Source organism: Leifsonia sp. Y862, assembly GCF_057669585.1.
This window is the reverse complement of record NZ_JBYHFR010000001.1, coordinates 1,880,693-1,994,631: the sequence shown is the minus strand read 5'-3', so window position 1 is coordinate 1,994,631 and position 113,939 is coordinate 1,880,693. Positions and strand designations below refer to the sequence as shown.

At 63.8% G+C, this 113,939-nt stretch carries 113 protein-coding genes (2 of these 113 running past the window's edge); 78 read left to right on the top strand and 35 right to left on the bottom strand.

Features of this window, described 5'->3' with window-relative positions; translation table 11 throughout:
* The 4 genes from AC25Z0_RS09460 to AC25Z0_RS09445 form a co-directional block, all read right to left on the bottom strand.
* Positions 1–357: the 5' end (the start) of an alpha-L-rhamnosidase gene (locus AC25Z0_RS09460; RefSeq protein ID WP_488133131.1), read on the bottom strand. The gene continues 2,298 nt to the left of window position 1, outside the view; 357 of the gene's 2,655 nt are visible here — the first part of the coding sequence; its start codon is at positions 355–357; its stop codon lies beyond the left edge, outside the window.
* A complete protein-coding gene (locus AC25Z0_RS09455) occupies positions 357–1,217 on the bottom strand; it encodes a carbohydrate ABC transporter permease (protein WP_488133002.1) in 861 nt (286 codons plus the stop codon). The genes AC25Z0_RS09460 and AC25Z0_RS09455 overlap by 1 nt, the downstream gene beginning before the upstream one ends.
* A complete protein-coding gene (locus tag AC25Z0_RS09450; RefSeq protein WP_488133001.1) occupies positions 1,210–2,118 on the bottom strand; it encodes a carbohydrate ABC transporter permease in 909 nt (302 codons plus the stop codon). The genes AC25Z0_RS09455 and AC25Z0_RS09450 overlap by 8 nt, the downstream gene beginning before the upstream one ends.
* 85 nt (positions 2,119–2,203) lie before the next feature.
* Complete coding sequence (locus AC25Z0_RS09445) at positions 2,204–3,502, bottom strand: ABC transporter substrate-binding protein (RefSeq protein ID WP_488133000.1); 1,299 nt, start codon at positions 3,500–3,502, stop codon at positions 2,204–2,206.
* A 165-nt stretch (positions 3,503–3,667) separates the two neighbouring features.
* Here AC25Z0_RS09445 and AC25Z0_RS09440 point away from each other — a divergent pair, with 165 nt between their 5' ends.
* Positions 3,668–4,693, top strand: a complete 1,026-nt coding sequence (locus AC25Z0_RS09440; RefSeq protein ID WP_488132999.1) for a LacI family DNA-binding transcriptional regulator — start codon at positions 3,668–3,670, stop codon at positions 4,691–4,693.
* A gap of 26 nt (positions 4,694–4,719) precedes the next feature.
* The gene (locus AC25Z0_RS09435) at positions 4,720–5,700 is read left to right on the top strand and encodes a hypothetical protein (protein WP_488132998.1); all 981 of its coding nucleotides are present in this window, start codon (positions 4,720–4,722) and stop codon (positions 5,698–5,700) included.
* 253 nt (positions 5,701–5,953) lie between these two features.
* Here the strand turns inward: AC25Z0_RS09435 and AC25Z0_RS09430 are convergent, their stop codons facing one another.
* Complete coding sequence (locus tag AC25Z0_RS09430; protein ID WP_488132997.1) at positions 5,954–6,652, bottom strand: BMP family ABC transporter substrate-binding protein; 699 nt, start codon at positions 6,650–6,652, stop codon at positions 5,954–5,956.
* A 362-nt stretch (positions 6,653–7,014) separates the two neighbouring features.
* Between AC25Z0_RS09430 and AC25Z0_RS09425 the strand changes: the two genes are divergently transcribed.
* From AC25Z0_RS09425 to AC25Z0_RS09410, 4 genes are all read left to right on the top strand, one after another.
* Positions 7,015–8,292, top strand: a complete 1,278-nt coding sequence (locus AC25Z0_RS09425) for a HupE/UreJ family protein (RefSeq protein ID WP_488132996.1) — start codon at positions 7,015–7,017, stop codon at positions 8,290–8,292.
* A 171-nt stretch (positions 8,293–8,463) separates the two neighbouring features.
* Positions 8,464–10,299, top strand: coding sequence for a purple acid phosphatase family protein (locus AC25Z0_RS09420; protein ID WP_488120501.1), 1,836 nt, complete (start codon positions 8,464–8,466; stop codon positions 10,297–10,299).
* 106 nt (positions 10,300–10,405) lie between these two features.
* On the top strand, positions 10,406–11,527 hold the full coding sequence (locus AC25Z0_RS09415; protein ID WP_488132995.1) for a DUF916 domain-containing protein: 1,122 nt from the start codon (positions 10,406–10,408) through the stop codon (positions 11,525–11,527).
* Between the two features lie 3 nt (positions 11,528–11,530).
* The gene (locus AC25Z0_RS09410; RefSeq protein WP_488132994.1) at positions 11,531–12,574 is read left to right on the top strand and encodes a TIGR03557 family F420-dependent LLM class oxidoreductase; all 1,044 of its coding nucleotides are present in this window, start codon (positions 11,531–11,533) and stop codon (positions 12,572–12,574) included.
* A 25-nt stretch (positions 12,575–12,599) separates the two neighbouring features.
* Here AC25Z0_RS09410 and AC25Z0_RS09405 read toward each other — a convergent pair whose 3' ends face one another.
* From AC25Z0_RS09405 to AC25Z0_RS09375, 7 genes are all read right to left on the bottom strand, one after another.
* A complete protein-coding gene (locus tag AC25Z0_RS09405; protein ID WP_488132993.1) occupies positions 12,600–13,424 on the bottom strand; it encodes an HpcH/HpaI aldolase family protein in 825 nt (274 codons plus the stop codon).
* The gene (gene hpaH / locus AC25Z0_RS09400; RefSeq protein WP_488132992.1) at positions 13,409–14,194 is read right to left on the bottom strand and encodes a 2-oxo-hept-4-ene-1,7-dioate hydratase; all 786 of its coding nucleotides are present in this window, start codon (positions 14,192–14,194) and stop codon (positions 13,409–13,411) included. Before hpaH ends, AC25Z0_RS09405 begins: the two co-directional genes overlap by 16 nt.
* Before the next feature lie 144 nt (positions 14,195–14,338).
* Positions 14,339–15,424 (bottom strand): 3,4-dihydroxyphenylacetate 2,3-dioxygenase, encoded by a 1,086-nt coding sequence (gene hpaD / locus AC25Z0_RS09395; RefSeq protein WP_488132991.1) that lies wholly within the window; start codon positions 15,422–15,424, stop codon positions 14,339–14,341.
* 55 nt (positions 15,425–15,479) lie between these two features.
* Positions 15,480–16,985: a 5-carboxymethyl-2-hydroxymuconate semialdehyde dehydrogenase gene (hpaE, locus tag AC25Z0_RS09390; protein WP_488132990.1), complete on the bottom strand. Its 1,506-nt coding sequence runs from the start codon at positions 16,983–16,985 to the stop codon at positions 15,480–15,482.
* A gap of 76 nt (positions 16,986–17,061) precedes the next feature.
* Positions 17,062–17,760 (bottom strand): GntR family transcriptional regulator, encoded by a 699-nt coding sequence (locus AC25Z0_RS09385; RefSeq protein WP_488133130.1) that lies wholly within the window; start codon positions 17,758–17,760, stop codon positions 17,062–17,064.
* Entirely contained in the window at positions 17,760–19,241 is a 1,482-nt protein-coding gene (locus tag AC25Z0_RS09380) for a fumarylacetoacetate hydrolase family protein (RefSeq protein ID WP_488132989.1), read from the bottom strand. Before AC25Z0_RS09380 ends, AC25Z0_RS09385 begins: the two co-directional genes overlap by 1 nt.
* Before the next feature lie 293 nt (positions 19,242–19,534).
* On the bottom strand, positions 19,535–21,190 hold the full coding sequence (locus AC25Z0_RS09375) for a thiamine pyrophosphate-binding protein (RefSeq protein ID WP_488132988.1): 1,656 nt from the start codon (positions 21,188–21,190) through the stop codon (positions 19,535–19,537).
* Positions 21,191–21,680: 490 nt separating this feature from the next.
* Between AC25Z0_RS09375 and AC25Z0_RS09370 the strand changes: the two genes are divergently transcribed.
* The 4 genes from AC25Z0_RS09370 (at position 21,681) to cls (ending at position 25,920) form a co-directional block, all read left to right on the top strand.
* Positions 21,681–22,670 (top strand): ABC transporter substrate-binding protein, encoded by a 990-nt coding sequence (locus AC25Z0_RS09370; protein WP_488132987.1) that lies wholly within the window; start codon positions 21,681–21,683, stop codon positions 22,668–22,670.
* An 8-nt stretch (positions 22,671–22,678) separates the two neighbouring features.
* Positions 22,679–23,479 (top strand): ABC transporter permease, encoded by an 801-nt coding sequence (locus AC25Z0_RS09365; RefSeq protein ID WP_488132986.1) that lies wholly within the window; start codon positions 22,679–22,681, stop codon positions 23,477–23,479.
* Positions 23,480–23,490: 11 nt separating this feature from the next.
* Positions 23,491–24,300: an ABC transporter ATP-binding protein gene (locus AC25Z0_RS09360; protein WP_488132985.1), complete on the top strand. Its 810-nt coding sequence runs from the start codon at positions 23,491–23,493 to the stop codon at positions 24,298–24,300.
* Positions 24,301–24,444: 144 nt separating this feature from the next.
* Positions 24,445–25,920 (top strand): cardiolipin synthase, encoded by a 1,476-nt coding sequence (gene cls / locus AC25Z0_RS09355; RefSeq protein ID WP_488132984.1) that lies wholly within the window; start codon positions 24,445–24,447, stop codon positions 25,918–25,920.
* Between the two features lie 41 nt (positions 25,921–25,961).
* On the opposite strand, the gene AC25Z0_RS09350 is transcribed toward cls, so the two are convergent.
* Positions 25,962–26,963, bottom strand: a complete 1,002-nt coding sequence (locus tag AC25Z0_RS09350) for an alpha/beta fold hydrolase (protein WP_488132983.1) — start codon at positions 26,961–26,963, stop codon at positions 25,962–25,964.
* 262 nt (positions 26,964–27,225) lie between these two features.
* Here AC25Z0_RS09350 and AC25Z0_RS09345 point away from each other — a divergent pair, with 262 nt between their 5' ends.
* On the top strand, positions 27,226–27,921 hold the full coding sequence (locus AC25Z0_RS09345; RefSeq protein ID WP_488132982.1) for a GAP family protein: 696 nt from the start codon (positions 27,226–27,228) through the stop codon (positions 27,919–27,921).
* 77 nt (positions 27,922–27,998) lie between these two features.
* The gene (locus AC25Z0_RS09340) at positions 27,999–28,403 is read left to right on the top strand and encodes a hypothetical protein (protein WP_488120516.1); all 405 of its coding nucleotides are present in this window, start codon (positions 27,999–28,001) and stop codon (positions 28,401–28,403) included.
* A gap of 26 nt (positions 28,404–28,429) precedes the next feature.
* On the opposite strand, the gene AC25Z0_RS09335 is transcribed toward AC25Z0_RS09340, so the two are convergent.
* From AC25Z0_RS09335 to AC25Z0_RS09325, 3 genes are read right to left on the bottom strand one after another with little or no spacing between them, the layout of a single operon-like run.
* A complete protein-coding gene (locus AC25Z0_RS09335; RefSeq protein WP_488132981.1) occupies positions 28,430–29,248 on the bottom strand; it encodes a shikimate 5-dehydrogenase in 819 nt (272 codons plus the stop codon).
* Between the two features lie 3 nt (positions 29,249–29,251).
* Positions 29,252–29,470: an SCO4848 family membrane protein gene (locus AC25Z0_RS09330; protein WP_488132980.1), complete on the bottom strand. Its 219-nt coding sequence runs from the start codon at positions 29,468–29,470 to the stop codon at positions 29,252–29,254.
* A gap of 47 nt (positions 29,471–29,517) precedes the next feature.
* Positions 29,518–29,859, bottom strand: coding sequence for a DUF7882 family protein (locus AC25Z0_RS09325; protein ID WP_488120519.1), 342 nt, complete (start codon positions 29,857–29,859; stop codon positions 29,518–29,520).
* Positions 29,860–29,975: 116 nt separating this feature from the next.
* On the opposite strand from AC25Z0_RS09325, the gene AC25Z0_RS09320 reads away from it, so the two are divergent.
* Entirely contained in the window at positions 29,976–30,275 is a 300-nt protein-coding gene (locus tag AC25Z0_RS09320; protein WP_488132979.1) for a hypothetical protein, read from the top strand.
* Between the two features lie 26 nt (positions 30,276–30,301).
* Positions 30,302–30,697, top strand: a complete 396-nt coding sequence (locus AC25Z0_RS09315) for a DUF3054 domain-containing protein (protein WP_488132978.1) — start codon at positions 30,302–30,304, stop codon at positions 30,695–30,697.
* Positions 30,698–30,768: 71 nt separating this feature from the next.
* Here AC25Z0_RS09315 and AC25Z0_RS09310 read toward each other — a convergent pair whose 3' ends face one another.
* Positions 30,769–31,410, bottom strand: coding sequence for a TetR/AcrR family transcriptional regulator (locus AC25Z0_RS09310; RefSeq protein ID WP_488132977.1), 642 nt, complete (start codon positions 31,408–31,410; stop codon positions 30,769–30,771).
* Positions 31,411–31,593: 183 nt separating this feature from the next.
* On the opposite strand from AC25Z0_RS09310, the gene AC25Z0_RS09305 reads away from it, so the two are divergent.
* The 4 genes from AC25Z0_RS09305 to AC25Z0_RS09290 all read left to right on the top strand — a co-directional run bounded on the left by AC25Z0_RS09305 (position 31,594) and on the right by AC25Z0_RS09290 (position 34,550).
* A complete protein-coding gene (locus AC25Z0_RS09305; protein WP_488132976.1) occupies positions 31,594–32,589 on the top strand; it encodes an ATP-binding cassette domain-containing protein in 996 nt (331 codons plus the stop codon).
* Positions 32,586–33,425 carry an ABC transporter permease gene (locus AC25Z0_RS09300; protein WP_488132975.1) on the top strand — a complete coding sequence of 280 codons (840 nt, stop codon included), beginning with the start codon at positions 32,586–32,588 and terminating at the stop codon, positions 33,423–33,425. Before AC25Z0_RS09305 ends, AC25Z0_RS09300 begins: the two co-directional genes overlap by 4 nt.
* A gap of 38 nt (positions 33,426–33,463) precedes the next feature.
* Positions 33,464–33,862: a VOC family protein gene (locus tag AC25Z0_RS09295; RefSeq protein WP_488132974.1), complete on the top strand. Its 399-nt coding sequence runs from the start codon at positions 33,464–33,466 to the stop codon at positions 33,860–33,862.
* A 61-nt stretch (positions 33,863–33,923) separates the two neighbouring features.
* On the top strand, positions 33,924–34,550 hold the full coding sequence (locus tag AC25Z0_RS09290; protein ID WP_488132973.1) for a GyrI-like domain-containing protein: 627 nt from the start codon (positions 33,924–33,926) through the stop codon (positions 34,548–34,550).
* Between the two features lie 2 nt (positions 34,551–34,552).
* Here AC25Z0_RS09290 and AC25Z0_RS09285 read toward each other — a convergent pair whose 3' ends face one another.
* Positions 34,553–35,347 (bottom strand): LysR substrate-binding domain-containing protein, encoded by a 795-nt coding sequence (locus AC25Z0_RS09285; RefSeq protein WP_488132972.1) that lies wholly within the window; start codon positions 35,345–35,347, stop codon positions 34,553–34,555.
* 64 nt (positions 35,348–35,411) lie between these two features.
* On the opposite strand from AC25Z0_RS09285, the gene AC25Z0_RS09280 reads away from it, so the two are divergent.
* Positions 35,412–35,849, top strand: a complete 438-nt coding sequence (locus AC25Z0_RS09280) for a DUF5997 family protein (protein ID WP_488120528.1) — start codon at positions 35,412–35,414, stop codon at positions 35,847–35,849.
* A 97-nt stretch (positions 35,850–35,946) separates the two neighbouring features.
* Here AC25Z0_RS09280 and AC25Z0_RS09275 read toward each other — a convergent pair whose 3' ends face one another.
* Entirely contained in the window at positions 35,947–36,600 is a 654-nt protein-coding gene (locus tag AC25Z0_RS09275) for an alpha/beta hydrolase (RefSeq protein ID WP_488132971.1), read from the bottom strand.
* A 197-nt stretch (positions 36,601–36,797) separates the two neighbouring features.
* On the opposite strand from AC25Z0_RS09275, the gene AC25Z0_RS09270 reads away from it, so the two are divergent.
* Together AC25Z0_RS09270 and AC25Z0_RS09265 are read left to right on the top strand one after the other, a co-directional pair.
* Entirely contained in the window at positions 36,798–37,385 is a 588-nt protein-coding gene (locus AC25Z0_RS09270) for an NUDIX hydrolase family protein (RefSeq protein ID WP_488120530.1), read from the top strand.
* Between the two features lie 144 nt (positions 37,386–37,529).
* A complete protein-coding gene (locus tag AC25Z0_RS09265) occupies positions 37,530–37,661 on the top strand; it encodes a hypothetical protein (RefSeq protein WP_488132970.1) in 132 nt (43 codons plus the stop codon).
* A gap of 231 nt (positions 37,662–37,892) precedes the next feature.
* Here the strand turns inward: AC25Z0_RS09265 and AC25Z0_RS09260 are convergent, their stop codons facing one another.
* The 7 genes from AC25Z0_RS09260 to AC25Z0_RS09230 form a co-directional block, all read right to left on the bottom strand.
* Positions 37,893–38,849 carry a nucleoside hydrolase gene (locus AC25Z0_RS09260; protein WP_488120531.1) on the bottom strand — a complete coding sequence of 319 codons (957 nt, stop codon included), beginning with the start codon at positions 38,847–38,849 and terminating at the stop codon, positions 37,893–37,895.
* A gap of 132 nt (positions 38,850–38,981) precedes the next feature.
* Positions 38,982–39,473: an N-acetyltransferase family protein gene (locus tag AC25Z0_RS09255; RefSeq protein WP_488132969.1), complete on the bottom strand. Its 492-nt coding sequence runs from the start codon at positions 39,471–39,473 to the stop codon at positions 38,982–38,984.
* A gap of 67 nt (positions 39,474–39,540) precedes the next feature.
* The gene (locus tag AC25Z0_RS09250) at positions 39,541–40,614 is read right to left on the bottom strand and encodes a DNA polymerase IV (RefSeq protein ID WP_488120533.1); all 1,074 of its coding nucleotides are present in this window, start codon (positions 40,612–40,614) and stop codon (positions 39,541–39,543) included.
* 71 nt (positions 40,615–40,685) lie between these two features.
* Positions 40,686–41,345 carry a response regulator gene (locus tag AC25Z0_RS09245; protein ID WP_488120534.1) on the bottom strand — a complete coding sequence of 220 codons (660 nt, stop codon included), beginning with the start codon at positions 41,343–41,345 and terminating at the stop codon, positions 40,686–40,688.
* Positions 41,342–42,568: a sensor histidine kinase gene (locus tag AC25Z0_RS09240; RefSeq protein WP_488132968.1), complete on the bottom strand. Its 1,227-nt coding sequence runs from the start codon at positions 42,566–42,568 to the stop codon at positions 41,342–41,344. Before AC25Z0_RS09240 ends, AC25Z0_RS09245 begins: the two co-directional genes overlap by 4 nt.
* The gene (locus tag AC25Z0_RS09235) at positions 42,565–43,443 is read right to left on the bottom strand and encodes a CPBP family intramembrane glutamic endopeptidase (protein ID WP_488132967.1); all 879 of its coding nucleotides are present in this window, start codon (positions 43,441–43,443) and stop codon (positions 42,565–42,567) included. Before AC25Z0_RS09235 ends, AC25Z0_RS09240 begins: the two co-directional genes overlap by 4 nt.
* A 210-nt stretch (positions 43,444–43,653) precedes the next feature.
* Positions 43,654–45,246: a DEAD/DEAH box helicase gene (locus tag AC25Z0_RS09230; protein ID WP_488132966.1), complete on the bottom strand. Its 1,593-nt coding sequence runs from the start codon at positions 45,244–45,246 to the stop codon at positions 43,654–43,656.
* A gap of 389 nt (positions 45,247–45,635) precedes the next feature.
* Between AC25Z0_RS09230 and AC25Z0_RS09225 the strand changes: the two genes are divergently transcribed.
* On the top strand, positions 45,636–47,915 hold the full coding sequence (locus AC25Z0_RS09225; RefSeq protein ID WP_488120538.1) for a HelD family protein: 2,280 nt from the start codon (positions 45,636–45,638) through the stop codon (positions 47,913–47,915).
* Positions 47,916–47,986: 71 nt separating this feature from the next.
* Here AC25Z0_RS09225 and AC25Z0_RS09220 read toward each other — a convergent pair whose 3' ends face one another.
* Together AC25Z0_RS09220 and AC25Z0_RS09215 are read right to left on the bottom strand one after the other, a co-directional pair.
* Entirely contained in the window at positions 47,987–48,622 is a 636-nt protein-coding gene (locus AC25Z0_RS09220; protein ID WP_488120539.1) for a DUF1684 domain-containing protein, read from the bottom strand.
* The gene (locus tag AC25Z0_RS09215; RefSeq protein ID WP_488120540.1) at positions 48,619–49,194 is read right to left on the bottom strand and encodes a hypothetical protein; all 576 of its coding nucleotides are present in this window, start codon (positions 49,192–49,194) and stop codon (positions 48,619–48,621) included. Before AC25Z0_RS09215 ends, AC25Z0_RS09220 begins: the two co-directional genes overlap by 4 nt.
* A 90-nt stretch (positions 49,195–49,284) precedes the next feature.
* On the opposite strand from AC25Z0_RS09215, the gene AC25Z0_RS09210 reads away from it, so the two are divergent.
* From AC25Z0_RS09210 to AC25Z0_RS09200, 3 genes are all read left to right on the top strand, one after another.
* A complete protein-coding gene (locus tag AC25Z0_RS09210; RefSeq protein ID WP_488120541.1) occupies positions 49,285–49,731 on the top strand; it encodes an EVE domain-containing protein in 447 nt (148 codons plus the stop codon).
* Positions 49,732–49,803: 72 nt separating this feature from the next.
* Complete coding sequence (locus AC25Z0_RS09205) at positions 49,804–51,069, top strand: hypothetical protein (protein WP_488120542.1); 1,266 nt, start codon at positions 49,804–49,806, stop codon at positions 51,067–51,069.
* A 187-nt stretch (positions 51,070–51,256) separates the two neighbouring features.
* Complete coding sequence (locus tag AC25Z0_RS09200) at positions 51,257–51,844, top strand: 2-phosphosulfolactate phosphatase (protein ID WP_488120543.1); 588 nt, start codon at positions 51,257–51,259, stop codon at positions 51,842–51,844.
* Positions 51,845–51,893: 49 nt separating this feature from the next.
* Here the strand turns inward: AC25Z0_RS09200 and AC25Z0_RS09195 are convergent, their stop codons facing one another.
* The 5 genes from AC25Z0_RS09195 to AC25Z0_RS09175 form a co-directional block, all read right to left on the bottom strand.
* Complete coding sequence (locus AC25Z0_RS09195; protein WP_488132965.1) at positions 51,894–52,661, bottom strand: CGNR zinc finger domain-containing protein; 768 nt, start codon at positions 52,659–52,661, stop codon at positions 51,894–51,896.
* 38 nt (positions 52,662–52,699) lie between these two features.
* Positions 52,700–53,194 (bottom strand): SprT-like domain-containing protein, encoded by a 495-nt coding sequence (locus AC25Z0_RS09190; RefSeq protein ID WP_488132964.1) that lies wholly within the window; start codon positions 53,192–53,194, stop codon positions 52,700–52,702.
* Positions 53,194–54,489, bottom strand: a complete 1,296-nt coding sequence (locus AC25Z0_RS09185; RefSeq protein ID WP_488132963.1) for a PQQ-dependent sugar dehydrogenase — start codon at positions 54,487–54,489, stop codon at positions 53,194–53,196. The genes AC25Z0_RS09190 and AC25Z0_RS09185 overlap by 1 nt, the downstream gene beginning before the upstream one ends.
* Before the next feature lie 171 nt (positions 54,490–54,660).
* Positions 54,661–55,098 carry a tetratricopeptide repeat protein gene (locus AC25Z0_RS09180; RefSeq protein ID WP_488132962.1) on the bottom strand — a complete coding sequence of 146 codons (438 nt, stop codon included), beginning with the start codon at positions 55,096–55,098 and terminating at the stop codon, positions 54,661–54,663.
* Between the two features lie 186 nt (positions 55,099–55,284).
* The gene (locus AC25Z0_RS09175) at positions 55,285–56,151 is read right to left on the bottom strand and encodes a spermidine synthase (RefSeq protein WP_488132961.1); all 867 of its coding nucleotides are present in this window, start codon (positions 56,149–56,151) and stop codon (positions 55,285–55,287) included.
* 412 nt (positions 56,152–56,563) lie between these two features.
* Here AC25Z0_RS09175 and rpoB point away from each other — a divergent pair, with 412 nt between their 5' ends.
* From rpoB to AC25Z0_RS09115, 12 genes are all read left to right on the top strand, one after another.
* The gene (gene rpoB, locus AC25Z0_RS09170) at positions 56,564–60,055 is read left to right on the top strand and encodes a DNA-directed RNA polymerase subunit beta (protein WP_488120549.1); all 3,492 of its coding nucleotides are present in this window, start codon (positions 56,564–56,566) and stop codon (positions 60,053–60,055) included.
* A 45-nt stretch (positions 60,056–60,100) separates the two neighbouring features.
* Positions 60,101–63,997: a DNA-directed RNA polymerase subunit beta' gene (locus AC25Z0_RS09165; RefSeq protein WP_488132960.1), complete on the top strand. Its 3,897-nt coding sequence runs from the start codon at positions 60,101–60,103 to the stop codon at positions 63,995–63,997.
* A gap of 178 nt (positions 63,998–64,175) precedes the next feature.
* Positions 64,176–64,490 carry a hypothetical protein gene (locus AC25Z0_RS09160; RefSeq protein ID WP_488132959.1) on the top strand — a complete coding sequence of 105 codons (315 nt, stop codon included), beginning with the start codon at positions 64,176–64,178 and terminating at the stop codon, positions 64,488–64,490.
* Between the two features lie 196 nt (positions 64,491–64,686).
* Positions 64,687–65,829, top strand: a complete 1,143-nt coding sequence (locus tag AC25Z0_RS09155) for a serine/threonine-protein kinase (RefSeq protein WP_488132958.1) — start codon at positions 64,687–64,689, stop codon at positions 65,827–65,829.
* Positions 65,830–71,874, top strand: a complete 6,045-nt coding sequence (locus AC25Z0_RS09150) for an Ig-like domain-containing protein (protein WP_488132957.1) — start codon at positions 65,830–65,832, stop codon at positions 71,872–71,874. It begins immediately after the preceding gene.
* 25 nt (positions 71,875–71,899) lie between these two features.
* Positions 71,900–72,865: an AAA family ATPase gene (locus tag AC25Z0_RS09145; RefSeq protein WP_488120554.1), complete on the top strand. Its 966-nt coding sequence runs from the start codon at positions 71,900–71,902 to the stop codon at positions 72,863–72,865.
* Complete coding sequence (locus AC25Z0_RS09140; protein ID WP_488120555.1) at positions 72,862–74,214, top strand: DUF58 domain-containing protein; 1,353 nt, start codon at positions 72,862–72,864, stop codon at positions 74,212–74,214. The genes AC25Z0_RS09145 and AC25Z0_RS09140 overlap by 4 nt, the downstream gene beginning before the upstream one ends.
* Positions 74,214–76,742, top strand: coding sequence for a transglutaminase TgpA family protein (locus AC25Z0_RS09135; RefSeq protein ID WP_488132956.1), 2,529 nt, complete (start codon positions 74,214–74,216; stop codon positions 76,740–76,742). The genes AC25Z0_RS09140 and AC25Z0_RS09135 overlap by 1 nt, the downstream gene beginning before the upstream one ends.
* Before the next feature lie 185 nt (positions 76,743–76,927).
* A complete protein-coding gene (locus AC25Z0_RS09130; protein WP_488120557.1) occupies positions 76,928–77,944 on the top strand; it encodes an FHA domain-containing protein in 1,017 nt (338 codons plus the stop codon).
* Positions 77,945–77,946: 2 nt separating this feature from the next.
* Complete coding sequence (locus AC25Z0_RS09125; protein ID WP_488120558.1) at positions 77,947–78,819, top strand: PP2C family protein-serine/threonine phosphatase; 873 nt, start codon at positions 77,947–77,949, stop codon at positions 78,817–78,819.
* On the top strand, positions 78,806–79,396 hold the full coding sequence (locus AC25Z0_RS09120; protein WP_488132955.1) for a hypothetical protein: 591 nt from the start codon (positions 78,806–78,808) through the stop codon (positions 79,394–79,396). The genes AC25Z0_RS09125 and AC25Z0_RS09120 overlap by 14 nt, the downstream gene beginning before the upstream one ends.
* A 129-nt stretch (positions 79,397–79,525) precedes the next feature.
* Positions 79,526–80,230, top strand: coding sequence for a hypothetical protein (locus AC25Z0_RS09115; RefSeq protein ID WP_488132954.1), 705 nt, complete (start codon positions 79,526–79,528; stop codon positions 80,228–80,230).
* Positions 80,231–80,255: 25 nt separating this feature from the next.
* Here the strand turns inward: AC25Z0_RS09115 and AC25Z0_RS09110 are convergent, their stop codons facing one another.
* Positions 80,256–80,705: an iron chaperone gene (locus AC25Z0_RS09110; RefSeq protein WP_488132953.1), complete on the bottom strand. Its 450-nt coding sequence runs from the start codon at positions 80,703–80,705 to the stop codon at positions 80,256–80,258.
* Positions 80,706–81,108: 403 nt separating this feature from the next.
* On the opposite strand from AC25Z0_RS09110, the gene AC25Z0_RS09105 reads away from it, so the two are divergent.
* The 18 genes from AC25Z0_RS09105 to tuf all read left to right on the top strand — a co-directional run bounded on the left by AC25Z0_RS09105 (position 81,109) and on the right by tuf (position 101,374).
* On the top strand, positions 81,109–82,779 hold the full coding sequence (locus tag AC25Z0_RS09105) for a GspE/PulE family protein (RefSeq protein ID WP_488132952.1): 1,671 nt from the start codon (positions 81,109–81,111) through the stop codon (positions 82,777–82,779).
* 29 nt (positions 82,780–82,808) lie between these two features.
* A complete protein-coding gene (locus AC25Z0_RS09100) occupies positions 82,809–85,058 on the top strand; it encodes a type IV pilus twitching motility protein PilT (RefSeq protein WP_488132951.1) in 2,250 nt (749 codons plus the stop codon).
* Complete coding sequence (locus tag AC25Z0_RS09095) at positions 85,058–86,287, top strand: type II secretion system F family protein (RefSeq protein ID WP_488132950.1); 1,230 nt, start codon at positions 85,058–85,060, stop codon at positions 86,285–86,287. The genes AC25Z0_RS09100 and AC25Z0_RS09095 overlap by 1 nt, the downstream gene beginning before the upstream one ends.
* A 185-nt stretch (positions 86,288–86,472) precedes the next feature.
* Positions 86,473–86,913 carry a type II secretion system protein gene (locus AC25Z0_RS09090; RefSeq protein WP_488132949.1) on the top strand — a complete coding sequence of 147 codons (441 nt, stop codon included), beginning with the start codon at positions 86,473–86,475 and terminating at the stop codon, positions 86,911–86,913.
* Positions 86,914–87,016: 103 nt separating this feature from the next.
* Positions 87,017–88,393: a type IV pilus modification PilV family protein gene (locus AC25Z0_RS09085; RefSeq protein WP_488132948.1), complete on the top strand. Its 1,377-nt coding sequence runs from the start codon at positions 87,017–87,019 to the stop codon at positions 88,391–88,393.
* A complete protein-coding gene (locus tag AC25Z0_RS09080; protein ID WP_488132947.1) occupies positions 88,390–89,070 on the top strand; it encodes a PulJ/GspJ family protein in 681 nt (226 codons plus the stop codon). The genes AC25Z0_RS09085 and AC25Z0_RS09080 overlap by 4 nt, the downstream gene beginning before the upstream one ends.
* Positions 89,067–90,905: a hypothetical protein gene (locus AC25Z0_RS09075; protein WP_488132946.1), complete on the top strand. Its 1,839-nt coding sequence runs from the start codon at positions 89,067–89,069 to the stop codon at positions 90,903–90,905. The genes AC25Z0_RS09080 and AC25Z0_RS09075 overlap by 4 nt, the downstream gene beginning before the upstream one ends.
* A gap of 5 nt (positions 90,906–90,910) precedes the next feature.
* On the top strand, positions 90,911–91,759 hold the full coding sequence (locus AC25Z0_RS09070; RefSeq protein WP_488132945.1) for a prepilin peptidase: 849 nt from the start codon (positions 90,911–90,913) through the stop codon (positions 91,757–91,759).
* 72 nt (positions 91,760–91,831) lie between these two features.
* Complete coding sequence (gene pilM / locus AC25Z0_RS09065) at positions 91,832–92,881, top strand: type IV pilus assembly protein PilM (RefSeq protein ID WP_488132944.1); 1,050 nt, start codon at positions 91,832–91,834, stop codon at positions 92,879–92,881.
* A complete protein-coding gene (locus AC25Z0_RS09060) occupies positions 92,878–93,543 on the top strand; it encodes a hypothetical protein (protein ID WP_488132943.1) in 666 nt (221 codons plus the stop codon). The genes pilM and AC25Z0_RS09060 overlap by 4 nt, the downstream gene beginning before the upstream one ends.
* A gap of 2 nt (positions 93,544–93,545) precedes the next feature.
* Positions 93,546–94,268 (top strand): hypothetical protein, encoded by a 723-nt coding sequence (locus AC25Z0_RS09055; protein ID WP_488132942.1) that lies wholly within the window; start codon positions 93,546–93,548, stop codon positions 94,266–94,268.
* 110 nt (positions 94,269–94,378) lie between these two features.
* A complete protein-coding gene (locus AC25Z0_RS09050; protein WP_488132941.1) occupies positions 94,379–95,431 on the top strand; it encodes a hypothetical protein in 1,053 nt (350 codons plus the stop codon).
* Between the two features lie 7 nt (positions 95,432–95,438).
* The gene (locus AC25Z0_RS09045; protein ID WP_488132940.1) at positions 95,439–95,927 is read left to right on the top strand and encodes a DUF6121 family protein; all 489 of its coding nucleotides are present in this window, start codon (positions 95,439–95,441) and stop codon (positions 95,925–95,927) included.
* Between the two features lie 87 nt (positions 95,928–96,014).
* Positions 96,015–96,671, top strand: a complete 657-nt coding sequence (locus tag AC25Z0_RS09040) for a spermidine/putrescine ABC transporter substrate-binding protein (RefSeq protein WP_488132939.1) — start codon at positions 96,015–96,017, stop codon at positions 96,669–96,671.
* Between the two features lie 323 nt (positions 96,672–96,994).
* Positions 96,995–97,369, top strand: coding sequence for a 30S ribosomal protein S12 (rpsL, locus tag AC25Z0_RS09035; protein ID WP_055811472.1), 375 nt, complete (start codon positions 96,995–96,997; stop codon positions 97,367–97,369).
* The gene (gene rpsG / locus AC25Z0_RS09030; protein ID WP_488120576.1) at positions 97,369–97,839 is read left to right on the top strand and encodes a 30S ribosomal protein S7; all 471 of its coding nucleotides are present in this window, start codon (positions 97,369–97,371) and stop codon (positions 97,837–97,839) included. The genes rpsL and rpsG overlap by 1 nt, the downstream gene beginning before the upstream one ends.
* 96 nt (positions 97,840–97,935) lie before the next feature.
* The gene (gene fusA, locus AC25Z0_RS09025; protein WP_488120577.1) at positions 97,936–100,050 is read left to right on the top strand and encodes an elongation factor G; all 2,115 of its coding nucleotides are present in this window, start codon (positions 97,936–97,938) and stop codon (positions 100,048–100,050) included.
* A gap of 130 nt (positions 100,051–100,180) precedes the next feature.
* Positions 100,181–101,374 (top strand): elongation factor Tu, encoded by a 1,194-nt coding sequence (gene tuf, locus AC25Z0_RS09020; RefSeq protein WP_488120578.1) that lies wholly within the window; start codon positions 100,181–100,183, stop codon positions 101,372–101,374.
* 125 nt (positions 101,375–101,499) lie between these two features.
* Here the strand turns inward: tuf and AC25Z0_RS09015 are convergent, their stop codons facing one another.
* A complete protein-coding gene (locus tag AC25Z0_RS09015; protein WP_488132938.1) occupies positions 101,500–101,958 on the bottom strand; it encodes an OsmC family protein in 459 nt (152 codons plus the stop codon).
* A gap of 86 nt (positions 101,959–102,044) precedes the next feature.
* On the opposite strand from AC25Z0_RS09015, the gene AC25Z0_RS09010 reads away from it, so the two are divergent.
* The 23 genes from AC25Z0_RS09010 to rplO form a co-directional block, all read left to right on the top strand.
* Entirely contained in the window at positions 102,045–102,266 is a 222-nt protein-coding gene (locus AC25Z0_RS09010) for an Rv0909 family putative TA system antitoxin (protein WP_488132937.1), read from the top strand.
* Positions 102,267–102,351: 85 nt separating this feature from the next.
* Positions 102,352–103,077: a YoaK family protein gene (locus AC25Z0_RS09005; protein WP_488132936.1), complete on the top strand. Its 726-nt coding sequence runs from the start codon at positions 102,352–102,354 to the stop codon at positions 103,075–103,077.
* Between the two features lie 223 nt (positions 103,078–103,300).
* On the top strand, positions 103,301–104,275 hold the full coding sequence (locus tag AC25Z0_RS09000; RefSeq protein ID WP_488132935.1) for a hypothetical protein: 975 nt from the start codon (positions 103,301–103,303) through the stop codon (positions 104,273–104,275).
* A 655-nt stretch (positions 104,276–104,930) separates the two neighbouring features.
* Positions 104,931–105,239: a 30S ribosomal protein S10 gene (gene rpsJ / locus AC25Z0_RS08995; RefSeq protein ID WP_005050520.1), complete on the top strand. Its 309-nt coding sequence runs from the start codon at positions 104,931–104,933 to the stop codon at positions 105,237–105,239.
* An 8-nt stretch (positions 105,240–105,247) separates the two neighbouring features.
* On the top strand, positions 105,248–105,907 hold the full coding sequence (gene rplC / locus AC25Z0_RS08990) for a 50S ribosomal protein L3 (protein ID WP_488120583.1): 660 nt from the start codon (positions 105,248–105,250) through the stop codon (positions 105,905–105,907).
* Positions 105,908–105,910: 3 nt separating this feature from the next.
* A complete protein-coding gene (rplD, locus tag AC25Z0_RS08985) occupies positions 105,911–106,561 on the top strand; it encodes a 50S ribosomal protein L4 (protein WP_488120584.1) in 651 nt (216 codons plus the stop codon).
* Entirely contained in the window at positions 106,561–106,863 is a 303-nt protein-coding gene (gene rplW / locus AC25Z0_RS08980; protein ID WP_488120585.1) for a 50S ribosomal protein L23, read from the top strand. The genes rplD and rplW overlap by 1 nt, the downstream gene beginning before the upstream one ends.
* Before the next feature lie 24 nt (positions 106,864–106,887).
* Positions 106,888–107,727 carry a 50S ribosomal protein L2 gene (rplB, locus tag AC25Z0_RS08975; RefSeq protein ID WP_488120586.1) on the top strand — a complete coding sequence of 280 codons (840 nt, stop codon included), beginning with the start codon at positions 106,888–106,890 and terminating at the stop codon, positions 107,725–107,727.
* 9 nt (positions 107,728–107,736) lie between these two features.
* The gene (rpsS, locus tag AC25Z0_RS08970) at positions 107,737–108,018 is read left to right on the top strand and encodes a 30S ribosomal protein S19 (RefSeq protein WP_414802424.1); all 282 of its coding nucleotides are present in this window, start codon (positions 107,737–107,739) and stop codon (positions 108,016–108,018) included.
* Between the two features lie 26 nt (positions 108,019–108,044).
* Positions 108,045–108,410: a 50S ribosomal protein L22 gene (rplV, locus tag AC25Z0_RS08965; protein WP_488120587.1), complete on the top strand. Its 366-nt coding sequence runs from the start codon at positions 108,045–108,047 to the stop codon at positions 108,408–108,410.
* Positions 108,410–109,174 (top strand): 30S ribosomal protein S3, encoded by a 765-nt coding sequence (rpsC, locus tag AC25Z0_RS08960; protein WP_488132934.1) that lies wholly within the window; start codon positions 108,410–108,412, stop codon positions 109,172–109,174. Before rplV ends, rpsC begins: the two co-directional genes overlap by 1 nt.
* Before the next feature lie 2 nt (positions 109,175–109,176).
* Complete coding sequence (gene rplP / locus AC25Z0_RS08955) at positions 109,177–109,596, top strand: 50S ribosomal protein L16 (RefSeq protein WP_488120589.1); 420 nt, start codon at positions 109,177–109,179, stop codon at positions 109,594–109,596.
* A complete protein-coding gene (gene rpmC, locus AC25Z0_RS08950; protein ID WP_488120590.1) occupies positions 109,596–109,922 on the top strand; it encodes a 50S ribosomal protein L29 in 327 nt (108 codons plus the stop codon). Before rplP ends, rpmC begins: the two co-directional genes overlap by 1 nt.
* A gap of 2 nt (positions 109,923–109,924) precedes the next feature.
* Positions 109,925–110,218: a 30S ribosomal protein S17 gene (gene rpsQ / locus AC25Z0_RS08945; RefSeq protein ID WP_488120591.1), complete on the top strand. Its 294-nt coding sequence runs from the start codon at positions 109,925–109,927 to the stop codon at positions 110,216–110,218.
* A gap of 33 nt (positions 110,219–110,251) precedes the next feature.
* Entirely contained in the window at positions 110,252–110,620 is a 369-nt protein-coding gene (rplN, locus tag AC25Z0_RS08940; RefSeq protein ID WP_414802430.1) for a 50S ribosomal protein L14, read from the top strand.
* 3 nt (positions 110,621–110,623) lie between these two features.
* Complete coding sequence (rplX, locus tag AC25Z0_RS08935) at positions 110,624–110,983, top strand: 50S ribosomal protein L24 (protein WP_488120592.1); 360 nt, start codon at positions 110,624–110,626, stop codon at positions 110,981–110,983.
* On the top strand, positions 110,983–111,570 hold the full coding sequence (gene rplE, locus AC25Z0_RS08930) for a 50S ribosomal protein L5 (protein ID WP_488120593.1): 588 nt from the start codon (positions 110,983–110,985) through the stop codon (positions 111,568–111,570). The genes rplX and rplE overlap by 1 nt, the downstream gene beginning before the upstream one ends.
* Positions 111,571–111,673: 103 nt before the next feature.
* Positions 111,674–112,072 carry a 30S ribosomal protein S8 gene (gene rpsH, locus AC25Z0_RS08925; protein ID WP_488120594.1) on the top strand — a complete coding sequence of 133 codons (399 nt, stop codon included), beginning with the start codon at positions 111,674–111,676 and terminating at the stop codon, positions 112,070–112,072.
* Between the two features lie 6 nt (positions 112,073–112,078).
* Positions 112,079–112,615: a 50S ribosomal protein L6 gene (gene rplF, locus AC25Z0_RS08920; RefSeq protein ID WP_488120595.1), complete on the top strand. Its 537-nt coding sequence runs from the start codon at positions 112,079–112,081 to the stop codon at positions 112,613–112,615.
* A gap of 2 nt (positions 112,616–112,617) precedes the next feature.
* Positions 112,618–112,989 carry a 50S ribosomal protein L18 gene (gene rplR, locus AC25Z0_RS08915; RefSeq protein ID WP_488120596.1) on the top strand — a complete coding sequence of 124 codons (372 nt, stop codon included), beginning with the start codon at positions 112,618–112,620 and terminating at the stop codon, positions 112,987–112,989.
* Positions 112,990–113,021: 32 nt separating this feature from the next.
* Positions 113,022–113,690 (top strand): 30S ribosomal protein S5, encoded by a 669-nt coding sequence (rpsE, locus tag AC25Z0_RS08910; RefSeq protein ID WP_488132933.1) that lies wholly within the window; start codon positions 113,022–113,024, stop codon positions 113,688–113,690.
* On the top strand, positions 113,690–113,872 hold the full coding sequence (rpmD, locus tag AC25Z0_RS08905; RefSeq protein ID WP_066597599.1) for a 50S ribosomal protein L30: 183 nt from the start codon (positions 113,690–113,692) through the stop codon (positions 113,870–113,872). The genes rpsE and rpmD overlap by 1 nt, the downstream gene beginning before the upstream one ends.
* Positions 113,872–113,939 carry the 5' end (the start) of a 50S ribosomal protein L15 gene (gene rplO / locus AC25Z0_RS08900; RefSeq protein ID WP_488132932.1) on the top strand. 589 nt of this gene lie beyond the right edge of the window, so only the first 68 of its 657 coding nucleotides appear in the window; its start codon is at positions 113,872–113,874; its stop codon lies beyond the right edge, outside the window. The genes rpmD and rplO overlap by 1 nt, the downstream gene beginning before the upstream one ends.

Sequence of the window (113,939 nt, the reverse complement as noted above, 5' to 3'; positions counted from 1 at the left end):
CCGCGGATCGCGTGAGATCCACGCGGCCGCCCAATTCGCCGGGTCCCGCAGACCGGTCTCAAAGTGTGCGGTTGCATGGCCGACCGAGTGCACGCCTCGAACGTAGATTGTCCATCTGTATGAGGCGCGGGCCTCAAGTGGAGTGCCTTCGAAGGTTGCGGACACTTCAGTGGCCGCGATTGAGGCATCCCAGACGACTTCGACGGAGTTATCGGCAAAAATGCGCTCGACTACGATTCGGTTACTGATGGGATCGTCGTTGGCAAGTGCGGATTGAAGGCGCCATGAAAACGTCGGACGAGCTGAGTCGATCTCAAGCGGATGCGGGCGGCTATCGGTCGCAAGGTCGTGAATCATCATCCTTTGACACCGCCGCCGACGGTGAGTGATTGGATGAAGGACCGCTGGGCGAAGACGAATGCGATGTACACCGGCAGCGCAGTGAGCACCATCGCGCCGAAGACGGGAGCGTACCCGTAGATGAACTTCTTTGCGCCGAGGTCGGCGATGCCGATGGGGAGGGTGTACAGCTCAGCGCTGTGAATCGAGACGAGCGCATAGATGTACTCGTTCCAGGCTGCCATGAACGCGAGCACCGCCACAGTCGCTGCTGCGGGTCCGATGAGAGGAAGCATGACCATCCGAAATATCTGCCAGGGGGAGGCGCGGTCAATTGACGCGGCCTCCACGAACGAGTCGGGCAGGGCATCGAAGTGGGTCTTCATCAGGTACACGCCGATCGGCAGGGTTCCAGCAACGTACGGACCGATCAGGCCTACGTAGCTGTTGAGGATTCCCAGGTCGCGCGAGATCAGAAAGACAGGAAGAAGAAGCACCGGCGCGGGCACGACAAGCACGCCAAGGAAGACAGCAAACACGGCGTTGCTTCCCGGAAAGCGAAGGCGCGAGAAGGCATACCCAGCACCGGCGCAGCATGCCACCGAAAGCGCGACCACACTCAGGGTCACAAGGAGACTGTTGAGAAAGTACTGCGCGAGCGGGGTTGTCTGGAATGCAGTCACGTATCCGTTGAACGTCGGCGAAGTCGGCAGGCCCCACGGGGTAGCGAGGATTTCGCCGTCGCTGCGGAAGGACTGAATGACCAGCCAGATCAGAGGGTATGCCGACAGCAGCCCATACGCCCAAAGAGCGATTCCGGCCCCTCGGGGCACCCGCCGCCGCGCCCGTGGGCGGCGTTGGGAAATTGTGTTAGTCATGCAGGGTCCTCTCACGAAGAGCAGCGCGTCTTGAGATGAGCTGGGGGACGAGCGCGAAGGCGACTAACACGACACCGATGATGATGCCGACCGCGTTGGCGTAGCCGTACTTGTTGTTGACGAATCCCTGCACAAATACGTAGAGGGTGGCAATTGTTGTTGAGTTGATTGGCCCACCACGCGTGAGTAGGTAGACAAGGTCGAATGATCGGAATAGCTGAACAGTGAGCACCACGGCGACGAGCACGATCGTAGGGCGCACCATGGGTAGCACGATTCTCGTCATGGTCGTGATCGTGCCCGCACCGTCAATTTCGGCTGCCTCGAGAACTTCGGTATCGAGTGCGATCAGCGATCCGAAGATGAGAAGCATTGCAAAGGGGACGGTGACCCAGATCTGCACCAGCGATACGGTTCCCAGGGCGGTGCTTTCACCGGTGAGCCATGTCCCTGCCAACGCGTCGAGGTGCAATGCTCGGAGTCCGGCGTTGACGAGGCCGTTCTCAGGTTCGAGCATGAACTGCCAGAGGAGCCCGGTGACCACGACCGGCATGATGTACGGAACCATGAGTAGCACCTGTAACGCACGCCATCCACGAATCTTTTGAAACAGGAAGTACGCGAGTACGAACCCGATGACGATGGACGCGGTGACGACAACCACCGCGAAGATGATGTTTCGACCGAATGCCGCGTAAAGGGCAGGGTCCTGAATGGCCCGTATGTAGTTGGCCGCCCCGACGGGATTCTTATCCCCGTAGCCCGAGGCGCTGGTGGTGCTATAGCCGATACCGGTGATGATCGGCCAGACCAGGAAGAGGATAAGCAGGATGATCGCCGGAACGGCGAACAGCAGCCCGAGGAGACGGGATCGTCTCCGCTCTGAGGCTATTCGTGACATGTCGCTCCTTCGCGAACGGGGTCGGACGTGGGCCGGTGGGCGATCCCTGGCAGATCGCCCACCGACCGTACTATTTCTGGAGCTGCTACTGGAAGAGGCCTTCAGTCTGCTTTGCAGCATCTTCAGGGGTGATCTGTCCCAGAATCAGCTTGGGGAGGATCTCCGTCGACCACGTTGTGGAGCCCTCTGTGGTGAAGTTGGGCAGGTATCCCGACGAGTCGGTGAATCCGTTGCCTGCTGCCTCAAGGTATGCGGCCATCAGCGGGTTGCCGGAGCTCAGGTCGATGTCCAGACTGGGGATCGTGTACTGCGTCGTCGCTAGCTCGGTCTCGACCTCGGTCGAGGTCAGGTACTTGGCGAAGGCAACAGCAGCCGACAGGTTTTTCGATGCTTTGTTTACCACCAGCACGTTGGCGTTTCCACCACCCAGGATGCGGTTGGGTTTCACTCCATCCAGAGCCGGCAGCACGTAGGTGCCGAGGTTGAAGTCAGCCCCATCGACAACGCTCGCGAGGAAGTTCTCGGGAACGCTCACGAACTGTGCAGTCTTTTTCTGCAGGAACAGAGAAGTTTCTGCGGCAATGTCGGTTGTCACTTGACTTTCGGTCCAGCAGCCGGCCTTGGCCATCTTCTCAACGATCTCGAGACCCTTGATGTAGTTGGGGTTGGACACGGAGAAGTCGGCGACCTTGTCATCGCGCATGGTCTGGTCCCAAGCGAGGGAAGCCCACCAAGTACCCCAGACAGCGCCGGTGAGGGACATCGGGATATAGCCCGCCTCTTTCAGCGCGGTGCAGTTCGAGAGGAGCTCGTCGAACGTGGTGGGAACCTTGATACCCACCTCGTCGAAGATGTCCGTGTTGTAGATGGAAGCAACACTGATCGCGTTGAACGGCACGCCCCAGGTCTCACCGTTCGTGGTGTCCAGAGTCGCGTTGGCACCTGTGAGCAGAGAAGCGTTGAAGCTCTCGCCCCATGTCGCTGCGTCACCGTCATATGGAGCGGTAGCGAGTGCATCGGTCAGATCGAGCAGCTGTCCAGCACCCTGGAGCTCGACGAGCGACGCGTTCTGTGCCGCGAAGACGTCAGGCAGGTCGCCACTCGACGCTAGGGCCTGCAACTTGGTGGGGTAAGTATCGATCGCAGTGAAGTCGAGCTTCACGTTGACGTTTGGGTACTGGGCCGCAAAACCGTCGACGAGGTCCTGATTGGCGTAAGCCCACCATGTGCTGAACGTAATGTCGCCCTTGATCTGCGCCGGGTCGGTGGTGAAGCCGGCATCGCCGGTGGTCGCGCCTGTCGAGCATCCTGCGAGGGTAAGACCGGCGACGGCAGCGATCGCCACCGCCGTGGCCACGCGCGAGCGCTTTAGCTGAAACTTCATCGTTTCTCCTTGTGAGGTGGAACACTGGCTGGTGTTGAACACACATTAGAACGATTCAATGAAAATGCCAAGCCAATTTGTTAGGATCCATATCCACAGGCTCATTGTGCTTGAACCGTTACAAACAGGTTCCACATCGATCCGCAACGAAACTGGAGTTGAAAAGTGGCGAAGACTGGATTGCGGCAAGTTGCAACCCACGCTGGGGTCTCTCCTGCCACGGTGTCTAACTATCTCAACCATCCCGGCAAGCTCGCGAACGCGACAGCCGAGCGTATTCGCAGCGCAATCGAAGAGCTTGGATACGTAGGCAACTCCGCTGCGAGGGCGCTGCGTCTAGGCGAGTCCGACACCATCGGACACCTCACCTTCGAGGTGGGCAACCCCTTCTTCTTCGACTTCTCCAAAGGCGTCCAGGATCGTGCTGCCGAGTCGGGGTATTCCGTGCTTATCGCGAATACTGCCGGTTCCGCCGAACGCGAAGAGCGCTACTTCGATCTCTTCGAGGCGCAACGCATCAAAGGCCTACTACTATCGCCCCTGAAGGATTCAACTCGCCGGCTCAACGCGTTGAGACAACGCGGCATCCCCATCGTATTAATTGACACTCATCGCGACGGCGTCGAATGCTCCTCGGTGTCGGTTGATGACGTCGAAGGCGGCCGACTTGCAGTTGACCACCTCATCCAACTCGGACGAAAACGAATCATGTTCGTTGGCGGCCCGCTTGATCTGGATAGCGTTGCGGATCGGCTCACCGGTGCCAGACGAGCCGCGCGAACCGCACCCGAGGTTGAACTTGAGGTCGTGGAGATCGCCGAACGCACCATCAACGCAGGGCGAGATTCAGCTGCACAGTTGCTAAGCCGCAATCGCCCTATGCCCGACGCCATATTCGCAGCCAACGACCTCGTCGCTGTAGGAATCCTGCATATTCTTTTACGGTCCGGCAAGATTCGGGTTCCTGAAGATGTCGCGATCGTGGGCTACGACGATATCGACTTTGCCGCCGAAGCGATCGTGCCCCTGACATCGGTAAGGCGACCCGGAGAACTGTTCGGACGCACGGCGCTTGACCTGCTCCATCGCCAGATCACAACCGCCGCTCCGCCGGAACGAGTGGTTTTCCAACCAACCCTCATGGCTCGTCGCAGTACCCTCGGCGACGACAGCCCGAATGGCGACGTCTGACAATGTCGTCAGCCAATTCTCGCCGGATGACCACCAGCGGATCCATACCCGTGCTCCGCCACGGAGACCACGACCTCGGTGATCACCTGGGCGCACGGGATGCCTGGGTGTTTCAACACCAGGGCCGCTACTTCATGCACTACGACGGCGCCGGAGGCGTCGGGTGGCGTGCGTGCCTTGCGATAAGCGATGATGGCCTCGACTGGACCAAACACGGCCCTGCGCTGCAACTCGGTAACGCTGGTGACCCCGACTCGGCTTCGGCCAGCTACGGCACTACCTATTTCGACGGAGAGCGCTGGCACATGTTCTACCTCGGAACGCCACGCGTCACCGCGGACGAGCTCAAAACGCCCTCGTTTCCATACCTCACTATGAAAGCCGAAGCGACCTCAGCATCCGGGCCTTGGCGAAAGCGACCTGATGTGGTTCCCTTTCTGCCCACCGCCGGCACATGGTATTCGGAAACCGCTAGTCCTGGGCAGATCATCTGTGCCGAGGGCTCCTATGTCATGATCTTTTCCGCCGCGACTACCGATGTCACGGGACAAATACAGCGAACCCTCGGTGTCGCCCGGACGCATGACCTTGACACTGAATGGATTGTAGACGACGAGCCGCTGTTGCCCATTACCGAACAGATCGAGAATTCGTCGTTGTATTGGGACCAAGAAGATGGGCTCTGGTATCTGTTCACCAACCACATCGGCGTGGCCCCCGATCTGCCCGCAGTTCCACCACAGGGCAGCGCCGAATACACCGACGCTGTATGGGTCTATTGGTCGACTGATCCCACCCGGTTCAGCGCCCACAATCGAGCGACCGTGCTGGACGCCGAGAGCTCGATGTGGTCCCCGCGAATTGTGGGCCTCCCGAGCGTGCTTGAGATCGATGGTCGACTAGCCGTGTATTACGACGGGTCTGTAGACAACACGATTGGCCACGGCGGTCGTGACATTGGGGTCGCGTGGCTTAACCTTCCCGTTTCATCGAACCTCACGGGCTAGATCTGGCAGACACCACGGTCTGGAGAACTATTTGGTCGCACAGCGCTCGACCTCCTCCATCGCAGGATCACGACCGCCGGTCTGCCAGACCAGGTTGTCCCCGCCGTCACCCGATGACGAACGCAACCGCCAAATGCAATCTGGTCTTCGACGTCGCGGCGGATCTCATGCTCGTCGCTGCGCAAGTGATAGTCGCCGCAAGGCAAGTCAATAGTGGGGCACAGGGATCGGAGGGTTTCCAGTTGTGCTCAAGTCAGAGCGACAGATGCAGCACCATCCCGGTCAGACCGCTCAGTACGCTCGCCACTCCCGCCGCAACGGCATCACCAGCGCGTTGCGGAGTGACGGATGCCGCATCCTGATCGCCAGCTGCGCTGAGACCGGTCCCGCGGAACGTCGCCCCATCCCACACCACCGAGGTCACGTTCTCAGTGGGCTCCGGCAGCTCCGCGCCAACGATGAGGAACTGCTGCGCCAGGTGCTGCGGCGTGACGAGCGCGAGCACATCGATGACGCCGGTCCCTGCGCCGACCACGAGGTCGGGGCCGGTCGCCGTGGCCTCGAGGGCGCGTGCCTCCACCTCGTCATCGTTAGCCGCGCTGAGCACTTCAAGCTCTACGTCCTGGCGCTTCGCCCAGTCGCTTACCGCAGTGGAAAGCGTCGTGGTCGCTCGGTCATTGCCTGCGGTGATGAGAACGACACGATATCCGGCTGGTGGCTCCACGCCGTCCCACGAGCCGGGCTCCGGACTCACCGTCGCCTCAGGGGTGGGCGACGTGACATCGCCGAGAAAGCCGTCGCCGAGCTGCGCACGCGCCGAGGACTCAGAGCCTGGCGTCGAACTCGGCGGCAGGACGTCGTCAGTACCGGCGGCGCATCCGGTCGCCACAGCGAGAAGCGCGACAGCGGATGCCGCAACTGCAAGCAACCGGGAGAGTGAACGGTGTGGCAATGAACTCATCCTCAGTTGTCATCGAACGGCGGGCAGGCTGGTGGGTGCCCCAGAGCGGCCGCCCTTGTTGCGTCTTCAACGAGCTTCCCGGCCGGAACGGGCGCGCTGATGTCAGCCGGGTGCCGCCCGGGTGAACGGCGGGCGAACAATCGTCGGGGCCCGTCATCCGCTCAGATGGTCGAGGCAAGGGGGCGGTCTCGAGACGGCCGTGGGCGGCCTCCTCGACCAACGGGGGTGTTCGGCGAGCGAGGGTCTCGAGACGGCCGCGAGCGGCCTCCTCGACCAACGGGAGGGATGCCGTGTTCTCCTGGGGTTTGCCTGCGGTCCGTGTCGCGTTCATCCGGCTCGGGCACGTTGGCCGGGTGAACCACGCACCTGCGCCGCGCTCGCCGCGACTCCAAACTCTCTTCCGCCGCCTGCCCACAATCACCGCAACTCTGGGGTTGATCGCCCTGGCGTCGGGTGTCGTCCTCGGCGCCAGTCCAGCCTCGGCCCATGGCTTCACATCGAGCGTCTACGTCGACGTGACCTCGCCGACCGACGGCCACGTGCAAGCGGATGTCGACCTGGAGTACGACCTGCTCGTCGTCTCGGCCGCAGAGAACAACGATGACCAGGCGCTGTTCGACGACGGTATGGACCTCTTCGAAACGGGCGAGGAGGCGACGGCGCTGAACGCGCACGCCGACAGCGTCGTGGCCTACGTCACCGAGCGCCTCATCGTCACGGCAGACGGCGAGACGTGCGTGCCAACGCAGGTCGGCGATTTCACCGTGGCAGAGCGAGACACGGTGCCCTACGCGCGGCTGGTGCTCGACTACGACTGCACAGCGACGGCATCCGCAGCTGAGGGAGAGCACGCCACCCACGAGCTTCGCAGCACCCTGTTCCCCGATGCCGAAGACTATGTGACCGACACCAAGACGATCGTCACCTACGAGCTCGATGGACAGGCCGGCAGCGCTGCCCTCGACGCAGCGCATCCGTCGTTCTCGACCGGCCAGAGCGAAGCTGACAGCGCCGGAGAGTTCTTCCTGCTTGGCGCTGAGCACCTGCTTGGGGGGCTCGACCACATCTTGTTCCTGCTCGCCCTGATCGTCGGCTCGCGCCGCCTGCGCGACGTGGTCCTCGCGGCGACGACCTTCACGGTGGCGCACTCCGTGACGTTCATGCTGGCCGCGCTCGGAGTGGTCGCGATACCCGCCGCCATCGTCGAGCCGATCATCGCGCTCTCGATCGCCGTCGTCGCCGCCTGGTATATCTGGGGCGAGTGGAATAGTCGGCGCAAGCCGTACCTGACGCACGTCGATTCGATACGCACGGGCCCGCTCGGCCAAAGCAGAGCGGATGCCGTACGACTCGCCGTCGTGTTCGGCTTCGGCCTCGTACACGGCCTGGGATTCGCCGGGGCGCTGGGCATCGACGAAGCATGGTCGTGGTCACTGCTCTGGTCGCTGCTGGTCTTCAACGTGGGCATCGAGGCAGTGCAGCTGGGCATCATCGCCATCGTGTTCCCGCTGCTCGCAGTCCTCCGCCGCCGCGCGCCACGGGTGGGGCTCTGGACCGGTCTCGTCGTGGCCGGGCTGGTGGCCGCCACGGGCCTGATCTGGTTCGTGGAACGCGTGCTTGGGCTGGGCTGACAGCCGCCGCGCGCCACGGCACCCCCCACTCGGGTGACAACTTGCAATTGGCCCGCGCGCTACCGGGCCACCCCTTTCCATTCACACAGGATTCACACGAGCCGAGCACAGTGAGGGCGCGCACTCGCGTATCCACCCTTGTCCAACATCCGAAAGGCATTGGAATCACACATGTCGAATAACGACACAATGCAGGCCTTCAGGCCCGCACACCGCCGCGGAGCCACGCGCCTCGCAGCCGCAATCGTCTGCCTCTCCGTAGCAGTAGGGGGCGGCGCACTGCTGGCATCGCCCGCGTACGCGGCCCCCTCCACCCAGTCCGACATCGTGCTGGGTGTCGGCTCGAACGAGACCCAGCGCAACCTCGCCTGGTACTCCTCGACCGACACGAGCCAGGTCGCTCAGGTCGCGCTCGCCGCACAGGTCGTCGATGGCGTTTTCCCGGCATCCGCTACCAGCTTCGCAGGAACAGGCGCCGCCACCACGAGCGGTGAATTCAACCGCTTCGCCACGGTCACCGGGCTGAAGGAGAACACGGCGTACGTGTACCGCGTCGGCACAGAGGGCAACTGGTCGGCCACCTACTCCTTCCGCACGCAGGACTTCGACGGAGACTTCAACTTCCTGTTCTTCGGCGACCCGCAGATCGGATCCTCCGGCAACCTCGCCAACGACACAGCAGGCTGGGTAGACACTCTGAACGTCGCCTCCGCTGCATACCCGGATGCCGAGATGTTGTTCTCGGCCGGCGACCAGGTGGAATCCGCCGCCAATGAGGCCCAGTACGAGGCATTCCTGCAGTCAGACAAGCTGCGCCAGATTCCGTTCGTGGCAACCAACGGTAACCATGACGTCGGATCGAAGGCATACGAGCAGCACTTCAACACGCCGAACACCGACCGCGCGTCGGGCGCTGCGTCGTCCGGCACCGGATCGGGAGGCGACTACTGGTTCATTTACAACGACGTCCTCTTCATGGACATCAACTCGAACAGCCGCGATGCGTCGCACATCACCTGGATGAACCAGATCGTCGCCGAACACGGCGCCGACGCCAAGTGGAAGGTGCTCGCCTTCCACCACTCGATCTACTCATCGGGCCCGCACGCCACCGACTCCGACGTCGCCGATCGCCGCAGCGTGCTGCCGACGGCAATCTCCAATCTCGGTATTGACCTGGTTCTCCAGGGCCACGACCACAGCTACGCACGCAGCTACCTCATGCACAACGGGGCAAAGGCGAACGTCGATGAGGCTGCCGGTGCAGATTCCGTCGTTGCCGGCCCCGGTGGCGTGCTGTACGTGACGGCCAACTCAGCCTCAGGCTCGAAGTACTACGACCTGCAGAACAAGGGCTTCGAGTGGCTCTCCGTGCAGAACCAGGAGAAGGTGCGCAACTACTCGGCCATCGACATCAGCGATTCAGGGATCACCATCAAGACCCTGCGCAGCCAGGCCAACGGCGCAGACAAGCCGGTGAACAGCATCGTCGACCAGGTCACCCTGACCCGCGCCGCCGTTGCCGACACGAACAGCCAGGAGCTGCAGGTCACGGTTCCCAAGGCGGCACCGGGCGAATTCGTCTGGAACGTCGACGGCACCAACAACCTCGTCAACCTTGGCACGGCCATCGAGTCCGGCGACCACTACGCCGCGATCGGCACGATCAACCCGGTACGAGTGACGGACACGCGCGCGTCACGACCCGAATGGTCTGTCTCCGCGCAGGTCAGTGACTTCGCATCGGGCGCGACGTCGTTCTCCGGCAAGTACCTGGGCTGGACTCCTGCCGTCATCCAGGCCGGTGGCGACGCAGTTGCCGGTGCAGCCGTGCAGTCCGGCTTCGTCAGCGGAGACGGCCTGTCGGTCTCCTCGACCCTCGGTCACGCCGCTAGCGGGCACGCCCTTGGCGCGGCGAAGCTCGGCGCCGCCCTCGACCTGAAGATCCCCGTCGATGTCACCAACGGCACGTACAAGGCAACGCTCACGCTCACCGCGCTGAGCTAACCAGCTCGACCAACCATCGGGGTGGGTGCCAAGCGTGCCCACCCCGACCCGCACTCTCATGCAACAGCTCTCATGCAATAGCTCTCATGCAACAAAGGACAGCCAGATGAACGCCAGACCAGCACGCACCGCACGCAGCGCCCGCGCTATCGCCAGCCTGACTCATGCCGTGCTCCTGGCGTTGGTTCTCGCGATTGGATTCGCCACGGTGAGCCCGGCCGTCGCGGCCGAGGGTGACGGCGCCGTCACCTGGGGTGTGCGAACCTCCTCGAACGAGAACGGCACGGGCAGAGACAACTTCACCTACACGATTGACCCCGGCGCGCAGCTCAGCGATGCCCTGGTCATCAGCAACCACAACGCTGCGCCCCTCGACCTTGACGTGTATGCAGCAGACGGCTTCACCACCACCAGCGGGCAACTGGACCTCCAGACCACAGACACCCCGGCGGTTGCGGTCGGCGCCTGGACAACGTTGGCCAACGGCCACCTGCAGGTGCCGGCGGGGGAGACCGTCGAGGTGCCGTTCACTGTCACCATCCCAGCGGATGCCACACCAGGCGACTACGCCGGAGGCATCCTCACCTCGCTCCCGCAAGCCGCGCAGGAACAGGGCATCTCCGTCGACCGACGATTGGGCATCCGGATGCACGTTCGTGTCACCGGCGATCTCGCTCCCGGCCTTGCCATCGAAGACATGCGCGTCGACTACCAGGGAACGCTGAACCCGCTCGGCACGGGCGACGCCACCGTCACGTACACCGTGCACAACACCGGCAATGTTCGCGTCGCTGCCGGCCAGGCTGTGTCGCTCGCCGGCCCGTTCGGACTGCTGGCCACCGACGCAACAGGCGTTGACGCGGTTCCTGAGCTGCTGCCCGGCGAGTCCTGGGACGTCTCCGTGTCGGTGTCAGGGGTGTTCCCCGCGTTCTGGCTCACGGCGACGAGCGTCCTGTCGCCAGAGCTAGCTGTCGTGGCAGGGACGACCCCCGGGATTGACGCTGTCGCGACCTCAGCGGGAACCTGGGCTGTTCCGTGGTCGCTGCTGGTCCTGATCCTCCTGCTCGCTGCCGCGATCGTCGGAACCGTGCTCGTCGCCAGACGCCGTCGTCGCCAGCGCGCTCTGCGGGAGGACATCCGCGTGCAGGAAGCCGTCGACCAGGCGCTACGCAAGCACGAGACAGACGACCTGAAGCCAGAGGTGAAAGAGGATGCGCCGGCGCAGTAGTGCGTGGTGAGAGCAGGGCGCTTGGCATTTCGGAACTCCGGCGTTAACTGGTCCATAACGACGCCACCGAGACACCGAGGAGCTGACATGAAATACGGTTTCAAACTCATTGCTGAGGCGTTCGGGCCCCGTGAACTGGTGCGGCAGGCGATCCGCGCCGAGGCGGCCGGATTCGATTTCGTCGAGATCAGCGATCACTACCACCCGTGGCTCGAAGAGCAGGGACACTCGCCATTCGTCTGGTCTGTTCTCGGGTCCATCGCCGAACGAACAGAGGCGATCGGCTTGGCGACGGGGGTCACCTGCCCCACAGTGCGTTACCACCCGGCGATCATCGCCCAGGCCGCCGCCACGATTGCGCTCCTCTCTGAAGGACGCTTCACCCTCGGCGTCGGTGCGGGAGAGCGCCTCAACGAACACATCGTCGGCAACGGATTCCCCGCCGTCGGTAAACGGCATCTCATGTTGCGCGAAGCCCTCGAGATCATTCGCCTGCTGTGGCAGGGCGGATACCGGTCGTACGACGGGCGATTCCTGCAGTTGGAGGATGCCCGTGTTTTCGACCTGCCAGACAGTGCGCCGCCCATCGTGGTGGCCGGAAGCGGATCAAAATCAGCGGCCATCGCAGCAGAGCTGGGCGACGGCATCTTTGCGGTGGAGCCATCGGCCGATCTCACCGCTGAGTACGCCAGGCTCGGCGGGACGGGTGATCGCTACGGCGAGGTCGGGCTGGCATGGGCGGAAACGGATGAGGCGGCGATTGAGGCCGCCTGGCGCACCAGCCGGTGGGGATTGTCGGGCTGGAAGGTGATGAGCGAGCTCCCCAACCCCGTGAATTTCGACGCGGCCGCCGCCCTGGTTCGGCGCGAGGATGTCGCAGAGAAGTTCTCGCACGGTCCAGACATCGACGCCCACGTCGAGGCAATCTCGGCATTTGTCGATGCGGGGTTCGACCATGTGGCGATCATGAACGTCGGCCCTGACATGGATGGCTTCTTTGACTTCTTCGAGTCGGAGCTCGGCCCGCGCCTCCGCAGCCGCACGTAGCGCTCAGGCTGGCCGCAAACGCCGGTCAGTAGCTAGGCCTGTCACCCACCGGTGCCGGGTCGTGTGCGCCGTCGCCGATGTAGGCCGCGGCCAGGTTCTCCGAGGCGCGGGCGAGGATGGCAACGTCGGCCGCGACCAGCACGAAGTCGGCGCCGGCAGCAATGTAGCGCTCGGCCGTCGCCGGTGCAAAGGCATTCACGCCGACCGGTTTGCCGAGGGCAGAGACGGAGCGGATGCAGTGCTCAACGGATGCCACAACGTCTGGGTGATCCTGTTGGCCGAGCAGACCCATGGAGGCGGCGAGGTCGGACGGTCCGATGAACAGGGCGTCGACGCCGTCGACGCTGGCGATCTCTACGAGGTTGGCGACGGCATCCGTCGTCTCGATCTGCACGATGAGCGAGATCGTCGTGTCAGCCTGGTCGACGTAGTTGTCGATGCGGTTCCAGCGTGAGGCCCTGGCCAGGGCGCTGCCGACTCCGCGCACACCGTGGGGTGGGTACCGCACGGCGGCGACCATGTCGCGGGCCTGCTCGGCGCTGTCGACCATGGGAATGAGCAGGTTCTGCGCGCCGAGGTCGAGCAGCTGTTTCACGATGACGCGGTCGCCGATCGGCGCGCGCACGAGCGGGACGATCGGATATCCGTGCACGGCCTGCAGCTGGCTGAGTGTCGATTCGAGGCCATTGGGGCTGTGCTCGGTATCGATGAGCAGCCAGTCGAGGCCGCTTCCGGCGCAGATCTCGGCGACGAGGGCGCTGCCGGAGCACACCCACATGCCAATCTGCGGTCGGGTCGCGTCCGCGAGCACCTCGCTGAAAGAGGCGTCGGGTGTCACTCGAATCGGCATGTGATTGCTCCTAGCTGTCCGTAGTCTGCGTGCACGACATCGCCCTTCTCCACCCACATCGGGCGGGTGAATGACCCCGCCAGAATGATTTCCCCCGCGGCGAGGCTCGTGTCGTGCTGGGCGAGCTTGTTGGCCAGCCAGTAGACCCCGGCAGCCGGGTGATTGAGCACGGCGGCGGCCACCCCCGACTCCTCGATGGTCTGGTTGCGGTAGAGCAGCGCTGACACCCAGCGCAGATCGACGTCGCCCACCTTCACCGGCGTGCCGCCGAGGATCATCCCGCCCATGGCGGCGTTGTCTGAGATGGTGTCGACGATCGTGCGGCCGGGCATCTCAATCCGGGAACTGAGGATCTCCAGGGCCGGAACGACGTAGTCCGTGGCATCCAGCACGTCGAACAGGGTGCAGTTCGGGCCGGAGAGCGGCTTGCCGAGCACGAAGGCGAGCTCGACCTCGATGCGCACATTCGAAAAATCATCATGGCGGATGCTCGCGCCATTCTCGTAGACCACGTCGCCGAAGATCACGCCGTAGTCGGGCTCTGTGATCCCGGTGGCGACCTGCATGACCTTGGACGTCAGCCCGATCTTGCGGCCGACGAGCGTGCGCCCGGCCGCGATGCCGCGTTCCTTCCACACACTCTGCACGGCGTACGCGTCGTCGACGGTCATGTCGGGGTAGCGGGCCGTGAGGAGCGGAATGGTCGTTCGGGTCTGGTCGGCCTCGAAAAGCTCGTCGGCAATCGAATGGATGACTGACTGTTCAAGCATGCGCGAATCACTTTCGCTCTCGGCCGGAGCTGCGCGTGGTCGCGACAGAGCCGGCCTGACTTCTGGATGGTTTCGGGCTTTCGTGCACCCTAGGGCATGGCTGCGTCCTGACGCAGTCGCTCGCCCCTGGAGGGTGTGGAGGGCCTAGAGAGTGTTGCCGAGCTTGAAGCCCTTCTCCACGTCACCTTCACGGGTATACGAGAAGCCATCGGCGCCGACCGTCACCGCCAACTCGCTGGCGTCGGTTCGCGCCACGACCGGCTGCGGATTGCCATCGAGGTCGAGTACGAGCGACGCCTCCGTGTACCAGCTCGGCACGACGGCATTGCCCCACCAGTCGCGGCGCTGGTTGTCGTGCACATCCCAGGTGACGACGGGGTTGTCAGGGTCACCGGTGTAGTAGTCCTGCGTGTAGATCTCGACGCGGTGGCCATCTGGGTCGAGCAGGTACAGGTAGAACGCGTTCGAGACGCCGTGCCGGCCTGGGCCGCGCTCGATCAGGTCGGACTTGCGCAGCGCACCGAGCTTGTCGCAGATATAGAGGATGTTGTGCTTCTCGTGCGTGGAGAACGCAACGTGGTGCATCCGTGGCCCGTCGCCGCCGGTCATGGCGGTGTCGTGCACGGTGGACTTGCGACGCATCCAGGCGGCGTACGTCACGCCGTCGGCATCCTGGATGTCTTCGGTCACCCGGAAGCCGAGGTCTTCCATGTACTTGCGCGCACGCGGAACGTCGGGGGTCACCTGGTTGAAGTGGTCGAGCCGCACGAGCGCGCCAGGGCCGTAGAGGTCGTAGCGCCAGGCCAGCCGCTCGACGTGCTCGACGTCATAGAAGAACTCGTACGGGAAACCGAGCGGATCCTCGACGCGCACCGAGTCGCCGATGCCCCTGACGAAACCATCGGGGCGACGTTCGACCCGGCAGCCGAGCTCGGTGTAGAAGGCGACAGCCAGGTCGAGGTCTTCCGGGCTCCGCACCCGGTAGGAGAACGCGGCGACGGCGGCCACCGGCCCCTGGCGCAGCACGAGGTTGTGGTGGATGAACTCCTCGAATGACCGCAGGTAGATCTCGGCATCCGTCTCGTGGGTGACGACCAGGCCGAGAATGTCGACGTAGAACTCCCGCGACTTCGCCAGGTCGGTGACGACGATCTCCATGTACGCGCAGCGCAGGATGTCGGGCGGCGCCGAGCTGGGGGTGGCGATCGGGTTGGGGTTGGGGTTTACCACTGAGGTCTCCTCGTTGAGAGTGCTGCGTGATGAGTGAGGTGCTGCGGGCAGAGATTTAGCGGATGCCGAATCGTGCGGTGTGCACACTGCCGAGCGTGATGTGCACGGCCTGCTGGTCGGTGTAGAAGTCGATCGAGCGGTAGCCGCCCTCGTGGCCGAGGCCGGAGGCCTTAACTCCGCCGAATGGGGTGCGGAGGTCGCGCACATTGTGTGAGTTCAACCAGACCATGCCAGCTTCGACCGACTGGGCGAAGGTGTGGGCGCGCTGCAGGTTGTTCGTCCAGATGTAGGCGGCGAGGCCGTACTTCACGCCGTTGGCGAGCTCAAGCGCCTCGTCGTCGCTGTCGAACGGGGTGATCGACACGACGGGTCCGAAGATCTCTTCCTGGAAGATGCGGGCGCTGGGAGCGACATCGGCGAACACCGTCGGCGCCACGTAGTTGCCATGCTCAGAACCGGCGGGCAGGTTCGCGGGGCGTCCGCCACCAGCGAGCAGCCGGCCTTCTCCCTTGCCGATCTCGACATAGCTCATGACCTTGGCGTAGTGCTCAGGGTGCACGAGCGCGCCGACCTCGGTCGCAGGGTCGTGCGGGTCACCGACGACGATTTTCTGGGCGCGAGCGGCGTAGCGGGCGCAGAAGTCGTCGTAGATGGAGCGTTCGACGAGGATCCGGCTGCCGGCGGTGCAGCGCTCGCCGTTCAGCGAGAAGACACCGAACAGGGTGGAGTCAATGGCGGCCTCGATGTCGGCGTCGGCGAAGACGACGGCCGGAGACTTGCCGCCGAGCTCCATCGACATGCCCTTGAGGTTCGCGGCACAGTTGCGGTAGATGGTCTGGCCGGTGGTGGTCTCACCGGTGAACGAGATCAGCGGCACATCCGGGTGCTTGACGAGCGCGTCGCCGGCCTCTTCGCCGAGGCCGTTGACCAGGTTGAAGACGCCGTCTGGCAGGCCGGCCGAACGGAAGATCTCGGCCCAGAGGCTGGCGGAGAGCGGTGTGAACTCGGCCGGCTTCAGCACGACGGTGCAGCCGGAGGCGAGGGCGGGTGCGAGCTTCCAGCTCTCGAGCATGAACGGGGTGTTCCACGGTGTGATCAGCCCGGCCACCCCGACCGGCTTGCGGTTGACGTAGTTCACCTGGCTCCCAGGCACTTTGTAGGTGTCGTCGGCCTGGGCAACGATGAGGTCGGCGAAGAAGCGGAAGTTCTCCGCAGCGCGCTGCGCCTGGCCGAGCGCCTGGGTGATCGGCAGGCCGGTGTCGAAGCATTCGAGTTCGGCGAGGCGGGCATCCTGCGCTTCGATCGCATCCGCAATCCTGTTCAGGACGCGCGAGCGCTCCCGCGGCTTCATGCGCGGCCACGGGCCGTTGTCGAACGCCTCCTTCGCCGCGGCCACGGCCAGATCAATGTCAGCCTGCTGGCCGGCCGCGGCCGTCACGTAGGTCTGGTTCGACACAGGGTCAAGCACCTCGAAGGTTTCACCGTTCACGCTGTCGACGAACTGGCCGCCGATGAAATGCTGAATCGAGCGGGGGAGTCCGGCCGGAATGTGGTGGGTCATCTGTGTCTTTCCTCCATTGGTAAGGCAGAGCCTGCGACCTGCGACCCTGTTGTGGGCGAGGACAATCGGGGTGCGGCTAGTACGCCGCCTGGCTGTTCTGTTCCGTGTGGGCGGGCGACGGATGCCGGTGCGTGGCCTGGTACTCCAGCATCGCGTCGAGCGTGGCCGTGCGATGCGCGCGGGCTGCCAGCTCGATCTCGAGCGAATCTGCCCCGCCCTCGATCAGCTGCAGCAGGGCTTCGTGTTCCTGCACAGACGCCCGTGAGCGGCCGGGGACGAAACTGAAGCTGGAGTCGCGCAGCACCGTCATCCGGTTCCAGCCGCGGTGCACGAGGTCGAGAATGTGCGGGTTCGGGCATTCTTCGAAGAGCACGGAATGGAACTCGAGGTTGAGCTCGGTGAACCGGCGCGGATTGAAGTCGTCGAGGCAGGCGATCATCTGCTCATTGATCGCCCGCGCCCGTGCGAAATGATCGATGCTGAGTGTCGGCGCAGACAGCGCGGTCGCCGCCCCCTCGACAATGCTCAGCGTCTGCATGGTGTGCAGGTATTCGGTCTCTTTGATCATCGCGACCTGGGCGCCGACGTTGCGCTCGAAGGTGACGAGGCCCTCGGCCTCCAGCAGGCGAATGGCTTCGCGCACCGGAACGACGCTGACGCCGAGTTCCTTGGCGATCTGGCCGAGCACCAGGCGGAAGCCGGGGACGAAGCGCCCGTCGTTGATACGCTCGCTGATCCACTGGTGGGCGAGCTGGGCTTTGCTGAGGGTGGCCATCATTCGCCCGTCCATTCGAGGTAGCGCTTCTTCCAGGCGGCGTTCAGTGGGAACAGGCCGTCGACGGCTTCACCGGCTGCGACCATCTTCGCGACGAAGGTCTCCTCGCGCTCCTGAATGATCGCGGCGTCGACGACCTCCTCAACGAGGGCCGGGGGAATGACGATGACACCGTCGCCATCGCCCACGATCACGTCGCCGGGTTGGATTGCCGCTCCGCCGCAGCCGATCGTGACGTCGGTCTCCCACGGCACATGACGACGGCCGAGCACTGAGGGGTGCGGGCCTTGGGAGAAGGTCGGGATGTCGAGGGATGCCACGATGTCGAAGTCGCGCACGCCGCCATCCGTCACGATTCCGGCCGCCCCGCGCACCTGGCCGCGCAGCGCGAGCACGTCACCGACGGTGCCGGTTCCGCGCTCGCCACGGGCCTCGATGACGAGCACCTCCCCGGCGTTGACGGTGTCGAACGCACGCTTCTGGGCGTTGAACCCGCCACCGTGCGACTCGAACAGGTCTGGGCGGAAGGGGATGAAGCGGAGGGTGCGGGCGCGGCCGACCATCTTCACGCCCGTCTTGTTGGCTGTGACGCCGTCAATCGAGACATCGTTGTAGCCGCGCCGGCGCAGTTGCACGCTGAGGGTGGCGACACCGACGCTGAGGATGCGCTCGCGGAGCTCTGGGGTGAGTTCGAATGCGGCGGATGGCTGCGGCTCTGCGAGTCCGGCGGCTTCCGCGCTGCCCCAGGCTTCGGTGCGCTGCAGGTCGTCGACGCTCGGCTTGGCGCCGAAGTCTCCGAATGGCTCGGTGCCGGCTGTAATGGTGGTGACGAGCCGGCCGGTGGTCGGGGCGCCCACTGCTGTGGGGGCATCCACTTCGACCTCGACGACGTCGCCTGGACGGGCAACGGATGACCCGGCGGGCGTGCCGGTGAGGATCATGTCGCCGGGTTCCAGCGTCATCAGCTGGGAGAGGTCGGCGATGAGCTGGCCGAAGGGAAAGAGGAGGGTGTCTGTGGTGTCTTCCTGCACCAGGGCGCCGTTGACCCAGGTGCGCACGCGGAGGGCGTCGGGGTCAATGTCACCTGCCGGAATGACGTCGGGGCCGATCGGGGTGAAACCGTCGCCGCCCTTCGATCGCACATTCGAGCCCTTGTCGGCGGCACGCAGGTCGTACAGGCCGAAGTCGTTGGCGGCGGTCACCCCGGAGACCTTCGACCAGCCGTCGGAGGGGGAGACGCGGCGGGTGCGCTCGCCGATGATGAGTGCGATCTCGCCTTCGTAGGCGAGAAGCTCTGTGCCGGCCGGCTGTTCGAGACTGTCGCCGCTGGCCGCCATCGAGGAGCTCGGCTTGAGGAAGTACGACGGCTGGGCGGGGATGCGTCCACGCTGTTCGGCGCGGGAGCGATAGTTCAGGTGGACGGCAATGATCTTGCGCGGTGTGGTGAAGATCCGCGGTGTGGTGAAGGTCTCTGCGCTCATGACATCCTCGTCGGTCGTTGTATCGCAAATAATATACGATCTGGCGTTCAGTGCAAGAGGACGGACGTTGTCCTCGTTGATCGAGGAGGCCGGCGTGATGCGTCGCGCGCATCGAACGCAGTTGCGCGGTAGTTGCAACATGCGCATAGCTGCGTTCAACCCGCGCAGCTCGAAGTTCGTTGATCGAGGAGGCCGCCAGGCCGTCTCGAGATCGCTGCTCGCTGGCGTACGTTCCTCAATCAACGGAGGTCGTAGTCCTCGCTGGCGCTCGTTCCTCGACCAACACGAGGGAGCTAGTTCGTTCCCGTCGCGTGCGCATAGATCTCGAGCTGGTGCGGCGCCATCACCGTGCCGGAGATGCGGCAGTCGAGCAGATAGACGCCGTCTGCGCCCGAGCCCAGCCACTGCTCGAACGCGTCGAGGTCGTCCAGCGAGTTGATGATGTCACCGTGGCCGCCGAGAGCACGGGAGAGTGCCGCGAAGTCCGCCCGCTCGATCATCATCGGACGGGTGTCGAGGCCCATGCGTCCGTACAGGTGGATCTCCGCGCCGTAGGCGGCGTCGTTCCAGACCACGATGACGCCACGTCGGGTGGAGCGGATGACGGAGTCGAGATCAGCCAGTGCCATCAGGCCGCCGCCGTCGCCTGTCGTGACGACGAGCAGGGAGTCTGGCAGTGCCGTCGTCGCGCCAACGGCGCTCGGAAAGCCGAGGCCGATGGTCTGGTAGGCGGCGCCGACCATCATCATCCGGTTCGGGGCTGCGACCGGCCAATAGGTGTTTGCCCAGCCAATGAAGTGCCCGCCATCGGAGACGACAACGCGGTCGTCGGGGAGCAGCTCGGCCAGGCGTGTGGCGACGCGGCGTGGGTCGAGCAATCCGTCTGGCAGGCTCTCCTCGCCAGCGTGGCGCTGCTGAAAAGACCCGGAGGTGAATCCGGCAACCGATTCGCGCCAGCCGGATGCCGGGGCATCGATGGAGGCGAGCGCGGCCACGATCGCCTCGACGGTGAGGCGCGCGTCGCCGACGATCAACGAGCCGACCAGCGGATGCCGCACCTCGGCCACATCGTCGATGCGAATGACGATTGCGTCGGATGCCAGCAACGCGCCGAAGCTCATCGTGAACTGGTTCATGCCGGCACCGACGACGAGCACGACGTCAGCGGTGCGGACGAGGTCCATCGCCTCGTCCTGGCCGAATCCGCCGGCGACGCCGAGGTCGAAGTCCTGGTTGGGGAAGATGCCGCGGCCGAGTGCGCTGGACGCGGTCACCGCGCCGAGCGCCGCCGCGAGGTCGCCGAGGGCGTCGGCTGCGCCGGAGACCCATGCGCCGCGCCCGGCCAGGATGAACGGGCGCCTGGCCTGTGCGAGCACCGCGGCTGCGGCATCCGTTTCGACGCTGCTCGGGGCATGGGGAGCCGTGAGCGCGAGGCTGCTCGGCAGTGATTCGTCACCGGCCGTGACGGTGGCCAGGTCGTAGGGAATGGCCAGTACAACGGCGGTGCGATTGTTCAGCGCGTACTCCAGCGCCGCGATGGTCGTGCGCCCGGCGTTGTCGGCGCCGACGGTGAACGTCGTGGCGCCAACCGAGGTGGCGAGGCCGACCTGGTCGATGTCCCAGTGGCGGGGACCTCCAGTGGGCGCTTCGCCCACCACAATGACGACCGGGATGCCGGCGCGAACCGACTCGGCAAGCGCGGTCACCATGTTGGTGAAGCCGGCGCCATAGGTCGCAGTGGCCACTGCGATGCGCCCCGCCGCCCGATAGTAGGCGTCGGCAGCAGCGACGGCGGCCGTCTCGTGGCGCACGGCGGTGTACCGAACGAGCTCGGAGTGTGTGGTGAACAGCGCGTTGATGAAGTGGGCGTTTCCGTTGCCCATGACACCGAAGACGTCGGTCGCGTGGGCGGAAATGGCGTCGGCAACGCGGGTTGACACAGTGGTCATGGTGAATCCTCAACGAGTCATATGCGGGAGTGATGTCCGTATATGTCTCGCGATGCGTGTAGCCGCCGCTCAGCGCCCCTTTTCCGGGCGCGACGACCGATGGCCGTCAGACGTGATGAGTCTAAGGGGTATCGGCGGGGTATCGGTGGGTTCCTGCGGTGCTGCACCGGTCGGCAGCCCCCGAAGCGGTCATGGCACGTGCGAGGCCGCCGGTATCCTTGACGAGCGGGATTTGTCAGTCTGCACCCCGACCGGGTGATGCCTGTCCCGCACCAGTTTTCCCGCCGCATCGGCGCAGATGCCACCGTCACCTCGGAGGCCTCGCACATGCAGGGGATATTCACCGCGCACTGTGTCGTGACCCAGTGCCGCGACAGTGTGCCGCACAGCACGCCGCACGCCGCACGCCGCACGGCGCGCTGAGCCTGCGCCAGCGTGGCCTGAACCCACTGATTTTGACCTGACCCCATTTGATAGAAGGAACCGATCGATGAGAAGACGAATTGCTCTGGCCGCTGTCGCGCTTGGCGCAGCCCTGGCCACGACGCTCACCGGGTGCGCCGCAGCCGACACTGACGCCGCCGGAACGCCCACCTTCGCGATCGCGACGAACGCCTGGATCGGCTACGGCCCCTGGTACATCGCCATGGACAAGGGCTTCGACACCGAGGAAGGCGTTTCCCTCGACCTGGTCGAGATCGAAGACCCCAGCGCTTTCCGTGCCGCAGCGCTCAGCGGAGACGTTGACGGCGCCAACTTCGCCACGAGCGACTGGCTGAAGAACTTCGACAAGCTCGACATGCCTGTGGTGCTGCTGCAGGACGTCTCCACCGGCGCCGACGCCATTGTCGCCGCGGCTGGCATCTCGTCCCCGGCCGATCTCAAGGGCAAGCGCGTCGCCTACCAGACCGGCGAATTCAACGAGATCATGTTCGACACCGCGCTGAAGCAGAACGGCCTCACCCTCGACGACGTCACGCAGGTCGAGATCCCCGTTGAGCAGTCCGCCGCCGCGCTGGTGTCCGGCCAGGCCGACGCCGCCGTTATGTATGAACCGCACATCTCGGCCGCACTCGCCGCCGACCCGAGCCTCACCAGCATCTACACCGCCGGCGAGAACCCCGGAATCATCGGCGACGTCCTCGCCGTGAACTCCTCCTACCTGAAGGCGAACCCCGACGTCGTCACCGCCGTGATCAAAGCATGGGACCGCGGCGTCGCCTACCTCGCCGCCAACCCCGACAAGGGTCGTCAGATCGTAGCGGATGCCCTCGGCACGCCGATCGAAGACCTCACGTCCGCCTTCGACGGTGTCACCTACTACACGGCCGCCGACAACGTCGAACAGTTCTCGAATGACTTCCCGAACGTGACAGCCCCGATGATCCTCGACGCTCTCAAGGCGACCGGCCAGATCACGTCGGAGCCCGATCTCGCGAAGGCAATCAACACGAGCTTCGCCCAGTCAGCGCTCAAGTAGGTCACGCCATGGCAGCGCAACGCACCCCTGGGAACCTGTTCCGGCTCGACGGCACGATCTCCGCGCGCACCTACACGGCAGTCGCTGTCGCGATGTTCGTGGGTGTGGGGCTGGTCTGGTGGGCGATCTCGGCCTCTGGCATGGTCAAGTCGATTTTCCTGCCGAGCCCAGGTGCCGTCGCCGTGCGGCTTGGCGAGCAAGTGGCCAACGGCCAGCTCATGGCCGACATCGGCATCTCTGTGCTGCGCATCATGGGTGCGTTCCTCGTGTCGGCGGCCCTCGCGTTGCCGCTTGGACTTCTGATGGGCCGCATCCGCTTCTTTGAGGCGCTGCTCGTGCCGATCACCGAGTTCATTCGATATATGCCGGTGGTGGCATTTACGCCGCTGACGATCGTCTGGGTGGGCGTCAGCGAGTTGCAGAAGCTCGTGCTGATCTTCATCGGCACCTTCTTCGCCCTGCTGCTGATGATCATGGACAACGTGCATCGCGCCCCGAAGGAGTTCGTAGAGAGCGGGCGCACCTTCGGCATGTCGGAGTCACGCATTCTCTGGCGCATCGTGTTTCCCGCCGCAGCTCCGACGATCTGGGATTCGTTCCGGCTTGCGCTCGGCTGGTGCTGGACCTGGTTGGTCCTCGGCGAACTGCTGGCAGCGACCTCCGGCCTTGGCTACCGCATCACCCTCGGTCAGCGCTTCCTCGACACCGACCTCATCATCGGCTACATCCTGGTGCTCGGTCTGCTCGGGCTCATCACCGACCAGCTCATGCGCCTGGCCGGCCGCCTTATGTTCACCCACGCAAAGTAAGCGAGAAGCGGATGTCCATCCAACTCGACAACATCGGCATGCGGTTCGGCAGCGGCGACACGGCCGTCTGGGCCGTCAAGGACGCCTCGCTGACGATTGAGAAAAACCAGTTCGTCTCCATCGTCGGCACCTCTGGCTGCGGCAAGAGCACCCTGCTGTCTGTGGTCGGCGGGCTGCTGAGTCCAACGGATGGCACGGCATCCGTCGATGGCCAGCCGATCATGAAGCCCGGCCTCGACCGTGGCATGGTCTTTCAGAACTACAGCCTGTTCCCGTGGCTGACGGCGCAGCAGAACATCGAGTTCGTGCTGAAAGAGACGGGCACCAGCCGCTCCGCCGACCGCGCAGATCGCGCCCGCGAAATGCTCGCGGCCGTCGGGCTGGCCGACTTCGCCGACAAGTATCCGTCGGAGCTTTCCGGCGGCATGCGGCAGCGGGTCGCCATTGCCAGGTCGTTGTCGTACCGGCCTTCGATCCTGCTGATGGATGAGCCGTTCGGCGCCCTCGACGCCCTCACCCGCGGGCTCATGCAGGAACTGCTCGTGAAGATCTGGGAGCAGTCCGACCTCACGGTGCTGTTCATCACACACGACATCGCAGAGGCGGTGTTCCTCTCCGACCGCGTGCTCGTGATGACGAACCGGCCGGGCAGCATCAAGGCCGACATCTCCATCGACCTGCCACGGCCACGCACGGAAGACCTCATCCGCTCCCCGGAATTCGGAGAGTTGGAGTACGCCGTGCTCGAACAGATCAAGGCAGAATCCCGGGCGGCTGAGCACCTGGCACCGGCGGCGGCACACACGTCGCTGCCGGCCTGACCCGCCCTGCCCGCCTGACCCGCCTGGCCCTTCGACCGGTCTGGCTGCCGCGCTCATCCACTCTGGGTGATGTGTCGGCGCCAGCCAGCCGATAGCGTTCCGTACTGCCGTGCCGGTATGGCCGACGCTGGACGGAGGTCGCCGATGAATGGGGAACTCACCGCGATCATCGGCGGCATTGTCATCCTCATTGACTTCGCCATTCGCATCGCCGCGCTCATCATCGTGCCGCGGGATCGTAAGCCAACCGCGGCGATGGCGTGGCTCCTCGCCATCTTCCTCATCCCGTTTATCGGCATCATCCTGTTCCTGATCATCGGGAGTCCGAAACTGCCGAAGAGGCGGAAGGAGAAACAGGACGAGCTGAACCAGATCATCCAGCAACGCGCCGCCGGTCTCGACCTGGTCGGCGACCGCTCGAGCTGGCCGGTCTGGTTCGCCTCCTTGGTGCGCCAGAACCAGGACCTGGGGTCATTGCCCGCGGTCGGCGGCAATACCGCGACGCTCATCGGTGACTACCAGGCGTCGATCGATGCGATGACCGCCGAGATCGACACAGCAGAGCGATTCGTGCACGTTGAGTACTTCATCGTCTCGTTCGACGCCACGACGAAGGGGTTCTTCGCGGCGCTCGAACGGGCGGTGCAGCGTGGCGTACCCGTGCGGCTGCTAGCCGACTATGTGGCATCTCGTCGTGCGGTCGGCAGCAAGGAGACGTTCGCAGAGCTCGACCGCATCGGGGTGGCCTGGCACTACCTGCTGCCGGTGCGTCCGTTCAAGGGGGAGTACTCGAGGCCAGATCTCCGCAACCATCGCAAGATCGTCGTCGTGGACGGTCGGGTGGGCTACATGGGCTCGCAGAACCTCACCGACCGCAGCTACAACACGAAGAAGAATCTGGCGCGCGGCCTGCAGTGGCAGGAACTGGTGGCCAGGGTCACCGGGCCGACCGTGACGGCGATGAACGGCGTGTTCCTCTCCGACTGGTATTCGGAGACCGACGAGCTGCTGCTCGGCCCTGACGCGAACGTGCCAGCTGTTGAGGTGCCGGCCGATCCGTCGCCGGATGCGCTCGACTGCCAGGTGGTGCCGAGCGGGCCCGGCTACGACGGGGAGAACAACCTGCGCCAGTTCCTCACCCTGGTCACCTCCGCCCAGCGCAAGGTGATTATCACGAGTCCCTACTTCGTGCCAGATGAGGCGATGATGTACGCGATCACCTCCGCCTGTCACCGAGGCCTGGATGTGCAGTTGTTCGTCTCTGAGATCGGCGATCAGGGCTCCGTCTGGCATGCGCAGCGGTCGTACTACGGGCCATTGCTCAGGGCGGGAGTGCAGATCTGGCTGTACCCGGCGCCGTTCATCCTGCACTCGAAGCACCTCTCGATCGACGACGACGTTGCCGTGATCGGATCGAGCAATATGGACATCCGCTCATTCGCCCTCAACTCAGAGGTGACCTTGCTGGTGCGCAGCGCGTCGTTCGTGCAGCAGATGCGAGCCGTCGAACAGAGCTATCGCGATGCCGGGCGGCAGCTCACGCTCGACGAGTGGGAGAAAGAACCCGCCTCTGCGACGTTCCTTGACGGCGTCGCCCGCCTCACGTCGGCGCTGCAGTAGTCGAGCTGGCTGCCCGCCCAACCCGCTACTGGGCTGAGTCGTCACTGGGCTGAATCGTCGCGCGCCGGCGGATGCAGCGTTCCCCGATGAATCTCGAAGGCGCGTGAATGTCCAGGCGAATGTGGGTCGTCGATGATGGGCTGGTCGGCCATGAATAAGCGGATGACGTGGGCAAGCTCGCCCGGATGGCTGAAGTTGATCGCATGCGCGGCTCCCTCGATCAGGACCACGAGCACATGGTTGTCGGTCTGGCCGGCAATCTCGCGAATGCGCGTCGGACCCGGCATCAACGGATCCCGGTTGCCGATGACCACGAGCGTCGGAATGTTGAGGGCCAGCAGCCGCTCGAGCGACGGGTATTGGGTGAGTGCGCGGAACATCCTGACGGTGCTGGGCACGCCGAACCGCAGGTAGTCGGGGGTGGCCACGGTGATCATTTGGGGTGGTTCACGCCTGCCGTCGCGGGCCAGCTGTCCGACGGCGCGACGCAGCGGCTGGTTGTGCAGCCCTCCGGCCGGCGAGACGAGCACGGCGCGATCGATGCGGTCTGGATGGCGGTAGGCGAACTCGCAGATGACCGGGCACCCCATCGAGTTGCCGACCAGCGTCGCCGACTCCACCTGGCGATCGTCGAGAAAGCGGGCGGCCGCATGTGCGAGGTCGGGGACATCGAGCGGGTCGCGCGGCTTGCCGCTTCGGCCGAACCCCGGGAGGTCTGGCACGAAGGTGTGAAACTCGTCGGCGAGGCGTTCGGCCGTGGGCAGGAGGTAGCGCCCGGAGAGTCCGAACCCGTGCAGGTGCAGCATGGCAGGGGCATCTGGGGCCAGAGCCTCAGGCCTGTCAGTCGCAGCCGGAGCAGCCGCAGTAGCAGCCGGACCCGCAGGAATAGCAGCCGGAGCAGCCGACCGATCGGGCGACTCCCGGTAGAACACGTCGATGCCGTCGATGGTGGTCCAGCGCTCAGCCAGCGACGACGCAGGATGCTTCGGCGTCATCCGGGCCCGATACTGCGCTCCCGTCGCCCCGCTCCAACGTGCTGGCATCCGCTCTCTCCTATCGTCGGAGGCATCCGCTCCTGACGGTGTCACCGGCAGAGTGCGAAGTCAATCCCTTGGAATCGGGGGATTCGCCGCGTCCGCTATGGCGAACCGCGCCCGCTGTAGCGGGCGCAACCAGCCACACCGGGCGCGGTCGTCGGTTGGGACGCCCGCCAACCCGTCTCGATACCCTGGCTCCGATAGCATGGGGCGAATTCACAGGTCGCCAGCATCATGTGCCGTCGGGAGACGTGACCACCACCGAGCTGTGACCACCACCAAAGGGAGCGACGTGTACGAAGTGCTGGGCAGCCTGCTGCCGCTTGCCCTGGCGGTATCGCTCAGCCCGTTCCCCATCATTGTGACCGTGCTGATGCTGCTGGCGCCGCGAGCCAGGATCAACAGCGTGATCTTCCTGCTCGGCTGGATCATCGCAGTGACCGTCGTCATCACCGTGCTGACGGTCGTCTCGACGTACATAGAGCAGTCGAACCCTGATGCGCCCAACCCGGCGGCCGGCGTGGTCCGCATCGTGCTCGGCGCTGGGTTGCTGTTTCTCGCGCTCCGGAAGTGGCAGAAACGGCCGGCACCTGGGGCGGAGGTGGCGCTCCCCTCATGGATGTCCTCCATCGACAAGACGACGCCGGGCCGGAGTCTGGTGACCGGTCTCCTGCTGGCCGGTGCCAACCCGAAGAACCTGCTGCTGACCGCCGCTGCCGCCGTCTCGATCGGCACCGGCGACCTGACGCAGGGGCAAGCGATCGGCGCAATCGCTTTCTACACAGCTGTCGCATCGATCACGGTGGTGCTGCCCGTGCTTGGTTACGCGATTTTCCACGAGCGGATGACGACGCCGCTCGAGACGATCCGCGACTGGCTGGTGCGGAACGAATCCGTGCTGATGGGAGTGCTGTTGCTGGTGTTTGGATTCGTGGTGATCGGCAACGGAATCAGCAGTTTCTAGACGGCCACAGCGTAAGACCGGTGCGTACAAACTGCTCTCTGCGGTCCGGCGCCGTCTCTGCCCGATAACATTGGTTCGTGAACACCCTGGATATCCTCGAAAACCTCGCGGAAATCCTGTCGTGGATCGGGTTGGTAGTTGGCGGCCTGTGCTTGATCAGCCTGGTCATCATGCAGGCGGCCGCAGGGCGGTGGATCGAAACGGATGCCGTTGTCATCGACTCCGCTGGCGAACCACGGCTGCGCTGGATGTCGTCAGAGGGCCTGCACGAGCACGCAATTCACGAGGGTGACCGCCGCGAGTTCCAGTCGGTCGATGGCATCCCTGTGTATTACAGCGCCCGCAACCCACACCGTTATCGCTTCGAGCGGATCGGCCACGGCGAGAAGCTGATGCGCCTGCTCACCTGGCTGTTCCTGGGCATCGGTACTGTTGCCCTGATCGTGTCGATCGCGCTGATCTTCGTTCCCACTGGCGACTAGAGCGGGGCGCAGGACGGCAGCGGTGCCTAGCGCCGGGAGAACTCCGACGCTGCGTGGATCTGCTCCGCACTCGGGCGCACGCCGGTATAGCGCTCGAACTGCTCCGCAGCCTGCAGGGCGATGACTTCGGCGCCCGTGATCACCGGCTTGCCCGCCGCGCGAGCCGCCATGATCAGGGGAGTCTCAACGGGGAGTGCGACGACGTCGAAGACGGTTGTTGCGGCCTGGATTGTCTCAAGCGGATACGACAGCTCATCGGCCTCTGCACCGCCGGCCATTCCGATCGGTGTCACATTGATGATGAGAGGCGCAGACTCATGGTCGGGGTTGGCAATCCAGCGGTAGCCGAGTTCCTGTGCCAGCGCCCTTCCTCGCCCCTCGTTCCGGGCGATGAGTGTGCCGTGTTCGAATCCAGAGTCGCGAAGTGCTGCCCCCACGGCCTTGGCCATGCCGCCGCTGCCGCGAAGCAGGAACGGGGTTGACGGATCGATGTCGTGGTCGCGGATGAGCGATGCGGCCGCGATGTAGTCGGTGTTCGAGGCCCGCAAGACGCCATTGTCATTCACGATGGTGTTCACCGACTGGATGGCTGTCGCCGAGGCGTCGATGTCGTCAACGAGGGCGATCACGTCTTCCTTGAACGGCATCGACACCGAGCAGCCGCGAATGCCCAATGCGCGAACTCCGCCGATCGCCGCGGCGATGTCTGTGGTCGTGAACGCCTTGTAGATGAAGTCGAGGCCCAGCTCGTCGTACAGGTAGTTGTGGAAGCGCGTGCCGAGATTGCTGGGACGGGCCGCCAGCGAAATGCAGAGTGCTGTGTCTTTACTGAGTTGAGGCTTCATAACTCAACTCCACACCAGGATGCTGACACCGGCGACGGCGGATGCCGCCGCAAGTACCAGCGCGATGGCCACGAGCACGCGGTGCACGGTCAGGAACGTCGTGGGGCGGCCTGCGTCGTCGCGGGCGCGGGGGTCATTGGCGACGCGAGTATAGAAGCGGGGCCACGCCACCACATTGAACACGGCATTCAAGAACAGGATGAGGGCGATGGCGATAGTCATTGTGCATCAAGCCTACGGTCAGCACTGACCGCGGCTGGATGCACGGCTTATTCGAATTGCGGCCCGCGCGACGACGGATGCGGCGCTTCGGCGAGCGTGGCTTCCTCAATGTGCAGCCCGGTTGCGGAGTTCGCAGACGTGACCATGGTTTCCAACCACTCCCGGTCAATCGCGGGTGGTCGGCTGCCAGAGAATCGAAAGTGCAGATCTGTGCTCGGGCTGATCCATACCGTGCTCCGGCCATAACCGACATTGGCGCCGTCGCTCCAGGTCAGCGCGAATGACTCTCGTCGCCTGAGTTTCGAGATCACGACGATCTGGATATGAGCCAGCACCCGATCATCAAGATCGATTGCGGTGCGAGCTGCTCCATAAAACAAAGTACCCATGGTTCCACCGTTCCCCAAAACTGCCGCAAGGAGTCCATTGGCGCCAGCATAGTACCCCGCAAACGGGGGCGGAGAAAGGGATTTGCATGCGGTGGCTGCCGAACTACTTTGGGGGGATGAAAGCGGTCCAGTTCGCGCGGGAGGACCTGTCGGTGACGGGCTTCGAACCGGCGTACCAGGTGAACCTGTATGACAGGGAACCACGGGAGCCGGCGGGCACGAACGACGCACCAGAGGAGTGGCGGATCACGGGCGCGAAGGACGCCGATGAAGTCCTGCGTTGGGTGCATGAACGCAATCCGGCAGTCTTCACGGTATTCGCCGAGATCTGCGATGTGGATGGTCTTCGGTACCTGGCGTTCGTAGCGGGATTCCGTCCATCCCGCGAAATGCGGGGCCTCCCTGCACGTATCTGACTCAAGCGAGCACGTACGCTTGAGTCATGAGCGAAACGCATGTCTCCGGCAGAAAATCGGTCCTTCCTGCAGTGTGTGACATTGTGCTGATCCTGGTGTTCGTCGTGATCGGGCGGGGCAGCCACGACGAGACGTTCAGTATCGCCGGAGCGTTCACGACAGCGTGGCCGTTCATCGTCGGTGCGGCGATCGGCTGGCTGGTCATGCGGGCGTGGCGCGCGCCACGCCGTGTGGTGTGGACCGGCATCGGTATCTGGCTGGCCACTGTCGTGGTGGGGATCGTGCTGCGAGCGGTCAGCGGTCAGGGTGTTCAGCCCAGCTTTGTGATCGTCACCGCGATCGTTCTCGGAATCTTCCTGATTGGCTGGCGTGGAATCGCCGCCATCGCGACCAAGGCCGCCACAGCCCGCACCGCGGTGTAGGCGCCGTCAGCTCACCCTTCAGGTCCGCACGCCCTGCAGTCCGCGCACATCCAGCCCGGGTAGTGACCGGGCTAGAGACCCTGTTCCACCATGTCGATCAGGCGGGTGACCAGGTGGTCGACCACCGGTTCAGGCAGCACACGCAGCGGACCATCGATCAGCAGCGTGGCCAGGCCGTGCACTGACGACCAGGCCAGGAACTCTGCGCCCTGCCGTCGTTCGGCGGGCAGGCCGCCTTCGGCAGCGAGGCCGTCGATGGCGTCGGTGAGCAGTTGGAAGGGTGTGCGCCCCGAGTGGCCGGCCCTGTCCGCGCTCGTTGCGCTCTCCAGGTCGGACGAGGCGGAGAACGCTGTCTGGAAGAGCCCAGGCTCCGCGCGGGCGAAGTTGAGGTAGCCGACGCCGACCCCTCGCAAGCGCAAGCGAGCCTGTGAGAGGGGATCGGCAGCATCCGGTTGCCGCGCCTGCTCATCTTCGATGGCGATGGCCACGTGGGCCTGGCAGGCCGAACAGACAGCGTCGAGCAGTGCCCTGTGGTCGGCGAAGTGTCGGTAGGCGGCGTTGGGGGAGACGCCGGCGCGGCGCGTGGTTTCGCGCAGGACGACGGCCGATGGCCCGCCTTCGCGTGCCAGTTCGAGACCGGCGGCGATCAAGGCCTGGCGAAGGTCACCATGCCGATACGTCTCGCGACCTGAAATCTGCCGAACCGTTGTCAAATGCCTGCCCGCCTCGTACGATAAAACCTCATAATGTGTACAACGTCCACATGAGTGTAACTCTCAACGGACTCTCGCGCAGTGGCTCCCCGACTCCCGCACAGTTGTCGCTGCGGCGCGGCCACAGCGGCATCAATTTCAGACAATAGATATCAGGCAGCAGACATAGCGAAGGACATTCGCATGAGCATTGTTGAAGCGACAGGACTGACCAAGACCTACAAGTCAAAGAGTGGCCCTGTGCATGCGTTGGCCGGCCTTGACCTCAGCGTGCCACAGGGCACGGTGAAGGCGATGCTGGGCCCGAACGGAGCGGGCAAGACCACCGTGGTCAAGATGCTGACCACACTGATCAAGCCCGACGCAGGGCGAGCGTCGATCGACGGCCTCGACGTGGTCGAGCATCCGAAAGAGGTGCGGCGCATCATCGGGGTCTCCGGGCAGTACGCGGCCGTCGACGAGAATCTCACCGGCTTTGAAAACCTGGAGATGGTGGGCCGGCTTTATCACCTGAGGGCGGCGACCGCGAGACGTCGGGCGCAGGAACTCATCGACATGTTCGAACTGACCGCCGCTGGGAACCGGCCGGTCAAGGGGTTTTCGGGAGGTATGAGGCGCCGCATCGACCTCGCCGGCGCGCTCGTCATCAATCCCAAAGTGCTCTTTCTCGACGAGCCGACGACAGGGCTCGACCCGCGCAGTCGGCTCGCGCTGTGGGACGTCATCACCGACCTGGTCAACAACGGCACGACGGTGCTGCTCACCACGCAGTACCTCGAAGAGGCCGACCAGCTGGCCGACGATATCGCCGTGATCGACGACGGCCGCATCATCGCCGAGGGGACCTCTGACCACCTCAAGGCGCAGATCGGTGGGCACCGCCTCGTCGTTGCCCTCGTCGACGCCGCTGACAGTGGGGCAGCGCTTGGCGTACTCGCCAGGTATGGGGACGGTGAACCAACGCTCTCCAGTGACGGGCGTGGCATCGAGGTTGCGGTGACCAACGGGCCGCGTGCCCTGCAGTCGGCGTTGGCCGACCTGGGGGACGCGGGAATTCCACTGCATGACGCAGGCATGCGCCGGCCAACGCTCGATGATGTCTTCCTCAAGCTCACCGGGCACAAGGCAGACAAGGCAACAGAGCAGGACGAGGAAAAGGAACTGGAGAAGACCCGATGAGCACTCTCACCGCTCCCATCGACCGTGCGCCATCCTTCAACCCCTTCGCGCTCTGGTATTCGGATGGCTGGACCGTCACCAAGCGCAACCTCTACAAGCTCAAGCGCTCACCCGACATGCTCGTGTTCGCCGTGATCCAGCCGATCATGTTCGTGCTGCTCTTCAGCCAGGTGTACGGGGGCGCGATCCAGGTTCAGGGCTCCGACTACACCCAGTTTCTCCTGGCCGGCATTTTCGCGCAGACCGTCGTGTTCGGCTCGACCTTCTCGGGGGCGGCCATGGCACAAGACTTGCAATCGGGCATCATCGACCGCTTCCGCAGTCTGCCGATGAGCTCGTCTGCGGTGCTGATCGGACGCACGAATAGCGACCTGGTGCTCAACACCATTTCGATGGCCATCATGATGCTGACCGGCCTGCTCGTCGGCTGGCGTGTCAACTCGTCGTTCCCGGAGTTCCTGGCCGGGACCGCCCTGCTCCTGATGTTCGGCTACGCGTTCAGCTGGGTGATGGCATTGCTCGGCATGAGCGTGGCCAGCCCAGAGGTGATCAACAACGCTTCATTCATCATCCTGTTCCCGATCACTTTCGTGTCGAACGCCTTTGTGCCGCTCGACACCATGCCGGCCGTGCTGCAGACTATCGCGGAATGGAACCCGGTGTCCGCGCTCGTGCAGGCGGCCAGGCAGTTGTTCGGCAACCTGGGCACGGCTCCTGTTCCGGATGTCTGGCCCCTCCAGAACCCGATCATCACGGTCGTGGTTGGCATCGTCATCATGCTTGTCGTGTTCGTGCCGCTGTGCATCAGGAAGTTTGCAGCGATCAGCTCACGATGAGGCATCCGCTTAAAACACGTGAACAGAAGGAGCACATCATGGCCACCAGCGATCTCGGGTTTGTGCACGGTTACAGTGCATTCGCCGTTAGAGACATCGACGCGGCGAAGGCGTTCTACGGCGATGTCCTTGGGCTGAAGGTCAGCGATCGGATGATGGGACTCATCTCTGTGCAGCTGCCGGGCGGCACAGAGGTTCTCGTCTACCCCAAGCCAGACCACATCCCGGCGACGTACACGATCCTCAACCTGGAGTCCAACGACATTGACCTGTCTGCAGACGAGCTCACCGCTCGGGGTGTCGAACTCCTGCGCTACGAGGGGTTCGAGCAAGACGACACGGGCATCGCCAGGGGCAATGGCCCGTCAATCGCCTGGTTCACCGATCCGTCTGGGAACATCCTGGCGGTGTTGCAGGAGTCGTCCTCCAGCTCATAGGTCCGCGCCCGAACACCCTGAAGCCTTGAGGAGACCAGTATCGCTTCCCTAAGGTGAGCGCATGCCTCCCTACGACGTGAAGCGCGACCTCAAGCAGCTGTACGCCCCATCCAACCGAGACTGGGAGCTGCTCACGGTGCCGCCGCAGCGGTTCATCGCCGTCGACGGTGAGGGCAACCCAAACACGGCGCCCGCCTATGTCGAGGCTGTCGAGGCGCTCTACGGCGTCGCGTACACCGTCAAATTCGCCTGCAAGCGTGAGTCACCCGACCGCGATTTCGTCGTTGGCCCGCTCGAGGGCCTCTGGTATGCCGCTGACATGTCGGTCTTCACCGTCCGCGCCAAGGAGCTCTGGAGCTGGACCATGCTGATCACCCAACCCGGCTGGGTAACGGATGCCATGATCGCCGACGCGCAGGCGACCGTCCGTTCCAAGAAAAAAGGGTCGGCCGCCCTCGATCGACTCCGGATCGTGAATCTCGACGAAGGTCTTTCAGCCCAGGTGCTGCACATCGGCTCCTACGACGAGGAGGCACCGACGCTCGCGCGCCTGCACGACGAGTTCATGCCCGGACACAATCTGGAGCCGACCGGTCACCACCACGAGGTCTACCTCGGCGACCTCCGCAAGACGGAGCCGGCCAAGCTGAAAACGGTGGTGCGGCAGCCGGTCGCTGTGCGCGCGTAGCCTCAGCGGCTCCCGCGGCGCTTGTTGCGCGAACTCGACGCCGTGCGAACGCGACCGGGCGCGAGGCCTGCCTTCTTCTTGGGCTGGGCAGGCTTCTTCTTGGCTGCGGCCTCGCGTGCTTCCTTGGCGGCGGCCTTCGCTTTTGCGGTCGCTTTCACTTTTTTTACGGGTTCTCCGCGTACCACGACGGTCTCGCTGCGTGAGCTGGCCGCAGAGCGACCCCGCACGATCCCGATGAACTCCTCGACGTCATCCGTTGTCTTGGCCGTGGGCCATGCCAGCGCGATCTGGGTGTCGGCGACGCCGTCGACCGGACGCGAAATGACATCTTTTCGGCTGTGCAGGCGGGCGAGCGAGTGCGGAAGGATGAGGATGCCGACCCCGGCAGCCACCTGCTCCATGGCCTCATCGAGGTCACGCATCTTCGGTAGCTCGCGACGGGTTCCGTCGGCGATCTCGGTGGCGATGTCACGCCATTCCGGCAGCTCATCAGGGTTTTGCAGCAGGTGCTCACCGGCGAGATCTCCGATGGCGACGGTCTCCGCCGCGGCAATGGCATGGTCTTTGGCGGCGACGACCACGGGGATCTCGTCGTAGAGCATGATGACGCTCAGGCCATCGCGCTCGATGGGCAGGCGAACGAAGCTGACGTCAGCACGTTCGTCCAGAAGGACCCCTGTCTGTTCACCGGGTTCGGTGCGAAAGACCTCAAGGGGTGTGTCTGGGAATCGATCGGCCCAGATCCGTGTCCACTTCGTGGGGGTTACACCCGCGACGAAACCGATTGAAAAGCTCATCGGCATCCTTTCTCAGGCGTCATCTCGCCAATGCGGCGGTACTCTCAGGCTATACGCTGGAGGGATGACCTCGGAAAAGAAGACCCAGACCATGAAGCCCGCCACGGCGGCACAGAAGCTCGGGATTCTGCTTCAGGCAGCCCCAGAGGAATTCCAGAACAACCTCATCACCCGCGACGCCGTTGCTGAACTGAACGAGAACCCGCCGGAGTGGCTCGTCGATCTGCGCGCCAACGGCCCGCACCCCCGCCAGGTTGTCGCCGCCAAGCTCGGCGTTTCAATCTCAGGGCTTGCCCGCGCTGGCGTTGACGAACCGCTCACCACCGCCGAGATCAAGGAACTGCTGCAGCAGCCGCCGGCATGGCTGGTGACCGAGCGTGCGACGCAGGCTGAGGTGCGTGCAGAGCAGATTCGCGACAAGGACGCCAAGGCCGAGAAAGCCGCCAAGAAGGAACGCGCCGCACGCGGAGCCGCCCAGCGCGCAGCGCACCGCGGCGAGTAGTACCCCAGTAGTACCGAGAGTCGCCGTTAGTACCGAGAGTCGCCGTTGCAACGGCGACTCTCGGGCGAAACGGCGATTCTTGACGGATGCCGGCGCGCTACGCCGGGTACTGCTCGCGCAGGAAGGCCACGATGTCGACCAGCTCAGGCTGGGAGATGGAGTGCGGCATCCCCTCATAAATGCGTTCGGTCAGTGTGGAGTGCGTGGGCAGCCACGCCTGGGTGCGGTTGACGGCGCTGCGCGGAATCACGGGGTCGGCCGTGCCACGCCCCCAGAACACCGGCGTGCCGAGCTCCGCCAGGCGCGCGTCACCGGGCTGTTCGCCGCCGCTGCCGACGAAACCTGACAGCTGCACGGCGAACGAGAACCGCTCCGGCGCCAGTCGCAACAGCTGCAGAGCCATGGCGCCACCCTGCGAGAACCCGAGCAGTCCAACGGATGTCGGCTGCACCTCCTGCGCGTCAAGCCAGTCGAGCACGCCACGGGCTGCGGCGTCGATGGCGGTTGTGTCGGGATTCCCCGGCTCACTGATCGGGAACCACGCCCACCCCTGGCCGGCGGGAAGGGGCGCACGAAGCGCCGCGAGCACCGGTTCGAGCGGCAGGTGCGGCGCGAGCGAGAACAGGTCGCCTTCGTGCGAACCGAAGCCGTGCAGAATCAGCAGGAGGGGCCGCCCGACGCGGTCAGCGCCACCGGCGGACCAGAGCACGGCCTCAGAGTCGATCGCTTCGATGCGTTCGCTGTTGTTCATGGGGGTTCTCGCCTTTCGCAGTCGAGGCAGGCGCTCGATGTCGTCAATACTTTCATGCGGCCAGAGACTTTCCCGCAGCCAGCAGTTTTACGCAGCGGCCGCTTTCCCCCCTGCTGGACAAGGACAACGCAGGGTGTGACGCGCGCATTCCGACGCGACGGCGTGCATCCGTCGCCGAGGTGGGTGAGAATGAGTGCATGAGCGTGCGCACCCCCGACCCCGATCCGGACTGGACGCCTGGCCCCGATGACGCCCCGCCGCCCAGCACAAACCCGGGCTGGCTCAGCGATTTCGAACTGGCAGAGGTGCGCCGTCGGCTGCCGCTGCTCTACGTCGAGGCCGTACCGGTGCGCGTGGATGGGCTCGGCCAGGTCGTCGAGGTTGGCGTGCTCCTGCGCGCCACTCCCGAAGGGGAAATGACCCGCACCCTCGTCTCCGGCCGCGTGATGTACGGCGAGACGCTGCGCGACGCGCTCTTCCGTCACCTCGAGAAGGACCTCGGGCCGATGGCCTTCCCGCAGCTGCCCACCAGCCCTGTGCCGTTCTCCGTCGCAGAGTACTTTCCGCTGCCCGGCTTGACGCCATTCACGGATGATCGCCAGCACGCTGTCTCGCTGGCCTACGTCGTTCCCGTCACGGGAACGTGCGACCCGCGGCAGGACGCGCTTGAAGTCACCTGGATGACCCCGGCGGAAGCCGCCTCAGAGGCCGTGTCGCTGGAGATGGTAGGCGGTCGCGGTTCGCTGCTGCGCGCCGCTCTGGCCTCTGTCGGCCTGCTGCGCTAACCAGCCCTCCCCGCTAGTCGCGGAGGCAGTTCACGGCCGTCTCGAGGCCATTCCGCGCGCTGGGCGCCCTCCGTTGGTCGAGGAGGCCGTTCACGGCCTTCTCGAGGCCATCGCGCCTGGGTGCCCTTCTGTAGCGAATACAGGATGAATCGAGCAACTGTCACCGAATACAGGACGGATCGCGCTCTCTGCGGCAACGTTTCCGGTTTTCGCGACATCGGCGGACGTGGGACGTTGCTGCGCGCCGCCCTGGCCTCTGTCGGACTGCTGCGCTAGCCAGCCCTCCCCGCTAGTCAGCCCTCCCAGCTAGCCAGCCCTCCCGGCTAGTCAGGGAGGCCGTTCACGGCCGTCTCCAGACCCGCTGCAGGGTTCGGGTTGCCGGGTCTCGAGACGTTCGCTGGCGCTCGCTCCTCGACCAACGGGTGGCCCGCTCCTCAACCACACGAAGAACGGCCCCTGATTCGGCACTGTGCGTGCAGGATCAGGGGCCGTTCTGGTTAGCGCGAGCTACGCGAGGTCAAGCGCCCCGAGGAACGTGGCGATGATGCTGTCGACGTCGATGTCGAGGGCAACCTCGACGCTCGCCCACTCTTCAGCGAGACCGTGCATGATGTCTTCGCCGGGGAACTGGCGGAGGTCGACGAGAGTCTGGCCGCGGCCGTATCCAGACAGCTGCACGCGCACGGGCCGAATCTGGGTGTGGATCGCGTCGGGGTTGACGAGGGCGCAGACCGCGCCGGCGTCACCGATCAGGCCGGTGTAGATCGAGCCGGTGTCTCCGCGACCGGCGACGCGGTTGGCGATCAGCGCGCCGACAGCGCGGCCGCGCGCCGTCTCGTGCGACATCAGAGCGGTGGCGACGGCTTCGTCAACACCCACCCGGTTGAAGACGTCGAGCCCATACATGTACGTCGGCACGCCGGAGTCGAGCACGATGGCCGCGGCCTCAGGGTCATGCCACACGTTGAACTCGGCGACGGCCGTCGCGTTTCCGACGCTGGCTGATCCGCCCATGAAGACAATGCGCTCGATGTTGTCGGCGTCATCGGGGTACTGGCGCAGCAGGAGCGCGAGGTTGGTCTGCGGGGCGAGCGCGACGAGGGTGACCGGCTGCGGGCTCTCGGCGATCAGCCGGTGCATCAGCTCGATCGAGCTGCCGGGCACCGGCATCCGCTCTGTGGCCGGCAGGTGCAGCGTGCCGAGGCCGCCTTCGCCATGAACGTGAGATGCGTCGCGGGCCGGCTCGATCAGGGGGCGGCGGGCGCCGGCGGCGACGGGAATGTTCCCGGCGCCGGCTACGTCCAGGATGCGCAGGGTGTTGTCGACAACGCGCTCCAGGGAGGCGTTGCCGGCGACGCAGCTGATTCCGAGCACGTTGATGTCGGGGTGGGCTACGGCGAACAGGATGGCGAGGGCGTCGTCTACGCCGGTGTCGACGTCGAGGATGACGGGCAGTGAGGTCATCCGCTAAGCCTAGTTTGCCGCAGGCTGCCGCCCTCGCGGCGGCTACCGGCCACGGGGCTGGCGATCAGGCTGGCGACCGCCGCGGGCCACCCATCAGGCTGGCGACCGCCACGGGGCTACCCATCGCGCCGGCTAGCGGACGAGCCGCACCTCACGGATCTCCTCGCCCAGGAACGGCTGCAGCTGCTCACTGCCATCAGGGATGAAGCCGTTGCGCGTGTAGAAGCCGTGGGCCCGTGGGTTGTCTGCTGCGACCCACAGGTAGACCTGCTCCTCTCCGCACACGGCGTCGAAGAGCTGCTGGCCGATCCCCGTGCCGTGGTACTTGTCGAGCAGGTAGATGAGGTGCAGTTCGCGCTCGCGAGGCGCGTCAGCGTCTCTGGCAGGGCCGGCGCCGGAGAATCCGATGATCTCCCCGTCGACGAGGGCCGCGACCTGGCGATAGCCGTCGCCCTGGTTCATCCAGTGCGTCCAGAGGTCGGCCAACCGGCGCGGTGACACGGAGGAGAGCACGGCCTCACTGATCAGGTGGTCGTACGTTTCGTGCCAACAGGCCGCATGCACGCGACCGAGGGCTTCAGCATCGGCGTCGCGAACGGGCCGAACAACAACTGTGGTGTCCATGATCCGACACTAGCCGAGAATAATTCGCCTCTCGACCACCCTCGTTTTCGCGGCCGGCTCTGGGCCCTCACCAACCCCCGCGCGTTGGCGTGTGGCCCTTCCGCGCATCGTCGGGCATGGCCATTTCGGCACGCAGCCCCAGGAGCCGGATCGGACGGCCGGCCTCGATCTCGCCAGCGAGGTCCAGGGCGCGGGCGAGGATTTCGTCTTCGTTGAAGGTCGCGGGAATCTTCCGTGCGTGTGTCGTGGTCGTAAACGGCGCATACCGAACTTTCAGGGTCAGCCCGATCACCGGCCGTCCTTCAGCCGCCACGTCTTTTAGGACGTTTGCGACCAGCTCCCGCACAGCCTCGTCCACCTGGGCCGGCTCTGTGAGGTCGACTTGGAAGGTGGTCTCGCGGCTGTGCCCGCGGGCCACCCATGGAGTGTCGTCCACGACGCTGGCGCCGTCTCCTCTGCCGAGCTGCGCGTACCAGGGACCCATCTTGGGGCCGAACTCCGGAACCAGATCCTGCGGATCCGACGCGGCGAGCTCGGCAACCGTCGTGATACCGAGCGTGGCCAATCGACCAGACACCTTCGCCCCGATGCCCCACAGCTCCTTGGTGGGCCGGCCGCCCATTACCTCGAGCCAGTTCTCGGCGGTGAGGCGGAAGACGCCAGCCGGCTTGCCGAGATCGGTGGCGTTCTTGGCCCTGACCAGCGTGTCTCCGATGCCCACGCTGCAGTGCAGCTGCGTCTGCTCCAGGACAGCAGCCTGGATATCCCTGGCGTAGGCTTCTGGATCCTCCGTCTGGATGCCCACAAAGGCCTCATCCCACCCCAGCACCTGCACGACGGCACCGGGCTGGCCCCGCAGGGTCGTCATCACCGTGTCCGACGCGGCGAGGTAGGCCTCGGAGTCCACAGGCAGGATCACGGCGTCTGGCACCTTCCTGGCTGCAATCCGCAGAGGCATGCCGGAACCTACGCCGAACACCCGTGCTTCGTAGGACGCCGTGGACACCACGGCCCGTTCGGTGGGGTCGCCCCGGCCGCCGACGATGATCGGCTTGCCCGCAAGTTCGGGGTGCCGGAGCACCTCGACCGCAGCAATGAACTGGTCGAGGTCGACGTGCAGCACCCACTGGTCTCCGCTCACGACACCAGTGTGCCCTCAACATCCATCACCGGCACCGGTTTTCACCGAGCTGGGAGATGCGGTGTCCCGCCTCAGGAGACCAGGCCGTGCCGGTAGGCGTACACCACGGCCTGGACACGATCGCGGAGGGCGAGCTTGCTGAGGATCCGCGAGACAAAGGTCTTGACGGTCTCCTGGCTGATCACGAGCGCCGCCGCGATCTCGGTGTTCGACAACCCGGCGGCAATGAGGCGGAGCACGTCGAGTTCGCGTGGAGTCAGGGGAGTGTCATCGGGCGCGATGCCGGCGGGGCGGATGCGCTCGGCATAACGCCCGACGAGCTGCCGCGTCACCTCAGGCGCCAGCAGCGCGGCCCCAGACGCGACCGTGCGGATGCCGTTCAGCAACTGTGCAGGGGGTGCGTCTTTGAGCAGGAACCCGCTGGCACCCGCGCGCAGGGCCTCGTAGACATATTCGTCCAGGTTGAAGGTCGTGACCACGAGCACTTTGACGGGGTTGGTGACAGCGGCGCCAGCTAGCTCACGGGTCGCCGCAATGCCGTCCAGCAGCGGCATCCGTATGTCCATCACTACGACGTCAGGAAGCAGGCGCCGGGCGAGCTCGACGGCGGCACGGCCGTCACCGCACTCGGCAACCACCTCCAGATCCGGCTGCGCGCCGATAATCGTTGCAAAGCCGGTGCGAATAAGCGGCTGGTCATCGCACACCAGCACCCTGATCGGTGAGCTCATACCCGGCTTCCCGTCGGTACGCGGGCGAGGACAGCGAAGCCGCCGCCCTCCCGCGGTCCGGCGCTGAAATCGCCCCCAAGAGCCGTCACCCGCTCACGAAGCCCGGCGAGCCCACGGCCGCTGCCGTCCGGTAGTCGAGTGGATGTGGGCGCTGGATGCACTGTGGTCTGCGCTGTGGCCGGCATTGTGGCGTGCACTGTGGCGTGCACTGTGGCGGGCACTGTGGCGTGCGAGAGAATCTCGACTGTGGTCTCCTCTGCCTGGTGGTGGATGTCGACGGCGGTGCGGCCGCCAGGTGCGTGTTTTCGCGCGTTCGTGAGTGCTTCCTGCACCACCCGGTAGACAACGAGCTCCGCACCGCCGGCCGGACTCCGAGGACTGCCCTCTTCAGAAAATTCAACCCGCAGGCCGGCGCGGCGTGAGTGCTCCACGAGATCGCGCACATCCGTGGTTCCTGGGGTGCGGCTGGCCTCCTCATGATCGGGATTGAGCACGTCGAGCACCTGCCGCAGATCCGCGATAGCCCGCCGCCCGGTGCCCGCGATGGTGTCCAAGGCGTCGTCGACCCGGTCGGGAGCGTCGGTGAGGTATCGCGCGGCTTCCGCCTGTACCACCATCGCTGTCACGTGATGGGTGACGACGTCATGCAGGTCGCGCGCGATCCGGGTGCGCTCCATCGACCGTGTGTCGCCGGCGATGCGGTCCAGCCGGTCCTGCTCGGCCAGTCGTCCGGCCCGCTGCCAAACTCCGATCCCGACGGCGAAGGCCAGAGCAACGTAGAACGTCGCAAATTCGCTGAACGGCTCGGTCGAGCCCATACGGTACAGACCGACAGCAAGGGCGATGTAGGCAGCGGAGAAGACGAGCACGACAATCTTGCGATGCCGCTCAATATACGAGCCGGCGCTCAGCAGGGCGACGAAAAGCCCCGTGCCTGCGAAGGTGTGGTAGCCGGCCAGCTGGTCAATCGCGAAGCCCGCCGACACGAGGCTCAGGCACAACAGAGGCCACCGGCGCCGGAAGGCGAGTGGAAGAGACTGCAGGGCGACCGCCGCCGCGGCGAGGGCATCGAACGGCCGGTCGGGGAGGCCGCCGAGCACGGTTCCGTACGCGTGGCTTACCGGCAGCACTGACATCAGGAACAGCCCGGCCGAAAGGGGCAGATCGCGCAGGACGACGCCCTGCCGGCGCCACGCCTCTGCGATCCTCCGGCCGTCAGTCACTGCGCTACTCTATCCCGGGCTGAAGCATCCCGCGCAGCATCCCTGGCGGCAGCACGGGCCGCGCCGAATGACACGATGTTGCCGCGCCGTGCGGCTATAAGCAGGAAGACCACCGTGGCCAGTCCGCAGAGGAGGACGGCGATTACACTCCCCTCAGGTCCGAAGTCCCCGCCCGTGAGGAGCATGGGGCCCGACATCACTGCGTCCAGGATCCCCTGCGGGGTGTTGTTCCCAGAGACCTCGGTGCTGAAGAGGGCGGAGGCTGCAATATTCCAACCAAAGTGCAATCCGATCGGCAACCAGAGGCTGCGTGTGGCGATGTAGGCGGCGGTGAGCATTCCGCCGGCTTCAACGGCGATCGCGATGGCACCCCAGAGGGAGGCGTTGGGATTGAGCAGGTGGATAAGACCGAACAGTGACCCGGTCAGAACGAGGGCGAGCCAGGTTCCGCCATGGTTCTCGACCCATCGATACAGGACGCCCCGAAACATCAGTTCCTCCGTCACCGCTACGGTGCACATGACTCCGATCAGTCCCACCGCTCCAGCCACCGAACCGATCCCGACGATCTCGTAGCCGCCGAAGGCCGCGATGGCGCCAATGACAGCGGCGAACAGCACGATGCCAACGGTCGTGCCGCGGACGGCGGCGCGGACGGCGCCAGGGGCCGCCAGCTCGGTGGGAGCGCGCCGCTCAGTGCGCTGCACTACCTGGCGGTATACGAACACCGCGATCGCCGCGACAGCCACACCGACCGTCAGCGTGAGCCATGGCATCCCGTTCACGGCCTGGAGGGCGAGGTTCCCCAGGAAGGCGACCGCCATGACGGCAATCAATTGCACAATGTATTTCATCAGGTCCTCCGTGATTGACATCGCGACCAACCTGTCGCGACATCAATTCACGCTACGGATCCGCGGTTTCGGAGTCGTCACCCTGTGGTGGACACTTCCGTGTAGCTCGCACGGGGGACGGATGTCGCTGAGGGATCGGAAGCGATCGTCGTCAGAGATGGGCCACATCGGCAGTTAAACCACAACGGGCCGGCCTCCGAAGAGACCGACCCGTTGAAAGACTGCGAGCGATTAGCCCTGTGCGCGGCGCGGAGCCGAGCGACGAGCGCCGCCGGCTGAAGCCGAGTTGCCACGAACGAGGCCGCCGACCTGCAGGCCGCCTGAGCGACCTGAGCCTGCGCCGCCGCCCTGGCCGCCACTGCGACCCTGGCCGCCGGCGCCGCCCTGGCGCGGTGCGCCGCTGCGAGCTGAACCAGCACCAGCACCTGAGCCAGCCGTTGCCGGACGACCTGAACGGTCGCGGCGCGGCGCGCCAGCGGATGCTGCGTCACCGCTGCGTGCTGGACGGCCACCCTCGCGGCTGCCGGCGCTGCGGCCGTCACGGTCGTCACGGTTTGAACGCTTGCGCTGGGCGTTTGCACCCTGCGAGCGACCACCCTGTGACTGGCCGCGCTGCGGCTGCTCCTGGCGGGGAAGCGGCTTGACGTATGCAGCAACATCACCGGTGAGGGTGATGACTGCGGGGGAGTTGGCGTTCACTCGCTGCGGGGTGACAGCGATGGCTGCCTTGCGCAGCAGCGCCTCTGTGTCCTTGCGCTGGGCGGGAAGCATGATGGTGACAACGTCACCGGCGCTGCCTGCACGAGCCGTGCGGCCAGAGCGGTGCAGGTATGCCTTGTGCTCTGCCGGCGGGTCAACGTGGATGACGAGTTCGATGTCGTCAACGTGCACGCCGCGAGCCGCGACATCCGTTGCGACGAGGACGCGAACGTCACCGGCGGAGAATGCGGCCAAGTTGCGGTCGCGAGCAACCTGCGACAGGTTGCCGTGCAGGTCAACGGAAGGGATGCCGGAGTCGGTCAGTGCCTTGGCCAGCTTCTTGGCGTGGTGCTTGGTGCGCATGAAGAGGATGCGGCGGCCGCTGCCAGAAGCGAGCTTCTCGATGAGCTCCTTCTTCGACTCGGCGTTGTCGACCTCGAACACGTGGTGGGTCATGGCCGAGACGTGGCTGGTGGCCTCGTCGACGGAGTGCAGAACCTCGTTGTGCAGGAAGCGACGCACGATCTTGTCAACGCCGTTGTCGAGCGTTGCCGAGAAGAGGAGGCGCTGTCCGTTGGACGGCGTCTTGTCGAGGATGCGCGTGACGACGGGCAGGAAGCCGAGGTCTGCCATGTGGTCGGCCTCGTCGAGCACGGTGATCTCAACGGAGTCGAGGTTCACGAAGCCCTGCTTCATGAGGTCCTCGAGGCGGCCGGGGCAGGCCACGACGATGTCGACGCCGGCCTTGAGGGCTGCGACCTGACGGTTCTGCGAGACGCCACCGAAGATGGTCGTCGTGGTGAGGTTGTACGCCTCAGCCATCGGGGTGAGGGCTGCGGAAATCTGGGTGGCCAGCTCACGGGTCGGCGCCAGGATCAGGCCGAGCGGGCGCCCAGGACGACGCTTGCCACCGGCGAGCTTGCCGCCGAGGCGCGAGATCATCGGGATGGAGAAGGCCAGGGTCTTGCCGGAGCCGGTCTTACCGCGGCCGAGTACGTCGCGGCCGTTCAGGGTGTCCGGCAGGGTGTCTACCTGGATGGGAAAAGCAGTGGTGAGTCCCTGTGCAGCGAGAACTGCAACGACGGGAGCTGGCACGCCAAGCGCGCCAAAGGAGATATCAGACAAAGTGGTGCCTTTCGGGCATCAGTGCCTCGCGTACTCGAACGCGGCGCAGTGCGATAGAGCGCACAATGCAACATTCGAATCATGAGGATTCACATGGCGAAGGTGCCGATGGGCACATCCGTTCGCCGTAAGAATGTTTCATTCGCAAATCGTCGGCGGCCAGAGACTGGCTGTCGCGACAAGAAGAGGGCGTTCTACGACGCAGGGAATGCAGTTATGCACTCACAAGTAATTCCAGTCTACCGGATGCTGTCAAGCTGAGCTGGGAATGGCCCCAGATCGCCTCGACGGTTCGTTTCGCGGGTGGGAGAACGAACGGGGGGTCCCAGACGATGCCCGTATCCCTGTAAAGTCGTTGGACGAATGTTTATCAGGCACGCGGGAGTCGAGTGGTAGAGAACGAACTCGAACGCGAGCGAGCGCACGTCGCCCGGTTGTACAACCGGCTCGATGAACTCCTCAACGAGGAGACCAGGCGCCTTGACTCGATTCGGTCACAGACAGTCGGTGGCAACCACCAGATGCGCAGCGAACGCGACTCATTCGCGCGCATGCACGAAGACCGGTTGCACCAGCTGCGCGACGTCGATTCCCGGCTCGTCTTCGGGCGCCTCCGACTGAAGTCGGACGCGAATGCGGCAGCCAACGGTGAACGCGCCGTCGCAGACACGGCAGACGATTCCGCCGTCGACAGCGACACCATCCGCTACATCGGCCGAATCGGCCTGCGCGACCGCGACCAGCGTTCGATGCTGATCGACTGGCGTGCCCCACAGGCCAGTTCGTTCTACCAGGCGACCGCGGCAACGCCGCTCGGTGTCGCCGCTCGCCGCCACCTGATCATGCGCGAACGTGACGTGGTGCGCCTCGACGACGAGGTGTTCGACGTCGACATGCTCACCGAACCCGGCACAGCAGAGGTGCAGGGTGAGGGCGCGCTGATGGCCGCACTCACCGTGCAGCGCACCGGTCGGATGCACGATATCGTCGCAACGATCCAGGCTGAGCAGGATCGCATCATCCGCTCAGAAATGCGTGGAGCTCTCGTTGTACAGGGCGGACCTGGCACCGGCAAGACCGCCGTTGCGCTGCACCGTGCCGCCTACCTGCTCTACACGCACAGGGACCGACTGGGGTCGGCCGGCGTGCTGGTCGTTGGCCCGTCGAGCGCATTCCTCACTTACATCGAGTCCGTGCTGCCGTCGCTCGGCGAGACCGGCGTCGTTATGCAGTCGCTCGGCGAGCTGTTCCCCGGCGTGACGGCCACGACGGAGGACCGCACGGAGGTCGCCAAGCTCAAGGGCTCCGCGAGCATGGTCACCCTCATCGCCCGTGCCGTGAAATCACGCCAGATCGCGCCGACGACCCCGCAGACCGTCGACGTGAACGGCGATCGCATCGTCGTGCAGCCGCAGCTGATCGCCCGCGCCATGGCACGGGCCCAGGCCAGCGGCAAGGTGCACAACGAGGCCAGGGCGCTCTTCGTCAACTACGCGATCGAGCAGATGGTCAGCCAGCTGGCCAAGCAGCTGCGCTCCGACGGTGGCGCGCTCGACGACTCAGACCTCGCGGCGCTCCGTGAAGACATCCGCGGGGCATACGACGTGCGGGTGGTGCTGAACACCGCCTGGATGCCGCTTACCGCCGAGAAGCTGATCCAGGACCTCTATGCGAGGCCGAACTGGCTCGCCGGCCTCACGCTGCGCTGGTCGCCTGAGCGCCGTGCGCTGCTGCGCCGCGACCGCGACCAGCCGTTCACCATCTCCGATGTGCCGCTGCTCGACGAGGCAGCAGAGCTCCTCGGTGAGTCGACGGCCGCACCGGATGCCGGTCAACGCGAGCGGGACCTGCAGCGCGCCAACGACCTCGAGAACGCTGAGCAGGCCATCCGCAATGCCGGAGTGCAGGGCATGGTGACCGCAGAGCAGCTGGCCGACAACTTTGCTGAGTCTGAGTACCGGGGCACGACGGCGGAGCGCGCGGCGTCTGACCGCACGTGGACCTTCGGCCACGTCGTCGTCGATGAAGCGCAGGAGCTGTCGCCGATGCAGTGGCGCCTGTTGGTGCGGCGCTCGCCGATGCGGTCGTTCACCATCGTCGGTGACATCGCGCAGGCCAGCTCCGCGGCTGCGGCATCCAGCTGGAACGAAGCGCTTGACCCGCACTTCGCCGACCGCTGGGACCTCGAAGAGCTCACCGTCAACTACCGCACGCCGGCGCAGATCGCCCGCGAAGCCGAGAAGGTCGCCGCAGAGCATGGCTTGCCGATCACGCCGACCCGCTCTGTGCGGGAGGGCGACTGGCCGATCATCGACGTTGTCGTTCCCGACGTTGCCGGCTTGCCCGCAGCCGTCGAGGGCGCCGTCTCCGCCGACATCGAGATTGATGCGATCGGCACCCTTGCCGTCATCGTGCCTGTCGACCGTCGCGACGCGGTACTCGAGCACCTCATCCGCTCCTTCGGGTCAGAGGTCGGCGCGGGAGCCCGCGGGCTGGAACGCCGCATCGCCGTGCTCACCGCTCACGAATCGAAAGGCCTGGAGTTCGACTCTGTTGTGCTGGCCGATCCGGATGGCCTTGTCGCAGAGTCTCCCCGTGGAGCAGCTGCGCTGTACGTGGCGATGACGCGGCCGACCCAGCGCCTGACCAGGGTGATCCTGGGGGAGTAGACGCCGCTCAGTGCGTGGGTGTCTCAGTGCCTGGGTCTCTCAGTGCGTGGGTCTCTCAGTGCGTGGGTGTCTCAGTGCCTGGGGTGGTACAGCTCGCCGACCGGGATCTCGGCCGTCACGATGTTGCCGCTCTGCGGGAGCGGGCACGCCCACATCGGGTCGTATGCGCATGACGGGTTGTAAGCGAAGTTGAAGTCGAGCACCAGGGTGTCGTCGCCGAGGCCGGCACCCAGGTCTGCGCCCTTGACGGTGTCGATCAGGTAGCGCCCGCCGCCGTAGGTTCCGCCAGGCTTGCCCGCGAGGCCGTCTTTCAGCGGCAAAAAGAGCCCGCCGGCGTAGCTGGCCAGGCGCCACACGTCGAGGGAGCCGACGTATGGCAGGCGCACAGAGCCGACGAGATCGAACGGCACAGTGCCATCCGTTCCCGTCTCAACGGCGATGCGGTGCGGCTCCTCTGTGCGGTGCACCTCGACTTCGAACCGCCAGTCTGGGTCGTAGCCTGCGATGGGTAGCCCCGTGAAGCTGGCGCGGTCGTCCGGCAGCAGCGGCGATGACGGATGCCCGGCAAACAGCTCATCGCGCCCTGAGCGCCACAGCTCATGGCCCGCTGCCGGGTTGGCTGCGCTGAGCTGCCGCACGCCGGCGTAGAGGCCGAAGATGCGGCGGCGCCAGTCGGCTACCTGTAGCGCGCCGATGGTCGAACTCACGGCGCCACGCTCGGGGAGGTGCCGTCGGGGCTGTCGCCCACAGGGGCGCCCGTATCCGCCGGCGCATCAACGCCGATGTCGAACCGCCACCCGGGGGCGAGGCGTTTGAGCTGGCGCATCCGCCATTGCCAGAACGACCAGAAGGCCGGCCACATCGGCAGGGTCAGTGCGCCGGCGTCGAACCTCAACTGGTCGCGGTAGAGCGTCTTGTCTGGACGACCGGGGGCGGCGGAGATCGCCATCCGGTGGTCCCACAGCGTGAGGGAGGCCAACGGCCCCGTCAGCGGGCGGCCCGTGTCTCGCAGGATGCGCACGTCGTTGCCGCGGGCATCCGTTTCTCGTCGTTCCTCCACATTGAGGCGGATGACCTGGGTGCCGAGGGGCACGAGCCCGAGCCCGCGCAGCGAGATCGGGTGGTCGCCTGGCCCCCAGATTGTCGGGAATCCGTCGGCGGACAGCGACGTCATGCTGAAGACGGGCGAGGAGACTTCACGCAGCACGGCGGGGCTGCGGATGGCTCGCCATGCGGTTTCCGGGTCGCAATCGAGGATGTCTTTCAGGAGGACTCGCATGCTGCCAGTGTGCGGTGCCGTTGGGTGAACAGCAAGTGTGCCGCCCGTGCTGCGGAAAATGGCGGCCTCGGAATGCAGTAGAACTAGAGCGTGGCAATCCGATACTGGCTGGGCGTTGTGCAGCGCGAGCATGTGCTGCGCGGTGTCGCGATGGGGACCGCCCAGACCAACCATGGAGCCCGCACCGCACTTGAGCAGATGGGCGAGTCTGACGGCATTGTCTATTACTCGCCGAAGACGGATATCGAGGGAGATTCGCTCAAGTCGTTCACCGCGATCGGCTGGATTGCCGATGACGACGTGTACCAGGCTGGAGAGTCGGCCAGCGACTACCGTCCATGGCGTCGCCGCGTTGACTACGACCATGCCGCCGTCGAGACCTCGATCCGGCCGTTGATCCCGGTGCTGGACTTCACCCGCGGCAATCCGAACTGGGGCTACCAGCTGCGCCGCGGCCTCATCGAGATCTCGAAGCACGATTTCGATGAGATTCGGCAGCAGATGCGCCGTCCGTCAGCCGACGATCGCCGCCGCTGACGCGCATCCGCTCGTCAACGCATCCGCTCGCTCGTCCTGAGCGGGTAGTCAGCCTCAACTAGACTTCTAGTCATGGCAGGCGATCTCTGGTGGGTACCGTCTGTCGTCGTTTTTGCCCTCGCCGGAATTGCAGCAGCCCTGATCATCCGGGCATTCCGACGCCGTGGGAAGCAGCGGCTCGCCGGCATTACCGCAGCGGATGCCGCCCTCGCCCGTGACGCCGCCATCAGCCTGGTTCGAGCGGATGACATCGTGCAGGCCAGCGCAGACGAGCTCGCGTTCGCCTACGCCCAGTTCGGCGAGCAGGCCACGCGGGAGTTCGGGGAGGCGCTCGTGGCGTCCCGTCGCCAGCTGAGCGAGGCGTTCGCCCTGCAGCAGAAGCTCGACGATGCCGTGCCGGACACCGACGCTGAACGTCGCCGCTGGAACGAACAGATCATCGCGCTCGCCGACGAGGCAACGACCCGGCTCACCAACCTGACCCGCGACTTCTCGGCGCGACGCAGCGCCGAACGCGACGCCCCGTTCACCGTCCAGCAGCTGACCCGCCGCCTCGACCGCGCCGCAGACCGCATTGCGAGCGGAGCTGCCACCATCGACCGGCTGTCACTGAGCTACTCGCCGAACGCGCTCGCGGGCATCAGCGGCAACGTCGAGCTCGCCCTCGCCGCGCTGGTTGAAGCCCGGGCCGCTCAGAACATCGTCTCCAGCAGGCTCGAAGCCGGCAGCGCAGAGCCCGTCGGCGAGTACCTCACCGCCATCGAGCAGGGACTATTCCGGGCAACGCAGCTGCTCGACGCCATCGAAACCGGCGAAGACCAGCTGCACGTGCAGTACGCGACGCTGCGCGGCGCCCTTGAGCATGCAGACGCTGAGCTCGCCGAGGCCAGGGCGCTCCGTGATCGCCACGAGGAAGCCGAGGCCAGCTCAGAACTCAACCAGGTGATTGCCAGAGCGGATGCCGTCATCCAGACACTCCGCGACCCCAACCGCCTCAGCGACCCGGTCGGCGACCTCGCCACCCTGCGGAGCGCGATGGAGGGCCTCGACATCACCCGCTCAGAGGCGCGCAACCGCCAGCTGCGCCTCGAGAACGCCCGGACTGCCCTGAGCGGCGCACTGCTGACCGCCCGCAGCCAGATTCAGGTCACGCGCGAGTTCATCACGCCCAACCGCGCGCGCGTCGGCGCAGCGGCCCGCACCCGTCTCGCCGAGGCGGAGCGCCAGCTGGCCCTGGCCGAAGCCGAAGCTGACCCCGTGACCGCGCTCGACACCGCTCGCCGCGCGATGACGCACGCGACGGATGCCGACGCCCTCGCCCGCTTTGACGTGCGCTGAGCCCAGCGCTCGCTCCGCCGCCGCCCGTAGTCGCCCGCTGCGCGCAGTCGCTTGCCGCGCGCAGTCGCTCGCCGCTAGCCGCCGACGCGGGTTTCTGCGTTCACCGCGCCCGTTGTGGCCGATCGCGCCCGCTGTAGCGGGCGCCACACGCCGTAACGGGCGCATCTGCTGCCGTTACGCTGGTTGAGTGACTGACGCGACTCCCCAGCAGAAATACCAGGTTCGGTTCGATTGGGGACTCGGCGGATTCCGCGCGTTGGCCGATTCAGCGGATGTCGTGATCCTCGCCGACGCCCTCGCCCCCGCCGGTGCGCCCGCCACACCCGCCGCGCCCGCCACACCCGCCGCCTCGGCGCAGGCGGTAGCCCCGTCCGCACCGCGCGTCATCGCGGCGAACCTCACCAACCGAACGGCCGTCGCCGAATGGGTGCTCGCCCGCCAGACAGAGAAGGGCGGCCGGTTCTCGGTTGCCATCATCGCTGCGGGCGAGGCGCGAGCTGACGGATCCTTCGCTCCGAGCGTCGAAGACCTGCTGGCGGCTGGCGCCGTGATCGACGCGCTGACCACGCTGGGAATCGACCACTGCTCGCCTGAGGCGGCCGCGGCATCCGCTGCCTTCGTCGGTCTGCGGCAGGCGCTGAGGCACCTCGTCAGTGCGTCGGAAACTGGCCAGGCGCTGATCGCTCTCGGCCGCGGCGATGAGGTCAGGGCTGCCAGTGCGCTCGACTCGTCGACGACGATCGAGGAGCCCCACGCCGCATCCTTGCCGGCCTAGCCGTCTGGCAGGCGGACGTTCGCCCTCAGGGGCGCGCGGAAGGCCGCGGCTAGAAGCTGGGGCGGCTTTCCTGCTTCGCGAGGCGCTCCCGATAGGCGCGAATCTTCGCCCTGTTTCCGCAGCGCTGCATCGAGCACCAGCGTCGATTCGCCGAGCGCGACGTGTCGAAATAGATCATGGAGCAGTCGTCGGCTGAGCACTCACGAATCCGCACGACCTCGATCGGATCGAACAACTCGATCGCCGTGCGCGCCAGAGTCGACAACGCCTGGCCGGCCCGCGGCGCGGTGCGCCCAGCCTGGCGGGACCCGCCGCCCAGCGATGGCGGGATGTCAGGGGTCGCGGCGAACAGGTTGAGGATGTCGATATCCCGCGTACTGAACTCCGCCCGGGCAGCAGCGGCATTCGCGAGGTTAGCGATCGCGTCGCGCAGTGCCTTGGCATCGACAAGGTCTCGTTCAGTTGCCGAGATAGCACCGGGGAACACGATTGAGCTGGTGGCCAGACCCACGCTGGCACCGGCGCCGGCAGCATTCTGGGCCTCGCCAGACGCGACGCCAGCAGGGCCACCAGACGTGCCACCAGCAGCCCCAGCGGATGCCGCAGCACCTGTTTCCGCCGCCGCGGGCGTGAAGCGCTCGTTCAGCCAGCCGGCGAGGTCGTGTTCGGTGTGCAGTCGCTCTGTGACCGTTCCGTCGCCCATCGAGCCGGAGTATGCGAAATCAAGTGCGGTGGAGCCGGAATCGAACCACCAGCGTTGACCATCGCTGGAATCGAACCATTGCCCGGTCTGACTGGTGTCTGTTCTGCTACTCATGGGGTAACCAGCGTATCAAGTTACCGGGTATCGCTGCCTCACCCGCCGCTGGATGCCGCGGCGCGACGCCTGGTCGCTGCCGTGATCGTGCGGCGGTTCCATGAGATGAGGTGCGCCCGGTTGAAGCCACGGCCACACACGCCACAGGCGAGTGGCCTGGTCGGTTCACGATACCGGTAGTGAGTGTGGCCGGCCGCGCAGGTTCCTACCCATGGGGCGAGTTCATTGGCAATCTCACCGTCGTGCGTGCGCCCACCGTCGTAGCCGAGACCGATCGCGACGGCTTTCCACTTGGGCCCGTGGCCCGCACGAGGACCAGCGAGGGCGTGGGCCACCTCGTGCAGCAAAATCTGGTGGATTTCATCGTCGTCGTAACGGGCGGCCAGGTAACGGGAGACGGTGATGTGCTTTGCCGTGAAGTTGCAGAGCCCCGCCCGCTTCTTCGCGTTGTCGAAGCCGAACGACCATGACGAATCGAGATGCAGGGCGAGCAGTGCCTCTGCCCAGTGCCGCACGCGTATGAGATCGGCCATCAGGGCGCCACCTGTACCTGATAGAGCCGGTCGTCACCGCTGCTCGGGTCGCCTCGCCCATCCGTGTTATTGCTCACAAACCACAGTGTGCCATCTGGTCCTGACACCACGTCGCGAAGGCGTCCGTAGCTGTGGGCAAACCACTCATCAACCGCCCCTGTCGAGGAGACAATCCGCCACAGTCGTTCGCCGCGAAGGCTCGCCATGAAGATCGTGTCTGCCACGATCGCGATGCCGCTCGGGCTGGCCTCCGACGTCGGCCAGACGTGCACAGGATTGATGAATGACCCGTCGGTGCCCATGCCCTCCACGATCGGCCAGCCATAGTTTCCGCCTGGCGTGATGAGGTTCAGCTCGTCCCAGGTGTTCTGCCCGAACTCGCTCGCCCAGAGCTGGCCGCGCGAATCCCAGGCGATGCCCTGCGGGTTGCGGTGGCCATACGAGTACACGAGGGTGCCGAACGGGTTCCCGGCCGGCACGCCGCCCGTGGGCGTCATCCGCAGGATTTTGCCGCCAAGGGCGTCGAGGTTCTGCGCGTTGTCGGTGTTTCCGGCGTCGCCGGCCGTGGCGTAGAGCAGGCCGTCCGGGCCGAAGGCGATGCGCCCGCCATCATGATTGCCCGCTTTCGGGATGCCCGTCAGCACGCTTTCTGGAGCGCCGAGCGTGTAGCTGCCCTCGGTGCCGAGCAGGGCCATCCGCACTATCCGGTTGTCGGTATCCGCCGTGAAGTAGGCGTATACCCAGCCGAGCCCCCCTGCGGCAGCGGCGTCGGGCAGGAAGGCGAGGCCGAGGAGTCCGCCTTCGCCGGCCGGCGTGGCTTCAGAGACGTTCGAGACGACCCGCTGGGTGCCGTCGGGAAGAAGCTCGACGATATTCGCCTCGTCCCGAAGGCTGACGAGGGTGCCGCCTGTCGCCAGGCGCAGGATCGACCATGGCGCATCGAGGTCAGACGCAATGGCAACCGGCTCGCCGACTGGTTGAACGGGCTGTATCGGCGCGGCGACCGGGGTGGGCGTGGCCGCTGCCGCCGTCGTCGGCGATGGCTGCACAGCACCTGATGACGCTCCGCTGGATGAGGCGCCCGACCCGCTCATGCAGCCCGTCAGCGCGACGAGCAGGCCCACTGTCAGCGCCGGCCCCAGCAGGAGCCGCTGCCGTGTGCGCGACGCCGACCCCACGTCGTCCCAGCCGCGCAGGCAGCCTCCAGCGCCAGACTCATCACCCCTGACGGTCCTGGCTGCCCTGCGTACCGTGCGCGCCCGTCGGTGAGCGCCGCGGCTGCCGTTCTTACCCATGCGATCACCTCGTGACCCTGTACAACTCCTGCAATTCTGCCCACTTCGCAGGCAAAAGCCCAGCTTTTGCCTCGGTGGCATGGGCAGCGCAGGAGTTATGCCGGAGCCGGGCTGAAACTGCGACTCGAGCAGCCCTGAGAGCAGCCCTGAGCACAGCCCTGAGACCGGCACTTAGAGAGGCGAGACCTGCCGGGCGATATTCGACTCCATGATTGTCACCGCGATCAGGGAATCCTCCACTTCACGAGCGGATGCCCCTGCCGCCTGTCGCAGAAACACCGCGGCCTTGAAATCGGCCAGTGCCGCCTCAAGGTCGCCTTGTTCGAGGTGCACGGTGCCCCGCTGCTGGCGTGCGTGCCCGGCGACGGCCGACCACTCATGCGTCTCGGCCTCGTCGATGCAGTGGCCGAGCTCGATGACCGCGTCGTCAAGCTTGCCCTGGTAGTGCTGCACCTGCGCGCGACGAATGCGCGTGGCAACGACCTGCTCGCGATCACCCGTGAAGCGGGCCTGGCGGACGGCCTCGCTGCCGATCGCTTCGGCTTCGTCGAGGCGCCCGAGTAGCCGCAGCAGCGTGACCTTCTCGTTCAGGGCGGACAGGCTGCGCAACGGACCAAGCTCGTCAAGGCGCGCCTCCGCGGCGGGGATGTCAACAATTTCGCGCAGGGTGACTGCGTCGTGGCCAATGATGATGCTCAGGAGAAGTCCAGTGCTGAGAGTGGAGCCGGGTCAGCCCCGCGGATGGGTCAGGTTCCCTTTCAGGATAACCCGCCTTTGGGGGGGTGCGATCGTGCCCTAGCGCCCGATCTGGAAGACGGTGCGGCCGGGCAGCGGAGACTGCGTCGCCGTGCTGTCTGTCACAACGCTCGCCGACGCCATGAACTGCGCGAACTCCGCGCCCTCGATGGCCTTGGCCGGGTGCGGCCCGCTCGCGAGCAGCCTGGTCACCCAGTGCAGGTCGATCGGGGTGTGGGCGGCCACGAACACGATGTTGCCGAATCGCCTGCCCTTCAGCACCTGCGTCTCCGCGAGTCCGATGACGTGCGGGAAGACGGCGGCCAGTGTGGCGGCCTGGGCGCGCGCGAACGCGAGGCCTGGGCCATCGGCCACGTTCACGGCGAGCACGCCGCGCTGCGAGAGCAGGGGAGAGGCGAGCGCGTAGAACTCCTTGCTCGTGACGTGCGCCGGTGTGCGGGCGCCAGAGAAGATGTCGACGACGACGAGGTCGACAGCCCCGTGCAGTCCGCTGGGCAGTTTGCCGAGCACCTCACGGGCATCGCCGTGGCGCACGCGCAGCTGGGCGCGCTTGTCCCACGGCAGTTCGGCGCGCACCAGGTCGATCAGGTCGCTCTCGATCTCGACGACCTGCTGGCGGGAGCCGGGCCTCGTCGCCTCGACGTAGCGCGGCAGGGTGAGGGCGCCGGCGCCGAGGTGCACGGCGGTGATGGGTTCGCCGGGGTCGCCGAGCAGGTCGATGACGTGCCCGATCCGCTGCACGTATTCGAAGAACAATTCGCTCGGGTCGTCGAGGTTCACGTGCGACTGCGGTGTGCCGTCGACGACCAGCTGATACCCGGGCGCAAAGCGGTCCGGCTCAATGGTTGCGGTGTATCCGCTCATCTTGAGGGTGGTTGACGGATGTTCGTGCTCGGCCCTGCTCATCCCTCAAGTCTGCGGCATGCATCCTGCACCGAGAACGCGAAAGCACATTTTTGGTCGCGACCCGCGGGAGAAAACGACACAAAGTGGGCTTTCGCGGCCATTTAGCGAGGCCTCAGCAGGCGGCTCTGACGCACGGATCCCTGTCATGGAGCGGATGCTGGTGGGCGCGAAGCTGGGTTATACCCGAGAATTCGGATGAGGTCAAGAATCGGCTAGACACGGCGCGTCTGTGCGCCTATGCTTGATCTTTGCGCTCCCAGACAAACCTCTGCCTTCATATTGCGGTCGGCTTTGCGTGCTCAAGCCACCTTGCAGCACATCTCTCATTGAGGGTTAATCCTCTCAGAGGGTCTGTGGAGTTCTCCATTACTACCAGTAACTAGACCTGACGGGGTCCACGGAGGTTATTTCCTTGGCTGCTGCGCGCAACGCATCCACCAACTCACCCAAGAACGGCCGCTCAGCTGGGCGTCTTTCGTTCGCAAAGATCACCGATACTCTCACTGTTCCGGATCTGCTCGCATTGCAGACCGAGAGCTTTGACTGGCTCGTTGGGAACGACGGCTGGAAACAGCGCGTCGCCGAGGGGCAGAAGGCCGGTCGTCAAGACCTGCCGAGCCGCACCGGACTCGACGAGATCTTCGAAGAGATCTCTCCGATCGAAGACCTCGGCGAAACGATGCAGCTGTCGTTCACGAACCCGGAGCTCGAGCCGGAAAAGTACACCATCGACGAGTGCAAGGAAAAGGGTAAGACCTACTCCGCTCCGCTCTATGTCAACGCTGAGTTCATGAACCACCTCACCGGTGAGATCAAGACCCAGACGGTTTTCATGGGCGACTTCCCGTTGATGACCCCCAAGGGCACCTTCGTGATCAACGGCACCGAGCGTGTCGTCGTCTCGCAGCTCGTCCGTTCACCGGGTGTGTACTTCGAGCGCCAGCAGGAGAAGACGTCTGACAAGGACATCTACTCCGCTCGCGTCATCCCGAGCCGTGGTGCATGGCTCGAATTCGAGATCGACAAGCGCGACCAGGTCGGCGTTCGCATCGACCGCAAGCGCAAGCAGTCGGTCACGGTGTTCCTCAAGGCCCTCGGCCTGACGAGCGAAGAGATCCTCGAAGAGTTCAAGGGCTACGCGTCCATCGAACTGACTCTTGAGAAGGATGCCATCCTCACGAAGGAAGAGGCGCTCAAGGACATCTACCGCAAGCTCCGCCCGGGCGAGCAGGTTGCCGCTGAGGCTGCCCGCGCCCTGCTGGACAACTTCTACTTCAACTCGAAGCGTTACGACCTGGCAAAGGTTGGTCGTTACAAGATCAACCGCAAGCTCGGCCTTGAGGCTCCGCTGTCCGACTCCGTACTGACTCTTCAGGACATCCTGTCGACCATCAAGTACCTCGTCGCACTGCACGACAACCAGACGACGTTCCCCGGCACCCGTGAGGGCAAGCCGGTCGACATCCGTCTCGACGTCGATGACATCGACCACTTCGGCAACCGTCGCATCCGCGCCGTTGGCGAACTGATCCAGAACCAGGTCCGCACCGGCCTGTCCCGCATGGAGCGCGTCGTTCGCGAGCGCATGACCACGCAGGACATCGAAGCGATCACCCCGCAGACCCTGATCAACGTGCGCCCCGTCGTCGCTGCGATCAAGGAGTTCTTCGGTACGTCGCAGCTGTCGCAGTTCATGGACCAGAACAACCCGCTCGCCGGCCTGACGCACAAGCGTCGTCTGTCCGCGCTGGGCCCGGGTGGTCTGTCCCGTGACCGCGCAGGTGTCGAGGTGCGAGACGTTCACCCGTCGCACTACGGCCGCATGTGCCCCATTGAAACCCCTGAAGGCCCGAACATCGGTCTGATCGGTTCACTGGCATCGTTCGCTCGCATCAACGCCTTCGGTTTCATTGAGACTCCGTACCGCCGCGTTGTTGATGGCGTCGTCACCGCAACGATCGACTACCTCACGGCCAGCGAAGAAGACGAGTACATCGTCGCGCAGGCCAACGCCCCGCTTACCAAGGACGCACGCTTCGCTGAAGACCGTGTTCTTGCCCGTAAGAAGGGTGGAGAGGTCGACCTCTTCCCGCACGAGGGAATCGGCTACATGGATGTCTCGCCGCGCCAGATGGTGTCGGTAGGTACGTCCCTCATTCCGTTCCTCGAGCACGACGATGCTAACCGCGCACTCATGGGTGCCAACATGCAGCGTCAGGCCGTCCCCCTGCTTCGCAGCGACAGCCCACTCGTCGGAACCGGTATGGAGGGCTACGCAGCCATCGACGCCGGCGACGTTGTCACCGCGCTCAAGGCCGGCGTTGTCTCCGAAGTATCGGCAGACCAGGTCACCGTGCAGCTCGATGAGGGCGGAACGCAGGACTACTTCCTGCGCAAGTTCAACCGCGCCAACCAGGGCACCAGCTACAACAACCGTGTCATCGTCAACGCGGGCGACCGCGTTGAGGTCGGCGAGGTTATCGCTGATGGTCCGGCTACCGACAACGGTGAGCTCGCACTCGGAAAGAACCTCCTCGTGGCATTCATGCCGTGGGAAGGCCACAACTTCGAGGACGCGATCATCCTGAGCCAGAACCTGGTGAAGGACGACGTTCTCTCCTCGATTCACATCGAAGAGTACGAAGTTGACGCCCGCGACACCAAGCTGGGCAAGGAAGAGATCACTCGCGACCTGCCCAACGTTTCGCCGGATCTGCTTGCAGACCTCGACGAGCGTGGCATCATCCGCATCGGTGCAGAGGTTCGCCCCGGCGACATCCTCGTCGGCAAGGTCACGCCTAAGGGTGAGACCGAGCTCTCCGCTGAGGAGCGCCTGCTTCGCGCGATCTTCAACGAGAAGAGCCGCGAAGTTCGCGACACGAGCCTCAAGGTTCCCCACGGTGAGCGTGGAACGATCATCGGCGTCAAGGTCTTCGACTCGCAGGACGGCGACGACGAGCTCGGCTCCGGCGTCAACCAGCGCGTTGTCGTGTTCATCGCCCAGAAGCGCAAGATCACCGAAGGTGACAAGCTCGCTGGTCGTCACGGCAACAAGGGTGTTATCTCCAAGATTCTCCCCGTTGAAGACATGCCGTTCCTCGCGGACGGTACCCCGGTTGACATCATCCTCAACCCGCTCGGTATCCCTGGTCGAATGAACTTCGGTCAGGTACTTGAAACCCACCTCGGGTGGATCGCCAAGCAGGGCTGGAAGGTCGAGGGCAAGCCGAAGTGGGCTGCAAAGCTCCCAGAGGCCGCGCACAGCGCAGCTCCAGGCACCAAGGTTGCAACCCCGGTATTCGACGGCGCTCTCGAGCAGGAAATCGAGGGACTCCTCGATTCAACGACCGTGACGCGTGACGGCGACCGCCTGATCGACCGCACCGGTAAGACTCAGCTGTTCGACGGCCGCTCCGGCGAGCCGTTCCCGAACCCTGTTTCGGTCGGTTACATGTACATCCTGAAGCTCCACCACCTCGTCGACGACAAGATCCACGCTCGTTCGACCGGCCCGTACTCCATGATCACGCAGCAGCCGCTGGGTGGTAAGGCACAGTTCGGTGGACAGCGTTTCGGTGAGATGGAGGTGTGGGCGCTCGAAGCATACGGCGCCGCTTACGCACTGCAGGAACTCCTGACCATCAAGTCCGACGATATCCTCGGCCGCGTCAAGGTGTACGAAGCAATCGTCAAGGGCGAGAACATTCAGGAACCTGGTATCCCAGAGAGCTTCAAGGTTCTGATCAAGGAAATGCAGTCACTGTGCTTGAACGTCGAGGTTCTCTCGGCCGACGGCACGGCAGTCAGCCTGCGCGACACGGATGACGAAGTCTTCCGCGCTGCGGAGGAGCTGGGCATCAACATTTCCACCCGGTTTGAGTCGTCGTCAATCGACGACATCTAAGCCTGGCCACTGAATCGACTCCGAAAAACTTTCCAAGGAGAGAAATTGCTCGACGTAACAACTTTTGACGAGCTTCGCATTGGCCTGGCTACCGCTGACGACATTCGTCGTTGGTCACATGGTGAGGTCAAGAAGCCCGAAACAATCAACTACCGCACCCTCAAGCCCGAGAAGGACGGTCTGTTCGGTGAACAGATCTTCGGTCCTTCCCGTGACTGGGAGTGCTCATGCGGCAAGTACAAGCGTGTTCGCTTCAAGGGCATCGTTTGTGAGCGCTGTGGCGTAGAGGTCACGAAGTCGTCTGTGCGCCGTGAGCGCATGGGCCACATCGAGCTCGCCGCTCCTGTCACCCACATCTGGTACTTCAAGGGTGTTCCGTCACGCCTCGGCTACCTGCTGGACATGGCACCGAAGGACCTCGAAAAGGTCATCTACTTCGCTGCGTACATGGTCATCAGCGTTGACGAAGACGGCCGCCACCAGGACATGCCTGGCCTGGAGAACGAACTTCGCCTCGAGATCAAGACCCTGGAAGGCCAGCGCGACTCACGTATCGCTGACCGTCTGCAGCGCCTTGAGACCGACCTCGCAGCCCTTGAGGCTGAGGGTGCGAAGAGCGACCAGAAGAAGCGCACCAAGGACGCTGCTGAGAAGGAGATGAGCCAGGTCCGCAAGTCTCTCGACGAGCAGATCGCTCACCTCGAGCGCGTTTGGGAAGACTTCCGCACGCTGAAGGTCGGCGACCTGAAGCCTGAGGACTCGGTCTTCCACGAGCTGCAGGACCGCTTCGGCATGTACTTCGAGGCCTTCATGGGCGCCGAAGCCATCAAGAAGCGTCTTGAGGCCTTCGACCTGGTCACCGAAAGCGAAAACCTGCACCTGCAGATCGCTGAGGGCAAGGGCCAGAAGAAGATCCGTGCGATCAAGCGTCTGCGCGTCGTCAACGCATTCATCATGACCGGCCACTCGCCGGCCGCGATGGTGCTCGACGTCGTACCGGTCATCCCGCCGGAACTGCGCCCGATGGTGCAGCTCGACGGTGGCCGCTTCGCGACCTCTGACCTCAACGACCTCTACCGTCGTGTGATCAACCGCAACAACCGTCTGCGTCGTCTCCTTGACCTCGGTGCCCCCGAGATCATCGTGAACAACGAGAAGCGGATGCTGCAGGAGGCCGTCGACGCACTGTTCGACAACGGTCGCCGTGGTCGCCCGGTCACCGGTACCGGTAACCGCGCCCTCAAGTCCCTGAGCGACATGCTCAAGGGTAAGCAGGGTCGTTTCCGTCAGAACCTGCTCGGTAAGCGCGTTGACTACTCTGGCCGTTCGGTCATCATCGTCGGCCCGCAGCTGAAGCTGCACCAGTGTGGTCTGCCCAAGCAGATGGCTCTGGAGCTCTTCAAGCCGTTCGTCATCAAGCGCCTGATCGACCTGAGCCACGCTCAGAACATCAAGGCTGCGAAGCGCATGGTTGAGCGTTCACGTCCGCAGGTCTGGGACGTGCTCGAAGAGATCATCCGCGAGCGTCCGGTACTGCTGAACCGCGCACCAACCCTGCACCGCCTGGGCATCCAGGCCTTCGAGCCTCAGCTCGTTGAGGGTAAGGCCATTCAGCTGCACCCGCTCGTGTGTGCTGCATTCAACGCTGACTTCGACGGTGACCAGATGGCAGTTCACCTGCCGCTGTCCGTTGAGGCACAGGCTGAAGCTCGCATCCTGATGCTCGCATCGAACAACATCCTGAAGCCGTCAGACGGCCGCCCGGTGACCCTGCCAACACAGGACATGATCATCGGTCTGCACCACCTGACCACGCTCAAGGAAGGCGTCGTCGGCGAAGGCCGTGCGTTCTCCTCTGTTTCAGAGGCGATCCTCGCTTTCGACCAGAAGTCTCTCGACCTGAACGCCAAGGTTCGCATCCGCCTCACCGACAAGTACTTCACCGAGGGCACGCAGCCCGACGGTGTCGAGCTGGTCGACGGCAAGGCAGAGGGCACCGTTCTGGTGAACACCACCCTCGGTCGCGCACTGTTCAACGAGACGCTTCCGACCGACTACCCGTACTTCGAAGCGGTCGCCGACAAGGGCAGCCTCTCCGCGATCGTCAACGACCTCGCAGAGCGGTACCCGAAGGTGGAGGTTGCTGCCGCCCTTGACAACATCAAGGACGCCGGTTTCCACTGGGCAACTCGTTCAGGTGTCACGGTGGCGCTCAGCGACATCCTGACCCCGCCGAACAAGCCGCAGATCGTTGCAACCTACGAGAAGCTGGCCGCAAAGGTCCAGTCGCAGTTCGAGAAGGGTCTCACGACCGACCTCGAGCGTCGCCAGGAGCTCATCCAGATCTGGACCAAGGCAACCGAAGACGTTGCTGCGGCCATGCAGGCGAACTTCCCGGCCGACAACACGATCAACCGGATGGTCACCTCTGGTGCTCGTGGTAACTGGCTGCAGGTTCGTAACATCGCCGGTATGCGAGGCCTGGTGAACAACCCGAAGGGTGAGATCATCCCTCGCCCGATCATCTCGAGCTACCGCGAAGGCCTGTCCGTCGCCGAGTACTTCATTGCTACTCACGGTGCTCGTAAGGGTCTGGCCGACACGGCTCTCCGTACCGCTGACTCTGGATACCTCACGCGTCGTCTCGTCGACGTCTCGCAGGATGTCATCATCCGCGAAGACGACTGCGGTACGACCAAGGGTCTCGAACTGCCGATCGCCACGGTCGACTCGACGGGAGCGCTCTCGCGTCACCCGAACGTCGAAAACGCGGTCTACGCTCGCAGCCTGGCCGCAGCCGCGGTCAACGCCAAGGGCGAGGTCGTCGCTGACGCCGGAGACGACGTCGGAGACGTGATGATCGACAAGCTGGTTGAGGCCGGCGTGGAGAACATCAAGGTTCGCTCCGTTCTGACCTGTGAGTCGGCCGTCGGTGTGTGTGCAGTCTGCTACGGCCGCTCGCTCGCCACTGGAAAGCTCGTGGACATCGGTGAGGCCGTCGGTATTATCGCCGCACAGTCCATCGGTGAGCCCGGTACCCAGCTGACGATGCGTACGTTCCACACTGGTGGTTCGGCATCCGCTGATGACATCACCCAGGGTCTGCCCCGTGTTCAGGAGCTCTTCGAGGCTCGTACCCCCAAGGGTGCGTCGCCGATCGTTGAGGCTTCAGGTCGTATCACGATCGAAGACACGGACCGCAGCCGCAAGGTGATCCTGACGCCAGACAACGGCGACGAAGCGATTGCGTACCCCGTGCTCAAGCGTTCGACCCTCCTCGTTGAGGATGGCCAGCACGTCGAGCTCGGCACGCAGATCATCGTCGGTGCTGTTGACCCGAAGGAAGTTCTTCGCGTCAAGGGTGTCCGTGAGGTGCAGAAGCACCTCGTCGGCGGCGTCCAGGATGTCTACCGCTCGCAGGGTGTACCGATTCACGACAAGCACATCGAGGTCATCGTTCGTCAGATGCTTCGCAAGGTGACTGTCGTCGAGCACGGCGACACCGGCCTGCTGCCTGGTGAAATGGTCGACCGTTTGAAGTACAACGAGCTCAACCGCACCGCACTCACTGAGGGCAAGAAGACGGCTTCGGCTCGTCAGGAAGTCATGGGTATCACCAAGGCTTCACTGGCAACCGAGTCGTGGCTGTCGGCCGCTTCCTTCCAGGAGACCACCCGGGTTCTGACCCAGGCGGCCATGGAAGGCAAGAGCGACCCGCTGATGGGCCTCAAGGAGAACGTGATCATCGGTAAGTTGATCCCGGCCGGTACTGGTCTCCCGCGTTACCGCGACGTCACCGTCGAGGCAACCGAAGAAGCCAAGGCTGAGCGTTACCCGAACCGCATCTTCACGGATGAGGCTGCCTTCAACGAAGGCGACCTGAGCTTCGTCGATTTCGACAGCTTCAGCTCGGATGACTTCACGCCCGGTACGTACAACTAACCAGCGTGTGACCTAGTCACTCCATCGCAATGGCCTCCTGCTTCGGCAGGGGGCCATTGTGCGTTAACGCGGCCGGCGCCCTGCGAATCAGTCCACCACCCGAAATCACACGCAATTGTGTCCGGCACGATCGACGGGCTTCCCTCCGCTCAGCAAACCTCTCCACTAGCATGAGCGCATGACGACCCCAACTTTCAAGCAGCCGCGATCGCTCGCTCCCAAAGGCGAGGATTCCACCTCGATCAAGCGCGGAGGAGTTGCGCTACTGATTGCGGGCATCATTGTCACGCTCATCGGTGCCGCACCGTTTCTCGGCGGGATCGCTCGCACTGTCCTGGCGGCCACCCAGTATCCCGATGAGCTCCCCTTCGCCCTCGGCGGCCTGATCTTCGGAACCCTGATCGTCGTCGTTGGCGTTCTGCTCATTGTCGTCGGCTCTCGAAAGCTGACCCACAACGGTCGAGTCAGACGACTCGCGGTCGGCGGCCGCTGATCCGAAACGCCGCGGTCGGCCTGAGGTTGGAGGCCGGACCCGCGCAGCGCGCAGCTCGTTTTGGAAGACTCTCGAGAAGAAACCCCACCTCCAGTTCGGGGCAGGTGTGCGGGGAGTCGCCGCCACCTCGCTACTCTAGCTATGAGTGCATCGCAGCCAGGGGGTAGCGATCAGGTTGAGAGCATGAGGGGGCGGCATGGCGAGTCGTCTACCGTCGGCACCGCCCGCCCTCGACGGCTACACCTACATTCGACCTCTCGGCACCGGTGGCTTTGCCGACGTCTTCCTGTTCGAACAGAACATGCCCAGGCGCTCCGTCGCGGTGAAGGTGCTGCTGCGCGACATCGTCGATACCGACGTACTGCGCATGTTCAATGCCGAAGCGGATGTCATGGCTCGGCTCAGCTCGCATCCGTCGATCCTCACCGTCTACAACGCCAGCATCTCGGCCGACGGTCGACCTTACCTGGTGATGGAATTCTGCCCGAGCTCACTCGGCAATAGGTTCCGACGTGAGATCCTGCCCGTCGCCGAAGTCTTGAACCTGGCGGTGAAGATCGCGTGTGCCCTGGAGACGGCCCACCGTACGGGAGTATTGCACCGCGATATCAAGCCTTCCAACATTCTCACCACCTCGTTCGGCACGCCGGTTCTCGCTGACTTCGGCATCGCAACATCACTGGCCTCCTCGCAACAGGAGCAGCTTTTCGCCATGTCAGTGCCGTGGAGTGCGCCGGAAGTCATCAAGGAAGAAACAACCGGGACTGTGCAGACGGAGGTCTGGGCGCTCGGTGCCACCATCTACTCGTTCCTCACCGGGCGATCGCCGTTCGAAGCAGTCGACGGGGGAGCGAACTCCAGCCAACACATTCGGCAACGCATCCTGCGAGCGAAATACACGCCGATCGGGCGACCAGACGTCTCTCCGACGTTGGAGCAGATTCTCGCGCGCTCCATGAGCAAAGATCCAGCGGATCGCCAGTCAAGCCTGCTGGAGTTCGCCGAAGACCTGCAGCATGCGCAATACGAGATGGGCATTCAACCGACAGTTCTCGAGGTTGCCGTCGATGAGTGGGCAGCAGCGGGCGCACCGATTGACTTCGACAACGTGAGCGTGCGCGGACCCATCAGATCGGCGGTCGCTGTGGCGTCGCCGCGTGCCGGCCGCCGCGCGGCAGCTCCCCTCGTGCGGTCCCTGACAGACGACGGCACCAGGCATGCGCTCGCCACTCGGCCGCGCCGTGGGTCGAGGGCCTGGCCTGGCATCCTCATCGGTGGCGGTATCGTCGTCGGAGCTGGCGCAGCGGTAGGCGCACTTGTGTTGATGGGCGTCGTGTAGGTGGCGGGAATTCGCACAGCCAGGGAACCGCGCCGACGCTCGATCTGGGTCAAGGTCTCGGCGGTTGCCGCACTGACGGCACTGTTTGCCGGCACTGCGATCATCGCCGCCGGCTTCGACGTGAAGCAGACACCGTTGAACGGGAGTTCCATCTGGGCGTTGCAAAGCGGTGCCGGAAATCGGTACGCCAGGGTCAATACCGACCTCGGTGAACTCGACACCATTAAGAACGTGCGCAGTCCGAGCGGCCTGGTGCAGACGGACACCGCCACCATGCTGTTCACGCAGAACAACGAGAAGGTCGTTGACGTTGACGCCGCCAGGCCGGTCGACCTCGGCGATGATGCCTCTGAATATGGCAACACGCCCGCCGGCACCGTCGACGTGGTCACGTCGGCAACCCAGATCGGCTACCTGACCAGCACCGGCACCGTTTTCGTCGCCCCGATCGTGCAGGGCGCCGCGGGTTCGCCCATACAGGTCGACCCGTATGCCGACGAGGTCACTCCAGACGAGGAGGAGCCGCAACGCTACCGCAGCGATTCGATCGCGCTGGGCACGGATGGCGTGCTGTACAGCTATTCCAGTGAGGACAGGGCGGTTCTTCGCTACCAGCTCGAGTCGCACGAGGTGCTGGGCAACGACTCAGTGACATCCGCTCCAACGGATGCCGGCACTCAACTGACCGCCGTGGGAAGCACCTGGGTGCTGGCCGACAAGCCCGGCGAGAACCTCTGGATCGCAGGTGGCGACGCGGTCGAGACGCCACTGAACGAGTCGTACCTGGTGCAGAAACCCTCTGCAGCCGCCGATGTCGTTGTGATCGCCGACGACACCGGATTGTTCTCCGTCTCGCTGGATGACGGATCATTCGAGCGGATGGTGGGTGATGACGGCGCCCAGCTCGGCACCCCAGCCCGACCCACGACGTTTGATTCTGCACAGTACGCCGCCTGGCTGCCGGCCAACGGAACCGCTGGAACCCTGTGGAGCAGCACTGGCGGCGAGCAGGGGCTGGACTTCGCGGGCGCCACGCCCAGCAATGAACCGGTTCCGGTGTTCCAGGACAATGGCCAGCGCATGATCCTCAACGACACCCAGAGCGGATGGGTCTGGACCATCCCAGACGGGGCCCTCGTGCCGAGCTCGCAAAACTGGGGCATCGCCACCGAGCAGCAACAGCAGAAAGACGACAACGTCGACGACGTCGCGCAGGTCGTCGAACCGCAGGCGCCCGTCGCCGAAGCCGACAACTTCGGGGTGCGGGCCGGCGCGCTCGTGACGCTGCCGGTGCTGCTGAACGACCACGATGCGAACGACGACGTGCTCACCGTCGTTCCTGCATCGGTCACCGGTCTGGCCGCGAACGTCGGCACGCTGAGCGTCACCGACAACTCGCAGACGATTACGGTGCAGGTGGCGGCAGACGCGCGTGGCACTGCCACCTTCACCTACATGGTGACCGACGGCACCCGGCAAGACGGCCTGACCTCAACGCCAGCAACTGTCACCCTCACGGTGCACGATCCCGCCGAGAATTCCGCCCCCGCCTGGTGTGGCGTCGACGGATGCCTCCAGGACTGGCCGTCGCCAGAGGTCGCTCCAGGCGGAACCGTGAGCGTCCCGTTGCTGCCAGGGTGGGTCGACCCTGATGGCGACCCGATCTTCGTCAGAGCGGTGACAAACCAGACCGGCGTCGGATCGGTCAGCGCGACGCCGGCGGGAGTGCTGGTCTACCGGCATCCCGATCCCAGCGTGCAGGAGAACCTCACCGTCTCGATCCTGGTGACCGTCTCTGACACGTTGGGGGCGACATCTGACAAGGTGTTGACGATTCTGGTCACACAGACTCCGCGGCTGACCGTCACCCCGTTCGCCCTGGTCTCCGCCGTCGGCGAGCATCTGACCGTCGACCCGGCTGACCATCTCACAGGCGTTGACGGCGCGCACCGGATCGTCTCTGCGACGGCGCCGACGAGCGCCGACGGTGTCACGGTCGGTGTCAACAGCGGCAGCGCGACGTTTGACGTGACCGCTACGGTACCGGGCGACTACCGCGTGGAATTCACTGTCGCAGACGACTCGAACGAGGTCGTCTCGTTCGTTCGAATCCAGGTTGTGGCAGCGGATGCCGCATTGCTGTCCACCGCGCCTGTCACCGTCTTCGTGCGGCCGAGAGCCGACACCAGCGTCGACGTGTTCACGGCGGTGTCGAACCCCGCGCGCCGGGTATTGCTGCTGAGCGAGGCGTTGCCGGAACCCACGCCAGGCGCCTCCCTCGATGTCGATGTCGTCGGCCAGAGCCAGCTGCGCGTGCGCGGGACGACGGCAGACGAGCAGCCTGGACTGCTGGGCGTCGTGGGCTACACGGTCTCGGATGGCACGGGAAATCCGGCGTACACCGTGCGGGGTACCGCAACGGTGTACCTGCTCTCGGCATCCGTGCCGCAGCCGCCGATCGCCGTCAACGACAGCATCGTCGTGCGTGCTGGCGCGCAGATCGACATCCCGGTGCTGGCCAACGACGTCGCCCCCGACGGCAACGTGCTCGTACTGAACCCCGAGTCGGTGCAGAATGCCTCCGGTGAAGGCCTCGCCTTCGTCTCCGGATCAACACTGCGTTACCTCGCACCCACCGTCGCCGGACAGTACGAGCTGCGCTACACCGTGTCGATTGCCGGCTCTCCCGACCTGGTTGATGCTGCGGCCGTGGCCGTCCAGGTGTTGCCGACCGGGGAGAACCGCGCCCCGCTGCCGCACACGCTGACCGGCCGGGTGCTCTCTGGTGAGTCGATCCGCATTCCGTTCAACGCGTTCGGCGTTGACCCTGACGGTGACGATGTTGTCATCGACCGCGTCCTTGGCCAGCCGGCGAGCGGCACCGCATCGCTCTCTGCCGAGGGTGATGCCATCGTTTACAGCAGCGTCACCGGATTCAAGGGAGCCATCGAGTTTCCCTACCGCGTTCGCGATTCGGGGGGAGAGACCGGCGAGGGCCTCGTGCGCATCGGCGTGCTTGATCGCCAGTCCGACCCGAGTCCGATCACCTTCAGTGACTATGTTGAAGTGCAGGTCGGCGAGGGAAACCAAGTGGTGGTCGACCCTGCTGCGAACGATGTCGATCCAGCGGGCGGCGAGCTGGCTCTCACGGCTGTTCGACCGGATGCCGCGCCAGACAGCGCCGAATATGCGGCGCTGGTGGAGCGCATTGGGACGTTGGACGGCAACCTCGTCGTGCTGACGCCCGGTGACGAGCCTGGCACGATGACCTTCGTCTACGAGGTTAGCAATGCCCAGGGGGACATCGCCCTCGGCTTGATTGTGATGCGTATTGTGCGCAGCTCTGTTCCTGACTATCCGGTTGTCACCGACACGCTCGTCACCCTGGAGGATCGCGCGAAATTCCCCGACGGGATCGATGTTGTCACCGGAAAAGTGTCGTGGGCATCCGGCGACGTGAGCGGCCTGAAACTGAGCCTGTGGGGCACTCCGGATGGAGTGAACGTCTCAGGATGGAAGATCAGTGGCAGCGCGCCGGATGAAGGACTCTTACTTCCGTTCGCACTGACCGGCCGCAATTTCCTAGGCGAGAGCGTCACCACCTACGGGTTCGTGCGAATTCCGGCGCAGAATGCGATCATCCTGGCCCTGAAACAGGGTGGGGTGCCTCAGAAAGTCGCGGAGAAGGCATCCGTCACCTTCGATATGGCCAACCTGGTCGCGGTCCCAGCTCGGGAGACCCTGGAACTCGGGTCTACCGGGATGCGGGCGTCCGGGCAGCGAGCGGATGCCAGCTGCCGGATCGCCGGCGGAACCAGGGTCACGTACACGGCTGGTGCTGGCGCGCCATGGACGGACGCGTGCACGGTGCCGGTGCGGGTCGCGGGGCAAGACGACTACACCCAACTGCCGGTGCAGATCGCGATCGAGGCACTTGACCCGCAGCCTGAACTGCGGGCGGCGGCCGTCACGGTCAGCCCAGGGGCAGCAGCGGTGACGTACGATCTCGGCCAGATGGTGGTCTGGCCAGGAGAAAGCGAACCGGCCGCTCTCGTGTACTCCACCGAGTTCAGCGGTGACCAGTTCACGGTGGAGCAGGTGGGCGCCAGCCTGAGCATCCACGCCGCAGACAGCGCCCAGCCGGGTCGCGAGAATGCGGTGACCGTGCGGCTGAGCAGCCATCCGGATGCGGTCGCCGCCGTTCTCTCCCTCAAAGTCGGCCCTGCACCCAGCGAGCTGCCGAAGGGCGGAACCGTCGCGCAGGAATGCAGCCAGTCGGCGGGCTCCAGCTGCGTCATCGATGTCATCGGTGGCGGCGGCGAGGTCAATCTGTTTCCCGCGACACCGCTCACGCTCGTCTCCGTCTCGTCGGCCAGTACCTGTACCGGGGTGAATTTCAGCGTTGAGGGCAACAAAGTGAAGGCCAGTTGGGCTGCGGGCACCGCGGGGGGAAAGTGCCAGGCGAGCTTCGTGGTGTCTGATGCCCAGAACCGACAGAGTGCAGGGGGCCGCAACGGGTCGGTGACCGTTGACCTGCAGGGATACCCGCAGGCCCCCAGCTCGGTGACCCAGACGGCTTACGACAACGGCACGCTGACCCTCGCGGTCAACCCGAGCGGCGCAGCAAGCGCCTACCCGGCCCTGCAGGGATTCGCGATCTTCCGCGCTGGCCAGGAGGTCGGGTCGTGCGACACGTCGGGCAGCTGTGCTCCGCTGACCGGTCTGAAGAACGGCGACCGGCAGACCTATGAGGTGCGGGCGCGGAATACCGTTGGCGACTCTCCGTCTGCGGTGAGCGTGATGGCCTGGTCGTATGGCATCCCCGGCGTCGGCTCTGTCACGGCGAAGGCTGTCTTCGACCCGAAACGTACGACGGCCACCCAGGGTGCCGTCGATCTGACCATCGAGACAACGGATGCCACGACGCGCGGTTACCTGGTGAACGGTGTCCAGGAGGTTGCTGCACAGGGCAGCGGTACCACTGTTGTCCCACTCACGTTCCCGATCGGACCGGCCGCCATCAGTATCCTGCCGCTCAGCGCTGTTCAGCGCCCGCAGGGGACAGGGCCGGCCGATAAGACGGTCCAGGCCAGCGCCAGCGTCGCCGGGTCGCCCTCGATGGCGGCCACCGGCGGCGGTCTCACGGTGACGAAGAACTCCATCACGGTGAGTGCCCCGACGGTCAGCGCGAACGGCGGCACCTCGTTGCCCGTGCAGTACGCCGCGTACCTCGAGGGTGCACCGTCGCCGAGATGCACCATCGACGCCAGCGGTGGCAATCTCTCGGTGGCAGGCGGAACGACGGCGACGACGATCGGTGGTCTGAAACCAAACAAGATCTACCTGGTGAAGGCGTGCTACTCGAACAGCTTCGGTGTGGCAGAACTCGAGCTGGGCAGCGATCTCACCTGGGACGCCCCCGCAGCTCCCACGGACTACACATTTGTCATTGCTGCAGGATCGCAACGGGGCACCTTCACCGCACAGAAACCGACATCGCCGACGGGGGCGCCGGATGGATTCACCGCGGTCTTCGAGAACTTCCCGTCAGACATCTGGGGTGCGGATCCTGGCATTGGAGTGAAATTCTGCTTGACGTGGCGGCCAGACCGGTGTGGTCCGTCAAGCCTGGCCACGGCAGCGGCCACGTCACCGGCCTGGCAGACGCAGGTTGATGCTGTCACGGTAACGACGTGTGTTGTCGCCAGCCCGCTCGGACTCGGGGTCACGGGTCGTGGCGTCGGCGCCGCCGTGGCGTCGGTTACGGCTGCGGAGTTCCTGGTTCGGACTCTCATTCCCGAACCGGTGCCAGATCCGGTTCCGCCTGTCGATGAGGATGGCGTACCGGTGGTCGTGGCTCCGCCAGCGGCCGCAGAACCTAAGTATGAAGAAAAATGGGTCGCCGGTACTGTCGCCGACGGCGCAATGGTGGTGCCGACCGGAGCTATCAAGGTACGCGACGTCAGCTGGAGCGTGGACTTCGCCAGCGAAGCCCGACTGGACCCATATACGGGATCGACAGCGGCCACCGTCGCATGTGGATAACGACAACGAGAGAGACAACACCGCAATGACAATCACCCCGGAACAGTCCACCTGGTTCGCCTCGACGTTTTCGACCATGGTCGACAACGTCGAGACGGCCCTGCTTGGCAAGCGGCACGTCATTGAGCTGGCATTCACGGCAATGGTCAGCGAGGGGCACCTGTTGCTCGAAGACTTTCCGGGAACGGGCAAGACCTCTTTGGCCAGGGCCATGTCGCAGAGCGTGCAGGGTGTCAGCTCCCGCATCCAGTTCACGCCCGACCTGCTGCCAGGTGACGTGACGGGCATCACGGTGTACGACCAGAAGAAGGGCGAGTTCGAATTTCACAGCGGACCGATCTTCGCGAACGTCGTGCTTGCCGATGAGATCAACCGGGCGAGTCCGAAGACCCAGTCAGCGCTTCTCGAAGCGATGGAGGAAGGCAAAGTGACCGTCGATGGCGTGACCCGCTCGACCGGCACTCCGTTCCTCGTGATCGCCACGCAGAACCCGATCGAGCAAGCCGGAACCTACCGGCTGCCGGAGGCCCAGCTCGACCGGTTCATGATGAAGACGTCGCTGGGCTACCCAGACATCGCCAGCACAATTCGCATTCTCGAGGGAACGAGCGAGGTGCACCACGACCTGCAGCCCGTCATCACCCCGCAGGCACTCGTTGGCATGAGTGACCTGGCCAGGTCGGTCTTTGTGAACCCGCTGCTGTTCGACTACATCGCGCGCATCGTCGAGGCAACCCGCAGCGCACGCCAGGTGCGTATGGGCGTGAGCGTGCGCGGTGCCAGGGCGTTGACCAAGGCGTCGAAGACGTGGGCGGCAGCGCGGGGAAGAACCTACGTCACTCCCGATGACATCAAGGGCCTGGCAGAGCAGGTGCTGGCGCACCGCATAGTGCTCGACCCTGAGGCGGAATTCGACGGTGTCACCGCCAGCGCCGTGATCGGTCAAATTCTGCTCGACATCGTGCCGCCCAGCCGAAGCGACCTGATGTGACGCTCGACAGCGAGTCGCGGATATCGCACACCGCAACATCCACTGGCACATCGACGCACACGCGCTACTCGACGACACGGTCGAGTGCGCTTGTCGGCGCTGTCGTGTGGTGGGTGAGCGCCTGGCGGCGCATCAAGCGGCAGGGGCAGGCTGCGGTGCGCTGGTTAGGCGAAACCGTTACACCGGCCGGGTGGGTCGTGGTCGCCGTTGTGCTTCTCCTTCCGCTCGGGCTGACGTTCGGCTGGGCCGAGTTCATCGTCGCGGGCATTGTCGGCACTGCATTGTTGCTGATCGCGCTGCCGTTCCTGCTTGGCGGGCGCGCCTACAGTGTGGACTTCACCCTTCCTGTTGATCGGGTCGTCGCGGGAGGCGAGGTCACCGGCGCGCTGAGGGTGACGAACATTTCCGGGCGTCTTGAGCTGCCCGGTCGCATTGATGTGCCGATCGGCCAGGGTCTCAGCGACGTGCATGTGCCGCTTATGCGTGCGGGCGCCATCCACGAAGAAGTGGTCGTCGTTCCCGCGTACCGCCGCGGGGTGATCGATGTCGGCCCCGTCACGACGGTGCGCACCGACCCGCTCGGCGTGCTGAAGCGTGAGGTGTCGTGGGCCGATATCCACCGTCTCTACGTTCATCCGGTCACGGTGCCGATTCCGAGCACCAGCGCCGGGTTCGTGCGGGACCTTGAGGGGAACCCGACAAGCGATATCGTCGACTCTGACATTTCCTTCCACGCCATCCGCGAATACGCCTCTGGCGACGGCCAGCGCAATATCCACTGGAAGTCAACCGCCAAGACCGGCACGCTCATGGTGCGCCAGTTCGAGGAGAGTCGGCGCTCGCGGCTTGCCATCGCGCTCAGCCTTCGTGCCGACGAATACGGTTCAGACGACGAATTCGAGATGGCCGTGAGCGCGGCGGGGTCACTGGGCGTGCGCGCCATTCGAGACGGCAGGGATGTGACGGCGTTTGCCAGTGAGGACATTCCGGAGTTCGTGCGTGGCGCCATCCGCTCGATCCGGACCCTTAACGTGGTGTCAACCCGCACCCTGCTCGACGACCTCAGCGAAATCGCATCCACCCAGAATGCGATGGCGATCGAGGACGTGTGCATGCTGGCCTCACAGGCGATTCCCGACATCTCGATCGCGTTCGTCATCTGTGGGTCGACGATGACCGCCGCCCGGCTCCACGCACTGACGCTCAAATTTCCGATGTCGGTATCGATCGTGGCCGTGTTGTGTGACCCGACGGCGGAACCCTCGTTTCGCGATCTCGCCGGAACTGGCGTGCTGACCATCGCCGTTCTCGACGATTTCCGTTCGCTGCTCGCAAGGCGGGCCGGCTGATGCGCCAGGGAAGACGCCGGAAGCCGCGTTTCGGGTCGCATTCCGAGCTTCGGTCCGACTCACGCGCAGAGCTGCGTCGCTGGGCCTCGCCAGAGCCGCCCGCCTTCTTGCTGATGAACGCGCTGTTCGTGTTCGGCATGATCGGGGTAGGCCTCTGGGCGGCGTGGCCCATCTACCAGGGGGCTCACTTCTTCATCACAGCAGGCGTCGCCATGGGGGCTGGCAGTGCCATCGCCTGGATCGGGCTGCAACGCTCCTGGTCAGGTTTCACGCTTCTCCTGGTGACGGTGGGAGCGTACCTGCTGCTCGGTGTGCCCGCAGCCATCCCGTCGGCGTTGACGAGCATTGGGGCAGCAGGTAACGGCTTCGGCACCCTCCTCGCGGCGACGGTGCTCAGCTGGAAAGAGCTCGTCACGATCTCGATCCCGGTCGGCAGCTATCAGACCATGCTTGTTCCCCTGTTCATCCTGACGCTGGGGGCCACAACGGCGGCACTGTCGCTTGCCTGGCGGTCTGAACGGATGCACGTGCTCACCATCCCTGTCGTGCTGGCGCTGCAGCTGTTCGGGTTGCTGGCCGGACCCCGGCAGGTGAGCAGCCCGGCAGTATTCGGACCGGTAAGCGTTCCGGGGCCGCGGGAGAGCCTCATCGGTCTTTCTGCCTTTCTGCTCGCGGTTGGTTTTCTGGCCTGGCGTGCCCAGGATGCTCGGCGCTCTGCAGTGCGGCTCGCGCGGCGGGCGACGGGCGTGCGACAAATGAATAGCGGATGGTTGACCAGAGCACGCAGGGGCGGGCTCGTGGTCGGCACCCTGATTCTGGCAACCGCGCTGGCGATTCCGCTTGCGGCATCCACTGTGCGCTCGGCGGATCGGGATGTGTTGCGCACGGGAATTGACCCTGCGGTGACGTTGCGCGAATATGTCAGTCCGCTGAGCCAGTACCGCAGCTTCCTGACTGGTTCGCTCTATGACGCCACGCTGTTCTCGGTTGCCGGGGCGAGCAAGCTGTCGCGGCTGCGGCTCGCCGTCCTCAGCCACTACGACGGGCAGGTCTATCGGGTGGTGGACCCGGTGAGCGGCCAGGATGACCAGTCCACAGCCTTCGCCCGGGTGCCGAACATCCGTGTGGTTGACGGTAATGACGGTGTAGTGGCGTCGGCCACGATCACGGCCGGTGACTACGACGGCGTGTGGTTGCCGCTGGCCGGGTCAGTGACCCGGATCGATTTCGCGGGGGCCAACCGGGATTCCCTGATGGATGCCTTCTACTACAGCGGCACGACCGACGCTGGCGTGGAGCTGCGGACGCTCAGTGCCGGAGACAGCTATACCTTCGAGACGCGGATCGACGACAACGTGACACCGGTGACCGACCTGGAAGCCCCCGTCGGAGCTGAAGGCCTCGTGAACGACGACCTGATTCCCGACAGTCTTGTCGCCTGGGTGAGTGCCCAAGGTCTCGGTTCCGACGGAGCTGCACTCGCAGAGCTGATCTCACGACTTCGTGAGCGTGGTTACCTCTCCCACTCGCTCGACGCGCCGGCCGCCGATGCCGGCTGGACGAGCGATCTGGGCGGGTACACATTCGCTCCGTCACTCTCCGGACACTCTGTCGACCGAATTGACGCACTCTTCACCGCTCTGCTGACCAAGCAGAATGCACTCCAACCGGATGCCGCCACCTCTCCAGACAACACCGCACTCGTTGCCGCGGTCGGTGACGATGAGCAGTTCGCGGTCGCCGCTGCCCTGATCGCGTCGCACCTCGGATTTCCCTCACGGGTCGTGCTGGGCTTCGCACTGACGGCCGCAGCGGGAGACAGCAGCGCGATCCCGGCATGCACGGCAGGGGTGTGTGAGGGGAAGAACCTCACCGCGTGGATTGAGGTGCAGGGAACCGACGGCCGCTGGGCGCCCGTCGACGTGACTCCGCAGCATGAGCATCCGCTCTCGCCGAGCGACGATCAACTGCGCGACCCTCAGGTGCCCACAGAGGTGTTGCAGGCGGATGCGGCGGAGCAGGCGCCGCCGGAGGCCAACCCGACAGGTGGCGACGAAAAGGCGACCGAAGACAAGCCGGAGGCCGTCGACCTCAGCTGGTTGGTCGGCCTCCTCAAAATCGTCGGCATCTCGCTGCTGGTGATAATGGTCGTCCTCACTCCGTTCCTGGCGATCATCGGTGCCAAGTTCCAACGCCGCAGGGAGCGTAAGCGCGGTCGTACCAGCGCTGCTCGGATCGCGAGTGGCTGGGACGAGTACGTCGACGCGACTATCGATCACGGCATGCGCGCGCCAGGAAGCATGACCCGTACCGAGTTTGCGGCGCTCCAGGGCAGCGAAGGCAGCGGGATGCTTGCAACGTTGGCCGATGAAGCGGTCTTCGGGCCGGTGCCACCGGCACCTGCGGACAGCGACGCGTTCTGGGCGCTGGTTGACGCTGAGCGAGCGGCTCTCCGGCGTGACGCGACGAAACGCAAGCGCCTGAAGGCAGCAATTTCCGTGCGGTCATTCGCGCGGGCCATTCGCTAGGTGTCATATCTGCGGCGCCCCTTCCGCTGGTTGAGGAGGCCGCCAGGCCGTCTCGAAACCTCGTGGCCACATCCAGAGACGCAAGAGGTTGGCGCGTTCGGCTACAGTGGACTCGGTTTGGTCAGGGATGCCGCACCGAGCATCGAAATGGGGGAGCGCTCGTCTCAGACGCGCGCGAGGTAACAATGGACAATGCAGGCGGAATGATCATGGGCGGCCTCGCCGTCATCGTGGGGCTCGGTATCGGCTACTACATCTGGATCGCGATCGTGCTCAGCGCGGCCTTCAGGCGGCGTGGCGAAAAGACGTGGACGGCCTGGGTGCCGATCATGAACGCCGTTGCCCTCCACCAGATCGGTGGCCATTCCAAGCTCAGGGCTGGCGCGAACGGGCATGCTCGCGAAAGTGAACCTGTTCCGTTGATTGTGCCTTCCCGCCCGCCCGTTGCGTGGGTCGACCGCCCAATCTCGGTGCATGACCTGCCGGTCTCATCGTTCCCGAACGGCCAATCACTTCCACCGGCGCCATTCGGGTTGAGCGCTCCGGTGGCCGGCACCCCTCCCACTGCCTCAGCCGCCCCGGCGCCTGTGGGATACAGCCCATGGGCTCCGCCGATCGACACCATTCCCGGCCTCGTTATGGCTGACAATGCGAAGCCCAGCGCTGCGACGCCCGACCCGTCGAGTTCTGACCACTCGAATGCGGACCACTCGAATTCTGACTACTCGAATTCTGACCAGTGGAATTCTGATCGCGCCTCCGCCATCGCGGACGGCGAAACCATCATCACCGGGCACGCACCCGCCTCCGATGACGTACCCGACAGCGATGACGCCTTCGATGCCACGGTAGTCGCGGCGCGACGCGTGCAGCCCTGGATCTTCGAAACTGACGGAGCACAGAAAGTGGTGTTGACGAAACCTCTCGTGTTGCTCGGTCGAAACCCCTCACGCGGTCCGCTGCACGACGAGGCCCAGCTGATCAGCGTCACCGATGCCGGCAAGACGGTATCGAAGACGCACGCCCAGATTGAACTCGTCGGGACCACCTGGACTATCACGGACCTGCACTCGACGAACGGCGTCATCTTGAAGGGGCAGGGCGGGCTGGACATCGAGCTCGAAGCCGGTGCCAGCGCTGATCTGACCGAGGAATTCATTCTGGGAGAGTTGCCGGCGCGGATCTACCAGGAGCGGAAGTAGACATGGTGTTCAGTCCCACGGAGCACACCTCTGCCGTCAGTCTCTCCGTGGGCTTTCGTACCGATGTCGGGCACAGGCGGGCCGCCAATGAAGACGCAGTGTTGGCATCCGCCCCCGTGTTTATCGTCGCAGACGGCATGGGCGGCCATGAAGCCGGCGATCGTGCGAGCGAGGCCGTCGTCGCGGAGTTTCGTACGCTGGCCGGCCGGGGGAACATCGCGGTTGATGAGGTCGCTGCGGTGGTCGACAGGGCGCACGCGGCCGTGCAGGTGATCGCGGATGGAACAACGCGCGGCGCAGGCAGCACAGTGACCGGAATCGTTTTGGTTACCCAGAACGACAGGCCCTGCTGGTTGGTGCTCAACATTGGCGACTCGCGGGTGTATCGGCTCGTCGGCACATCACTTGTGCAGTTGACCGTCGATCACTCGCTTGCGCAAGAGCGTGTTGCGGCTGGCACGATGAGAGCTGATGAAGTTGCCACCTATTCACGCCGCAACGTCATCACCAGGGCAGTCGGCGCACCCGATAGCCCCGCGGACTATTGGCTGTACCCGGTGACCACCGGTGAGCGGCTTCTGGTCTGCTCAGACGGGCTGACCGGCGAACTGAGTGATGAGTCGATTCGAGCCGGGCTGACTCTGGGTGGTGGCACAGAACAGACTGCAGACCTCTTACTCACTCAGGCTCTCGAGCGCGGGGGACGAGACAACATCTCCATCATCGTCGTCGACGTCGTTGCCGGCGGGGAATCGGGTCAGGAGGGAGCGTCGACCACGTCGCTCCTGAATGCTGACGACGACACCGCCGATGTGCGGCTGGATGACACGGCGGAAATCCCCGGACGAAGGGGGCGACCCCGTGCTGCCCGATGATGACACTCGCCGGGTGGGCGCCGCTGACGACACCGACACCGGCGACACCGACACCGGCGACACCGACACCGGCGACACCGATACCGACGCCGACGACGCCGACACCCGGTTGGTTCGCCGGGCGGCAGACCTTGACGATGCCACCCGCATGGTTCGCAAGACAGACCCAGACAATGCCACCCGGCGGGTCGCTCGCGAGAGCGATGAGACCAGGATTGTCAGCCGAGAAGAATCCGACGAGACGCGGATCGTCAGCCAGCGACCACCGCAGGCAGGTCGCTCGGCAGTACACGCCGATATCCTCGCGCACACCCATCGGCAGCCGGAGACTCCTCTTGGCTCCACCGCCCGCTATGGGGTTCGCGCGCCGAGCGTCCACACAACGCCCGTTCACCGAGTGGACCACTCCGCCGACGATCCAGTCGTCGTACTCCCGCGCAGCGCGGAAGAAATCCGACGCGCGGGTTCCGCGCGTGCGCGAGGCCGGAGTCTGGTCGCCGTAAGCGTCGTCGTCGGTACCACGGTGATTGTCGCGGTTGCGGCCGTCGCCGCCATCGTGTTCGTCGTTGGCCTGTAGCGACGACGTCGTCCGCCGTGTAGCGGCCGTTGGCGCACAAAAGCGGATGCTGCGCAGCCCCGCGTGCTGCAGGCGGGGCGCAGCGATCGCAACGCTAAGGTGGACGGGATCCCGAGGAAGGCGCTCCCGATGAGTACAGAGAATTCACCGATCACCCCTGATTCACGGAAGCGTCGTGGCTGGGCGTTGCTCGCTATTTTTGCCAGCGTGCTGGTCGTGGTGATTCTGGTGGTTCTCGTGGTGTGGCGCGGGGGAGCTGAGGTTCCGAGCGCGAGCGGTTCCACCGATCGCCCGCAGCCGAGCGAGACGCAGGCACCGATCGCAGTAAGCAGCACCCCTACTCCGACCGCAACGGATGCCGCCCCTGCCGATTCCCGGATCCCCGCCGACTGCGAGCAGCTCTACACGACCGACTGGGCGGCATCCCTCGGGCCTGTGTTGGTACTGAACCCGGCCTGGACGAAGGACAGTCCCGCCAGCGAAGCCCGCGGATCCAACGACAGCGGGCTGATGACGCAGCTCGCCGCCACCACCCTGCTGACCTGCCATTGGGCGAAGCCCGCGGGTGGTAGTGACCTCGGTCTCGTCACAAACGTTGCGGCACTCACGGACGAGCAGCAGGCGAGCCTCACTGCCTACATCGGCGGGATTGGCTACACCTGTTATGACGAGCTCGACGGCTTGCGGTGCGTCAACGAGAGGAGCGACGACGGTGCGGCATGGGGAGAATCGCACTTCATCCGTGACGGGATCTGGCTCGCGACGCGGTGGATCAACGTGAGCCCTGACGGCTACACGCATGACATGGTCACGACGATCTTCGGCACCGCGTAGCGGTAGCGCTCCGACCGCGGCGGCGTCAGGAAATCGCGGCCGTTACGAGTTCGGCGACGCGCTTCTCCACCACGGGGCTCCACGTGTGGAGCGCGAACGACACCGGCCAGATCTCGCCGTCGTCGAGGTGTGCGGCATCCTGAAACTCCAGGGTTGAGTAGCGGGTGCTGAACTTGCCCGCGTTCTTGAAGGCGAAGACGACCTTGCCATCCGCGTCCGTGTACGCGGGCATCCCATACCAGGTCTTGGGTGACAGCTCTGGGGCGTTGGCTGTAGTCACCATGTGTACGCGTTCGGCAAGTGCGCGATCGTCTGGCGCCATCTTGGCGATGGCATCGAGGACCGCCTGCAGTCCGTCTGCTTTCTTGGCGCCCGTCCTGCCTTCGGCGCGCAGCTCTGCAGCGCGCTGCTTGATTGCGGCGTGCTCCGCTGCGGTGAAACCGGTGGATTCGGCGGTGGCATCTTTCGTGAGCATGGTGGGCTCTCCTTCGTGATGGGCGCTTACGTTTCACCCGGATGTGCGGGGCCAACGTGGTCGCCCTCTGTTGTTGTTGACAGGCTAAGCCGGAGCGCACGTGGGGTGCTTCTCCATTCCTGCTCGGTTCGAATCCTCACATCGACGAGTCACTCCAGTCCCACCAGCCACTTCGGCAACAGCAGTAACAGCAATCACGTCTGTCCCACCCGTCACTTTCACCCCCTGATCGGGGTCCTATTGGAGACGTGTCCGCCAGAGCTACGCTCGGCTGTTACTTAACTCCGTGGTTTCTTAACTTCGCGTTTCGTAACGGCAACGGCCTCGGGTGGCCTGCTTACCCAGCATTCGTGCTGGCCCCCGATGGTCACCGAAAGCAGCTCTCTTCCCGGGGGAGGATCGCATGGCAACACTCACCGAAATCCTGATTCTGCACGGCCTACTGCCCATTGAGCATCTCGATACGCTCATGTCCGGTGACCCGGCAGACGAAAGCGCTGTGCGCACCCTCGTTGATTCGGGGGTGATTACCGAGATGCAGTTCGCGAAGGCGCGCGCCGCGCAGGCCAACCTGCCGTTCGTTGAACTGATGGAATACCCCGTTGACCGCATTGCGGTCGCGCTGGTCAGCGCTGCGGTATGCCGCCGCCACGAGATTATCCCCATCGGCATAGACCAGGGCAGGCTTCTCCTGGCCATGGTCGACCCCGGCAACGTCTTCGCTATCGACGATGTGCGAGCTGCCGCCCACATGCCGGTCTACCCCATCGTTGCCGAACGTGCCGACCTCCTGGCCGCAATCGCTCGCTACCACCGCGCCGACGACGAGCTCAGCAACCTCACCAGCACCCTCGAAGAAGAGAGTGCCCCTGCGGAGACAACCACCTTCGGCAACACGGACTCCGTCGACGACGACGCTCCCATTGTGCGGTTCGTGAACCTGCTGGTGAGCCAGGCCATCCAGGACAAGGCATCCGATATCCACATCGAGCCGGCCGAACACGATATGCGCGTGCGCTACCGTATCGACGGCGTACTGCACGAAATGCAGAGCGCACCCAAGAGCATCCAGAATGGCGTGATTTCGCGTCTCAAGATCATGAGCGATATCGATATCGCCGAGCGGCGGAAGCCCCAGGACGGCCGCATGTCGGTCAGTCACGGTGGCCGCAAGATCGACCTCCGCGTCGCGACCCTGCCGACGGTCTGGGGTGAGAAAGTTGTCATGCGAATCCTCGACAACTCGAACACCAGCCTCAACGTGCGCGATCTGGCCCTGCTCGAGCGCAACTTCGAGGCGTACAAGACCTCGTACACCAAGCCATACGGCATGATCCTGGTCACCGGCCCGACCGGGTCTGGCAAGTCGACCACGCTGTACACGACGCTAGGCGCGGTCGCCAGGCCGGAGATCAACGTCATCACGGTTGAGGACCCGGTCGAGTACCGCATGAAGGGCATCAACCAGGTGCAGGTGAACCCCAAAGCCGGGCTCACCTTCGCCAGTGCGCTGCGCTCCATTCTGCGAAGCGACCCCGACGTCGTGCTGCTCGGTGAGATCCGTGACCACGAGACAGCGCAGATCGCCATCGAAGCATCGCTCACCGGCCACCTCGTGCTCTCGACGCTGCACACCAATGACGCACCAAGCGCCATCACCCGTCTGACCGAGATGGACATCGAACCCTTCCTGGTCGGCTCAGCACTGGATTGCGTTGTCGCCCAGCGACTGGCTCGACGGCTGTGCGACCGGTGCAAGCAGCCCGCGGCGATCGACCCCGAGTACCTCACCAGGCTGCGGTTTTCCTACGATCCCTACCTGCCGCTGCCCACGGTGTACCAGCCGGTCGGCTGCACAAACTGTTCGAACACGGGCTACCGCGGTCGAATCGCCGTTCACGAGGTGATGACCGTCAGTGAAGAGATTGAGCGGATGGCCGTTGCCCGAGCTTCCAGCGCCGAAATCGGCCGCACCGCCCGCGAGCAAGGCATGATCACCCTCCGCGAAGACGGCTGGGAAAAGGTAAAGATGGGCCTCACGTCCATCGAAGAGATTTTGCGCGTGGTTGCATAGTGCCCGCCGCGAACGAATGGGGAGCCAATATGGACAAGCCTATTTTCGAGATTCCACTCACTCCTCCCGGGGATGACGCAGACGGCTGGTCCCCCGTGCCAGCCGCGGGGCCGTCGCACACCCCACAGAACACGGATGCCGCGTCGCCGTTCGACTCGATCCTGTTCGACCCGCAGGCGTCTGGCCTTACTGCACCTGGCCTCACGCCACCCGGACTCACGCCGCCGGCACCGGCCGACGAGTCGGATGTGCCGGCCGGCATCGAGATGTTCCGTGACTTGTTCTCGCCGGATTCAACGTCGGCTGATGAGCCGCCAACGCTAACCCCGCCGACCTTCGACCCTGCTGCCTTTGGCGCCCCGGCGGCAGACGCGGCAGCGTTCGAGGCGCCCTCGTACTCTGTTCCGCCTGTAGGTGCCCCTGCGTTCGGGGGAGTGCCGCTCAACCCTGAGGTCTCAGCCGCGCTGACCCCTCCGACGTTGTTCTTCCCACCTGCCCTGGTACCGCCGACATTCGAGCCGCAGGATGCCGATGTGTCGCCCGCCGACGCCGCCGAAGCCGACTTCGCCGACACGACCACTGCCACCTGGGCGCTCGACGCAGAGGGCGCTGACTCGTTCGTTCCTGACATCTACGCGCCCCCGCTCACTCAGCCGACGTACGAGATCGATGACTACGTACTGCCGGCACCGACGCAGGTGTTTTCACTCGACAACTTCAGCGCACCTGCCGACATCGACGCACCCAGCGGCGAGTTCAACCCGCCAACGACGTTGCTTCCCGAAATTCACCCCGATTCAGCGGCAGCACAGCTCGCCGCAGAGGCGGCCGCCATCTTCGGTTCGGCGACAGCCGTGCCGCTCCCTCTGGATGCGTACGTCATCCCCGGTCCCGACGTGCTGTCAGCTGCGTCACACGACCTGCCGACGGAAGCAATCGACATCGTGGGCGAGGCATTCGCCCTCCCGGTCTCGGCTCCGCCGGCATCCGACTTCGACACACCGCGCTTGGTTCCGGCAGGTCGTCGCGCGGCTGCCCCGTCAGAGGTGGCGATGGAGGCGATGAGCGCCCCAATTGCTCAACTCAAGACGGACGAGTCACTGACCGAGACCGAACGCTTGGCCTTCGGCGGCGCCGACCTCGATCTCATTCGCGCCCTGGAAACCGTCGTGCTGCAGGGGGCGTCCGACTTGCATGTGACAGCAGGAGCGCCGCCGAGCCTCCGCGTCGACGGCAGCCTCCGCCCCATTGAGGGCGAAGCGCGCTGGATGCCGGAAAAGGTCACGTCCGCCCTCCACAGTCTCCTCACTGACGATCAGCGGGAGCACTTTGAACGAGAGCTCGAACTCGACTTTGCGTACACCGCGGGCCGAGCGAGATTCCGTGTCAACTATTACCAGCAGCGCAACACAATCGGTGCTGCCTTCCGACTGATTCCGCAGGAGATCAAGCAGCTCGGGGATCTCGGGGTGCCGGATTCAATCGGGCAGTTTGCGCAGCTTCCGCGCGGCCTGGTGCTGGTCACCGGCCCCACAGGGTCGGGCAAGTCGACCACACTCGCGGCGCTCATCGACCTCGCCAACCGCACCAGGACAGACCACATTGTCACGGTCGAAGACCCGATCGAGTTCCTGCACAAACACCAGCTCTCGCTGGTGAACCAGCGTGAGGTCGGCCACGACACGCACAGCTTCTCGGCTGCGCTCAAGCACGTGCTTCGGCAGGACCCCGACATCATCCTCATCGGTGAGCTTCGCGACCTGGAGACCATCTCCGTTGCGCTGACCGCAGCCGAGACCGGCCACCTCGTCTTCGCTACCCTGCACACCCAGGATGCCGCGCAGACCATCGACCGTGTCATCGACGTTTTCCCGCCGCACGCCCAGGACCAGGTGCGAGCGCAGCTCGCCGCGACCCTGCAGGGCGTGGTCTGCCAGACCCTGGTCAAGAAGGCCAACGGCCGGGGACGCGTCGTCGCCACCGAGGTGCTCATCACCACGCCGGCCATCGCCAACCTCATCCGTGAGGGCAAGACGTACCAGATCTCCTCGATGATGCAGGCCGGCCGGGATTCCGGCATGCACACCATGGATCAGCACCTGGCCGACCTCGTCGACTCCGGTCAAATCACGCGCAAGGCTGCCGAGGAGAAAGCCCATGACCCCGAGGGTCTGAGCCAGCTGATCCACCGAGTGGAGTCGCCCACGGAGGCATCCGCTCGTGCAATCGCGGCCAGCGGTATCGACTTCGGGGATTCGTACTCGCAGGTGGCGCGCTAGTGGCCACTGCGCAGGCCTACGCGTACGTCGGGCGGGATACCAAGGGCAAGACAGTCAAGGGCAAAGTGGATGCCTCCAGCGAGTCTGCTGTCGCCTCACGCCTGAACACCATGGGCATTTCACCCATCTCGATCACGGAGTCGGCGGACGGGACAGGTCTCAACAAGGAAATCAGTATCCCGGGCTTCAGCAAGGGAGTTGGTCTGAAAGACCTCGCCATCATGAGCCGCCAGATGGCGACCATGATCGGGTCTGGGTTGTCGCTGTTGCGTACGCTCAACATTCTCGCGGGGCAGACCGAGAGCAAACCGCTGGCCAGGATTCTGGCCAAGGTGCGCGACGACGTCGAAACCGGAACCTCGGTTTCGGACGCCTTCGCAAAGCACAGCAAGGACTTCCCGCCGATCATGATCAACATGGTGCGGGCGGGTGAGACCGGCGGTTTCCTCGACGGCGCACTTGAGTCGATTGCGCAGAACTTCGAGAAGGAAGTGAAGCTGCGGAACACGATCAAGTCGGCGATGACCTACCCCATCATCGTGCTGCTCATGTCGCTGGGTGCGGTACTCATCATGCTCATCTTCATCGTCCCGATCTTTGAGGAGATGTTCTCCGGCATGGGCGGTGGCCTGCCGTTGCCGACCCAAATCCTGGTGACACTGTCAAAGTCGATGGTGTTCGTGGTTCCGGTGCTGCTCGTAGTGGGCATCGCGTTTGCCGTGTGGTGGAGCAAAAACAAGAACACGCTCAAGGTGCGGCAGTTCAAAGACCCGATCATGCTCAAACTGCCGGTTTTCGGATCTCTACTCAAGAAGATCGCGGTCGCCCGGTTTGCGCGCAACTTCTCAAACATGATTGGCGCCGGCGTCCCCATCTTGCAGGCGCTCAAGATCGTGGGGGAGACGTCTGGCAACTGGGTGATCGAGAACGCACTCAACGAAGTCGCGGAATCAGTGCGGCAGGGGCAATCGATCTCGGCGCCGCTGCTTGCCCAGCCGGTCTTTCCGCCGATGGTCACCCAGATGATTGCCGTCGGTGAGGATGCTGGCTCCCTGGAACTGATGCTGAACAAGATCGCGGACTTCTACGACGATGAGGTGCAGGCGGCCACGGAGCAGCTCACGGCGGCAATCGAGCCGCTCATGATCGCGTTCCTTGGTGTGATTATCGGCGGCATGGTCATCGCGCTTTACATGCCGATCTTCGGTATCGCCACCGCGATCAAATAGGTTGCGGAGAATGTGGCACGATTCCTGACCACCCAAACGCTACAAGTTGTCCCCTGCAATGGGGGCGTAAATGCGAATAATACCCCCCTCCTGTGGGCCAGTGCTGGAAGTCTCCTGCCAATACAGTGAGAATCCGATCGGGACCCCTAGTCCGATCCTTTGCCACCTACCGAATGGATCTCACTGTGGTTTCACGAATTCTCAACTCACTCGCAGCCCGACGCAAGCAGCTGGGCGAGAAGGAAAAGGGCTTCACCCTGATCGAGCTTCTCGTTGTCGTCATCATCATCGGTATCCTTGCCGCCATCGCTATCCCGGTGTACCTGGGTGTGCAGAGTTCTGCCAAGGACAACGCGGTTAAGTCCGACCTCACCAACCTCAAGACCGCCGCCATCGCTTTCCAGACATCATCGGCGACCCAGTCCCTCCCGACATCGATTGCTGACCTTACCGCGAACATCACCATTGATGCCGGTAACTACACCACGGCGCCCGCATACACAGCTGTTGCTGCTGTTGTGGGGCCGCCGGCTGTCGCTGCAGGCTTCTGCATCGGGGCTACCGCCTCGAACGGTAACAACTGGCGGATCACAGCCACCACCGCGCCAGCACGCGGAACCTGCTAAATACGAAGTTTCTGAGCTCACAAGGTGGGGTCTCGCTCATGCGGGGCCCCACCGCAGCTTTTCCTGAAATGACCACGCCATATCCGAAATTCGCGGGAGGTGAATGTTGAAGACACTCCGCACACGTCTCGGTGACGATCGATCCAGGGGCCTTTCCCTTATCGAAGTCATGGTCGCGATGATGATCTTCGCAATCATCGCCCTCGGCGTTGGCTACGGACTCATCTCCACACTGACGATTACACGCGATAACAAAGCGCGCGAAGTCGGATCGAATCTGGCAGCAAGCGAGATTGATAGGGTGCGTGCACTCGCCGATCCATTTGCGGTACACGATGGAAGCAAAACTGTCGCCGTGACGGCCACCGAAAGCTATACCGTCAAGACAACCACTGCCTGGGTTACTCCGACGGGCAATGTCTCGACCTGTGGAACGGCTGGCGGTCCACTCCAATACAAACGCGTCACCATCAAGGTGACGTGGCCGAGTATGCGCAATGAGGACGTTCCGGTCCTGGTTGACACCCTATTGTCCCCAAGTAAACGGATCAATGATCCGACCAAGGGAACGATTCTTGTCTCCGTCGCAGGTTGGAGGGCGCTAGGCAAAGCCGGTGTGACGTTCAGCATCAGTCCGTCCATAGGCATCGGGGCGTTGACCCCTACTGACTCCGATGGGTGCAGCTACATTCTTCAAGCCCCAGCCGGGACCTATACCGTCAGTCTCACCAACACGGGCATGATCGACGCCCTCAAGCAGCAGGCGAATCCGTCGGACACAAAACCGGTGACGGTTGGTTCGTCCACGGTATTTAACTTCACGTACGATCAGCGCGCCCGTTACAAGGTGAACTATGCGTCGAATTATGCGAATACTGTGCGCCCCCTCATCCCAACCAATCTCGATTTCACCTTCCTCAATACGTATGGCGTGTACACGAAGACTGCGGTGCAGTCGGGATCGACTGCGTACGTAGACCTGCATCCCTATCCGACTGGCTATGAGGCGGTGGCCGGGAAGTACGTGGAATCCGCGCCATTCTGTACGTCGGTTGATCCGGAATCATGGGATCCCGACACGCGTGTTACCCCTCCGCTGTCGGGGCAACGACCTGAGCTTTCAATTGACCCCAACGCTGACGGCACAATCAACGTTCCGATGGGTGTTGTAAACGTCAAAGGTGGTGGAGGAGACGGTTTTCTCACCGCGGTCTCTCAACCGTCGGTTCTGCTGCCAGGACAACCAGCCTGTGCAACGGCACCAGCAACAACGATGACGTACGAATTCGGCAACGTGATTCCCGGCTCTGGGTCATCAAGCATCAACGTCGCCCTGCCGTACGGCTCATGGAAGTTCTACACCCGGTCCGGCGCCAGTGCACCCTCAACCACGGCACTTAACGCGGGCAGGATCACGCGAGTGACCGCCGGCTCGCCAGTAAACACGTCAACCGGCGAATTCGCGCTGGATCCACGATGATGCTCTCAAGGCTTCGCCGCGACGATGGCATCTCCCTTGCCGAACTTCTTGTTGCAATGGTGCTGCTCGGAATTGTGCTCGCAATGGTGACCGGGCTCTTCGTCAGCGTTGCCAAATCGGTCTCTCAGAGCCAAGCGGTTAATGACAGCACACGAGTCGCGTCGAATGCATCGAATGCGATGAGCAAGGTGATCAGAGTCAGCACGAATCTCGCGGTCTCCGGTACACCGGTCGCTACTCCGGCGATAGAGTTCGCGGGGCGCGAGGCGCTGATGCTTTATACCAACGTGGACGTCAGCAGCGCTATTGGCGTCGCGGACCGCCCGTCGCGCCCTACGAGAGTCCGGTTCGAAATAAATGCAATTAGTCGGCAGCTGACGGAAAGTCGATGGAGGGCGACGGAGGCTGGTCGCTTCTGGACCTTTGCGGCCGCAACAACTCCGCCCAGTTCGGTGAGAAACCTAGACGGGCCGTTCTTAGCTCCAACCGGGAGTATCTCACCCCTGTTCACCTATCTTGACTCAGCTTCGGTTGTCGTACCAACACCGGCGAGCGGCACTTTGTCGGTCGCCGATATCAAGCGCATCGCGTTTGTTCAGGTCACTGTCTCGATCGGGTCGGCTGGCGGCAATACCGCGTCGACCATCGTAAATACCATCAAGCTTCTCAATTTATGAACGGTAGCGACAAGATGGAAAAACGGCTCCTACAGTTTGCTCGTTCGGGACGCGAGGACGGCGGTGTTGCGCTCGTAGCCGTGATTGGGCTGTCGATGGTGATGCTTCTTTTGGTTGCGACTGCGCTCAGTTTTTCGGCTAGCGGACTGGTGAAGGCTCGCACCGATCAAGACTGGAACGCGGCGCTTTCTGCGGCGTATGCCGGAGTGGACGAGTACGCGAGCCGACTCTCTAATGACAGCACCTACGTGAAATACGGCAATCCAGCTGCGAACTTCACGAGGGATAATTCGAGCAGTACGACTGTCACTATGCCGCTTGCCGTGAACGCTAATCCAGCATTCGGTATTCGTGCGACTGATGGATGGGCTGTGGTCGCCGGGTCCGACGGCCGCGCTTCCTTCCGGTACGAGGTCGACAACTCGTTGTATTCACGCCGTGGCGATATTCGAATTCGATCCACAGGTCTCGTGGGTAAGGAGACGCGGAGCGTAGTCGCAACGCTGAGGCAAGACGGCTTTCTGAAATTTCTTTACCATACTGAATATGAACTAATGGATCCGCAGGTCACGGGTGTGGCTTGCGTTGTGAGTCATGCGCCTCACGACGCAGATTGCCAGGAAGTCGTATTTGGAGACGCCGACTCCCTTACCGGGCCAATCCACTCAAATGACACTATTCGAGCCTGCGGCACACACTTCAACGGTGACGTCACGTCATCCAACAGTCCGCTTCATGTGTTGACCTGCGGCACTGCCATTGACTGGGGAACTGGGCGTACTGGACCTACGTTGTCGTCACCTCTTGGCATGCCGGCGACGAATGCCAGCATGGCGAATGAGACCCGTGTGGATTTGCCAACCGACGTTCCCCGCCCTGGATGCATGTATACGGGTCCGACAACGATCACGTTCGCCGCTGACGGGATGATGCGCGTGATTTCTCCATGGACGAAATTCACCCGTCCCTCCCTTACTGCAGGGGTTGCGAGCCAGAATCCCAACGCTGCCTGTGGCGCTCTAGTTGACCTGCGTTCACCAACGGGTGCGGTGGTTCCGGTTCCGGACCAGAATCTGATCTTCGTTCAAAACGTGCCGACGTCGGTGACTGACCCCAACTACACAAATTTGGCTACTCCGCCGGCTAACTTTAGCTGCACGGGCACGGGCCCATCTTCAGGCTGGACGTACGGCAGCAGTCCTGTCGCGTTCCAGTACCCGATCACTAATGAAGTGATTCCTCCCTCGTCTACCGCCGCAGCTCCGGCATATAAATGCACCAATGGTGACGTCTTCGTCAAAGGCAAGGTGAGGGGCGCAGTAACGGTTGCCGCGGAGAACAACGTTTACGTGACAGGCGACCTGACCTATGTGGACGCTGGAATCGATGTGCTCGGCCTGGTCGGACAGAACGCCGTGTGGGTGTGGAACCCGATGAAGTCGTGCACGGGAACTCTGGACATGATGTCCAGACCCGCTCTCCACCGGACGTGCACCGCCATGCCCCCGGTCGACACCGACGACTCGTCCACCCGAACCATTCAAGCGGCAATCCTCTCTGTGGGCCACACATTTCAAGTACAGAATTTCGATACCGGCGCAGCACGCGGAACGCTCAACATCCTGGGCACGATCACCCAAAAATTCCGCGGATCCGTAGCGTGGCAGACGGCGGGAGGCTCACCTACTGGTTACACCAAGGTGTATGTATATGACGACCGTCTGATGACGACTGCGCCACCAAAGTTTCTGACCCCAACCTCGACCACATACGGCGTGACGCAGTATGTCGATGCGTCGGCGGGATTCAAGGCTGACGGGAGCCCTCTCCCGTGATTGCCGTGGCTGAAACCGACCCAACGCCGATCCTCACGATCTTCGCTGGCGTGCTCGGACTCCTGGTCGGCTCCTTCCTCAACGTCGTCGTGTACCGGGTGCCCAATGGGCTCTCCATTGTCTCGCCGGCTAGCGCGTGCCCCAGCTGCAACAGCACAATCAAGCCACACGACAACATTCCTGTGCTGTCCTGGTTGCTGCTTCGTGGCAAATGCCGACAGTGCAGTGAGTCAATCTCGAAGCGATATCCGCTCGTTGAAATTGGTACGGGCCTGGCGTTTGTAGCGGTCGCGCGCTGGGCCTCAGCGACCCCGGATACCGGGGAGTGGTGGGTATCGCTGAGCGCGTCGTGGGGTGCCCTCCTCATCGTTGTCGCCTTCCTCTACCTGGCCGCAATCAGCATCGCCCTCGCCCTCATCGACCTCGACGTACACCGCTTGCCCAACGCGATCGTGCTGCCCAGCTACATGGTTGGCATCGTGCTGCTCGGCACCGCCAGCATCCTGAACGGCGACTACGAGGCCCTGATTCGCGGCGGGCTCGGCCTCGTCATCCTGTGGGTCGCGTACCTGCTCATGGCGCTCGCCTACCCCGGCGGCATGGGCTTCGGCGACGTGAAGCTCGCTGGCGTGCTTGGCCTGTTTCTCGGCTACCTCGGCTGGGGCCCGCTCGCCATTGGCGCGTTCGCGGCCTTCCTGCTCGGCGGGCTCTTCGCGGTCGGACTCATGCTCTCCAAACGCGCCACCCGCAAGAGCGGCATCCCCTTTGGCCCCTGGATGCTCGCGGGCGCCTGGATTGGAATCTTCTTCGGCACCAGGATCTGGACCGGCTACCTGTCGATCCTCGGTCTGTGACAACCCCACATCTGCACAAACGCACCGCACGCAATACAAAAACGCACTGCACGCAATACAGAGGAGTAACCCATGGCAACGAGTGTCGTAGGAATAGACATCGGCAACCTCGCGCTACGCGCTGTCGAAGTGATCGACCCATCCAAGCCGAAAGCGACGGTGGTGCGGTACTACGAGGTTGCTTTGCCCGAAGGCGCGGTGAGCCGTGGCGAGGTGATTGAACCCAATACTGTCGCGGGGGCGCTCAAAGAGCTGTGGTCGAAGGGTGGGTTCAAAAGCAAAGACGTCGTGCTCGGCGTCGGCAACCAGCGGGTGCTCGCCCGTGACCTGACAGTGCCGAAGATGTCATTGAAGCGCATTCGCGAGTCGTTGCCATTCGAAGTGCAGGAAATGCTGCCTGTTCCCGTCGCCGACGCGCTGCTGGACTTCTACCCGATCTCTGAGGGCGTCGGTGAGCACGGTCCCACTGTAAACGGGCTGCTCATCGCGGCGGTGAAGGAAGCGGTACTTGGCAACGTCAAGGCCACTCAGCTCGCGGGTCTCACGACCGTCGACGTTGACCTGATTCCCTTCGCGCTCAGCCGCGTGCTTATCTCCCGCCCTCAGGTCGCTGGCATCGTGGCCCTCGTTGACATCGGGGCAAACACCACCAGTGTGGTGATCGCCAAGGACGGCGTGCCCCAGTTCGTGCGCATCATCCCAACTGGGGGCGACGACCTGACGCAGGCACTTCGCAACGGACTTGACGTGGATGCCGCACAGGCAGAACACATCAAACGATCCCTCGGTCTCGCCTCCCAGGTTGCCTCGCTCGAGGAGAAGCAGGCCATCGAGATCATCTATCAGGTGGCTAGTGAGCAGCTGACCAGCCTGCGGAACACCATCAACTACTTCATCAACACGCGCCCAGGCGACTCGGTTACCCAGATCGTATTGAGTGGCGGCGGTGCAATGCTGCCGGGCCTTCCCGCGGCCTTAGCCGAAATGACCAGGTTGCATGTGGTCGCCGGCGACCCGTTCTCGACTGTTGCCGTTGCTAAATCAGTTGATGCCGAACACTTACGGAGAAACGCGCCAGCTCTCACTGTCGCGCTCGGACTGGCATTGGGGAGCGCAGCATGAGCCGTCAAGTGAAAGCCGATGAGTTGGTCATCGGTGGAGAACCCCGTGTCGATCTGCTGCCACAAGAGGTGCGCAAGGGGCGCAAAGCAAAGGTCGTGCGTCGTCGCCTCGGGTTTGGCGTTGTCGGAGTGCTATTGCTCGTTGTTCTCGCCAGCGGCGGCACAGTAGTGCTGTCGATCCAGGCACAGCTGCAATTGCTTGAGGCACAGACCCGAACGACCGACCTCCTTGCCGAACAGGGCAAATACATTGAGGTGCGCACGGTGCAGGAGCAGGTTGCCGTCGCCCAGGCGGGACAGCAGGTCGGGGTCTCGACTGAGATCGACTGGAAGAAGTACCTCGAAGGCGTGCAGGCGATCCTCCCGGCCAGCGTGACGATCGACACGGTCAGTGTTGATTCAGCTTCACCCATGGCCCTTTACGCCCAGTCGACTGCGCCATTGCAGGGTGACCGCGTCGCCACGGTGAACTTCACCGCCAAGAGCGCAGTGCTGCCCGACGTGCCGACGTGGCTCACCGCGCTCAAGACCTTGCCCGGCTACGCGGATGCGCTGCCTGGGTCGGTCAACCTGGATGCCGCGACCAATACCTACACGGTCGACATCACAATGCACGTCAACGATGCCGCGTTCGCTCAGCGCTTCGTGACCGAGGGGAACTAGTCATGGACAAGAACAGAATCTGGATCATTGGCTCGGTGCTTGTCATGGTCGTGGTGCTCGTGCTCGGCTGGATAGTCGGCATCCAGCCACAGCTCACCGCGATTGCACAGGCCAACGAACAGCGCGCCGGTGTTGAGGAGACGAACGCGCTGCAGGAAGCCGCGCTGGTGAAGCTCAAAGAAGATTTCAAGGGCATCGACAAACTGAACGCCGAGCTGGCGTCCCTCTCCGAATCTGTGCCCGCAGGAACCGAAGCACCCGCCTTCGTCAGCCAGCTTGACGCGCTTGCCATTGCGCACGGCGTGACGCTCAAGGGCATGACGATGGCAGACCCGCTGGCATACACGCCGGTCGTGCCCCCTGCAGCCGCTGTGCCGGTGGCCGCCGACTCTGCGGAGTCGTCCACTGAGTCGAGCACCGAGTCGAGCACTGAGCAGGTACCAGACGCTGCGCCGGCCGACACGGCAGGCGTCCCTCCGGTCACGAACGCGCTCATCACCCCCGATAACTTCGCCTCGATGGCAGTGACGGTCAGCGTGTCAGGCAGCTACGCCAACGTGTTGAACTTCGTCAACGGACTGCAGGCGGGTACACGGCTCTTCCTGGTCACCGGCTTGACAACGGCGGCAACGACTGACGCGCCAGACCAGGTAGATGCAACCGTCACCGGCCTCATCTACTCACTGGTCTCCGCAACCCCCGCAACAGAGGTGGGAGCTGGATAGCGCGGAGACATCGCTAGGCGTTTCCTCCGCGGGGTGCCGCGACGCGCTCAACCCAGATTGCTAAGGTTGCTCCTGAACGGTACGGCCACCCGGTCAACAAGGAGTACAGCATGAGCGAAAACACGCCGCACGACGACAGAATCACCCCGTCAACGGATGCCGAGGATCGGGCTCCCGAGACGGCAGAGACTGTCAACGCCGCTGAGGTCAACGCCGCTGAGGTCAATGGCTCGAATGTCGACCGCACGCCGGTTGGCCACACCGAGGTTGACCACACGCAGGCCGACTACACGCAGGCCGACTACACGGAGGTTGATTACACCGTTGGAGCCGATGCGGATGTCGACCCCGACCCCGACGCCAGGCCGGTCAAGGTCGTTCGCACCGAAGAGGTAGCTGAGGCTGCCCCGACCGCGTCATACCCGGTGCCCGCTCCAGCCGCCGACGACACCATCACCCGCGACACCTACGCGCCCGTCGGCAGCGCCGCCACGCTCACCGGCGAGCAGGGAACCGCAACCGCAGCCGCAGCGACGGCCGCGACCGCGACGCCGGCCACGCAGTACCCGTCGTACACCGCGCCCGCCGCCGCAGCCAGCCCGATCTATGTTCAGGCCCCCACCCCGCCGCGCACCAAGGGAAACCGCGCCGGCGGCATACTGATCGCCTTGATTGCCACCGTGGCATACACCGTGATCTACGCGATCGCCGTCTTCATCATCGCGGGCCTCACCAGCCCCACTGTCGAAGCCGCCACAGAGACGTTCGCCGCGTTCGTCGTTCGCCCGGTGTTCTACATCCCGATCATCTTCTTCTTCCTCGCCTTCGCAGCTCTCATCGCAATCGTGAACCGCGGCGGCTGGTGGGCGTACGTGCTCTTCAGCTTCCTCGTTGCGGTCGTGGTGTACTTCTCGTACATCGGGGGAGCGCTGCTCACCGTGAGCGCCTGGAACCTCACCCCCACCGAAGCCGCGCAGTTCGTCAACACCCAGTGGCTGAACCCAGGGGCGATCGCGGCGGCCGTCATCGCCCGCGAGGTTCCGGTGTGGTTCGGCGCGTGGATCGCGAACCGCGGCCGCAAGGTCACCGAGCGCAACCTCGAGGCACGTCGCGAATACGACCGTCAGATCGCCGAGGGCCCGCAGCTCACGCGCCCGGCCTAGCCACACTATGCGCGACTACCAGCGATACGCGATCATCGTGGCTATCTTCGCCACCATGCTTTACGTCGCTGTGGTCGTCGCGGCGTTCGGCATGATCAGTCTCTTCACGAACACAGACGTCATCACCGAAGCGGATGCCGGCCCCCTCGTCGGCCCGTTCATGGTGGGCGCCGCCACCGTTGTCGTGCTGCTGTTCATGGTGGTCATCGGCATCCGCACGTCTCCGGAGCGGCAGCGCGTGGCCGTCGTGGCCGCGCTCATCGCCGGTGTCGTCGCATTCGTCGCGTTCGTGGCCACCGGCGGGATCGTTTACGGGGTGGGCCTGGGGGAGGCCGTCGAGATCGTGCTGTTCGCCGGCGCCAGGCTCGGCAGTGTCTTCGCCTGGGCCGTCGGCATCCTCGCGTTCGTCGTGACGCTGCTGTATTCGATCGTCCTCGCCTCGCGCGTGGGAGAGAACGGTCGTCCCCTCTGGCCGTGGGAGCGCCGCGGGGAGTAGGCCAGAGTGTGGCGGTGGAAGAGAGCCACGGCAGGCATCCGCGCGGTCCCACCTGATTTACGGGTGAGAGCACTAACGTTGGGTGTCATGGACGGGTCCATCCACTCACGCGTCAACCATGAGGTTGACAACTGGTTGCGTTGGCTTCCGCGCTGGCGCCCCGGCACGCATCGCAGTCGCACGCGGCCGTGCCCCCAATGCGTCGGGTCGCCCATCATGGCGGCGGCCGGCCTCACAACGGATGTCCCCCACGCGGTTCAGCACGCACTCACCATGCGCATGAAGCTGGTGATCGACGCAGACGTCGACGAATACACCGACAAGAACCTCCCGCTGCTCAGCCGTGAGATGCGGATGACGGAGGATCGCAAAGCCGCGGAGTCGTACCGGCCAGCTGAGGGCCTTGAGCCCGAATTCAAGGGCCTTGAGCTCGACCCGCCGGCAGCCCCAGACGCCCCGTACCTCTTCACCCTGGGTGAACTCGCGCGATCCGCTGAAGAAACTGGCGTGGCGCCAACGCCACCACCGCCGTTCAGCGCGGAGGAAAAAGCCGCCATGAGAGTGGAGCTGAAGCTCGCCGACGACCACGCAAATCTGGTGGGAAAACAGATCTGCACCGAGCTGGTGTCACATCGTGATCGCATCCACGCGGGAGTCGCTGCATACGTTGAACCACAGGTGCAGGCGCTGCTCGCCGATCTGGAGCGCAGCCTTGATTCTCCCCTGTGGCCACCGGGGTCGTGAGGTTGCTGTGAGGGCTCTGCACGGGCCCGGTTTCAGTTGACTGGGGTACCGCCGGCAGGTTAGTATTTTCCGGTGTGCGCTTTGTCGTGCGCTTGAATTCTGCCCTCTGGTGTTCTGCATCGGAAAAGGCCTCAAGCATTCGTGACGCACTCATGCAGGGTTTGCTCTCCGAGCAGCCCCCACGGCATACCCAACAACACATGCAGAATCCGTTTTGTAATGGTTCGCGGGTCCAGATGAACTCGAACGGCCTGGCAACAGGCGCAGATCGAATGCTAACCATCAACACGCTGTCACCGTGCAGCAATAACAAGGAGTAATTAGTGCCAACCATTCAGCAGTTGGTTCGGAAGGGCCGCAGCCCCAAGGTCACAAAGACCAAGGCTCCCGCCCTGAAGTCCAACCCGCAGCAGCGCGGCGTATGCACCCGTGTGTACACCACCACGCCGAAGAAGCCGAACTCGGCTCTCCGCAAGGTCGCCCGCGTCAAGCTGTCGAACGGTACAGAGGTCACCGCCTACATTCCCGGTGAGGGCCACAACCTGCAGGAGCACTCGATGGTGCTCGTACGCGGCGGTCGTGTAAAGGACCTCCCGGGTGTTCGCTACAAGATCGTTCGTGGCGCACTGGACACCCAGGCTGTCAAGAACCGCAAGCAGGCTCGCAGCCGCTACGGCGCGAAGATGGAGAAGAAGTAATGCCCCGTAAAGGACCAGCTCCCAAGCGTCCCGTAGTTGCTGACCCGGTATACGGCGCCCCCATCGTTAGCCAGCTTGTCAACAAGATTCTTCTTGATGGCAAGAAGGGCCTCGCTGAGCGCATTGTTTACGATGCACTCGAAGGCGTCACCGCCAAGAACGGCGCCGATGCAGTTGTCACGCTGAAGAAGGCACTCGACAACGTTCGTCCGACCCTCGAGGTGCGTTCGCGCCGCGTCGGTGGATCCACCTACCAGGTTCCGGTTGAAGTCAAGCCGCACCGCGCCAACACGCTGGCACTTCGCTGGTTGACCAGCTACGCCAAGGCGCGCCGCGAGAAGACCATGACCGAGCGCCTCACCAACGAGATTCTTGACGCATCCAACGGCCTCGGTGCCGCAGTGAAGCGTCGCGAAGACACGCACAAGATGGCCGAGTCGAACAAGGCCTTCGCTCACTACCGCTGGTAGCGAGCCGGAGCGTGATCGGCGGATGCTCAGCTTCCGCCGATCGCGCTCCTTTAGCCTGTTCGACCACACCACAATCAAAACTTCCGGAGGACACCTGTGGCACTTGACGTGCTCACGGACCTGAGCAAGGTCCGCAACATTGGCATCATGGCTCACATTGATGCTGGCAAGACCACCACGACTGAGCGCATCCTGTTCTACACAGGTGTAAACCACAAGATCGGTGAGACGCACGACGGCGCCTCGACGATGGACTGGATGGCGCAGGAGCAGGAACGTGGTATCACCATCACGTCCGCTGCGACGACCTGTTTCTGGGACAACAACCAGATCAACATCATCGACACCCCCGGTCACGTTGACTTCACGGTCGAGGTGGAGCGTTCGCTCCGCGTTCTCGACGGTGCTGTTGCCGTGTTCGACGGCAAGGAGGGCGTTGAGCCCCAGTCCGAGACCGTGTGGCGTCAGGCTGACAAGTACGACGTACCGCGCATTTGCTTCGTCAACAAGATGGACAAGCTCGGTGCTGACTTCTACTTCACCGTAGACACCATCATCAACCGCCTCGGCGCCAAGCCGCTGGTCATCCAGCTGCCGATCGGTGCAGAGTCGAACTTCGAGGGTGTTGTCGACCTCGTCGAGATGCGCGCACTCACCTGGCGTGGAGACTCCAAGGGTGACGTCGAGATGGGCGCGAAGTACGCCATCGAAGAGATCCCTGCCGACCTCGTTGAGAAGGCTGCGGAATACCGCACCAAGCTCCTCGAAGCCGTTGCAGAGACCGACGACGCACTCATGGAGAAGTACTTCGGTGGCGAAGAGCTGACCGTTGCTGAGATCAAGGGCGCGATCCGCAAGCTCACCGTGGCCAGCGAGATCTACCCGGTTCTCTGTGGTTCAGCGTTCAAGAACCGCGGCGTTCAGCCGATGCTCGATGCTGTTGTCGACTACCTCCCGACGCCGCTTGACGTTCCCGCCATTGAGGCGCTGGACGCTCGCGACGAAGAGAAAGTCGTCACGCTGCACCCGAACGCAGACGAGCCGTTCGCGGCCCTCGCGTTCAAGGTTGCCGTGCACCCGTTCTTCGGTCGCCTCACCTACGTTCGCGTTTACTCCGGTCGCCTCGACAGTGGTGCCCAGATCATCAACTCGACCAAGGGCAAGAAGGAGCGCATCGGAAAGATCTTCCAGATGCACGCCAACAAGGAGAACCCGGTTGACTTCGTCACCGCTGGCCACATCTACGCGGTCATCGGTCTGAAGGACACCACCACGGGTGACACCCTGTGCGACCCGAACCACCAGGTCGTTCTTGAGTCGATGACGTTCCCTGAGCCCGTCATCGAGGTCGCTATCGAGCCGAAGACCAAGCAGGACCAGGAAAAGCTGGGCCTTGCTATTCAGAAGCTTGCTGAAGAAGACCCCACCTTCCGTACCGAGCAGAACCAGGAAACTGGCCAGACGGTTATCAAGGGAATGGGTGAACTTCACCTCGACATCCTCGTCGACCGCATGAAGCGTGAGTTCAACGTCGAAGCAAACGTGGGCAAGCCCCAGGTTGCGTACCGCGAGACGATCAAGAAGGCCGTCGAGCGTCACGACTTCACTCACAAGAAGCAGACCGGTGGTTCAGGTCAGTTCGCAAAGATTCAGATTGCCATCGAGCCGATGGAAATCACTGTGGACAAGACCTACGAGTTTGTCAACAAGGTCACTGGTGGCCGTATCCCGCGGGAGTACATCCCCTCGGTTGATGCGGGTATCCAGGATGCCCTGCAGGTCGGTGTACTTGCGGGCTACCCAATGGTCGGCGTTCGGGCGAGCTTGCTCGACGGCGCCGCACACGACGTCGACTCCTCGGAGATGGCGTTCAAGATTGCTGGATCGATGGGCTTCAAGGAAGCCGCTCGTAAGGCAAACCCGGTTCTGCTCGAGCCGTTGATGGCTGTTGAGGTTCGTACGCCCATGGAGTACATGGGTGACGTAATCGGCGACCTCAACTCGCGTCGTGGTCAGATCCAGGACATGGAGGACGCAAGCGGTGTGAAGGTTATTCGCGCCCATGTTCCCCTCTCGGAAATGTTCGGATACATCGGTGACCTGCGGTCGAAGACCTCTGGTCGCGCCGTGTACTCGATGACTTTCCAGAGCTACGCTGAGGTCCCGAAGGCAGTCGCCGACGAGATCATTCAGAAGAACAAGGGCGAATAGCCCCTGGGCATTCGTGCCCAAATCGCTTAGGCCACCTGGCCCGAGTAACATGAATACACATATCCAGCTGATGCACCGCACGCAAATTTTTGCAGGCGGTGGATCACTCGAGTCCTGAGGAGGACCCACAGTGGCCAAGGCCAAGTTCGAGCGGACAAAGCCGCACGTAAACATCGGAACAATCGGTCACGTTGACCACGGAAAGACCACGCTGACGGCAGCGATCTCGAAGGTCCTGGCTGACACGTACCCGTCCGCTACCAACGTGCAGCGCGACTTCGCGTCGATTGACTCCGCTCCCGAAGAGCGCCAGCGCGGTATTACCATCAACATCTCCCACGTTGAGTACGAGACGCCTAAGCGTCACTACGCTCACGTTGATGCTCCTGGTCACGCTGACTACATCAAGAACATGATCACCGGTGCTGCACAGATGGACGGCGCAATCCTCGTGGTTGCCGCTACTGACGGCCCGATGGCTCAGACCCGTGAGCACGTTCTGCTCGCGAAGCAGGTCGGCGTTCCGTCGCTGCTCGTTGCACTGAACAAGTCCGACATGGTTGACGACGAAGAGATCCTTGAGCTCGTTGAGCTCGAGGTTCGCGAACTCCTCTCCAGCCAGGGCTTCGATGGCGACAACGCTCCTGTTGTCCAGGTCTCCGGCCTCAAGGCTCTTGAGGGCGACGAGAAGTGGACCAAGAGCATCCTCGACCTCATGGAGGCCGTTGACTCGTTCATCCCCGACCCGATCCGCGACAAGGACAAGCCGTTCTTGATGCCGATCGAGGACGTCTTCACGATCACCGGTCGTGGAACCGTCGTTACGGGCCGCGCCGAGCGTGGAACCCTTGCTATCAACTCTGAGGTCGAAATCGTTGGCATCCGCCCGACGCAGAAGACCACGGTTACGGGTATCGAGATGTTCCACAAGCAGCTCGACGAGGCTTGGGCCGGCGAGAACTGTGGTCTGCTGCTTCGCGGTATCAAGCGCGAAGACGTAGAGCGCGGCCAGGTTGTCGTCAAGCCGGGTTCGGTTACGCCGCACACCGACTTCGAGGGCACCGCGTACATCCTGTCAAAGGAAGAGGGCGGTCGTCACAACCCGTTCTACGCGAACTACCGTCCGCAGTTCTACTTCCGCACCACCGACGTCACCGGCGTCATCACGCTGCCCGAGGGCACCGAGATGGTCATGCCTGGCGACACCACCGACATGACTGTCGCGCTGATTCAGCCGATCGCCATGGAAGAGGGCCTCGGCTACGCTATTCGTGAAGGTGGCCGCACCGTCGGCGCTGGAACGGTAACGAAGATCATCAAGTAGTTTCCACTACTTGCGTTTCACGCAACGGGGTCGGGCCTTCGGGTCCGGCCCCGTTGTTTGTTTAACCGCCCGTTTCGCGGGTTGAGCAGGCCAGCCACCAAGGCGGGCGCGGCGCCCTGACCCGCCTAGTGCGAGAGCGGCATCCCGTTCACGCTCTTTGTCAGCTCGATGCTGTCCTTCACGCTCCGGGCAATCGTGCAGCTTCGGTCGATCGAATTCCGGATGACCGTGAGCAACTTCTCCACGTCGGCTGGCTCTAGCCCGTCCAGGTTCAGCAGCATTTCCTCATCGATCGCGAAGTAGCGTTCCTCCTTCGGATCCGACTGGCCGTGTGCCCAGATGGTGGCCTCGTAGCCGTCGCCGAGTCGCCGGGCGATCGAGTGGTCAGAGCTCATGCCGGCGCAACCGGCCAGGGCGAGCTTTAACAGTTCGCCTGGCGTGAAGTGGCCGGCGGCATCTGCTGGGCCGATCAACACGGTGTCGCCGCGTTCGTTGCTGCCGGAATAGGTGCGCGAACCGGTGCGGCGAACAGAGACGCTTCCGCGTGCGACGCGAGTGCTCTGGGGGAGAGAAGAATCAGTCATACCTTTATCCTGCCGTGAGCCGACGATTGCGCAGGGCGGGGAGCCGTCATATCGTGGAAAAAACGACTGCATGTGAGCAGCCAGAAATGGAGAAGATCGTGGGACTGGACGACGTCACCAAGAAGGCACAGGACTTGCTCAAAGACAACAAGTTCAAGGATGCGCTCAAGGGCGAGAAAGCCGAAGACGTGAGCGACAAGCTGCTCAACGCTGTCGCAGACGCGGCAAACAAGGTCACAGGAGGCAAGTTCAACGAGCAAATCAACACGGCCAAGGACAAGGCAGACAAAGCCGTCGGGAATGAGTAGTCCGCAGCTCAGATAAGGCAAAGGCGGGGTCGCACTCGTGTGTGACCCCGCTTGGGCGTGGGGGGACAGGGCGAGAGGATTCCGCATGGCTGAGTCGCCGGTGAAGGCCGCGCTCGACCCGCTCTACCTGCCGGGGCTCGTTGTTCTGACGCTTTCGACCGGCATCGTCGACGCCGTGAGCTATCTCGCCCTCGACCGGGTCTTCACGGGGAACATGACCGGCAATGTGCTGTTCATCGGCTTCGGACTCGCCGGTGACACCGATGTGCCGCTGCTGAACAACAGTCTGGCCCTCGCTGCATTCCTGATTGGTGCTTTGTTCAGTGGACGCATAGTCCACGGCCGAACCCACCCCAGCCGTTTCCCCACCGCAAACCTGGCGGTGTTGACCAGTTCGGCCGTCGTCGTGCTGGGGATCGGCGTGTGGTGGCGCATCCTGGGGGAGCTGCCGCATCAGGCCCTCCTGATCACGACCGGGCTATTGGCCTTCAGCATGGGAATGCAGGCCGTCAGCATCCGCGCGGCTGGCGTCAACGATGTCAACACGGTTGTGGTGACGAGCACACTCGTGAACCTGGCTATGCAGAGCCACCTGGCTGGTGGAAAGGGCGATCGGTGGCCTCGACGGCTGGGCGCTGTGCTCGCCATGGGCTGCGGCGGGGCGACGGGGGCGTTCCTCATCCTGTGGACGAGCGGAGCCGATGCCCTCATCTGTGCCGCCGTGGTGATGGGGATCGGAACAACGCTGCTGGCCATGGCGCGACAGCGCGAGATCGTGGAGCTACACACAGGCGGTTCGGATAGTTCCTGAGGCCAGGGCCATCGGCTCCTACGCGGCGCTGCGCGGGCTGAACGCAGCTGCGCGGGAGTTGCAACCACAGCGAAGCTGCGTCCGACCCGCATCGCTCAGCGTGGCTTCACGCTACCGACCCGTGCGTCCCCGTCGCTGTCCTCCACAGGAGCGCAGACGTTGGCTTCTCCACCGATGTGGCCTCGGGCACGACGGCATTTCGGCGGTCACCCAGGATTCGCTCATGCCCACCTATTCTGACTCGCTCATCTTCGCCTCGGACATCAGGGATTCGTTCGGCGCTGACCTGCGCCTGCGGGACCAGGTGAAGCGGCACGAACTAGTCCGCATCAATCGCGGCCAGTACTTTCCAGCGGCAGACTGGCAGGCGCTTGGAGACGATCAGAAATACGAGGTCAGGGTCCTGGCAGCGGCTCTCTCACGATCAGGGCCGCCGCCGCTCAGCCACTATTCAAGCGCAGTGCTGTGGGGGCTCCCACTCATCGGACATTGGCCGGAAGATGTGCATTTCGTGACCGAGCGACGTTCGGGCGGGCGGTCCTCACGGGGCATCAGGGTTCATGGCATTGGCTTCGACGCACAGGATGTCACGCTTCACAAGGGCGTACTGGTCACGTCAGTGGCACGCACAACTGTCGATCTGGCTGCGATTTTGGAGATCAAAGCGGCGGTAGGTGTTATCGACAGCGCCCTGGCCGTGGACAAGTTCGGGCGCAGACCTCCTCTCACGACGAAACCTGAACTCCTCGCGACGTGGCAACGGATGCTGCCGTTCAATGGCTCAGCGCGAGCTTTGGCCTTCATCACATTCGGCACGCACTTGTCTGGATCGACGGGAGAGACGGGCAGCAGAGTCAACATGGCGCTGAGCGGGTTTCCGGAGCCTGTGCTGCAGCAGGAGTTCGTCGTCGACGGCTGCGCCTACGACACCGACTTCTTCTGGCCGGACTTCAGTGCGGTCGGCGAATGCGATGGCGACTCGAAGTACTCCGATCCGGCGCTTCTGGCCGGGAGAACGTCGTTCGACATCGTGAAAGCGGAGAAGGTCAGGGAAGACCGGATTCGGCGCAAGGTGTTGAGCTTTGGACGCTGGGACTCACGTGTCGCGATGAGTCGACCGCGCTTACGGGCGCGCCTACTCGAGCTGGGGCTCCCTACTGGGCGCGCCACGCTCCCACTGAGCCTGGCTTCCAGCTGACCCCATTCCGCCGGCGCTGCGCGGGTTGAACGCAGCTACGCGGGAGCTGCAGCACCCGCGCAGCTGCGTTCGTGTAGCGGGGCGTACGACAACCGTTCGAATGGCTCCTGCGACCAGGTCATCAGGTCGGAATAGGCCTCGAGCCCGCGACGAATTGGACTCAGAATGGCATCCAGAATTGGCAGCAGATTCGATGCTCGGATAGTGGCGATCGGGAGCCTTCTGTGCATCGTGCAGAGGCGGCAAGTTCCGCAGAATGACGGGGAACTCACGACACGCCCAACGCGACACGCCCGGGTTGCATTAACCCCCTGTCCTATGGCAGAATCGTCTAGTTCAACATTTCCGTTCGTGCGCTGCGCGCAGCGACGGGATCACTGCCAGTCAGTGCATAGCCGCTTCTTCTGAAGTTTGGGCTAGGCCGCGGGGAGAAGAACATAGCTTAAACCAACTGCACGGAAGAAGTGGGTAAAACCATGTCTTCCCCCGGGATTCGTTCCGGGAGCGGGCGTTGGCCGGCTGTTGGGAGCAATCTCATCGGCCGAAATTGACAGAAGAATAGTGGTGCGACAGCAGTAGTACTACGACGGCGTCCAATGCAGTCCCCGACACATTCGGGGAAGGTAAGAAGCCTTGACAAGAAAGAGAGTTCGACATGGCGGGACAAAAGATCCGCATTCGACTTAAGTCATATGACCACGAGGTCATTGACACCTCGGCGCGCAAGATCGTCGACACTGTAACCCGCGCGGGTGCAACTGTCGTCGGCCCGGTGCCGCTTCCCACTGAGAAGAACGTGGTGTGTGTCATCCGTTCGCCTCACAAGTACAAGGACAGCCGGGAGCACTTTGAGATGCGCACCCACAAGAGGCTGATCGACATCATCGACCCGACGCCCAAGGCTGTCGACTCGCTTATGCGACTCGACCTGCCGGCAGACGTCAACATCGAGATCAAGCTCTAAGGGAACCCATGTCTTACTCCGATACCAAGACCACAAAGGGTCTGCTCGGCAAGAAGCTCGGCATGACCCAGGTTTGGGACGAGAACAACAAGCTCGTTCCCGTAACTGTCATCGAGATCACGCCGAACGTCGTGACCCAGATTCGCACCACTGAAAAAGACGGCTACGCCGGCGTTCAGATTGCGGCTGGGGCCATCGACCCGCGCAAGGTCAACAAGCCGGCTTCAGGCCACTTCGACAAGGCAGGCGTTACGCCTCGCCGCCACCTCACCGAACTCCGCACTGCGGATGCCGCTGACTACTCCCTGGGCCAGGAACTCACCGTTGACGGTGTGTTCGAAGCCGGTACCAAGGTTGATGTCATGGGCACCAGCAAGGGCAAGGGTTTCGCCGGTGTCATGAAGCGTCACAACTTCAAGGGTGTCTCCGCCTCACACGGTTCACACCGTAACCACCGTAAGCCCGGTTCAATCGGTGCTTCCTCGACCCCGAGCCGTGTCTTCAAGGGCATGCGCATGGCCGGTCGTATGGGTGGAGAGCGCGTGACCGTGCTGAACCTCAAGGTTCACGCAGTCGACGCCGAGAAGGGCCTGCTGCTGGTCAAGGGTGCCGTTCCCGGTGCCAAGGGCCGCCTCGTATTCGTCCGCAACGCAGTGAAGGGAGCGTAGTCCATGGCTACCGCACTCGACATCGTCGACGCCAAGGGCAAGAAGGCTGGCTCCGTTGAGCTTCCTGCTGAGCTTTTTGACGTTCAGACCAACATCCCGCTGATCCACCAGGTCGTTGTCGCGCAGCTCGCTGCCGCACGCCAGGGAACGCACTCGACCAAGAGTCGTGGCGAAGTTTCCGGTGCAGGCCGCAAGCCGTTCAAGCAGAAGGGAACCGGTCGCGCTCGTCAGGGCTCGATCCGCGCACCTCAGATGACCGGTGGTGGCATCGTGCACGGCCCGACGCCGCGCAGCTACGACCAGCGCACCCCCAAGAAGATGATCGCTGCAGCACTCCTCGGATCGCTGTCTGACCGCGCCCGTGGTTCACGCGTGCACGTGGTCGAAGCCCTCTTCACGGGTGAGACCCCCAGCACGAAGGCTGCTCTCGAGCTGCTGAACACTGTGGCGAGCAGCAAGCACGTCCTGGTCGTTCTGGAGCGCTCAGACGAGCTCACGCTTCGCAGCATCCGCAACGTTCCGACGGTTCACGTTCTTGCGTGGGACCAGCTGAACGCCTACGACGTGCTCGTCAGCGACGACATCGTCTTCACCAAGGGCGCCCTTGAGGCGTTCGTGGCGAGCAAGACCAAGAAGGAAGAGGTGTCCGCATAATGGCTACCGCTATCAACAAGGACCCCCGCGAGATCATCATCGCTCCGGTCGTCTCTGAGAAGAGCTACGGTCTGATCGACGAAGGCAAGTACACCTTCCTTGTCGACCCCCGTTCGAACAAGACCGAGATCAAGCTCGCTATCGAGTCAATCTTCAAGGTCCAGGTCGCTTCGATCAACACCCTGAACCGTCAGGGCAAGACGCGTCGCACCAAGTTCGGCATGGGCAAGCGCAAGGACACCAAGCGTGCCATTGTCACGCTGAAGTCCGGTTCCATCGACATCTTCACGGCCGTCGGCTAACGGCACGGGTTAGAGGAATAAGAAATGGCTATTCGTAAGTACAAGCCCACGACCCCAGGTCGTCGCGGTTCTTCTGTTGCGGACTTCGCAGAGATCACCCGTTCGACGCCTGAAAAGTCGCTGCTTCGTCCCCTGTCCAAGACCGGTGGTCGTAACAACCAGGGTCGCATCACTACTCGTCACATCGGTGGTGGCCACAAGCGCCAGTACCGCGTGATCGACTTCAAGCGCAACGACAAAGACGGCGTCAACGCCAAGGTCGCTCACATCGAGTACGACCCGAACCGTACGGCACGCATCGCGTTGCTGCACTTCGTCGATGGTTCCAAGCGCTACATCATCGCTCCGAACAAGCTGAACCAGGGCGACATCGTTGAGTCGGGCGCCGGCGCGGACATCAAGCCAGGTAACAACCTGCCCTTGAAGAACATCCCCACCGGTACCATCATTCACGCGATCGAGCTTCGCCCAGGTGGAGGAGCCAAGATGGCTCGTTCAGCCGGTGCGTCAGTTCGCCTCGTCGCGAAGGATGGCCCCTACGCCCAGCTGCGTTTGCCGTCCGGTGAAATCCGCAACGTTGATGCGCGCTGCCGCGCGACCATCGGCGAGGTCGGCAACGCCGAGCAGTCGAACATCAACTGGGGTAAGGCCGGCCGCATGCGCTGGAAGGGCGTTCGCCCGACAGTTCGTGGTGTCGCTATGAACCCGGTCGACCACCCGCACGGTGGTGGTGAAGGTAAGACTTCCGGTGGACGTCACCCTGTCTCCCCCTGGGGCCAGAAGGAAGGGCGCACCCGCCACATCAACAAGGAAAGCGACAAGCTCATCGTTCGTCGCCGTACCGTCGGCAAGAAGCGTAAGTAGGAGTAGACGATGCCACGCAGTCTCAAGAAAGGCCCATTCGTTGACGACCACCTGCTTCGCAAGGTTGTCACGGCGAATGAAGCCGCAAGCAAAAACGTCATCAAGACCTGGTCACGCCGGTCGATGATCATCCCAGCCATGCTGGGCCACACCATCGCGGTGCACGACGGTCGCAAGCACATCCCGGTGTTCGTCACCGAGTCAATGGTTGGGCACAAGCTCGGCGAGTTTGCACCCACCCGCACCTTCCGTGGACACGTGAAGGACGACAAGAAGGGCCGTCGCCGCTAACGCGGTGACGTGAAGGAGGATAAGAAATGGTGGAGTCGATCGCACGTGTGCGTCACATCCGCGTTACCCCCCAGAAGGCTCGTCGCGTTGTCAACTTGATCCGCGGCAAGCAGGCACAGGAAGCTTTGGCAATCCTGAAGTTCGCACCCCAGGGTGCGAGCGAGCCGGTGTACAAGTTGGTTGCTTCGGCCATCGCTAACGCGAGGGTCAAGGCAGATGCTGACAACACCTTCCTGGACGAGCAGGACCTGTACATCTCGCAGGCATTCGTTGATGAGGGCACGACCCTCAAGCGTTTCCAGCCGCGTGCACAGGGCCGCGCATTCCAGATTCTGAAGCGCACCAGCCACATAACTGTTGTGCTCGCCACTCCTGAGGAGGGTACGAAGTAATGGGTCAGAAAGTAAACCCCTATGGCTTCCGTCTGGGAATCACCACCGACCACGTGTCGCGTTGGTTCTCCGACAGCACGAAGCCGGGTCAGCGTTACAGCGACTTTGTTGCTGAAGACGTCAAGATCCGCAGCCTGCTGAGCACGAGCCTCGACCGCGCGGGAGTTTCGCGTATCGAGATCGAGCGCACCCGTGACCGTGTCCGCGTTGACATTCACACCGCCCGCCCGGGCATCGTGATTGGCCGTCGTGGTGCAGAGGCCGAGCGTATTCGCTCAGACCTCGAGAAGCTCACGAAGAAGCAGATCCAGCTGAACATCCTCGAGGTCAAGAACCCCGAAGCTGACGCTCAGCTCGTCGCACAGGGCATCGCCGAGCAGCTCTCCGCACGTGTGGCTTTCCGCCGCGCAATGCGTAAGGGTATGCAGGGTGCACAGCGCGCCGGCGCCAAGGGTGTTCGCATCCAGGTTTCCGGCCGTCTTGGTGGCGCTGAAATGAGCCGTTCCGAGTTCTACCGCGAAGGTCGCGTGCCGCTGCACACCCTCCGCGCGAACATCGACTACGGCTTCTACGAAGCGAAGACCACCTTCGGTCGCATCGGCGTGAAGGTCTGGATCTACAAGGGCGACATCACCAACAAGGAACTCGCTCGCGAGCAGGCGAACGCTAAGTCGTCTCGCCCCGAGCGCCGTGACGACCGTCCGCGCCGTGCACCTCGTGCAGAGGCTACGGCACCGGTTGCAGCAGCAGGAGTTGAGGCATAACCATGTTGATTCCACGCAGAGTCAAGCACCGCAAGCAGCACCACCCCGGCCGTAGCGGCCACGCCACCGGTGGTACCAAGGTCACCTTCGGTGAGTACGGTATCCAGGCAATCACTCCCGCTTACGTGACCAACCGTCAGATCGAGTCCGCTCGTATCGCGATGACGCGTCACATCAAGCGTGGCGGAAAGGTCTGGATCAACATTTATCCTGACCGCCCGCTGACCAAGAAGCCTGCTGAAACCCGCATGGGTTCCGGTAAGGGTTCCGTCGAGTGGTGGGTTGCGAACGTCAAGCCGGGTCGCGTTCTCTTCGAGCTCAGCGGTGTTTCTGACACCGTTGCTCGTGAGGCACTGACCCGTGCAATTCACAAGCTGCCCCTTAAGGCACGCATCATCAAGCGCGAGGAGGGCGACGCATAATGGCGATCGGATCCAAGGAGCTCGCCTCGCACGAGCTCGACACTTTTGAAAACGAACGACTCTTCGAAGAGCTGAAGAAGGCTAAGGAAGAGCTGTTCAACCTGCGCTTCCAGTCGGCAACCGGCCAGCTGGAGAGCCACGGACGCCTGCGCGCTGTCAAGCGCGACATCGCTCGCATCTACACGGTTCTCCGTGAGCGCGAGCTGGGTATTCGTGCGACTCCGGTTGCTGCACCTGTTGCAGCCAAGGACGAGAAGAAGACCAAGAAGGCCAAGACCGCAGTCGTCGAAGACGCTGCAGTTGAGACCGAGACGAAGGAGGCCTAGCCATGGCGAAGTCTGACGAAAAGGTCGTCGCTGCCGAGGCTCTCGTGCGCGGCTACCGCAAGACGGTGCGTGGTTACGTCACCAGCGACAAGATGGATAAGACCATCGTTGTTGAGGTTGAAGACCGCGTAAAGCACCCGCTGTACGGCAAGGTCATCCGCCGCACATCCAAGCTGAAGGCTCACGATGAGGCGAACTCTGCCGGCATCGGCGACCTGGTCCTGATCAGTGAAACCCGTCCGCTCAGCGCCTCAAAGCGCTGGCGCCTGGTCGAGATTCTCGAGAAGGCCAAGTAAGCCTCGCGCTTACTTGAAAGAAGGAGTTAGAAAGTGCTTCAGCAAGAATCACGGCTCAAAGTTGCCGACAACACGGGTGCCAAGGAACTGTTGACCATCCGCGTTCTCGGTGGCTCCGGCCGTCGCTACGCAGGACTGGGCGACACGATCGTTGCCACCGTCAAAGACGCGATCCCTGGCGGAAACGTCAAGAAGGGTGACGTCGTCAAGGCTGTCATCGTTCGCGTCAAAAAGCAGACCCGTCGTCCAGACGGTTCGTACATCAAGTTCGATGAGAACGCCGCAGTGATCTTGAAGAATGACGGTGACCCCCGCGGTACCCGCATCTTCGGACCGGTCGGTCGCGAGCTTCGCGACAAGAAGTTCATGAAGATCATTTCGTTGGCTCCGGAGGTTATCTAAGTCATGGCCAGAATCAAGAAGGGTGACCTCGTAGAGGTCATCACCGGTCGCAGCCAGGCTCGCGGCGGAGACCGTGGCAAGCAGGGTCGTGTCCTCGAGGTACAGGTTGAAAAGAACCGCGTCCTCGTAGAGGGCATCAACTTCGTCACCAAGCACGTTCGCGTTGGCCAGACCCAGCGTGGAACGAAGACCGGTGGCATCGAGACCCAGGAAGCCGCAATCCACGTTTCCAACGTCGCGATCGTTGACCCGGAGACCAAGAAGCCGACCAAGGTTGGCGTTCGCATTGAGGAAGTAACGAAGGACGGCGTCACCAAGACGGTCCGCGTTCGTTACGCCAAGAAGTCAGGTAAGGACCTGTAATGACTGACACCGCAGTTGCAGCTGGCAAAATCCAGCCGCGTCTCAAGCAGAAGTACAGCGACGAGATCTCCGCACAGCTCACGAAGGACCTCGGCTTCACCAACGTGCACCAGGTGCCGAACTTGGTGAAGATCGTCGTCAACATGGGTGTCGGAGAGGCTGCTCGCGACGGCAAGATCATTGACGGCGCCGTTGCAGACCTCACCAAGATCACCGGCCAGAAGCCGCAGATCAACAAGGCACGCAAGTCCATCGCGCAGTTCAAACTGCGTGAGGGCCAGCCCATTGGTGCGCACGTCACACTTCGTGGCGACCGCATGTGGGAGTTCCTTGACCGCCTGCTCAGCCTGGCACTGCCCCGCATCCGCGACTTCCGCGGACTGTCGGACAAGCAGTTCGATGGAAATGGAAACTACACGTTCGGTCTGACCGAGCAGGTAATGTTCCACGAAATCGACCAGGACCGTATCGACCGTATTCGCGGAATGGACATCACCGTTGTGACGTCCGCCAAGAACAACGAAGAAGGCCGCGCACTGCTCAAGGCGCTCGGCTTCCCGTTCAAGTCGAACGACGCTCAGGTCTAATAAGCTGTATCACCGGGGCTGGACAATCGTCCAGCCCCACCACCACCACAGGTCGTCATCCGTGTAACGGATGCACGAAACCAGGCGAGAAAGGCAACACATCATGACAATGACAGATCCGGTCGCAGACATGCTGACCAGACTGCGCAACGCTAACTCGGCGTACCACGAGACAGTGTCTATGCCGCACAGCAAGCTCAAGTCCCACATTGCGGACATTCTGAAGGCCCAGGGTTACATCTCGGCTTGGGACGTGACCGACGCAAAGGTCGGCCAGACCCTGACGCTGACCCTCAAGTTCGGCCCGAACCGCGAACGTTCAATCGTTGGCATCAAGCGCGTATCCAAGCCTGGTCTCCGCGTATACGCAAAGTCGACTGAGATCCCCACGGTTCTCGGCGGCCTCGGCGTTGCTATCCTGTCCACCTCCAGCGGTCTGCTCACCGACCGTCAGGCAGAGAAGAAGGGCGTAGGCGGAGAAGTTCTCGCCTACGTGTGGTAGCCAACAATGTCGCGTATTGGAAGACTCCCCATTGAGATCCCTGCCGGGGTCACAGTAACGGCTGACGGCCAGCTCGTCACCGTCAAGGGCCCGAAGGGCGAGCTGTCGCTCACCGTTTCGCGTCCCATCGAGGTCAACATCGAGGATGCCCAGGTTCTGGTCACCCGTCCGGACGACGAGCGCGCTTCGCGTTCGCTCCACGGCCTGACCCGCACCCTGATCTCCAACCAGATCATCGGTGTGACCCAGGGCTACAGCAAGGGCCTCGAAATCGTCGGTACCGGTTACCGCGTAGCCCAGAAGGGTAACTCTGTTGAGTTCGCCCTCGGCTTCTCGCACCCGGTTCTCATCGACCCGCCTGCAGGCATCTCACTCACCGTTGATGGCAACACCAAGCTCACGGTCAGCGGAATTGACAAGCAGGCCGTCGGCGAGGTAGCCGCCAACATCCGTAAGATTCGTAAGCCTGAGCCCTACAAGGGCAAGGGTGTGCGTTACGCCGGCGAGATTGTTCGCCGCAAGGCCGGAAAGAGTGGTAAGTAACCATGGGTCTCGGAACTAGAGGTAAGAGCAAGTCGGCTGCCCGCACACGCAGGCACACGCGTCTTCGCAAGAAGATTGAGGGCACCGCGGTTCGTCCGCGCCTCGTTGTCAACCGTTCGGCTCGTCACGTATTCGTGCAGGTCGTCGACGACAGCAAGGGCATCACCCTCGCATCGGCATCAACGCTTGAAACAGACATGCGCACCTTCGATGGTGACAAGACTGCCAAGGCACACAAGGTCGGCGAGCTTGTTGCAGAGCGCGCCAAGGCTGCAGGTATCGAAGCAGTTGTATTTGACCGTGGTGGAAGCAAGTACGCGGGTCGCGTAGCTGCTATCGCCGAGGGAGCTCGAGAGGGTGGATTGAACCTGTGAGCACTACTGAACCTACTAACAAGGAGCCTGAGGTGGCTGTAGAGGCACCCGTGGAGACCGCTGCGTCGACCGCTCCCGCACAGAACGAGCCTCGTGAGGCTCGTCGCGGCGGCCGCGAGCGTAACCCGAACCGTGAGCGCGGAAGTCGCGACGCGGAGAAGAGCCAGTTCCTGGAGCGCGTTGTCACCATCAACCGTGTTTCCAAGGTGGTCAAGGGTGGTCGTCGCTTCAGCTTCACCGCTCTGGTCGTCGTCGGAGACGGTAACGGCCTGGTTGGCGTTGGATACGGTAAGGCCCGCGAGGTCCCGACCGCTATCTCCAAGGGCGTCGAGGAAGCGAAGAAGAACTTCTTCCGCGTTCCCCGCATCGGCCTGACCATTCCCCACCCCGTCCAGGGTGAGGCCGCCGCAGGCGTTGTTCTGCTTCGTCCGGCTGCTGCCGGTACCGGTGTTATCGCCGGTGGTCCGGTTCGCGCCGTACTCGAGTGTGCAGGCATCCACGACGTTCTGAGCAAGTCGCTCGGTTCGTCGAACACCATCAACATCGTGCACGCAACGGTTGAGGCCCTGCACCAGCTCGAGGAGCCGCGTGCTGTGGCTGCTCGTCGTGGCCTTGCTTATGAAGACGTGGCTCCGGCCCGCTTCCTGCGTGCCGACGCCGACGCAGCTGCTGCTGCAGCGACTGCAAAGGCAGGTGCCTAATGGCTCAGCTGAAGATTACGCAGATCAAGTCCAAAATTAGTGAGAAGCAGAACCAGCGCGACACGCTTCGCAGCCTGGGCCTGCGTCGCATTGGCGCCGTCACGATCCGCGAGGACAACTCGCAGAACCGTGGCTACGTCAATACTGTTGCTCACCTGGTGAAGGTCGAGGAGATTGACTAATGGCTGACGAGAAGGACGCTGTCAAGAAGACAGCCGACAAGCCCGCCACTGAAGTAAAGACCGCTAA

Excerpts from the sequence above, each read along its gene's own strand:
- AC25Z0_RS09005 (WP_488132936.1), top strand. The coding sequence starts at position 102,352 with ATGGCTGAGTCGCCGGTGAAGGCCGCGCTCGACCCGCTCTACCTGCCG.
- AC25Z0_RS09305 (WP_488132976.1), top strand. The coding sequence starts at position 31,594 with ATGAGCATTGTTGAAGCGACAGGACTGACCAAGACCTACAAGTCAAAG.
- AC25Z0_RS09435 (WP_488132998.1), top strand. The coding sequence starts at position 4,720 with ATGACCACCAGCGGATCCATACCCGTGCTCCGCCACGGAGACCACGAC.
- AC25Z0_RS09445 (WP_488133000.1), bottom strand. The coding sequence starts at position 3,502 with ATGAAGTTTCAGCTAAAGCGCTCGCGCGTGGCCACGGCGGTGGCGATC.
- rplC (WP_488120583.1), top strand. The coding sequence starts at position 105,248 with ATGTCTTACTCCGATACCAAGACCACAAAGGGTCTGCTCGGCAAGAAG.
- hpaH (WP_488132992.1), bottom strand. The coding sequence starts at position 14,194 with ATGCTTGAACAGTCAGTCATCCATTCGATTGCCGACGAGCTTTTCGAG.
- AC25Z0_RS09380 (WP_488132989.1), bottom strand. The coding sequence starts at position 19,241 with ATGAGCGCAGAGACCTTCACCACACCGCGGATCTTCACCACACCGCGC.
- hpaE (WP_488132990.1), bottom strand. The coding sequence starts at position 16,985 with ATGACCCACCACATTCCGGCCGGACTCCCCCGCTCGATTCAGCATTTC.
- AC25Z0_RS09105 (WP_488132952.1), top strand. The coding sequence starts at position 81,109 with ATGGCAACACTCACCGAAATCCTGATTCTGCACGGCCTACTGCCCATT.
- AC25Z0_RS09320 (WP_488132979.1), top strand. The coding sequence starts at position 29,976 with ATGAAAGCGGTCCAGTTCGCGCGGGAGGACCTGTCGGTGACGGGCTTC.
- AC25Z0_RS09110 (WP_488132953.1), bottom strand. The coding sequence starts at position 80,705 with ATGCTCACGAAAGATGCCACCGCCGAATCCACCGGTTTCACCGCAGCG.
- AC25Z0_RS09260 (WP_488120531.1), bottom strand. The coding sequence starts at position 38,849 with ATGACCTCACTGCCCGTCATCCTCGACGTCGACACCGGCGTAGACGAC.
- AC25Z0_RS09365 (WP_488132986.1), top strand. The coding sequence starts at position 22,679 with ATGGCAGCGCAACGCACCCCTGGGAACCTGTTCCGGCTCGACGGCACG.
- pilM (WP_488132944.1), top strand. The coding sequence starts at position 91,832 with ATGGCAACGAGTGTCGTAGGAATAGACATCGGCAACCTCGCGCTACGC.
- AC25Z0_RS09385 (WP_488133130.1), bottom strand. The coding sequence starts at position 17,760 with ATGGCCACCCTCAGCAAAGCCCAGCTCGCCCACCAGTGGATCAGCGAG.
- AC25Z0_RS09125 (WP_488120558.1), top strand. The coding sequence starts at position 77,947 with ATGGTGTTCAGTCCCACGGAGCACACCTCTGCCGTCAGTCTCTCCGTG.
- rplR (WP_488120596.1), top strand. The coding sequence starts at position 112,618 with ATGGGTCTCGGAACTAGAGGTAAGAGCAAGTCGGCTGCCCGCACACGC.
- AC25Z0_RS09325 (WP_488120519.1), bottom strand. The coding sequence starts at position 29,859 with ATGGGTACTTTGTTTTATGGAGCAGCTCGCACCGCAATCGATCTTGAT.
- AC25Z0_RS09330 (WP_488132980.1), bottom strand. The coding sequence starts at position 29,470 with ATGACTATCGCCATCGCCCTCATCCTGTTCTTGAATGCCGTGTTCAAT.
- rplX (WP_488120592.1), top strand. The coding sequence starts at position 110,624 with ATGGCCAGAATCAAGAAGGGTGACCTCGTAGAGGTCATCACCGGTCGC.
- AC25Z0_RS09010 (WP_488132937.1), top strand. The coding sequence starts at position 102,045 with ATGGAGAAGATCGTGGGACTGGACGACGTCACCAAGAAGGCACAGGAC.
- AC25Z0_RS09335 (WP_488132981.1), bottom strand. The coding sequence starts at position 29,248 with ATGAAGCCTCAACTCAGTAAAGACACAGCACTCTGCATTTCGCTGGCG.
- AC25Z0_RS09455 (WP_488133002.1), bottom strand. The coding sequence starts at position 1,217 with ATGACTAACACAATTTCCCAACGCCGCCCACGGGCGCGGCGGCGGGTG.
- AC25Z0_RS09350 (WP_488132983.1), bottom strand. The coding sequence starts at position 26,963 with ATGCCAGCACGTTGGAGCGGGGCGACGGGAGCGCAGTATCGGGCCCGG.
- AC25Z0_RS09000 (WP_488132935.1), top strand. The coding sequence starts at position 103,301 with ATGCCCACCTATTCTGACTCGCTCATCTTCGCCTCGGACATCAGGGAT.
- AC25Z0_RS09145 (WP_488120554.1), top strand. The coding sequence starts at position 71,900 with ATGACAATCACCCCGGAACAGTCCACCTGGTTCGCCTCGACGTTTTCG.
- AC25Z0_RS09205 (WP_488120542.1), top strand. The coding sequence starts at position 49,804 with ATGGCAGGCGATCTCTGGTGGGTACCGTCTGTCGTCGTTTTTGCCCTC.
- rplD (WP_488120584.1), top strand. The coding sequence starts at position 105,911 with ATGGCTACCGCACTCGACATCGTCGACGCCAAGGGCAAGAAGGCTGGC.
- AC25Z0_RS09190 (WP_488132964.1), bottom strand. The coding sequence starts at position 53,194 with ATGGCCGATCTCATACGCGTGCGGCACTGGGCAGAGGCACTGCTCGCC.
- AC25Z0_RS09085 (WP_488132948.1), top strand. The coding sequence starts at position 87,017 with ATGTTGAAGACACTCCGCACACGTCTCGGTGACGATCGATCCAGGGGC.
- AC25Z0_RS09060 (WP_488132943.1), top strand. The coding sequence starts at position 92,878 with ATGAGCCGTCAAGTGAAAGCCGATGAGTTGGTCATCGGTGGAGAACCC.
- AC25Z0_RS09315 (WP_488132978.1), top strand. The coding sequence starts at position 30,302 with ATGAGCGAAACGCATGTCTCCGGCAGAAAATCGGTCCTTCCTGCAGTG.
- AC25Z0_RS09050 (WP_488132941.1), top strand. The coding sequence starts at position 94,379 with ATGAGCGAAAACACGCCGCACGACGACAGAATCACCCCGTCAACGGAT.
- rpsG (WP_488120576.1), top strand. The coding sequence starts at position 97,369 with ATGCCCCGTAAAGGACCAGCTCCCAAGCGTCCCGTAGTTGCTGACCCG.
- AC25Z0_RS09420 (WP_488120501.1), top strand. The coding sequence starts at position 8,464 with ATGTCGAATAACGACACAATGCAGGCCTTCAGGCCCGCACACCGCCGC.
- rpsQ (WP_488120591.1), top strand. The coding sequence starts at position 109,925 with ATGGCGAAGTCTGACGAAAAGGTCGTCGCTGCCGAGGCTCTCGTGCGC.
- AC25Z0_RS09215 (WP_488120540.1), bottom strand. The coding sequence starts at position 49,194 with ATGCGAGTCCTCCTGAAAGACATCCTCGATTGCGACCCGGAAACCGCA.
- AC25Z0_RS09130 (WP_488120557.1), top strand. The coding sequence starts at position 76,928 with ATGGACAATGCAGGCGGAATGATCATGGGCGGCCTCGCCGTCATCGTG.
- AC25Z0_RS09160 (WP_488132959.1), top strand. The coding sequence starts at position 64,176 with ATGACGACCCCAACTTTCAAGCAGCCGCGATCGCTCGCTCCCAAAGGC.
- rpsC (WP_488132934.1), top strand. The coding sequence starts at position 108,410 with ATGGGTCAGAAAGTAAACCCCTATGGCTTCCGTCTGGGAATCACCACC.
- AC25Z0_RS09370 (WP_488132987.1), top strand. The coding sequence starts at position 21,681 with ATGAGAAGACGAATTGCTCTGGCCGCTGTCGCGCTTGGCGCAGCCCTG.
- AC25Z0_RS09450 (WP_488133001.1), bottom strand. The coding sequence starts at position 2,118 with ATGTCACGAATAGCCTCAGAGCGGAGACGATCCCGTCTCCTCGGGCTG.
- rplP (WP_488120589.1), top strand. The coding sequence starts at position 109,177 with ATGTTGATTCCACGCAGAGTCAAGCACCGCAAGCAGCACCACCCCGGC.
- AC25Z0_RS09295 (WP_488132974.1), top strand. The coding sequence starts at position 33,464 with ATGGCCACCAGCGATCTCGGGTTTGTGCACGGTTACAGTGCATTCGCC.
- rpsJ (WP_005050520.1), top strand. The coding sequence starts at position 104,931 with ATGGCGGGACAAAAGATCCGCATTCGACTTAAGTCATATGACCACGAG.
- rplF (WP_488120595.1), top strand. The coding sequence starts at position 112,079 with ATGTCGCGTATTGGAAGACTCCCCATTGAGATCCCTGCCGGGGTCACA.
- AC25Z0_RS09185 (WP_488132963.1), bottom strand. The coding sequence starts at position 54,489 with ATGGGTAAGAACGGCAGCCGCGGCGCTCACCGACGGGCGCGCACGGTA.
- AC25Z0_RS09255 (WP_488132969.1), bottom strand. The coding sequence starts at position 39,473 with ATGGACACCACAGTTGTTGTTCGGCCCGTTCGCGACGCCGATGCTGAA.
- AC25Z0_RS09405 (WP_488132993.1), bottom strand. The coding sequence starts at position 13,424 with ATGCCGATTCGAGTGACACCCGACGCCTCTTTCAGCGAGGTGCTCGCG.
- AC25Z0_RS09290 (WP_488132973.1), top strand. The coding sequence starts at position 33,924 with ATGCCTCCCTACGACGTGAAGCGCGACCTCAAGCAGCTGTACGCCCCA.
- AC25Z0_RS09015 (WP_488132938.1), bottom strand. The coding sequence starts at position 101,958 with ATGACTGATTCTTCTCTCCCCCAGAGCACTCGCGTCGCACGCGGAAGC.
- AC25Z0_RS09360 (WP_488132985.1), top strand. The coding sequence starts at position 23,491 with ATGTCCATCCAACTCGACAACATCGGCATGCGGTTCGGCAGCGGCGAC.
- AC25Z0_RS09415 (WP_488132995.1), top strand. The coding sequence starts at position 10,406 with ATGAACGCCAGACCAGCACGCACCGCACGCAGCGCCCGCGCTATCGCC.
- AC25Z0_RS09300 (WP_488132975.1), top strand. The coding sequence starts at position 32,586 with ATGAGCACTCTCACCGCTCCCATCGACCGTGCGCCATCCTTCAACCCC.
- AC25Z0_RS09075 (WP_488132946.1), top strand. The coding sequence starts at position 89,067 with ATGAACGGTAGCGACAAGATGGAAAAACGGCTCCTACAGTTTGCTCGT.
- AC25Z0_RS09135 (WP_488132956.1), top strand. The coding sequence starts at position 74,214 with ATGCGCCAGGGAAGACGCCGGAAGCCGCGTTTCGGGTCGCATTCCGAG.
- AC25Z0_RS09265 (WP_488132970.1), top strand. The coding sequence starts at position 37,530 with ATGAATCGAGCAACTGTCACCGAATACAGGACGGATCGCGCTCTCTGC.
- AC25Z0_RS09040 (WP_488132939.1), top strand. The coding sequence starts at position 96,015 with ATGGACGGGTCCATCCACTCACGCGTCAACCATGAGGTTGACAACTGG.
- AC25Z0_RS09235 (WP_488132967.1), bottom strand. The coding sequence starts at position 43,443 with ATGTCAATCACGGAGGACCTGATGAAATACATTGTGCAATTGATTGCC.
- rpmD (WP_066597599.1), top strand. The coding sequence starts at position 113,690 with ATGGCTCAGCTGAAGATTACGCAGATCAAGTCCAAAATTAGTGAGAAG.
- AC25Z0_RS09175 (WP_488132961.1), bottom strand. The coding sequence starts at position 56,151 with ATGAGCAGGGCCGAGCACGAACATCCGTCAACCACCCTCAAGATGAGC.
- AC25Z0_RS09080 (WP_488132947.1), top strand. The coding sequence starts at position 88,390 with ATGATGCTCTCAAGGCTTCGCCGCGACGATGGCATCTCCCTTGCCGAA.
- cls (WP_488132984.1), top strand. The coding sequence starts at position 24,445 with ATGAATGGGGAACTCACCGCGATCATCGGCGGCATTGTCATCCTCATT.
- rplV (WP_488120587.1), top strand. The coding sequence starts at position 108,045 with ATGGTGGAGTCGATCGCACGTGTGCGTCACATCCGCGTTACCCCCCAG.
- AC25Z0_RS09285 (WP_488132972.1), bottom strand. The coding sequence starts at position 35,347 with ATGAGCTTTTCAATCGGTTTCGTCGCGGGTGTAACCCCCACGAAGTGG.
- rpmC (WP_488120590.1), top strand. The coding sequence starts at position 109,596 with ATGGCGATCGGATCCAAGGAGCTCGCCTCGCACGAGCTCGACACTTTT.
- AC25Z0_RS09155 (WP_488132958.1), top strand. The coding sequence starts at position 64,687 with ATGGCGAGTCGTCTACCGTCGGCACCGCCCGCCCTCGACGGCTACACC.
- AC25Z0_RS09275 (WP_488132971.1), bottom strand. The coding sequence starts at position 36,600 with ATGAACAACAGCGAACGCATCGAAGCGATCGACTCTGAGGCCGTGCTC.
- rplB (WP_488120586.1), top strand. The coding sequence starts at position 106,888 with ATGGCTATTCGTAAGTACAAGCCCACGACCCCAGGTCGTCGCGGTTCT.
- AC25Z0_RS09195 (WP_488132965.1), bottom strand. The coding sequence starts at position 52,661 with ATGAGTAGCAGAACAGACACCAGTCAGACCGGGCAATGGTTCGATTCC.
- rplW (WP_488120585.1), top strand. The coding sequence starts at position 106,561 with ATGGCTACCGCTATCAACAAGGACCCCCGCGAGATCATCATCGCTCCG.
- rpsH (WP_488120594.1), top strand. The coding sequence starts at position 111,674 with ATGACAATGACAGATCCGGTCGCAGACATGCTGACCAGACTGCGCAAC.
- AC25Z0_RS09115 (WP_488132954.1), top strand. The coding sequence starts at position 79,526 with ATGAGTACAGAGAATTCACCGATCACCCCTGATTCACGGAAGCGTCGT.
- rpsS (WP_414802424.1), top strand. The coding sequence starts at position 107,737 with ATGCCACGCAGTCTCAAGAAAGGCCCATTCGTTGACGACCACCTGCTT.
- rplE (WP_488120593.1), top strand. The coding sequence starts at position 110,983 with ATGACTGACACCGCAGTTGCAGCTGGCAAAATCCAGCCGCGTCTCAAG.
- AC25Z0_RS09100 (WP_488132951.1), top strand. The coding sequence starts at position 82,809 with ATGGACAAGCCTATTTTCGAGATTCCACTCACTCCTCCCGGGGATGAC.
- AC25Z0_RS09270 (WP_488120530.1), top strand. The coding sequence starts at position 36,798 with ATGAGCGTGCGCACCCCCGACCCCGATCCGGACTGGACGCCTGGCCCC.
- AC25Z0_RS09375 (WP_488132988.1), bottom strand. The coding sequence starts at position 21,190 with ATGACCACTGTGTCAACCCGCGTTGCCGACGCCATTTCCGCCCACGCG.
- AC25Z0_RS09280 (WP_488120528.1), top strand. The coding sequence starts at position 35,412 with ATGACCTCGGAAAAGAAGACCCAGACCATGAAGCCCGCCACGGCGGCA.
- AC25Z0_RS09245 (WP_488120534.1), bottom strand. The coding sequence starts at position 41,345 with ATGAGCTCACCGATCAGGGTGCTGGTGTGCGATGACCAGCCGCTTATT.
- AC25Z0_RS09055 (WP_488132942.1), top strand. The coding sequence starts at position 93,546 with ATGGACAAGAACAGAATCTGGATCATTGGCTCGGTGCTTGTCATGGTC.
- AC25Z0_RS09045 (WP_488132940.1), top strand. The coding sequence starts at position 95,439 with ATGCGCGACTACCAGCGATACGCGATCATCGTGGCTATCTTCGCCACC.